The sequence below is a fragment of the Nonomuraea sp. NPDC050786 genome (assembly GCF_040654115.1).
Classification (GTDB): Bacteria; Actinomycetota; Actinomycetes; order Streptosporangiales; family Streptosporangiaceae; genus Nonomuraea.
In genome coordinates, this window is the sequence record NZ_JBFAHJ010000016.1 from 57,672 (window position 1) to 171,803 (window position 114,132).

The following is a 114,132-nucleotide window of genomic DNA, read 5'->3' on the forward strand; positions in this document are numbered from 1 at the left end:
CGAAGGCGAACATGCCCTTGAACCGCTCGACGCACTCGCCGCCCCAGTGGTGGAACGCCTTCACCAGCACCTCGGTGTCGGAGGTGGAGAAGAACCGGTAGCCGGCGGAGCGCAGCTCCTCGCGCAGCTCGCGATAGTTGTACAGGCAGCCGTTGAACACCGCGGCGAGTCCGAGCTCGCCGTCCACCATGGGCTGCGCCGCCTTCTCGGACAGGTCGATGATCTTCAGGCGCCGGTGTCCGAGGGCCACCGAACCCATCGCCCACAGGCCGGAGCCGTCGGGTCCGCGCTCGCGCATCGCCTCGGTCATCCGATCCACGGCGCCCATGTCCGCCGGTTTCCCGTCGAAGCGGATTTCACCGGTCAGCCCGCACATCCGTTCGTCCACCTTCCGTCATCTCACGTCAGTCCTCCCGCACCGGATCCGCCGAGCCGCAGGTGCGTACGCCGGCGCGTCATGCCGCCGGTCGCTCCACGCGGAACCATGGCCTCGTACGTGTCGCCTCAGGCGGCCGGCCGGTACGACGAGGTGTCGCCGCCGAGCGGCTCCCATCCACCCGACCGCGTCTCCGCGAGGAGCATGTCCACCACGTCGCCCAGCTGTCCGCGCCGGGCGAACGCCGCCCGCTGCCGCGCCGCCGAGCTGCCCCTGGCCAGCGCCTCGCGGGCCAGCCCCGAGACCAGCTCCCAGTCGCCGGCCTCCTCCAGGTACGGCCGCAGGCCCTCCACCATCCCGGTCACCACCTCGGCGGCCGGCCTGGGCGCGCCCTCCACCGGATCGACCAGCTCACCTTCGAGCCCGGAGCGCGCCGCCTGCCACGTCGCGGCCCGTACGCTCTCCAGCGGCACCTCCAGCCCCGGGGAGCGCCGCTCCTCCTCCAGGCCGCGGGCCACCAGCGCCCGGAACAGCCCGGCGATCAGCACGATGTCCTCCACGCGCGGGCAGGAGTCGCAGATCCGCAGCTCCACGGTCGGCACGTGGGCCGACGGCCGGATGTCGAAGTAGATCATCCCGGGATCGGTGATCACACCTGACTGGATGAGGCCGTCGATCATGCGTTCGTAGTCGGCCGCGGAGTCGTAGCGGGCCATCGGCCCGGCCGTGGGCCAGCGCTGCCACACCATGGTCCGGTAGCTGCCGTACCCCGTGTCATCCCCGAGCCAGTACGGCGAGCTGGAGCTGAGCGCCAGCAGCGGCGGCGCCCACGGTGACAGGCGGTGGGCGAGGGCGAGGGCGAGTTCGCGGTCGGCCACCTCGGCGTGGACCTGGGTCCCGCAGATGAGCTGCTCGCGCGTGAGGAGCTGGTAGTCGTCGAGCATCTGCTCGTAGCGCGCGTCGGGCGACACCTTCATACGGTCGATGTCGGCCAGCGGCACGCTGCCCGCCGCCACGATGCCGAGCCCCAGGCTCTCCGCCCTGCGCACCGCCATCGCGCGCATGCCGCCGAGGTCGCGGGCCAGGCCCTGCAGGTCGCGGAAGGGCTTGCTGTTGGTCTCCAGCATGGAGCGCTGGAGTTCCTTGGTGAAGCAGTCCTCCGGCAGCATGTCGAGGAGGATGCCCGCCTTCGGGACCAGGTGCCGGGTCCGCGTGTCGACGATGTGGAACTCCTCCTCGACGCCCAGCGAGATCGTGGAGCCGGTCACCGCGACCACCTTCGACCTTCATCAGTTGTCCGCATAGCGGTCACCTGCCCCAAAAAAAGTGCTTTAGCACCTCATGGGGCAAATGTGATCTTCAATACGGTTCGGCGGCCCCGCCTGCCCCCACTCCGGCAATGACCAAGCGGCTTCCCGCCCGGCGATCTCGGCAAACCCGGGCGACAGCGTCAGAAGTCGAACTTGTCGATGTTCTCCTTGTTGAAGACGGTCGGCTTGCCGAGCAGCACCTCGCCCTTGGCCCCGACCGTGTACTCGCCGAGCTTGCCCGCCTTGAACTTCTCCCCCTCCGCCCCGCTGATCTGCCCGGACGCGAGCGCCGCCGCCGCGTACGACGCCAGGTAGCCCAGGTCGGCCGGGTTCCACAGCTCGAACGCCTCGATGGTCCCGTCCTTGACGAACTTCTTGAGCTGGTTGGGGGTGCCGAGCCCGGTGAGCTTGACCTTCCCCTTGTACGGCGAGTCCGACAGATAGCGGGCGGCCGCGGCGATCCCCACGGTCGTGGGCGAGATGATGCCCGCCAGATCCGGATACGAGCGGAGCAGCCCCTGCGTCTCGGTGAACGACTTCTGGTCCTCGTCGTTGCCGTAGGCGACCTTGACCAGCTCCATCTCCTTGTACTCGGGCTTCTTGAGCTCGTCCTTCATGAAGTCGATCCAGGTGTTCTGGTTCGTCGCGTTGGGGGTGGCCGACAGCACCGCGATCTTGCCCTTGTGCCCGATCTGCTCCGCCAGCAGCTGGACCTCCGTGCGGCCGAGGTCCTCGGCGCTCGCCTGGTTCACGAAGACGTGCCGGCCCGCGGGCGCGGTGTCGGAGTCGTAGCTGACGACCTTGATTCCGGCGGCCCGTGCCCGGGTGAGCGCGGGCACGACGGCGTTCGGGTCGTTGGCGGAGATGACGATGGCGTCCTGCTTCTGCTGGATCAGCGTGTTGATGTAGGACACCTGGGAGGACGCGCTGGCCTCGGACGGGCCGACCTCCTTGGCCTCGCCGCCGAACTCCTTGGCGGCCGCGGCGCCGCCGTCGTCGGCGATCGTGAAGTACGGGTTGTTGACCTGCTTGGGCAGGAACGCGATCTTCAGTCCCTGCTTGAGGGGCGCGTTCGGATCGGCCGGGGCGGACGACGCGGCGGGGGCGGAGGACTGCTGCTTCGCCACGTCGCTCTTGGTGGTGCCGCCGCAGGCGGCCGTCAGCAGGACGAGTCCGGCGAGGAGCGCCGTGGGCCGCCAAGGGGTGCGCGTTGTCATGTAGCGGACTTCCCTTCCACTTGTGGTGATGTGCGCCGCCGCCATACCGCCCCCACGTTGGGCGCCAGCACGGACGCGACGAGCAGCAGGCCCGTCACGAAGTTCAGGACCTCGTTGGCCACGTCGGCGAGGATGAGCGCGTTGCGCACCACGCCGAGCAGCAGCACCGCCATCAGGACCCCCGGCAGCGTGCCGCGCCCGCCGAAGATCGACACCCCTCCGAGCAGTACGGCGGCCACCACGGCGAGCTCGAGCCCGACGCCGTTGTCCGCCCTGGCGCTGGCGTAGCGGAACGTGTAGACGAGGGACGCCAGCGACGCCATCACCCCGGAGGCCACGAAGAGCCAGAGCTTGATCCGCTTGACCCGGACGCCCGCGAAGAAGGCGGCCTCCTCGTTCGAGCCGAGCGCGAAGATCGACCGGCCCGGCCCCGTCGCGTGCAGCACCACGGCCGCCACCGCCGCCAGCACCGCGACCAGCACGGTCGCGACCGGGACAGGCCCGAACGAGGCCGTCGCCAGGCCCGTGTAGGCGGGCGGCAGGTCGGCCACCGCCTGGTCGCCGAGGATCACGTACGCCAGGCCGCGGAAGAGCGCGAACGTCCCGATCGTGACCGCCAGCGAGGGCAGGCCGAGGCGGGTGACGAGCAGCCCGTTGAACGCGCCGCACGCCGCGCCCACCAGGAGGCAGATGGGCATGATCGCCTCGATCGGGAGCCCGGCGTTCCACAGCCGGCCGAGCACCGCGCAGGACAGGCCGAGCGTGGAGGCCACCGACAGGTCGATCTCGGCCGCGATGATCACGAGCGTCATGGTCAGGGCCATGAGGGCGATCTCGGTGGTGTCGAGCAGCAGGAACGAGATGTTGGACCCGTTCGCGAACCCGTCCACGCCCAGCGAGGCCCACACGACCACGCCGGCGAGCAGCACGAGGATGAGCCCTTCCCACCGGCGGGCCAGGTCAAGTCGCATCGTGGAACCTCCGGCGGCGCAGCGCGGCGGCCACCCGCAGCGCGAGTATCCGGTCGAGGGCGATGGCGGCGATCAGCAGCGCGCCGTTGATCGCCGTCTGGGCGAGCGCGTCCACCCGCAGCACGGCCAGGGCGCTGGTGATGCCGGACAGCAGCAACGCCCCCAGGGCCGCCCCGTACACCGTGCCGCTGCCGCCGAAGATGGCCACCCCGCCCACCACGACGGCCGCGACCACGTCGAGCTCCTTCCCGGTGGCCACGGTGGCGTCCACCGTGCCGAAGCGGGCCGCCCACATGACCCCGGCCAGCCCCGCCAGAGCCCCGTTGGCCACGAACGCGGCGACGATCCGGCGCCGCACCCTGATCCCGGCCAGCACCGCCGCCTCGGGGTTGGAGCCGATGGCGTACAGCTCCCTGCCGGAGCGCAGGTTGCCCAGCATCCAGCCGACCACCGCCAGCACGACCAGGGCGGTCAGGGCGAGCAGCGGCACCCCGAGCACCGAGCGCGTCCCGAGGGAGAGGAAGCCCTCGGGCATGTCGGCCGCGTTGACCTGGCGTCCGCCGGCCCAGGCGTAGTCGATGCCGCGGAAGGCGTACAGGGTGCCGAGCGTGGCCACCAGCGCGGGGACCTTCGCCGCCCCGACGAGCAGCCCGTTGACCACCCCGCACAAGGCGCCGAGCAGCACGCACCCGGCGACCACGACCGCGACCGGCACGCCCGGATGGTCGGCCAGGATCAGCGCGCCCCCGAACGCCGACAGGCCCACCACGGAGCTGACGGACAGGTCGACGTTCCTGGTGATGACCACGAGCGTCTGGCCGACGGCGAGCATGGCGACGATGGCGGAGTTGAGCAGGATGTCGCGGATGCCGGCGTAGGTGAGGAAGGACGGGTTGACGGCGCCCGTGACGCCGAAGAGCACGCCGAGCGCGACGACGATGCCCAGCTCGCGCACGCGTGCGACGCGGTCCACGAGCCGCCGCCCGCCTCCCCGCCGCGCGGCCTCCGTCCTGGTGGCGGTCGCGGTCATGCGACGCTCCTTCCGGTGGCGGCGGCCATCACGCTCTCCTCGGTCGCGTCCGCGCGGGGGATCTCGGCCACCAGCCGCCCCTCGTGCATGACCAGCACCCGGTCCGCCATCCCCAGCACCTCGGGCAGCTCGGACGAGATCATCAGCACCGCCACCCCGCCCCCGGCCAGCTCCGACAGCAGCCGGTGCACCTCGGCCTTGGTGGCCACGTCGATCCCCCGGGTCGGCTCGTCCACGATGAGCACCGACGGCTTGCGCGCCAGCCACTTGGCCAGCACCACCTTCTGCTGGTTGCCGCCGGACAGCACGTTCACGGGGTCCGTCAGCCGCCCGAACTTCAGCCGCAGCCGCACCGCCCAGTCCCTGGCCCGCTCGCGCTCGGCCGGCCGGGAGATCAGCGGCCCTCGGCGTACGGCGGCCAGCCCGGCGAGCCCGATGTTGCGCTCGATGGACAGGTCCATGACGAGCCCCTGCTGCCGCCGGTCCTCCGGCACCAGCGCCAGCCCCGCCGCCATCGCCGCCGTGGGGCTGGCGGGCCGCAGCCGCGCGCCGTCCACCTCCACGCTCCCCGCGTCCCACCGGTCGATGCCGAACACGGCCCTGGCCACCTCGCTGCGCCCCGCCCCGACCAGCCCGGCCAGCGCGACGATCTCGCCCCGGCGCACCTCGAAGGAGACGTCGGTGAAGACGCCCTCGCGGGTGAGCCGCCGCACTTTCAGCGCCACCTCGCCGCGGGAGGTCTCCTGCTTGGGGAACAGGGCGTCCAGCTCCCTGCCGACCATGCGGCGTACCAGGTCGTCGGGGGTGATGTCGGCGATCAGGTCGCTCGCGACGTACGCGCCGTCGCGCAGGACGGTGACCCGCCGGCAGAGCTCGAAGATCTCCTCCAGCCGGTGCGAGATGAACAGCAGCGCGCACCCCTGCGAGCGCAGCGCCCGCGCGACGCCGAAGAGCCGGGCGACCTCCGTGCCCGACAGGGCGGCGGTCGGCTCGTCCATGACGAGCACCCGCGCCTGCCGCGACAGCGCCTTGGCGATCTCCACGAGCTGCTGGTCGGCGATGGACAGGCCGCGGGCCGGCTGGTCGGGGTCGAGGTGCACGCCCAGCCTGCCGAACAGCTCGGCGGTGCTCGCCCGCATGGCCCGCCGGTCGATGCCGAGGCGGCGGCGCGGCTGGCGGCCCATGAAGATGTTCTCCATGACCGACAGGTCAGGGAAGAGGGTCGGTTCCTGGTAGATGACCGCGACCCCGGCCCGCTGCGCGTCCGCGGGCCCGCCGAACTCCACCGGCTCGCCGTCCAACAGGATCCGCCCCGAGTCGGGGCGGTGGACTCCGGAGAGGATCTTCACGAGCGTCGACTTGCCCGCGCCGTTCTCCCCGGCGAGCGCGTGCACCTCACCGGGGAAGAGCTCGAGAGAGACTTCGCGTACGGCGCGCACCGCACCGAACGCCTTGCTGACCTGTAAGAGGGACAGAACGGGCGTCTCATCCATTTGCCGCGGCTCCCCGGCAAAATCGTTTTAAGCAATGTGGCGACGGTAATTCAGCAATGGTTGGAGCGTCAATGGCTGCCGAATACGAGATCGCCACGCGCACAAAGTCGTGCGGCAATTGTTACGTTTTAAGAAGTTCTTTCGCGGGCAAAGAACACCCCTCCCGGCGGTACCTGCCCGGCGCCACCTCGTACTCCCGCTTGAAGGCGTTGGCGAAAGCGAACTCCGAGCCGTAGCCGACGCTGGCGGCGATCCTGCTGAGCGGCGCGTCGGACTCGCGCATCAGGCGGGCCGCCGTGGCCAGGCGCCACCAGGTGATGTACGCGAGCGGCGGCCGGCCCACCAGCGCGCTGAAGCGGCGGGAGAAGGCCGCCCTCGACAGCCCCGCCCGCGCGCCCAGCTCCTGCACCGTCCACGGATGGGCGGGATCGCGATGGACGGCGTCCAGCGCGGCGCTGATGCCCGGATCGGCCAGCGCCTGCGCCCACCCGCCGACCGAGCACTGGCCGTGCTCCCCCTCGAACCAGGCCCGCAGGATGTAGAGCAGGAGCAGGTCGAGCAGCGACGACACCACCGTGTCGGCGCCCAGCCGGGGGCGCTGGATCTCCGCGCCCAGGGCCTCGACGGCGGCCCGCAGCTCGTTGTGCAGGCCGAGCCGGGCGGGCAGGTGGATCAGGTCGGGCAGCTCGCGCAGGATCGGATGGGCCCGGCCAGGGTCGAGCCGGTAGCCCCCGCACAGCAGGACGGTGGAGACAGGGCCGTCGATCGACTCGGAGGCGAACAGGCCGGGCGCGTCGTCCAGCGGGTCGCAGTCGAGCTCGACCACCGGGGTGGTCGGCGAGTCGGCCATCGCGTAGCCGTGACCGTGGGGGAAGAAGAGCACGTCGCCCACCGACAGCGCGATCGGATCGCCCTCCGGCGGGATCAGCCAGCTCGATCCCCGAAGGATCACCTGGAATCCCGCGGAGCCCGGCACGGAGGGGAAGCGCTGCCCCCAGGGCGCGCGCAGTTCGACGCGGGCCGAGCGGGGGCTGCCGGTGCGCATGAGGGCGATCACGTCGCTGAGCACATCCACGGTCGAAACCTACCGGAAGACGATGACGTATGAAATGGGCGACTATGGCGCATTGGTTGTCTCGTAGCGGGCATCTACGGTGGCCTGCATGAGAAAAATACTGGTCACGTGTGCTACCGGCACGGTCGGCAGGCAGGTGGCGGCGCAGTTGACCGCGGCGGGGGCCGAGGTCAGGCTCTTCAGCAGACCCGGAGGCGACCTGGCCGACCCCGGGTCGCTGCCGCTCGACGGGGTGGAGTCGGTGTTCCTGGTGTGGCCGTTCGCCACGGCGGACGGAGCGCGGGCGGTGATCGACGCCATCGCAGGCCTGGCCCGCCGCGTGGTCTACCTCTCCTCCGCGGCGGTGCGCGACCACGAACGCGAGATCGAGCGGCTGATCGAGCGGTCCGGGATGGAGTGGACGTTCCTGCGCCCGCACGCCTTCGCGGCCAACGCGCTGCGATGGGCCGCGCAGGTCCGGGCCGGACTGGTACGCGGCTCGTACGGCCGGGCCGCCATGCCCGTGGTGGACGAGCGGGACATCGCGGCGGTCGCCGTACGGGCGCTGCTGGACGACGGGCACCACGGCGCCGTCCACGAATTGACCGGTCCGGAGTCGATCACCCAGGCCGACCAGGTACGCGTCATTTCCGAGATCATGAAATTTCCGGCGCGCTGGGAGGAGGTCCCGCCGGACCGGACCCGCGCGGACCTGCTGGCCAAGGGCTGGCCCCCGCAGGCGGTGGACAGCGTCCTCCAGGCCCAGGCGGACCTGGTCGGCCACCCGGCTCCCGCCACGTCGGCGGTCGAGGAGATCACGAAGACTCCGCCCCGCACGTTCGGCGCATGGGTGGCCGAGCACGCCGCGGACTTCCGCTCCCCCGGAGCGCCGCCCGAGACCATGCGGGCCGCCCGCATCCACGAATACGGCGGCGAGATCCGCCATGACCGGATACCGACGCCGCGGCCGGGCCCTGGGGAGGTGCTCATCGAGGTGGCCGCGACCTCGTTCAACCCGTCGGAGATCGGCCTGCGCGCGGGCCTGCTGCGCGACGTGCTCCGCGTGGAGCTGCCGCACACGCTCGGCTCGGACGTCTCCGGCACGGTCGTCGAGACCGGCCGGGGCGTCACGGACCTGGTGGCAGGTGACCGCGTGTTCGGCCTGGTAGGGAGCGTGGCGGCCGAATACGCCGCCGTCCCGGCGAGCGTGCTGGCCAGGGCGCCGGAGAGCGTCCCGCTCGCCCACGCCGCCGCGGTGCCGGTGGCCGGGCTCACCGCCTGGCAGGCGGTCCACGAGCACGCCCGCGTCACGCGGGGGCAGCGCGTGCTGATCAACGGGGCGGGCGGCGGGGTCGGCATGTTCGCCGTCCAGCTCGCCAAGCTCGCGGGCGCGACCGTGTTCGCCACGGCGAGCCCGCGCAGCGCGGCGGCCGTCAAGCGGTACGGCGCCGACGAGGTGATCGACTACACGACCACGCCGCTCCCCGGCAGCATGGACGTGCTGCTGAACCTGGCCGCGCTCCCCGCGAAGGACGCCGCCGCCCTGGCCGGCCTCGGGCGCACGGTGATCACCATCGCCACCCCGATCGAGGGCGGCACCCACTTCGTGGCCCGCAACGACCCGGCTCAGCTGGCCGAGCTCGCCGCCCTCATCGACCGGGGCGAGCTCGACGTCGAGATCGCCGAGTCGCTCCCCCTGACCGAGCTGGGGGAGGTGCACCGCCGGGCCGAGGAGGGCGGCACGCGCGGCAAGATCATCATGCTTCCGGCGTGAAGTGGCGGAGCACCTCGGGGTTGGCCATGGCGTCGGGGTTGGCCGCCTGCTCGACGGGCGTGCCCAGCAGGATCTTGCGTACGGGCACCTCCAGCTTCTTGCCGGAGAGCGTGCGAGGGATGCCCGGGACCACGTGGATCTCGTTGGGCACGTGACGCGGTGAAAGCTCCTTGCGCAGGGCGTCGCAGAGGGCGCGTTCGAGCGGCTCGGTGAGCGTCGCGCCCTCCGCGAGCGTCACGTACAGCAGCAGCCGGCCCTCCTGCCCGAGCTGCCCGGTGTCGATCACGAGGCTGTCGGCGATCTCCTCGAACCGCTCGACCACCCGGTAGAACTCGCTGGTGCCCATCCGCACGCCGCCCCGGTTGAGCGTCGAGTCGGAGCGGCCGTAGATCACGCAGCTGCCGTCCTCGTTGACCTTGATCCAGTCGCCGTGCCGCCACACGCCCGGGTAGACGTCGAAGTAGCTCTCGAAGTAGCGCCGTCCGTCGGGGTCGTTCCAGAACTTCACCGGCATGGACGGCATCGGCGCGGTCAGCACCAGCTCGCCCACCTCGCCGACGACCGGCTTGCCCGAGACGTCGTACGACTCCACCTTGGCCCCCAGCGACCGGCACGGGATGATCCCCGCCCGGATCGGGTGGAGCACGGTCGCCCCGACGAACCCCGTGCACACGTCCGTCCCGCCGGAGAAGGAGCCCAGCGGGATCCCCGGCAGCTCGGAGGCCACCCACTCGAACCCCTCCGGCGGCAGCGGCGACCCGGTCGAGCCGATGCCGCGCAGCCGCTCCAGCCCCTCGGGATGGATCCCGGCCTTGAGCGAGGCCATGATGTACGGCGCCCCGACCCCGAAGTAGGTCACGTCCTCGGAGTCGGCGATCCGCCACAGCGCGGCCGGCGACGGATAGGTGGCCGCGCCGTCGTACAGCACCGGCGTGGCCCCCACCAGCAGGGCGCCGATGAGGTAGTTCCACATCATCCAGCCCGTGGTGGTGTACCAGAAGAACACATCGCCCTCGCCCACGTCCTGGTGGAAGGCGAGCGACTTGAGGTGCTCCAGGACGACGCCACCGTGACCGTGGACGATCGGCTTGGGCAGCCCCGTCGTGCCGCTGGAGTAGAGGATCCAGAGCGGGTGGTCGAACGGCACCCGTTCGAACTCCAGCGGCCCCTCCTCCGACCGCAGCCCCTCCCAGCCGATCACCTCGCCGTGCGGCACCTCCCGGGTGTGCGCCTCCGAGGGCTCGGCCTGCTGAGGGGCACGGCCCTCGTCGAGCGCCGCCAGGTACGGGATCCACACGGTCGCGCGCAGCGTGGGCAGCTGGGCGGCGATCTCGTTGACGGCGTCGGAGCGGTCGTACGTCTTGCCGTTGTAGTGGTAGCCGTCGACCGCGATGAGCACCTTGGGCTCGATCTGCTTGAACCTGTCGACGATGCTCGGCACCCCGAAGTCGGGCGAGCCGGCCGACCAGATCGCGCCCAGCGAGGCGGTCGCCAGGAAGGCGATCAGGGCCTGCGGGATGTTCGGCAGGTAGGCCGCCACCCGGTCGCCACGCCGCACGCCGAGCCGGGACAGCCCCGCGCGGACGCGGGCCACCTCCTCGCGCAGCTCCGCCCAGGTCAGCTCCTGGCGGGCGCCGTCCTCGGAGACGAACACCACGGCGGTGCCCTCCGTACGGCGCAGCGCGTTCTCGGCGTAGTTGAGCGAGCCGCCCTCGAACCACCGGGCGTCCGGCATCGTCCCCGAGAGGACCGGCCCGTCACCACGCTCCCCGATGACGTCGAAGTACTCCCAGACCGACGTCCAGAACTCCTCGGGGCGCTCGACGGACCATCGCCACACGTCCTCGTAGGGACCCGGCTTCCCCAGCCACTCCAGGTAACGGGTCAGCCTGGCCTTCGCGACCACCTCTTCGCCCGGCTCCCAGAGAAGCGCGCCCTCAGCAACCATGTGCCCCATCCTGTCGCCCGTTTGGGGGAATGTCATACCCGACCTTCCACATAACTTGCTATTTCCGTAGGTGGTCCACCGCCATACGCGCGGCCGTGCCGATCACGGCGTCGGCCCTGGGCTGGTTGAGCGCGGTGCTGAAGGACCGGGTGACCACGGCCACCGCGTAGCGCCGGCCGTCGGGGTATTCGACGACGCCCGACTCGGCGCGCAGCGTGGGCAGCGTGCCGGTCTTGCCGCTGACCGCGACGTCGTCGTACGGGAAGCCGGAGGCCAGCCGGTGCGGCCACACCTGCATGTTCAGCACGCCGCGCATCCAGGCGCACGACTCCGCCGAGGCCGCCTCGTCCCGCCAGATCATCCCGAACAGCCTGGCCAGTTCGCGGGGAGTTGACCGGTTCGTCCGCGCGGGGTCGAGCACCCTCAGCCGCGCGATGTCCTCGGGATCCACGAACGGCCACCCGTGCCCGGCGTCGGCACTCATGCTGTCGAGAAGCTCCCGGGCGCTCTGCGTCACCCGCGTCCCGTCGAGCCCGAACTCCGCCGGCACTTCATTGACCGCCTCGAACCCCACCCGGCCCAGCAGCACGTCGGCTGAGGTGTTGTCGCTCACGGTAATCATCAGGTAGGCCAGGTCGCGCAGCGAGATGGTCACGTCGTCGAGCATCGCCGAGAGCCCCGTCGGCCCCGACACCCGGTCGCCGGCCGTCACGGTCACCCGTTCGGTGAGATCCAGCAGCCCCGCGTCGGCCTGGCGGCAGAGCGCCACCAGCAGCGGCACCTTGAACATCGACGCCGTGGGCACCGGCTCGTCCGGCCTGTGCCCCACATCCTGCCCCGAGTCGATGTCGGAGGCGTACAGCCAGCCGGTCACGCCCGCCGCCCGGAACAGCGCGTCAAAGTCAGGTGCGCTCATGCGCCCGCCTTCGTCGGGCGCATGAGCGCGACGCGGCTGTGTCTTATTGTTCGCTCGCTGCGCTCGCTCATGCCAGCATCCCCGGCCGGCGGCTGACCCGCCGCACGGACACGGCACCCTCGTCCGTCATCCCGGCGCTCTCCTTCAACGTACGTACGGCCACGGCCGAGAAGTCGTTGACCGCGTTCGCCGCCACGCGCCAGGCGGTGGAGACCCGGCACGTGATCGGCGAGCCTAGCAGCGGCCTCCAGGCGAGCCCCGGCAGCTCCACCTTCGGGCCGAACGCCACCGCCGCCCCCGCCAGCACCAGCCCCAGCCCCGCGCCCTCGTGCACCTGGACGGGCACGTAGCCGTGGCGGCGGCACTCCGAGAGCATCTCCGCGTAGAGCCCCGGCTCCCCATCTTGGGGCGGCATCAGCAACTCACGTCCAGCCAGGTCGGCCAGGTGCACCTCCCCGACACCGGTGAGCGGATCGCCTTCGGCCAGCAGCACGCCCTGCGCCTGCACGAGCACCTGGCCGAAGCGCAGACCGGGCGCGGAGACCGGATGGCGGACCAGGCCCACGTCGATGGCCCCCTCCGCCAGCGCCGTCACCTGGTCGGCGGTCCAGATCTCGGCGGGCGCGAGGCGTACCTCGGGATTGGTCTCGCGGAAACCCGCGACCAGGGCGGCGATCACGGCGTCGGCCAGGTCGGGCGGGACGCCGACCTTGAGGACCGCGCCCTCGCCCTGCCTGGCCAGCTCGTGCAGCCGGTCCACCCGGGCCACGATCTCGCGGGCCTCGCCCAGGAGCAGCCTGCCCGCCTCGGTGAGCCGCACCTGGCGGGCCGAGCGGTCGAACAGCCGCACGCCGAGCTCCTCCTCCAGGCGCTTGATGCGCTGGCTGAGCGGCGGCTGCGCCATGCCGAGGCGGATCGCGGCGTTGCCGAAGTGGAGTTCCTCCGCGACCACGGTGAAGTAGCGTAGATGCCGGACGAGGTCCACGACCAGCCACTATATCCACATTTATATCTTTGAAGCAGTCATATCAGTATTGGACACCCCTGCCGCCCCTCTGGTGTCCTCTGCGTCATGGCACCACAAAGGGGGACACTGTACGGGCGGCGGCGCCGCCGGTGGCCGTGGATCGTTCCGGCGCTCTTGGTCCCGGTCGTCGCGGCGGGAGGCGTCATCTGGGCGCTGCGCACGGAGGGCTCGCCGAAGGAGACGGCCGACAAGTACCTGGCGGCCTGGTCGGCCCAGGACTATGCGGGGATGCGCGCGCTGGTGGCCGAGCCGCCCGCCGACTTCGAGAGCTGGCACCGCCGCTTCCGTACCGACCTCAAGCTCACCGGGGCGCAGTTCTACGTCCCCAGGGCGACGGGGGTCTTCGCCTCCTACGGAGAGGAGATCTCGTTCGCGGCGAAGCTGACCGGCCAGGAGGACTGGGACTACAGCGGTCAGCTCAAGCTCGTCGAGCGCGACCGCGCCTGGAAGGTGGCCTGGACGCCGGCGACCATCCATCCGCTGCTCAGGAAGGGCCGCTCGCTGCGCGTCATCACCCAGGAGGGCGACCCGCTGCGGGTCCTGGCCGCCGACGGCACCCCGATCAACACCCCGTCCGCGCCGGGCTCGGTGCAGCAGCTCGTGGAGGGCATGAAGCAGACCTTCCCGGACCGCTTCAAGTCGTCGAACCGCTCCCGGATCGACCTCTACGAGGGGGACAAACCCATCCGGACGGTCGTCCCCGCGCCCGGATACCGCCCGATACAGACCACCGTCGACCTGAAGATCCACCAGGCAGGAGCCAAGGCCCTTGAGGGCGTCTCCCAGCCCGCCTCACTGGTGGCCCTCCGGGCCTCGACCGGCGAGATCCTCGCGGTGGTGAACAGGCCGGGAGGCTTCAACCGGGCGCTGCTCGGCAAGTACCCGCCCGGCTCGACGTTCAAGGTCGTGACCGCCTCCGCGCTGGTGGCGGACGGGGCCGAGCCGTCCCGCCAGGTCACGTGCCCCGCCGAGAAGAACATCGGCGGCTTCCCCTTCCACAACGCGAACTTCGAGGACTTCGGCACGCTGTCGTTCGAGGAGGCGTTCGCGCACTCGTGCAACACGACGTTCGGGCAGATGAGCGTGGAGCGGCTCAAGGGCGGGCGGCTGGCCGAGGTCGCCCGCAGCTTCGGCTTCGGCACCCCGATCACGCCCGGCGTCCCCGCGGTCCGGGCGGAGTTCCCCGACCCGAAGGACGACACGGATCTGGCCTCCGCCTCGATCGGCCAGGGCCGCGTCCTGGCGAGCCCGCTCAACATGGCCTCGGTCGCGGCCGCCATCGCCTCCGGCGCGTGGATCGCCCCCCACCTGGTGAAGGAGGAGCTGATCCCCGGGGCCCAGCCGGACAATCCGCGCCCGCTGGAGCCGGGCGTGGTCGCCGCCCTGCGCAAGCTCATGCCCGCCGTCGTCACCGAGGGCACCGCCCACGCGGTCCGCTTCCCGGAGGGCACGGCCGGCAAGACGGGCACGGCGGAGTACGGCTCGGGCAAGGAGCCGCCGACCCACTCGTGGTTCATCGGCTACCGGGGCGACCTGGCCTTCGCGGTCATCGCCGAGGGCGCCGGCCCGGGCGCCGCCGTGGCCGCCCCGGCCGCCGCCCGCTTCCTCAATGCCCTGTCCTGACCCACGTCGCAGCAGCGAGGCCGCGCGTCCACAGCGCCGTCCGGCACGGGCTGGGACGCGCCAGGAAGGGGGCGCCGGGACCGGGAGGGCGGTTCAGAGGACGGCGCGGCCGGCGGAGTCGGTGAGAGAGGCGACGGCGGCAACCACTTCGGAGGCGTTGGAGAGGTCGGGCAGCACCACGTCGGCGCCCGCGTCGCGCAGCTCGGCGGCCGTGGAGCGGCCGGAGGCGACCCCGATCATCGCGGCCCCGCCGATCTTGGCCGCCTGCACGTCGCGCGTGGAGTCGCCGATCACCACGGTGTTGGCCGCGGTGAACGGCGTGCCGAGGCGCTCCTTGGCGCGCGACTGCGCCACCTGCAGCAGCGTCGCCTTGGGGTAGACCTCCTCGCCGTATCCGCCCAGCGCGAAGTCGACGTGCTTGTCCAGCCCGAACGCCTTGAGCTTGTGGACGGCGTTGCTCTTGATGGTGCCGGTCAGCACCGTCTGGATCACGCCGTCGAGCCTGGACACCGCCTTCAGCGCGTCCTTCGCCCCCGGCATCATGCGCCCCTCCTTGGCCAGCCGCCCGCGCCGGTCGGCGAAGGCCACGGCGAGCGCCGACAGGAACTTGGGCAGGTGATCGTCCTCGGCCTGGACGCCGTTGACGGCGAGCGTCTCGAAGACGATCTCGGAGTCCGGGCGGCCCATCGGGGGCACGAGCTTGACCAGCGGTCGCCCGGTCACGAAGCGGAACGCCTCGGCGTAGGCGTCCCTGGTCACGATGGCGACGTCGACCAGCGTCAGGTCGACGTTCCAGAGCACAAGGCGGTTGATGGCAGCCTCCTGGGGGGTGACGCCGCATAGCGTACGACGTGCGCCGCCGCTCGAGTTCGGTCCTTGAGCTTAAGGCCAACGCCCGGCTCGGGTTCGGCGCCTGGGCAATTTGCGCATGGACCGCCCTACGCGTACTCGATCGCGGCGGAGAGGGTGTCGACCACGGGGAGGCCGGTGCTCTCCAGGTCGGCCCTGGTGGTCATCCCGCCCGTGTAGAGCACCGCCCTGGCCCCCACGTGCTTGGCGGCGAGCCCGTCGTCCACGCTGTCGCCGATCACCAGGATCTCGCGGGGGTCGACGCCGATGGACTCGATGTGCGCCACCATGTGCGCGGCCTTCTCGCCGCCCGTGGTGCCGAGCAGCCCGTCGATCCGGGTGAAGTGCCTGGTGATGCCGAACGACTCGACCTTGGGCACCAGATGGGCGTGCGGCGCCATCGAGCAGAGCGACTGGGTGCCCGTCCAGCCCGTCAGGACGAGCTCGGCGTCGGCGGCCAGCCCGCAGACCTCGCTCAGCCGGAAATAGTGCTCGTGGAACCCGTCGTCCAGCAGCTGCCACTCGCCCTCGGCCAGGGGACGGCCGAGCAGGCGCTCGTAGGCGACCCAGATGGGCCGGGTGTAGACGGCGCGGAAGCCGTCGGCGGTCAGGACAGGAAGCGCGTACGGCTTGAAGACTTCGTTGGTGGCTCCGACCACGGCGTCGATGTCGTGGAAGAGAGTGCCGTTCCAATCCCAGATGATGTGCGTCGTCATGTTGCGACAAGCTTAGACGGCACGTGTGACATCTCGATGAACGTCCAGCGCGGGGGCCGCGACCATCCGGCCACGGCCCCGCGACGAGCTACTTGCAGGCCTTGGTGGTGCTGCCGTTGCCGATCTGGCCGCCGCGGCCGCCGTTCCACCGCACGGAGGCCTTGCCGTAGGCGCACATGTTCTCCGCCCAGACCATGTTCCCCCAGTGCCTGCCCTTGTTGCCCGCCTTGAAGCTGAACGTGTCACTCCGGCCGTCGCCCGCGTAAACGCTGATGGTCCCGGTCGCGGTCGAGGACGTCCTGATCTCCACCCAGTTGGTCTTGCACTTGAAGGACCACCACAGCTTGATCGTCCCGACCGACTCGCGCCGCATCTTGATGTCGGCCGTCCGCACCACCTTGGCCGAGCTCCAGCAGCCCGACTTTGCCGGGTCCTGGTGGTCGTACGGCTTGGCCTGCGCGTTTGCGGGCGTGCCCGCCAGCAGGACCGCTGCCATGGCGCCCACCGCGGCGGCCGCGACACGAAGCTTCACTTGGACCGACTCCTTGCGTCTGACTGACAATGCCGCGTCGGGACCTTAGCGAGGCCGGGCTGCGGGCGCTCACGGAATGGTGATCCATGTGATCTCACTGTTATCAGCGCAGGAGGTCGGGGATCTCCTGCGTGGCGTACCACATGAGCTCGTGCGCCTCGGCCCCGTCCACGGTGAACCTCGCGTCGTCGTCGCCCGCGTCGGCGGCGGGCAGCGCGGCGACGGCGGCCTCGATGTCGGGGCCGGCCTCGTGGTCGTCGATGTGCACCGCGGCCACCTTGGCCAGCGGGATCGGGTCGGCGAGGCGCACTCTCGCCCGTTCCTCCAGATCGACCCCCGCGGAGACCGAGCGGTCGGGCACCTCCGCCGCGACCACCACCCGCCGCGGCGCGGCCTCGACGCCGTCGGCGCGGTCGGCGGCGAGCATCCGCAGCGAGGCGCGGGCCGCCTCGGTGAGCGCCACGTATTCGAGCTCCTCGGTGTCACCCGAGGCGTACCACTCGGTCAGCGCGGGGGTGACCGCGTAGCCGGTCAGCGGGGCCGGGCCCAACTCCCCCGCCTTGACCGCCGTGGCCAGGGCCGGGAGAGTGCACGGCAGATAGACGCGCATGACGAACCTTTCGTGCTTTCTGGCCGAGCTCCGCTCGGCGCGCCGAGGCGGAGGTCCTCGCTCCGTTCTCAGCCTTGCAAGGGCTCTATCATGCCCGTCGCAACGTGAGGCGGAGGAGGGTCTCGAGTTCCGCGATGGTCGAGTTCGCGTCGCTGTGGTGGATGCCGGCGATGCCGAGGGCGCGGGCGGCCAGGATGTTGGCCTCGATGTCGTCGATGAACACGCACTCCTCGCCGCCGAGCCCGATCTGTTCGAGCGCGTGGTGGAAGATGCGCGGCTCGGGCTTGCGCATCCCGACCTCGCCGGAGATCACCACCGCGTCGAAGAACTCGTCCCAGTCGTGGCGGGGATACTCATTCGACCAAGAGTTAGAGACCAAACACGTTTTGACACCATTTTTCCGTACGTCGCGGAGCATGTCGTACATTGCGTCAACTCGTTCGAATCCCGCGAACATCCGGGCCAGCAGCCCTTCGGCCACGGGCGGCACGCCGTCCACGGTGAGCAGCCTCGCGGCGAGGTCGCGCTCGAAAGCCGAGCCGTCGATCTCACCCCTCTCCAGCGCGTGGACAACGCTCTCGCCGTCACCGTGGTAGGCGTGGTCGATCATCTTCCGCATCACCTCGCGGTAGTGGTCGCCGTCGATCCTGTCAGCCGCGATCCAGCGCGCGATGGCGTCGGAGAGGCCGGTCGTCAGCACCCCTCCCCAGTCGATGAGCACACCCGTAAGCACGCTTCCAGCGTAGAACAGTCTCCGATGTCGCCTTTACACGACTCGGCGTTTGTTAATCGGCAAAACCCCACAAAAAGAATGTCCGAAATATCCGGTTAAGGTGATTCTCCAGCGATAGGTCGCTACCAAGAAAGGACCGCCGTGCGGACGACGATCCTGATCACCTCCAATGGCCTGACCGCCTCCAATGGCCTGACCGCCCCCCATCACGAGTGGACCGAGATCGCCCCGGGACTCGACCTCTTCCAATTCCCGCCGATCTTCCCCGGCGGCCCGGAATGGCTCACCAAACCCGTCCTCATCGCGCTGCTCAGCTCGGCCATCGCCATCGCCGTGTGCTGGGCCGCGTTCGCCAAGCCGAAGATCGTCCCACGCGGCTGGCAGAGCATCGGCGAGTACGCGTACGAGTTCGTGCGCGAGCAGATCGCCAAGCCCAACCTCGGCAAGGACTCCGACCGCTGGATGGGCTTCCTCTTCACGATCTTCCTGACCGTGCTCATCTGGAACCTGATGGGTGTCATCCCGCTCATCCAGTTCCCCGTGGCCGCCCACATCGCCTTCCCGCTGGTGCTGGCGGTCACCGTGTACGTCATCAAGATCTACCTCGGCGTCCGGCACCACGGCGTGCGCGGCTACCTGCGGGGCATCGTGCACCTGCCCGGCCTGCCGAGCTGGGCGTACGGGCTCTATGCCCCGATGATCCTGGCCGAGGTGTTCATCACGTCACTGTTCACCCACTTCATCCGGCTGTTCGCGAACATGTTCGCCGGCCACATCATCGTGGCCTTCTTCAGCTCGGTGGGCTTCTGGTTCCTGTTCGAGCGGCTCACCCCGCTGGGCGCGGGCCTCGGTGTCATCGGCGTGGCGATGACGATCGTGATGACCGCGCTGGAGGTCCTCATCCAGTTCCTGCAGGCGTTCCTGTTCGCCGTGCTGGCCGGCATGTTCATCGCCAGCGGGCTGCGCGGCTCGCACTAACGCGCGACAAGGGCGGCCAGCTTGCGGTGCTCCTTGGAGCGCAGCACGCGGGCCGCCTCATCCGCGTCGGCCACGGGAGCCTTGACCAGGAACCCCCTGTTCTGCTTGAGCGTGAGCAGCCGGGTGACCGACTGGTCGAGCCGCTGCTGCGAGATCCGGCCCGACTTCACCGCCGCGAGCACCGCCTGGTACGCCTTGGGCAGGTCGTTCGGCATGAGCAGCAGGTCGGCCCCGGCCAGGACGGCCCGCACCGCGATCTCCCCGTCGTCGTACTTCTTGCGCACGCCCTCCATGTTGAGCGCGTCGGTGGAGATCACCCCCTTGAAGCCGAGCTTCTGCCTGAGCAGGCCGGTCAGGATGGGCTTGGAGAGCGTGGCCGGGTCTCTCGACGGGTCGAGCTTGGGGAAGACGATGTGGGCGCTCATCACGGCATCCACGCCCGCGCCGATGGCGGCCTTGAACGGCGGCGCGTCGATCCGCTCCCATTGGGCCTTCGTGTGCTTGATCACGGGCAGCCCCGTGTGGCTGTCGACGTCGGTGTCGCCGTGGCCGGGGAAGTGCTTGGCGGTGGCGGCCACCTTCGACGCGCCGAAGCCCTTGACCGCCGCCGCCACCATCTTCGCCACCCGCGCCGGATCGTCGCCGTAGGCCCGGCGGCCGATGACCGGGTTGTTCGGATTGACGTTCACGTCGGCGACCGGGGCGAAGTCGAGGTTGACGCCGAGCGCGCGCAGCTCGTCACCGGTGGCCTTGGCCACGGCCATGGCCAGGTCGGGGTCCTTGGTCGCGCCGATCTCGGCGGCGCCGGGGAAGTCCGTCATGAGCGCGGACATCCTGGCCACCAGGCCGTTCTCCTGGTCGGTGCCGATCAGGAGCGGGACCTCCCTGGACGACTTCTGCAGGCCGTTGGTGAGGCCGACGACCTGGCCGACGCCCTTGATGTTGTGCGGGAAGAGGATCACGCCGCCGAGGTGGTATTTCGCGATCACCTTGGCCGGGGTGCCGGCGCCGTACCTGGCCTGGTTCTCGCCCGACACCGTGTCGGCCGCGGTGCCGTACAGGACGGGCATGAAGAGCTGGCCGACCTTCTCCTGGACGCTCATCTTCGACAGGGCGCGCCCGACGGCGCCCGCCTGGGCCTGGGGCGGGCTCTGGGGGGCCGTGGTCTGAGGGGCCGGGGTCTGCGCGGGTGGCGCGGCCTTGCCGCCTCCGGTGGGGGTCGCGCCCGCCGGGCCGCCCCCACCGCCGCAGGCGGTGAGAGCGAGCGTGAGAAGGCCTGCCGTGCCGATCCGTCGAAGCATGCCTCCAAAGGTATCCATCCGACGACCCGGTGGAGACCCTCCCTTTACCCTCCGCTTGAAGGGAGGGGCGGGCTACAGGCCGAGCCGGACGAGGCCCGGCAGGTGGGCGCGGGCCGCCGCACGCGCGTAGGCCGCCGTCGGCTGTGCCCGCGCGGCCTCGGCGGCGCGGCGGCACTGGTCCAACGTGTGCGCGGCCAGCACCGCGCGTACGGCGGGCAGCGCGGCGACCCCCATCGACAGCGTGGAGACCCCGAGCCCGACGAGCACGCAGGCCAGCGCCGGGTCGGCGGCCGACTCGCCGCAGACGCCGCACGGCTTGCCCGCGTCCGAGGCGGCGGTCGCGGTCATGGCCACCAGGTCGAGCAGCGCGGGCTGCCACGGGTCGTGCAGCGCGCTCACGGCGCCGACCTGGCGGTCTGCGGCGAAGGCGTACTGGGCGAGGTCGTTGGTCCCGATCGAGACGAAGTCCACCCGGACGAGCAGTTCGCGGGCCCTCAGCGCGGCCGACGGGATCTCGATCATCACGCCCACCTCCCTCAGGCCCCTGGCCCGGCACTCCTGCGCGAACCACCCGGCCTCCTCGGCCGTGGCCACCATCGGCGCCATGACCTGGAGCCCCGGGGACGCGACGGCCGCCAGCGCGCCGAGCTGGGCCTCCATGACCTCGGGGAACCGCCTGAACCTGCGCAGCCCGCGCTCCCCCAGCGCCGGGTTCGGCTCGCTGGGCGCGGGCAGGAAGGCCAGCGGCTTGTCGGCGCCGCCGTCCAGCGTCCGCACGACCACCTTGCCGCCGGGGAACGCCTCGAGCGCCGCCCGGTAGGCACGCCGCTGCTCCTCGGCGGAGGGCGGCTCGGCCCTGTCGAGGAAGAGGAACTCCGTCCGGTAGAGCCCGACACCCTCGGCGCCGGCACCGACGGCGTCGTCGAGTTCGGCAGGGCCGCCGATGTTCGCGAGCAGCGGAACCGCGTGCCCGTCGGCGGTCCTGCCGGGGCCCTTCGCCAGGGCGAACGCGGCCTGCCTGGCGGTGTCCGCCCCGAGCGCCTCGGCCACGTCGGACTCGGCCGGCTCCACGCGCACGTCTCCCGAGGTGCCGTCGGCCATCACCCGGACGCCCGGCGGGATGGCGGTCGCGCCGCCGCAGGCCACGACGGCGGGGACGCCCATCGCCCTGGCGATGATCGCCGTGTGGCTGGTGGGCCCGCCCTCCTCGGTGACGAACGCGGCGACGTCCTGATTGCGCAGCAGCGCCGTGTCGGCGGGCGCGAGGTCCCTGGCGACCAGCACGTACGGCTCCTTGGGCGAGATCGGGAGCCCCTGCATGGCGTGCCCGTAGAGGATCGCGATCACGCGGTCCCTGATGTCGTCGAGGTCGGCGGCCCGCTCGCCCAGGTAGCCGCCGGAGCCGGCCAGCACGGCCTGGTACTTCGTGAAGGCCTCGAAGACGGCCCTGGGGGCGGCCAGGCCGCGGTCGATCAGCGTTCGCACCTTCACGACCAGCCCGGGGTCCTCGGCCATCAGCGCCTGGGCCTTGAGTATCTCCTCGGCCTCGCCGCCCGCACGGTTGCCACGGGCCTCCAGTTCGCCCGCGACCTGCGTGAGCGCGACCATCGCGCGCTCCTTCTCCTGCTCGGCCTCGCCGGTGTAGGTGGCGCCCTCGGGGGGTTCGGGCACGGAGGCGGTGAGCACGTAAGCGGGGCCGTGCCCGATGCCCGGGCTGACCCCCACCCCCCGCAGGTTCATGGCGTGCCGGCGATCTCGGCCAGCTCGTCGAGGACCTCTTCCGAGCCCTCGCCCTCCGCGCTGATCACGACGGTCTCACCCTGCCTGACGTCGAGCGCCATGATCGCGAGGATGCTCTTGCCGTTGACCTTCTCCCCGCCGTGGGACTTCGTCACCGTGATGTCCATGGGGGCCTTCTTGGCCCGCTGGACGAACGTCGCGGCGGGCCGGGCGTGCAGCCCTACCTCCGCGGCCACGGTGACCTTGCGCTCAGCCATTACTCCTCCTTCTGTGCCGGTCCGGACCAGCCGGACCTTCCATGTGATAGCGCCCGTTCATTGTGACGCCTCGGCCGCCGTGGCTAGTCCCATCGGAAAAGCTCGTCTCCCACATGCACTGCCCCCTCAGCGACTCCGCTCACGAAGTCGGCGTCGAGTGCCACGACCGGGCAGACGGGAGAGCGCCCGCCCGCCTCGATGAGCGCGGGGTCCCAGGCCACGACGGGCTGCCCCGCGATCACCCTGTCCCCCTCGGCGGCCAGGAGCTGGAACCCCTCGCCTCTGAGCTGGACGGTGTCGATCCCCAGGTGCACCAGCACGCCCTTGCCGTCGTCTCCGACGATCACGTACGCGTGCGGATGCAGTTTCATGATTTTTCCCGCGATGGGGGCCACGGCCTTCCCCGGCCCCCTGAGCGGATCGATCGCCGCTCCCGGCCCGACGAGCCCCGCGGAGAACACCGGATCGGGCACAGCGGCCAGCCGCACGGCCTCCCCCTCGACGGGGGCGAGAACAGTCGTCATGATCTCGCCCTTAGCCGATGATGTCCTCGATGTCGCTGGCGATGGTGTCCGCCTCCGGCCCCACGACGACCTGGACCACGTTTCCCGCGGCCATCACGCCGTGCGCGCCCGCCGCCTTGAGCGCGGCCTGGTCGACCTTGGACGCGTCATGCACCTCCGTACGCAACCGGGTGATGCAGGGCTCGATCTCGATGATGTTGTCGGCGCCGCCGAGCCCGGCGATGATCGCGTTCGCATCCGCCGCCATCCGGCCCTCCCTAGCTCTCGTGCCCAGGCTATTTCAGTCGGTCTGAGTGACCTTGTTCAGCCCACGCGGAGCGTCGGGGTCGATGCCGAGCCGGCGGGCCAGCGCCTCGGTGAGCAGCTGCCCCGGCACGATCAGCCCCATCGGCGCCACCCATTCGGGCAGGTCCGGGCCGTTCAGCGCGGCCGTGCCCGCCCGTGCCAGCGCCTCGCCGCCCCCGATCGTGTACGCCGCCGCGCCCGCGGCGACCACCCGCTCGGCCAGCGCGACCGTCCCGGGCAGCGTCGGGCTGTTCTGGGCGGCGACCAGCAGCGCCGGGGTGTCGGCGTCGACCACGGCGATGGGGCCGTGCAGCAGGTCGGCGTAGGACAGGCCCATGGCGTGCAGGTAGCACGCCTCCTTGAGCTTCAGCGCCGTCTCCAGGGCCGTCGAGAAGGCCAGCCCGCGCCCGGACACGACGACGCCCGGCTTGTCGGACAGCCCCTCGACCACGGCGTCCAGATCGCCCGGCTCGGCGATCAGCTTCTCCACCGCCTCGGGCACCCGCCGCAGGTCGTCCGGGTCCACGTCGGCGCCCAGCCCCAACGCGAGCACGGCCAGCGCGGCGAGCTGCGTCGTGTACGTCTTGGTCGCCGGGACGGCCTTCTCCTCCCCTGCGACCGTGCACAGAGCCACGTCGGCGGCCTGCGCGAGGGGGCTCTGCTCGCCGCCGTTCGTGATGCCGACGGTGGTGGCCCCGCACTCCTTGGCCCAGGCCAGCGTCTCGACGATCTCCTCCGTGCGTCCCGACTGCGAGATCGCGACGGCCAGCACCCCGTCCAGGTCGAGCCGGCGCTTGTACGTGGTCGCGATCGAGGGCGCCGCCAGCGCGGCCAGGCGGCCCGCGTGCGACTCGACCAGGTATCGCCCGTACACTGCTGCGTTGTCGGAAGTACCCCTTGCGATGAACAGCAACTGGCGACTCTGCTCGGCCACCGCCCTCACCTCGCCGACCCTCGGCAGCAGGGCGTCCAGCGTGGCCCGCAGCGCGGCCGGCTGCTCGGCGATCTCGCTGCGCATCTTCGTGGTCATCTCGGACTCTTTCCTTGATCGGCTGAGGTGCGGACTTGACCGTCTTTTGCGACATGTGGTCTAGTCCGGACTAGACCAGTACGAACCATAGCTCATTGCGCAGGTCACGATCGAGGGGAGGATCCGTGGCGCACATCGATCCGGACAGCCCGGTGCCCAAGTACTTCCAGCTGCGCGAGATCCTGCTGGACCTCATCGACAGCGACGAGCTCACCATCGGGGCGGCCATCCCGTCCGAGCGGGAGCTCTGCCAGCGCTTCGGCCTGTCCAGGATGACCGTGCGGCAGGCCGTCGACCACCTCGTGTCCGAGGGCCGCCTGCATCGCGTGCCCGGCAAGGGCACGTTCGTCGCTCGGCCCAAGATCGAGCTGGCGCTGCAGCTGACGTCGTTCACCGACGACATGCGGGCACGGGGCATGATCCCGGGCTCGCGCGACCTCGACCGCCGGATCGTGCGGGCCAGCGCCCACCTGGCCAAGGAGCTGGGGATCCAGCCCGGCGAGGAGGTGCACTTCATCGAGCGGCTGCGGACGGCCGACGGGGAGCCGCTCTCCATCGAACGGGCTCACATCCCGGTCAAGCTCGCGCCCGACCTGGGTTCCCTCGATCTGTCCGACAAATCGCTGTACGAGCTGCTGGAGCGCCGCTACGGCCTGGTCATGGACGCCGGTGAGCTCACCATCGACGGCGGCATCGCCGACCCGAGCGACGCCGACCTGCTGAAGCTGCCGCGCGGCGGGGCCGTACTGTTGCTGCAACGCAGGTCGTTCGCCGGAGGGGTCTGTGCGGAGCTGGGCGTGTCCACCTACCGCGCCGACCGCTACCAGCTACGCACCATCCTGGAAATGCCCGTAAGACGGGGCTGAGGCCTCACCCGGCTCGGAGGAACGCCCGGTGAACGAGACCACCGCCGCCCGGCCTTCGCCGTTCGCTCGCGTGATGTCCGTACTCCAGCGGCTGGGCCGCTCCCTCATGCTGCCCATCGCCGCCCTGCCCGCGGCCGCCCTGCTGCTGCGCTTCGGCCAGCCCGACATGCTGGGCTCCAACGGCGCCGAGCCGGGGGGCCTGGCGGACGTGGCCGGGTTCCACTGGATGAACCAGGTGGCCGAGGTGCTGGCCGCGGCCGGCGCGGCGCTGCTCGAGAACCTGCCGCTGCTGTTCGCCGTGGGCGTGGCGATCGGCTTCGCCCGCAAGTCCGACGGCTCCACCGCGCTCGCCGCCGTGGTGGGTTACCTGGTCTTCGACCGGGTGAGCAAGGTGATGTTCTTCGGCTCGGACATCAGGGACACCGTGCTCATCAAGGAGGTCCAGGCCCAGGGCGTCAAGGAGGTCATCGACTACGGCATGCAGAACCCGACCAAGGTCCTCGGCGGCATCGTCATGGGCCTGGTCACCGCGCTGCTCTGGCAGCGCTTCCACCGCATCAAGCTGCCGTCCTGGCTGGCGTTCTTCGGCGGGCGCAGATTCGTACCGATCATCACCTCCATCGTGGCGCTGGTCATCGGCGTGCTCTTCGGCTGGCTCTGGCCGGTGATCGGCGAGTGGATCCGCCACGCGGGCGAGGCCCTGACCTCGATCGGCCCGATAGGGACCGGGATCTACGGCCTGGTCAACCGCCTGCTGATCCCGCTGGGCCTGCACCACTTCGTCAACTCGGTCGTCTGGTACGTGGTGCCGCAGTGCGAGGTCGGCGGCCGCGTGCTGGGCGGCGACTGGAACTGCTACTTCGGCGGCGCCCCGCACTCCGGCCAGTTCATGGCCGGCTTCTTCCCGATCATGATGTTCGCCCTGCCCGCCGCCGCCCTGGCCATGTGGCGCGCGGCCCCGCCGCACCGCCGGGCCACGGTGGGCGGCATCATGCTGTCGGCCGCCCTGGCGTCGTTCGTCACGGGGATCACCGAGCCCATCGAGTTCGCCTTCATCTTCGTGGCGCCCCTGCTGCTGGTGGTGCACGCCGTGCTGACCGGCCTGGCCATGGCCCTGACCACGTTGATCGGCGGCCAGCTGGGGTTCGGCTTCTCGGCGGGCCTGCTGGACATGCTCCTGAACGCCAGCAAGTCGAATACCGCGAACCTGCCCGGAATACTGATATTGGGTGCCGTTTACGGCGTCGTGTACTACGTGGTCTTCACGTTCCTCATCCGCAAGCTCAACATCATGACCCCTGGCCGCGAACCCGAGCCGGACGTCGATTCGGGCGAAACCTAACCGTCGCAGAGCCAGTCCAGAATGGTTGCGGACAGCCCTCTGAGCTGTTTCGGGCGCGGCCGTGGCCTCCCGCTTTCCCCATCGGGGAATCCAACTTCCAGCGCCCTCCCCCGCCAAACCCGGACGAACTTCATCGACGCTCGAAGAAGTTGGCGGCATTCGTATTCCTCAGCCGGACCGAAAACTCCTTAAAAGCGTTTGTTTCAGCGCCCAAGAGAGTTTGGAGGATGCGTGTCACCCGCCCCCCGCGTCGGCATCACCCCCGCCCCCGAGCCCGCGTACGACGAGGACCAGCCGCCCGGGACTCCCCGGATCAACGGGGCCCTGGCTCTGGACCCGCTGGTCTGGGGACCGCCAGGGGCCATCCCCGACGAGCGCGGGCTGCGCCACCTGGGGCAGGCCCTGGCCGAGGTCCTGGCAGGCCGGCGTCCTCCGCAGAGCGTGGCCGGCAAGCTGACGGACCGCGCCTATAGGGAGCTGGTCCAGGCGGGGCAGATGATCCGGACGGCTCGGCCGCCGTTCGCGGGAAGCGTGCACGTGACGGAGCCCCGCGACGGCGTGGTGGAGATGTGCCTGCTCGTCCATTGCGGGGAGCGCAACCACGTACTCGCCGTACGCCTCGAACGGAGAGGCGTGCGATGGCTCTGCACGGACTTCGAGACGGCCTAGGAAAAGAAGAGACCCCCACCGAGGTGGGGGTCTCAGAAGAGCTGTCAGGCGGCGTTCTTGGGGTCCCCGTGGCAGCGCTTGTACTTCTTGCCGGAGCCGCACGGGCAGGGCGCGTTACGCTCCACGTTGCCGTAGGCCGCCCGCTCCGCCGGAGTGGTGCGGACCTTGACGTGCTCGACGTCGCCCTGCTCGCCGGGCGCCGAGTATTCGAGCTCGGCCGGCCGCTCGGGGCCGCGCAGCCCGCGCGCGATGATCTGGCGGGTCTCCGCGATGGCCGCGTCCTCTTCCTCGACGATCGGGTTCTCCTGCACCTCCACCTCGAGGTTGAACAGGAACCCGACGGAGTCCTCCTTGATGCCCTCGAGCATCGCGGCGAACATCTCGAAGCCCTCGCGCTGGTACTCGATCTGCGGGTCCTTCTGCGCGTAGGCCCGCATGCCGATGCCCTCGCGCAGGTAGTCCATCTCGTAGAGGTGCTCGCGCCACTTCCGGTCGAGGACCGAGAGGATCACGCGGCGCTCCAGGTCGCGCATGGTCTCGGGGCCGAACTCCTCCTCGCGCCTGTCGTACGCCGCGAGCGCGTCGGCCTTGACCTTCTCGGTGATGAACTCGGCGGTCAGCTCCTCGCGGGAGCCGGCCTCCTCGACGAGGTCGTCGATCCTGATCGAGATCGGGTAGAGCTCGCCGAACGCCTTCCACAGCTTGTCGAGGTCCCACTCCTCGGCGAAGCCCTCGGAGGTCGCGCCCTGCACGTAGCCCTCGATCACGTTGCCGATGAAGCCGCGCACCTGCTCGTGCAGGTCGGCGCCCTCCAGCACGCGGTGGCGCTCGGCGTAGATGACCTTGCGCTGGCGGTTCATCACCTCGTCGTACTTCAGAACTTCCTTGCGGATCTCGAAGTTCTGCTGCTCGACCTGGTGCTGGGCGGAGGCGATGGCCTTGGAGACGATGTTGGACTCGATCGGCTGGTCGTCGGGGATGTTGAGCCTGGTCATGATCATCTCGACCCTGGCCGAGTTGAACAGGCGCATGAGGTCATCGCCCAGCGACAGGTAGAACCGCGACTCGCCGGGGTCGCCCTGGCGGCCGGAGCGGCCACGCAGCTGGTTGTCGATGCGGCGCGACTCGTGGCGCTCGGTGCCGAGGACGTAGAGGCCGCCGAGCGCGGTGACCTCCTCGTGCTCGGCCTTGACCGCCGCCCTGGCCTTCTCCAGCGCCTCGGGGTAGGCCTTCTCGTACTCCTCCGGCGTCTCGACCGGGTCGAGGCCGCGCTGGCGCAGCTCGAGGTCGGCGCGGAACTCCGAGTTGCCGCCGAGCATGATGTCGGTGCCTCGACCGGCCATGTTGGTGGCCACCGTGACGGCGCCCTTGCGCCCGGCCTCGGCGATGATCGACGCCTCACGCGCGTGGTTCTTGGCGTTGAGCACCTCGTGCGGCACGCCGCGGCGCTTAAGCGCCTTGGACAGCCGCTCGGACTTCTCCACCGAGGTGGTGCCGACGAGAACCGGCTGCCCGGCCTCGTAGCGCTGCTTGATGTCGTCGACCACCGCGTTGAACTTGGCGTCCTCGTTCTTGTAGACCACGTCCGCCTGGTCCTTGCGGATCATCGGCCGGTTGGTCGGGATGGGGACGACGCCCAGCTTGTAGGTCTGGTGGAACTCGTTGGCCTCGGTGGAGGCCGTACCGGTCATGCCGGCGAGCTTCTCGTACAGGCGGAAGTAGTTCTGGAGGGTGACCGTGGCGAGAGTCTGGTTCTCGTCCTTGATCTTCACACCCTCTTTGGCCTCGATGGCCTGGTGCATGCCCTCGTTGTAGCGGCGCCCGTGGAGGATGCGGCCGGTGAACTCGTCGACGATCAGCACCTCGCCGTCGGCGACGATGTAGTCCTTGTCCTTCTTGAACAGCTCTTTCGCCTTGAGCGCGTTGTTCAGGAAGCCGACCAGGTGGGTGTGCTCGGGCTTGTAGAGGTTGTCGATGCCGAGCCAGTCCTCGACCTTCTCGACGCCGGACTCCAGGATGCCGACCGTGCGCTTCTTCTCGTCGACGATGTAGTCGCCGGTGCTCTCCTCGCCCGGGTTCTTCGCCTCGACGCCCCTGCGCAGCCGCGGCGCGATCTTGGCGAACTCCTGGTACCACTTGCCCGACTGCTCGCCGGGACCGGAGATGATCAGCGGCGTGCGGGCCTCGTCGATCAGGATCGAGTCGACCTCGTCGACGATCGCGAAGTTGTGGCCGCGCTGCACGCACTCCTCCAGCGACCAGGCCATGTTGTCGCGGAGGTAGTCGAAACCGAACTCGTTGTTGGTGCCGTAGGTGATGTCGGCCTCGTACTGCTTGCGCCGCTCGTCCGGCTGCTGACCGGCGATGATGCAGCCGACCTCGAGGCCGAGGAACCGGTGGACGCGACCCATGGTCTCGGCGTCGCGCTTGGCAAGGTAGTCGTTGACCGTGACGACGTGGACGCCCTTGCCGGAGATCGCGTTGAGGTACGCCGGCAGCGTACAGGTCAGCGTCTTGCCCTCACCGGTCTTCATCTCCGAGATGTTGCCGAGGTGCAGGTTGGCGCCGCCCATGATCTGCACGTCGTACGGCCGCTGGCCGAGCACGCGGCGGGCCGCCTCGCGCACGGTCGCGAACGCTTCGGGAAGCAGATCATCGAGGCTTTCGCCGTCGGCATGGCGCTGCTTGAATTCGGCCGTCAGCGCACGCAACTCCGCGTCGGACAGGCTCGTGAAGTCGTCCTCGATGGAGTTGACCTGGTCTGCGATCCGCTTGAGCTTGCGCAGGGTCTTGCCTTCGCCGGCACGTAGGATCTTGTCGAGAATGGCACTCACTTTATGTAAAGCTCCTCGCAGGTCTACCCCGGCGGCGTCGCCAGGAGGAGAGGCCGAGACAAACTTCCCCGTTGCCATCGTAGGCGGTTCCGCAACCAGACACAGCCACCGTGCCGACGAGGGCGCATGACCTGTCTGGGAGAATGGGGCAAGGCAGAGGGTATGCCGGTTGAGAGCCGGCTCGCACCAATAAGCGCGATAACCGGCAAAGGAAGGATTAGGCATGGTTGAGGGGACGAAGTCGGAGCAGACGGAGAATCTCGGCAGTCACGGCGGTCGTGCGTCATCGTGGCTGGCGGTGACCGTGATGATCGTGGGCACCGTGGTGGCCGGCTTCGGTCTGACGGCCAACAACTGGATGCTCGTCTGGGTCGGCGCCGGCGTGTTCGTGGTGGGTGGCATCCTGGCCCTCGTCTTCAACATCTTCACCGATGTCGTGATCGACGCGCCGCGCGTGGGCATGCGCGCCGAAGATCACCGCTGACGCAGGCGCCGCGGAGCGGGCACCCGCCCCAACGGGTGCCCCGCCGGCCTCCCTGATCCCGGGCGTGTCTCGCTTCGCCGGCACGTGATACGGGCCCCTGGAAGCGAGGCACCCGCGACGCCGTTTCTGTCGGTCGTCGCCATTACATTGCTCGCATGCAACGTCGTACGGAATTTCCCCCATGACCGGTGTCACCGAGCTCACCCCCGACGAGGCACGCCGGATCGTCCTCCGTGCGCAGGGCCTGATCGGCGCCGACGCCCGCAAGGGCGGCACGCACGCCATGCTGCGCAGGCTGGGCGCCGTGCAGCTCGACACGATCTCGGTCCTGGCCCGCTCCCACGAGCTGGTCGCGTACGCCCGCCTGGGCGCGGTGGGCAGGCCCAAGATCGAGCGGGCCTACTGGCACAACCCCGCCCAGAGCTTCGAGTACTGGTGCCACGCCGCCTGCATCCTGCCCATCGAGCACTGGCCGCTCTATGCCTTCAGGCGCCGGGCCTACCTCAAGCGGCGCTACCGCTGGCACGAGGTCCCCGAGGGCGTCGACAAGCTCCTCGCGCAGGTCCGCGAGCAGGGCCCGCTCACGACCTCCGACGTCGGCGGCGCCAAGAACGGCGGCCCGTGGTGGGACTGGTCCGACTCCAAGATCGGGCTGGAGTGGCTGCTCGACATCGGCGAGCTGGTCTGCAGCCGCCGCGTCGGCTGGCGGCGCGTCTACGACCTGGCCGAGCGCGTGGTCCCGGCCGACCTGCTGGCCGAGGACCTCTCCGACGAGGAGTGCATCAGGCGCCTGGCCGCCGTGGCGGGCCGCTCGCTGGGCGTGGCCAACCGGACCGACCTGCTCGACTTCCTCCGCCTCAGGGGCGAGCACGCGGCCATCCTCGACGAGCTCCTGCTCAGCGGCGCCGCGGGCCTGGTGCCCGTGACGGTCACGGGTTGGCCGGGCAAGAAGGGCGCCCCCAACGCCTGGGCGGACCCGGCGGCCCTGGAGTCCGAGCCGCGCGGCCGGCACCGCACGACGCTGCTGTCGCCGTTCGACTCCCTCATCTGGCACCGCGGCCGCACCGAACGCGTCTTCGGCTTCCAGTACACGCTCGAGCTGTACGTCCCCAAGCACAAGCGCGTCCACGGCTACTTCACGATGCCGGTGCTCGCCGGCGGCCGCCTGATCGGCCGCGTCGACCCGGCCCGCGAGGGCACCACCCTGGTCATCAGGCAGCTCCACCTGGAGCCGGGCCTCTCGGCCGCCAAGTGGGCCGACGCCTTGAGCGAGGCTCTGTGGTCGGCCGCCGAGTGGGTGGGGTGCGAGGCCGTACGCGTCGAACGGGCCGACCCGCCGGAGATCGTCCCCCTCCTGACCGCGCCCCGCTGATCCGCTCCTCGGGATCGGCCACTCCGCGCACCCCCGTGGCGCGACCGGGGAGGACCAGCACCCGGCCGCACCCCCCGTGGCGCGACCGGGGCAGGACCAGCACCCGGCCGTGGCCCACGACCTGGTGCAGCAAGCCCGCCGATACCGAGCGCAGCGGCCCGGCCGCGCGGGTCGCTGTGGAGATGCCGAGCAGGCCGGCCGCGGCCAGGACCGTGGCCAGTCTGCCTACGCTGAGCGCTAAGGCCGACTCCACAACACGCGCACGCTGAGCGCTACGGCCGGCCCGTCAGCCGGAAGCGTGGCCATGCGGGTGGAAGCGGCGACACCGGCCACCGAGCCCACGATCCCGCCGCTACGAGCTCGGGTGTGTGTGGGGCTTCAGGTGGCCCGCAGGGTGGCGGCCAAGCCGCTCACCGCTTGCGGGGCTGGTTGAAGCGGAGCATGTTGCCGGAGGGATCCCGGAAGGCGCAGTCGCGCACGCCGTACGGCTGGTCGATCGGCTCCTGCAGCACCTCGCCGCCGGCGGCGCTGATGCGCTCGAAGGTGGCGTCGCAGTCCTCGGTCTCGAAGATGAGACCCCGCAGCAGGCCCTTGGCCAGGAGCTCGGCCATGGCCTCCTTGTCGGCGGGCGAGGCGTTCGGGTCCGCGAGAGGCGGTTCGAGGACGATGTTCACATCGGGCTGCGACGGCGGGCCGACGGTCACCCAGCGCATCCCCTCGAACCCGACGTCGTTGCGTACCTCAAGGCCGAGAACGTCCCGGTAGAAGGCGATCGCCTTGTCGTGGTCGTCGACGGCGATGAAGCAGGTGGAGAGCTTGAGGTCCATGCACGTCACGCTACCGGCGAGGGGTGGTCCGCGCTTCTCCGTTCCGCACCGGCCGCGTGTAGATCTTCGCGATGCAGGCCGGGATGGCGGCGCCCTCGTCATGGGGGCGGGCCCGGTACGAGCTCGGGGTCTCGCCGACCAGCTCGGTGAAGCGCGAGCTGAACGAGCCCAGCGAGGTACAGCCGACCTCGAAGCAGACCTCCGTCACCGTCAGGTCACCCCGCCGCAGCAGCGCCTTGGCCCGCTCGATCCGGCGTGTCATCAGATAGCTGTACGGCGTCTCGCCGAAGGCGGCGCGGAAGCTGCGGGAGAAGTGGCCCGGCGACATGAAGGCGACGCGCGCCAGCGCCGGAACGTCGAGCGGCTCGGCGTAGTCGCGGTCCATCAGGTCACGGGCCCGGCGCAACCGTACGAGATCCTCCAACGACGTCACCCCACCAGCATCCCACAGCACCCGGGCCTGGGCTGCTGGGAGCGCCGGGCGGAGCCGGGCGCGCCCCGCTAGGTGATCTCCAGCATGCGCTCCCGCACGGCGTACACCACTGCCTCCATCCGCGAGTGCAGCTGCAGCTTGTCGAGGATGTTGCGCACGTGGTTCTTCACCGTGTTCTCGGAGATGAACAGCTGCTTGGCGATCTCGCGGTTGTTCATCCCCTTGGCCACCAGCCGCAGGACCTCCATCTCGCGGTCGGTCAGCCGGGGCACGGGGAGCTGGGGCGGGCGCTCGGCCTCCTTGCGGCTCATGTTCGCGAACTCGCTGATGAGCTTGGCCGCCATCGCCGGGTTGATTAACGACTGGCCCTCGTGCACGCCGCGCACGGCGGCCGGCACGTCGTTGATCTGGACGTCCTTGAGCAGGTAGCCGGTGGCTCCCGCCTTGATGGCCTCGAAAAGATCTTCTTCCTCGTCGCTCACCGTCAGCATGATGATGCGGGTGCTCGGGACGGAGGCCTTGATGCCCTTCGTGGCCTCGATCCCGTCCTGCCGCGGCATGCGCACGTCCATGAGGGCGACGTCAGGCATGAGGCGATCGGCCAGCTCGACCGCCTCCTGCCCGTCGCTCGCCTCACCGACCACCTCGATGTCTGGCTCAGCGGCCAGCGCGAGCGCCAGGCTCCGCCGGATCAGCTCGTGATCGTCAACGATCAGCACGCGGATCGGCTCGCTCGATGACGGGCGAGCCTCGCCGGACTCGGTCACGAGGCCTCCTTGAGGTGCCTCGCGACTGCCTTTCCCTCGCTTCGCTCGCTCACCTGAACCTGACTGAGCTCGCTCACGTCTCCTCCTCGTCGGGGGGCCAGAGCCGTTGAACCGCCATGATGGCACGTGGCCGCGGTTCTCGGGTGGTCGAGAAGATCTTTTAGCGCGCGATCAGGGCTCTACGAGCCGCAACACGCCGTAGTTATAACCGCGTCTGGCGTAGACGACACACGGCTGGCCGCTCTCCTTGTCACGGAACAGGTAGAAATCGTGTCCGACCAGTTCCATCTCGAGGAGGGCCTGGTCGATGGTCATGGGTTCCGCCTTGTGGAACTTCTCCCGTACGACGAGGGGCCCTTCGCCGTCCATCTCTATCGGGACGATGTCGTCGTATCGCTGGTCGCTCCGCGCCAGCTCGTCCTCGTCGGGCTCGGCCTGCTCCTTGGGGACGGTGGGCTCCGTCCGGGGCGCCAGGTCGGCGACGTCGGGGAGCGTCGCGGTGATCTCCGCCACCGAGGGCGGGCAGTGGTTGCCGTGATGGACCTTGCGCCGGTCGGCCAGTCTCCTGAGGCGGCCTTCCAGCTTGTCGAGAGCCATGTCGAGGGCTGTGAACCGGTCGTCGGCCGAGGCTTCGGCGCGAATGGCCGGTCCTCGGGAGTGAATCGTGAGCTCGACGCGCTCGCGCTGATCGGCGAGACGCGGATTGCGTTCCTTCGACACCTCCACATCCACTCGGATGAGTTTGTTGTCCAGACGTTCGATCCTGGCCAGCTTGGTCGTCACCTGGTCTCGGAACCGATCACTCACTCCTGTGTGCCGGCCCTTGACGATGATGTCCATGCAACAGCCCCCCTTTCGGTCTAACGACTGAGCAAGAGCGTCCGACGACGTGCGTGTCGGACGAGGTCTGCTGTCTGCCCTTCTCTCACCGTTACCCTCTTCCGACTCTGAGTCCTCGGGAACTCTGGCGGCACCCGCCCGGCCGACCTGGTCTTCGTCCCCACATTCGCCTGCTGAGGGTCTCGCAGCTCTGTCGCCACTACTGCCCTTCTCTTCTGGCGAGGGACATCTGGACCCTCGGGAAGGCAGGACTTACCCCTAAGCCGCACCGTGATCGGTCGACAAAGAGTCGCCTTACGTGGACCGTTTTGCCTGCGGCTGGCATCGGCTAGCAGAGCCGGGATCACCGGCCCTGCGCAACCACGGACCCGAACGGGTGCCATGTCAGAACGCTATCCGTATCCAGGCCGAATGTCAGCCGGAGGATCGGCCAAAGGATCACTTACCGTGACTTTCCCGGGGTATATGGAGGACCCAAAATGCCCTATTTAACCGATCGGCAACCCCGATGTGGGCTGGCTTCGAGCCCGTTGAGCAGCCGCACCACGGTCCTGAGGGAAGTGACATGTGACCTCCAGGTGAGGGTCAGGATTTGGATCTTTCTTTACACAGCGTGACTGTAATCCTTTTCAAGATCTTCGGCGTGTCGCGGCCACGGTCACCGCCAGCGGCACCCGTACCCCGGCCGCCCGCAGCGCCCTCGCGGCCTCGGCGAGGGTCGCGCCGGTCGTGACGATGTCGTCCAGAAGCAGCGCACAGGCCGCTGGAGGGCCTTTCGCGAGCTCCGGCACCTGGAGTGACCCGGCGAGATTGGAGCTCCTCTCAGCGGAGCTCAGGCCCGCCTGATCGGCGACCCGCCTCGCCTGGCCGAGGGCCGCCCAGGTCTCGGCCCGCAGGCCGAACGCCCGCAGCTGCCCCGTGACCAGCACCGCCAACCGCCCTACCGGGTCGTGCCCCCGATGTCGCCGCGTCCGCCGCCCGCTGGGCACGGGCACCACCGCGAACGTCCGGTCCGCCCAGGACGCCCCGGTGCCGCCGGCCGCCCGCACGACGGTGAACGCCGCCGCCTCCGCCAGCACCCCCGCCAACGCCACCGCGCCCCGCTCCTTGTACGCCACGATCGCCCTGCGCACCGCGCCTTCGTACGGGGCCGCCGACCAGCAGTCGGGCAGGCCGCGCGGCACGGGCTCGGGCAGCCGCCGCGCCGGGGCGCCGATGAGCTCGGCCAGGCACCCCGGGCAGCACCGCGCCCCTCTGGCGCCGCAGCCGGCGCAGGTCTGGGGCAGGACGAGATCGAGTACGACGCTCAGCACGCGCACCAGGATGCCGCCCGCGACCGACAGTTCCGCGCCGCCGCCGCCACGCACCACCCGGTCCCCGATCAGGCACGGGAGGGGACCTGCGGCGCCAGTGGGCGTGGCGCTGGCGCGCGGGGAAGTGCGTCAGCCGAGCGGGAAGAGGGGGGAGCCGGCGCCGGACTCGATCTTGACGGTCCAGGTCTGCCGGTCCTGGTTGAGCTCATAGATCTGGCCCTTGTCGGCCTCTGCCAGCACGCGATCGTCCAGCGCCGCCACCGACGTCACCCGATCGTTCACGTCGTTCAGCGGCACCCCGACGACCTCCCCGTCCCCCACGTTGATCTCGTTGAGGGTCTGCCCGGCCTTGCTCTCCACCAGCACGAGCAGGTGCTCGTCATCGCTCCAGGCGACGTCGAGGATCTTGTTGCCGGCCGTGGTGGTGGTCAGCAGCTGGAAATTCCCCAGCATCGGCCCCGCCGCCTCGCCGGTCAGCGCGCCGATCTGGACGGTGTTCTCGCCCGTCATCACCGCCACCCGCACGCCGTCCCTGGCGATCCTGAGCCGGGTGACGTCCAGGCCGGCCAGCTTGGGGGCGGCCACCCGCTCGGGGGCTTTCCCGCTGGACGGGTCGTACCGCAGCAGGACGGCGTTCTCCTGGTCATAGGTCCACAGAGATCCGTCCCGGTGCCACGTCGGCAGGGTCAGCTTCGCGCCCTGGATGACCTCCTGCCAGCGCCCCTGCGCCGTCAGCCCCGCCACCGAGATGCCGGTCGAGGTCTTGGCGGCGATCCGCGTGCCGTCCTTGGACAGGGCGAAGCCCGAATAGCCCTCGCGCGGCTCCCCCGCCGGGCCGGGCACGGCGGCCGAGGGCCCGTCCTTGCCCATGTAGTGGACGGCGCCCTTGCTGACGTAGTAGGCGGTGTCGCTGCTGTCGTCCAGCCACTGGTCGTCGGAGTTGGGCGCGTCGATGGAGTACGGCTCCCCGTCCACCTGGATCTCGATGACGCGGCCCTTGGCGATCTCGTTCTTGTTGAGGCTGTACCTGATCTGGGCCTTCAGCAGGGCCTCGGTGCTCGGGTCCAGGGTGTCGATGGGGCCGGAGAGGTTGATCACCACGCGCTCGTCCGACCTGATCGACAGGATCTTGGTGCCGGGCGGGAAGCTCGTCGTCACCGCTCCCTGCAGGGCCGCCGTCGGGTTCTTGAGCAGGCGCTGCAGGATGGCGTGCGCGTAGGTCTCCGTCGGCCTCAGCCGCAGGCGCACCCGGTCGACGACCAGCCTGTCGCGGGTGCTGCCGTTCAGGTAGTAGAGGTTCGTGGCCCGGTACGCGCGCGCCACGTCGGCGTGGGTGAGCAGCAGCCCGTTCGGCAGGCTCTTGACGCGGTAGCCGCCCCCTTGGACCTGCACGAGCTCGAACGTGCCCTCCCAGGGGCCGCCCGTGGGGACGTACGAGTCGTCCTCCTTGATTCCCGCCACCCACCGGCCCTTGAGCGTGACCTTCTGCGCCTGCCCCGGCTCCTCGCGCGCCGTCGTCGGCGGCACAACCTCGAAGTCGTCCTCGATCACCGTGACCGGGCCCGAGGCGTTCCACTTGGCCCGCGCCTCGGGCGTCAGGTATTGGGGCAGGACGGTCGGGTCGTCGGCGTAGGCCGCCATGGCGGCCTGCAGGCCCCTGACGGTCTGCTCGAGGCCCCAGGTCCGCTGGGGCAGGATGGCGATCATCCGCTGGAACGGCTTGCTCAGCGGATCGTTGCTGCCGGTCTCGTTGACGGTGAGCGGCCCGGTCACGGGGATCACGGTGCAGCCGGAGCCCGCCAGCGCCATGGCCGCCACGATCGCGAACACCGTGGCCAGCCGCCAGGCCCTCCCCCGTCGCGCCGCGGCGAGCCGTCTAGTCCTCGTCATGGCCGGTCCCGTCCGCGGACGCCGGCAGCAGCACCGGAGTCATGGCCGTGCGCCACGTACGGCGCATCTCGATCTCCGGCGGCACCAGCGACAGCGGCGAGCCCTTCAGGTCGGCCCCGGCGGTCCTGGGCAGCGTCAGCCGGAACTGCGAGCCCTCCCCCGGCTGCCCCCACGCCTGCAGCCAGCCGCCGTGCAGCGTGGCGTCCTCGCGCGAGATGGCCAGCCCCAGCCCGGTGCCGCCGATCGTGCGCGCCCGCGACGGGTCGGCCCGCCAGAACCGGTCGAACACCATCGTGTCCTCGCCGGACTTCAGCCCGATCCCGTGGTCGCGTACGGCGACCGCGACCGCGTCCCTGTCGGCGCCCACCGTCACCACGATGTCCCTGCCCTCGCCGTGCTCGATGGCGTTGAACAGCAGGTTGCGCAGGATGCGCTCGACCCTGCGGTTGTCGATCTCGGCCATGCACGGCTCGTTCGGCAGCCGGAGCTCGAAGCGGGTCGAGTGCCGCTCGGCCAGCGCCTCGGAGTCGGCGATCGCCCGCAGCACCACGTCGCGCACGTCCACGGAGTCGAGGTCGAGCGTGGCGGCGCCGGCGTCGTAGCGGCTGATCTCCAGCAGGTCGGCCAGCATCGACTCGAACCGTTCGAGCTGGGCCTGCATGAGCTCCGCCGAGCGGGCGGCCATCGGGTCGAAGTCCTCGCGGGCGTCGTAGAGCAGGTCGGCGGCCATGCGCACGGTCGTCAGCGGCGTGCGCAGCTCGTGGGAGACGTCGGAGACGAACTGCCGCTGGACCTGCGAGAGCTCCTCCAGCTGGTGGATCTTCAAGGCCAGGTTCGCGGCCATCTCGTTGAACGAGTTCGCCAGGCGGGCCAGGTCGTCCTCGCCGCGTACCTTGAGCCGCTCGTCCAGCTTGCCGGAGGCGAGGCGCTCCGCGGCCTGGCGCGCCAGCCGTACGGGGGTGACGACCTGCCGGGCGACCAGGTACGCGATGGCGGCGAGCAGCAGCACGAGCCCGAGGCCCACCACGACGATGGCGAGCCGGACGTTGGACAGCAGCTCCTCCTCGTCCGTGAACGGGAAGAAGTGGTAGACCTCGTAGTTCTCGGCGGTGGACGGCACGTGCACGACGCCGCCGACCACGTACGTGAGCCGGGGCTGGCTCTCACCGGCGAACCTGATCTGCTCGATCGACCCGACGGCCTTGCCGTACTCGGCGTTCTGCACCTTGCGCTGCAGGCTCAGCGGCACGTTCAGCGGCACGACGCCCCCGGACGCCCGCGACTGGCCAGGGGAGGTCTGGTTGAGGATCAGCACGTCGTAGCGCTTCTTGGAGCCGTTCTCGCCCGACCCGGTGACGATGTCCATGACGTCGTCGAGCGGGTTGGTCGCGCCCTTCTTGCCGCTGTCGGCGGGCTTGGCCTGGTCGTCGGCCTCAGGGGTGAGCGCGTCGGCGATCTGCAGGCGGTCGGCGGACGCCTCGCTGGCGGAGGAGCGCTGGCTGCTCTGCACGACCGACCTGTTGATCTGCTCGGACAGGAACGTGCCCAGCACGACCACCACGATCACGGAGATCACCAGCGTGCTGGTGACCACCTGGAGCTGGAGCGAGCGCCGCCACACGCTCCGTGTCCTGCCCGCCGCACGGCGCACCCGCCGGCGAACGCCGCCGAGGATCTGGCGGAGTGTCCGTCGGCGGGACCTCTTCTTCGTCGGGGGCACGGCCGGGCAAGGGGAGGATCAGGCGGGGCCGGCTTTGTAGCCGACGCCGCGGACCGTCACCACGATCTCGGGGTGCTCGGGGTCCTTCTCGATCTTGGCCCTGAGCCGCTGCACGTGCACGTTGACCAGCCGGGTGTCGGCCGCGTGGCGGTAGCCCCAGACCTGCTCGAGCAGGACCTCGCGGGTGAACACCTGGCGCGGCTTGCGGGCCAGCGCCACCAGCAGGTCGAACTCCAGCGGCGTGAGGTTGATCGTCTCCTCGCCCCGCTTGACCGAGTGACCGGCCACGTCGATGGTGATGTCGCCGATCTGGAGGATCTCGGGCGTCGGCTCGTCGGTGCGGCGCAGGCGCGCCCGCACCCTCGCGACGAGCTCCTTCGGCTTGAACGGCTTGACGATGTAGTCGTCGGCACCCGACTCGAGCCCGAGAACGACGTCGATCGTGTCGCTCTTGGCCGTGAGCATGACGATGGGAACCCCCGACTCAGCCCTGATCCTCCGCGCGACGTCGATGCCGTCCGCCCCCGGCAGCATCAGGTCGAGCAGGACCAGGTCCGGGCGTGTATCCCGGAACGCGTCGAGGGCCTTGTCGCCGTCGGAGACAAATGACGGCTCGAAGCCTTCCCCTCGCAGCACGATCCCCAGCATCTCGGCGAGAGCGGCGTCGTCATCGACGACCAGCACGCGACCTTTCATGGCCCCTCATTCGTTCTACGCATTGTGGGACATACCCGCACGACCGCTGAAGGTTACCCTTGGTAGGCCCATGAGTGTGACATGAGCCATGCAAAAGGCGAATTTTAGGTCCACCCCCGCGACCGCTATCTCAGTCTGCGGTAACAGAGCGACTTTCGGCCATCCCTGGGCACGAACCTCGGCCGGATTCGCCGTGGAATGCGCGCAGGATGAGGCGGCGAATCCACTCGGTGACACCAATGCCCCGTTCAGCGTGCCAGGATTGGGATATGTCAGACGGTCACGGTCCCCCGCCCGAGACGCCATCAGGCTGGTCGGCCGAACAGCCCCCGCCCTACAGCGCCCCGCCGGCCTCCCCGTGGACCGCACCGGGCGCGCCGCAGCAGGTGCCCTACGGGCATCCGTACGGCCAGCCCCCTCAGCAACAGCAGCCACCCGGACCGGGGCCCCAAACACCATATCCGCCCCACCCGCATCCTCAGCCCGGTTACGGCCACACGGCTTACCGGCCGGCGCTCAGGCCGGGCATCATCCCCCTGCGCCCGCTCGGGCTCGGCGACATACTCGACGGCACGATCAAGCTGATCCGCTCCAACCCGAAGGCCGTGCTCGGCCTGTCGGCCGTCGCCGCGCTGCTCACCGCCGTGCCGGTGGCCGTGGGTCAGGCGTTCTTCCTGGACCTGTGGGACCCCGAGACACCGACCCCCGCCGGCCAGCTCAGCAGCGCGACCGGCCTGCCCAGCCAGTACGCCGGCACCCTGATCTCCTACGCGATCCAGTTCGTGGTGGTCACCCTGCTGACCGGCGTGCTGACCCGGATACTCGGCCGGGCGGTCTTCGGCGGCAACCTCAGCGCGGGCGAGGCCTGGCGGCTGGTCAAGGGCCGGGTGCCCGCGCTCTTCGGCGTGGTGGGGCTGATGGCGGCCATCATGGTGGTGCCGTTGATCGTGTTCGGGCTGCTCTTCGTGGCGATCATGATGAACGCCTCCGCCGACAGGACCGGCTTGCTGGCCGGGCTGTTGCTGCTGTTCGTCATCACGTACATCCCTTACTACCTGTTCTTCACGACCCGCTTCGCATTCGCCTCGCCTGTCGCGGTGCTGGAGTCCAGGGGCCCCCTCGACGCCATGCGGCGCTCGTGGAACCTGGTGACGGGCGACTTCTGGCGGGTGCTCGGCATCCTGCTGCTCACGTCCCTGCTGGTCGGGCTGGTCTCAGGCGTCCTGTCGGTGCCGTTCACGCTGGCGGGCACGCTGTTCGGCGTGTTCGGCGCGGGCTCGGCCACCACGGCAGTGGTGTCGGCCGTGCTGATCGCGATCGGCGGCACGATCGGGGCCATGATCACCTATCCGTTCCAGGCCGGGGTCGCCGGTCTGCTCTACGCCGACCGGCGCATGCGTAGCGAGGCGTTCGACCTCGTGCTGCAGACGGCGGCCATCGAGCAGCAGCGTCAGGGGTGGGTGCACGCGTCCGCGGACGAGCTCTGGCACCCGTCCAACTCCGCCAGGTCGTGAGCGTGCCCATGGTCGCACTCGCCGCGGCCGCCTCCGGGCTGCGGCTCGACACCCCGATCGACCGGGAGGAGGCCGCGCGGAGGGCCGCGGACGAGCTGCTCAAGCCCGCTTACGAGAGAGAGTCGCTGATCGACCAGATCTACCGGCGGGTCATGCAGTTCCTCGGCGATCTGCTCGACAGGGTCCCGGGCGGTGGCCCCACCGGCGGGATGATCGCCGCCATGCTGATCGTGACGATCATTTTCGCGCTGATCGTGCTCATCTCGTGGCAGCTCCGCAACGCCACGCGCAAGAACGCGCTCGCCGTGGGCGGACTGTTCGGCACGCGGGCGATGACCGCGGCCGAGCACCGGACGGCCGCCGAGAGGCTGGCCGCCGAGGGGCGCTGGAGCGAGGCCATCCAGGAACGGCTCCGGGCCATCGCGCGTGACCTGGAGGAACGCGCGCTCGTCGACGGCATGCCCGGGCGCACGGCCGACGAACTGGCCGCGGAGGCCGCCATCTCGCTGCCGGGGTTCGCGACGAGGCTGGCGGCGGCGGCGCGGTCGTTCGACGACGTGACGTACGGCGGGGTGCCGGGGACGCGGGAGGCGTACGAGGTGATGTCCACCCTGGACGACCAGCTCCGCGAAGCCCGCCCCGTCCCGCTCGCGACCCCCGTCCCGGCCGGCGTCGGCGCGGGCGCGGGCGCTCCGATGGGACCTCCTGCCGCACCCGCCGTGAGCTCGCCGCAAGGACCCGCCGCGCCGCCGAGCGGTGCCGCGGAAGGTGTCCGGCCGGGCGATCCCGCGGAAGGGTCGTCGGCGGGGGTGCCCGAGCAGCCCCGTGACGGGGCGGGAGGGGCTCCATGAGCGTGCTCACACCGCCCCCGGCCACCGGCGCTCCGGCACAGGCCGGCGGGTCCTACTCGACCTCCCCCACCGCCCGCTCCACCTGGCGCGGCAGCCGGCTCATCGCGCTGCTCGGCCTGATCATCGTTCTCGTCGCGATCGCCGGCGTGCTGTTCAGTCCCCAGCGAGGCCCGTCACGCCCCCTGGACCCCGACGACACCTCCCTGAAGGGCGCCAAGGCGCTGGCCGAGGTGCTCAAGTCCCGGGGCGTCGCGGTGGACCGGGTGGACTCCGTACAGGCCGCGGTCGACAGGGCCGCCACGGGCAACCGGCTGCTGCTGATCACGGACGTGTCGTACTTCAACGAGTACACCCTGGCCACCATCCAGGGCGACCGGCTAATCCTCGGCGATCAGCCAGGACTCGAGACCCTGGCCCCCGGCGTGCGCAGCGAGCTGGCCCGGGCGCGCACCCGCTCGCGCGAGCCCGAGTGCGGGCTGCCCGCCGCCGCGGCCGCCGGCAGCGCGTACGTCGGCGGCACCGTCTTCACCGCCCCGGCGGGAGCCACCGGCTGTTACCCGTCCGGCGACGGCTACGTCCTGGTCAGCTTCCCGAACGCGGGCGGCACCACCACGGTCGTCGGCGACGCGAGTTTCATGACCAACCAGTTCCTGGCCGAGGACGGCAACGCCGCGCTCGCGCTCAACCTGATCGGCACCGGCAAGCGCGTGACGTGGCTCGTGCCCCCCGAGAACCCGCCGCCCATCGCGGAGCTGCCGGGCGAGCGGGGCGAGTCGATGTACGACCTGATGCCCGAGAGCATCCGCTGGACGATCTACATGTCGCTCATCGCCCTGGCCGTCACCGCGTTCTGGCGGGGCAGGCGGCTGGGTCCCGTGGTGACGGAGAAGCTGCCCGTCGTCGTGCGCGCGGCCGAGACCGTCGAGGGCCGGGGCAGGCTCTACCGGGCCAGGCGGGCCAGGCAGCGGGCGGCCGACGCGCTGCGCGCGGGCACGATCGACCGGCTCAAGCCCAGGCTGGGGCTCGCGTCGGGGGCCGGGCCGCATGAGGTCGTCGCGGCGCTCGCCGCCCGCACGGGGGAGGCCTCCCAGCAGGTCGGCGCGGCTCTGTACGGGCCGCCGCCGGCGGACGACGCCGGGCTCGTCGGGTTGGCCGGATACTTGGACTTCATCGAAAGGCAGGTCAGTGAACTCTGAGGAGACTATGCGCGTCACGAGCGTGGGCGACTCGGCCAGAGAGGCGCTGGGCGCGCTGCGTGCCGAGGTGGCCAAGGCCGTCGTCGGGCAGGACGCGGTGGTGACGGGGCTGGTCATCGCGCTGCTGTGCAAGGGGCACGTGCTGCTCGAAGGCGTGCCGGGCGTGGCCAAGACGTTGATGGTGCGCACCTTGTCGGCCGCCCTCGCCCTGGACTTCAAGCGGGTGCAGTTCACGCCGGACCTGATGCCCGGTGACGTGACCGGGTCGTTGATCTACGACGCTAAGACCGCGGAGTTCGAGTTCCGCGAGGGGCCGGTGTTCACGAACCTGCTGCTCGCCGACGAGATCAACCGCACCCCGCCGAAGACCCAGGCGGCGCTGCTCGAGGCGATGGAGGAGCGGCAGGTCAGCGTGGAGGGCGCGGCGCGCCGGCTGCCCGACCCGTTCGTGGTGTGCGCGACGCAGAACCCCGTCGAGTACGAGGGCACCTACCAGCTGCCCGAGGCGCAGCTCGACCGGTTCCTGCTGAAGCTGACCGTGCCGCTGCCGCCGCGCGAGCAGGAGATCTCGGTGCTCGAACGGCACGCCCGCGGCTTCGACCCCCGCGACCTGGGCGAGGTCAAGGCGGTCGCCACGGCCGAGGACCTTGCCCTCGGGCGTGAGGCGGTCTCCAAGGTGCACGTGGCGCCCGAGGTGCTCGGCTACATCGTGGACGTGGCCCGCGCCACCAGGAGCTCGCCGTCGCTGCAGCTCGGCGTCTCGCCGCGTGGGGCTACGGCGCTGCTGGCGGCCTCGCGGGCGTGGGCGTGGCTGTCCGGGCGCTCGTACGTGACGCCTGACGACGTGAAGGCGCTGGCCAGGCCCGCACTGCGGCACCGGATCCAGCTCAGGCCGGAGGCCGAGCTGGAGGGCGCCACCGCCGACGGCCTGCTCGACGGCATCCTGGCCTCGGTCCCGGTCCCGCGCTGATGGCACGTTCGGTGGTGGTGCGCTGATGGCTCTCACGAGACGGGCGGGGCTGGTCGCGGCGATCGGGATCGTGGTGGTGCGCTGATGGCTCTCACGGGACGTGCCGGGCTGGTCGCGGCGATCGGGATCGTGGTGGTGCTGCTGGCGCCCCAGCCCGGGGCCGCGCTGGCCGGGGTCTGCCTGCTGCTGGCCGCCGCGATCCTGGTGGACCTGGTGTTCGCCGGGGCCGTGCGCCCGCTGAGGTTCCACCGTTCCGGCGACACGCTCGTACGGCTCGGCCGGCGGGCCACGGTCGAGCTGATCGTCGAGAACCCTGGCTCCAGGCGCGTACGCGGAGCGCTCAGGGACGCCTGGCCGCCGTCGGCGGGAGCCACCCCGCGCGTCGCCGAGCTGGACGTGCCCAAGGGCGAGCGCCGCAAGATCGTGGTGACGCTCGCCCCGACCAGGCGCGGCGACCGGTCGTCCGTGGCGGTGACCGTCCGCTCGGTCGGGCCGCTGGGCCTGGCCGCCCGCCAGGGCAGCCACCAGGCGCCGTGGTCGGTGCGCGTGCTGCCGCCGTTCCTGTCGCGCAAGCACCTGCCGTCCAGGCTGGCCAGGCTCCGCGAGCTGGACGGCCAGCACCCGGCGCTGGTGCGCGGCCAGGGTACGGAGTTCGACTCGCTGCGGGAGTACGTGGTGGGCGACGACGTGCGTTCCATCGACTGGCGGGCCACGGCGCGCCGCCACGACGTCGTCGTACGCACCTGGCGCCCGGAACGCGACCGCCGCGTGCTGATCGTGCTCGACACCGGCCGCACGTCGGCGGGCCGGGTGGGCGACGCGCCGATCCCCATGGCGGGGGCCGCGCAGGGCGGCAACGGGCTGCTGGTGCGGCCGGATCCGCGCCCGGCGCCCGGCTGGCCCCGGCTCGACTGGTCGATGGACGCGGCGCTGCTGCTCGCCGCGCTCGCCGCCCGGGCCGGCGACCAGGTGGACTTCCTCGCCTACGACCGGGCCGTGCGCGCCTGGGTGAGCGGGGCCTCCCGGACGGAGCTGCTGTCGTCGCTGGTCAACGTGATGGCGCCGATCGAGGCCGAGCTGGTCGAGGCCGACTCGCAGGGCATGGTGGCCGCCATTCTGGCGCGGGCCAAGCGGCGCTGCCTGGTGGTGCTGCTCACCGACCTCAACGCGGCGGCGCTGGACGAGGGGCTCATGCCGGTGCTCCCCCAGCTCTCCTCGCGCCACCTGGTGCTGGTGGCCGGAGTGTCAGATCCGCGGGTGGCGGCCATGGCGGGCCGCCGGGAGTCGGCCGAGGAGGTGTACGACGCGGCGGCGGCCGAGCACACCCAGCTCGAACGCCGGCGCATCACGGCACGGCTGCGGCGGCACGGGGTGGAGGTCGTGGACGCGCCCCCGGAGGACATCGCCCCCGCGCTGGCGGACGCGTACCTGGCCCTGAAGGCGGCGGGGCGGCTCTAGCGCCCCCTGGGTCAGGCGGTCGGGGCGACGTCCGGGGCGCGTTCGAGGTCGCCGGTCTCGTTCTGGCGGAGGGCGCGGCGGCCGAAGACGATCACGTACGTCAGGAACGCCGCCTCGGCGAGGACGCCGATCCCGACGCGCGCCCACGTGGGCAGCCCCGACGGCGTGACGAACGCCTCGATCAGCCCCGACACGAACAGCACCGCGACGAGCCCCAGCGCCACGCTCATCACCGCCCGGCCCTGCTCGGCCAGCGCCTCCGTCCGGCGGCGCGGCCCGGGGTCGACGACCGCCCAGCCCAGGCGCATGCCCACGGCCGCCGCCAGGAACACGGCGGTCAGCTCCAGCAGGCCGTGCGGCATGATCAGGCCGAAGAAGATGTCCAGCTTGTCGCGGGAGGCCATGAGACCGCCCGAGACGCCGACGTTCTCGGCGTTCATATAGAGCATGTACGGGATCGGCAGCCCGAGCAGCACCGAGGCGATGATCACCTGCGCGGAGACCCACGCGTTGTTCAGCCACACATGGCCGGCGAAGGACGCGGCCGGGTTCTCCGAGTAGTAGTCGGAGAAGTCATGCTCGACGAGCTGCGTGATCTGGTCGGGCGAGGCGATCGACGACTGCACGTCGGGGTTGGCGGCCACCCAGGCGCCCATCACCCACGCCACCACCGTGAACGCCACCGCGCTCCCCAGCCACCACCAGCGCGCCCGGTAGGCCACCACGGGGAACGACACCGTGAAGAACCGCACCAGCTCCCGCCAGGCGGGCGTGTGCGCGCCGGTCACGGCGGACCTGGCCCTGGCCACGAGCGCCGACAGCCGCCCGGTCAGCATCGCGTCACTGGACGAGGAGCGCACGATGGACAGATGCGTCGACACCCGCTGATAGAGGTCGACCAGCTCGTCCACCTCGGCGCCGCTCAGCGACGAGCGGTGCTTGACCAGGTGGTCGAGCCGGTCCCACACGGGGCGGTGTGCTGTGATGAACGCATCGATGTCCACCCGAACATTCTGGCCGCTCAGTCAGTGCGACATAGCCGTTAGGCTCCATATATGTCAGAGGTTGTGACCGGCGACGCGGTCGTCGTCGAAGTGCGGGTCGCCCAGATGCCCTCGCGCGCGCTGGCGATCATCATCGACATGGCCGTCCAGTTCACGGTGCTGATCGGCGCCTATGCGCTCTTGGGCGCGTTCGCCGTCATCTCGGACTCCGCGGCGTTCGGGGCCGCGATGATCGTCCTCGTGGTGCTGGTGCTGGTCGGCTACCCCGTGATCTTCGAGACCCTCTCCAGGGGGCGCAGCCTCGGCAAGCTGGCACTCGGGCTGCGGGTGGTCGGCGACGACGGCAGCCCCGAGCGTTTCAGGCAGGCGCTGTTCAGGGGCCTGGCCGGGGTCGTGGAGTTCTGGATGCTCTCCGGGGCTCCCGCGCTGATCTCGTCGCTGGTCTCGCAGCGGGGCAAGCGGCTCGGCGACATCTTCGCGGGCACCATCGTGATCTCCGAGCGGGCGCCGCGCGACCATGGGCAGTTCATCGAGATGCCGCCGCCGCTGGCGAGCTGGGCGGCCACGCTGGAGCTCTCCCGGCTGCCCGACGAGGTGGCGCAGGCCGCCAGGCAGTACCTGTCGCGATGGCACGACCTGTCGCCGCAGGTCCGGCATGAGATGGGGGTGCGGATCGCGACCCAGGTGGCGGCGTTCGTCTCGCCCGCCGCGCCGGCCGGGGTGCCGCCGCACGCGTACCTGAGCGCCGTCCTGGCCGAGCGCCGCAGGAGGGAGCAGATGCGCCTCGCGCTACGCAACGGCAACCGCCTCGCACCCCAAGGCCCTCAGCCTCCGTATCAGCAGCCGGGCCCGTACCAGCAACCGGCATCAGGCCCGTACCGGCCTCCGGCTGCGGCGCCGTACCAGCCGCCGGCGCCCTATGCGCCGCCTCAGCCGAACCACCACCACCAGGTTCCGGCCGCACCCGCGCCGGAGCCGCCGAAGGCGACTCCGGGCGGGTTCGCGCCGCCCCAGTGAGGGGGACCCGTCAGTCGTGCCAGCCGTTCCGGTACGACTCCTGGGTCTGCACGTTCAGCCGGTCGGTACGGACTCCCCTGGCGCTGTCCGTGAGCGGATCGTTGATCCTGATGACGTCGAGGCCCTCGTGGAAGTCGGCCCCGTAGATGTAGCCGTTGTAGTAGTACGCGGACCAGATGCCGCCGCCACCGCCCGCCGAGCGGGGACCGCGCTCGAAGTAGCCGATCTCCCTCGGGTTGGCGGCGTCGGTGAAGTCCCAGACCGAGAGCCCGCCCATGTACCAGGCCTGGACCATGATGTCCCGGCCCTTGACGGGGATGAGCGAGCCGTTGTGCGCGACGCAGTTCTCGCTGTCGGCCTGGTAGCGCGGGATCTTGAAGTAGCTCTTGAACGTGAACTGCCCGTTCGAGATGTCATAGATCGCGTCCGCGCCGCGGTTCGGCCCGATCGCCTCGTTGCAGGTGGCCGCGCCGCCGCCGCCGAGCTCGTCGGTGAAGACGACCTTCTTGGCGTCGTTGCTGAAGGTGGCCGAGTGCCAGAACGCGAAGTTCGGGTCCGTGGTCCTGGCGGTCACCTTCGGGTTCAGCCGGTCCGAGATGTCGAACAGCACGCCGTCACCCATGCACGCGCCCGCCGCGATGTCCTTCTCGGCGTAGGCGGTGATGTCGTGGCAGCCGCTGGTCGGCAGCAGCAGGCCCGGCTGGGTCTCGTTGCCGCCGTCAGGGAAGATCACCGGGGTGGCCGCGACCGCGGCTGAGGCCGGGTCCTTGAGCGGCACCTTGATGATCGAGATCTTGTCGTGCGGCGGCTGGCAGTCGGGGAAGGCCGCGCTCGGGTTGTAGGACGAGACGTAGATGTAGACGTTCTTGTACCGGTCGCGGCCCTTGCCCGGCACCAGGGTCAGGGTGTGGGAGCCGCAGTTGGTCTCGACCGACTTGATGTACTTCGGGCTGGCCTTGTCGGAGACGTCGAAGATCCTGACGCCTTCCCAGGCCTCCTTGTGGTCGGCGCTCAGCCCCGTGCTGTTGCACGAGTCGTCGCTGCGCGAGGAGTCGACGGCGGTGAAGAGCAGGTTGCCGTAGACGGTGACGTCCATCTGGGCGCCGGGGCAGACGACGGAGCTGACCGGCTTGGCCTTCTTCGGGTTGCTGATGTCGTAGATCGAGAAGCCGCCGTAGTTGCCGACGTACGCGTAGTCGCCCTGGAACGCGATGTCGGTGTTGATCGTCGAGGCGAGCGGGGCGGGCTTGGGGATGTTCAGCACGTGGGTCACGTTGGGGCTGTTGACCACGGTGTCGGGCGGTGGGATGTCGGCGGCCATGGCGGGCATTGCCGTCAGCGCAAGCGCGACGGCTGCCGCGGCCACCACGAGGGCGCGGCGCGGATTGGACACTCCGGAGCCTCCTAGATCATGTGTCCGGACGGAACGAAGACGGCGAGGACCCGCGTGGGGCCCTCGCCGCCTGACAATCAGTGGCCGTGTTCGGGATACGACGCCTGGGTCTGCGCGTTCAGGGAGCGCATCCGCACGCCGTTCGCCCGGTTGGTACGCCAGTCGTTGATCTTCAGGACGTCCAGGCCCAGGTTGAAGTCGGACCCGTAGATGTAGCCGTTGTAGTAGTACGCCGACCAGAAGCCGCCGCTGAGCGCCGGCGCGGTGCTGTCGGGGCCGCGCTCGAAGAAGGCGATCTCCTGCGGGTGCGCCGAGTCGGTGAAGTCGACCACCGAGATCCCGCCCTGGTACCACGCCTGCACCATGATGTCCCGGCCCTTGACCGGGATCAGCGAGCCGTTGTGCGCCACGCAGTTCTCCGTGTCGGCCTGGTAGCGCGGGATCTTGAAGTAGCTCCTGAACTGGAGCTGCCCGTTCACGATGTCGTAGTACGCGTTGGCGCCCCGGTTCGGGCCGATGGCCTCATTACAGGTGGCCCTGGTGCCGCCGCCGAGCTCGTCGGTGAAGATGACCTTCGTGCCGTCGTTGTTGAAGGTGGCCGAGTGCCAGAACGCGAAGTTCGTGTCGTCGCGCACCTTGGCGGTGACCTTGGGCTGCTCGGGGTCGCGGATGTCGAGCAGGATGCCCTCGCCCATGCAGGCGCCCGCGGCGATGCCCTTCTCCGGGTAGGCCGTGATGTCGTGGCAGCCGGTGGTGGCGGACTTGCCGTCGGGGTACGGCAGCGGGAGGCCGGGGTTGCCGCCGTCGGGGAAGAGGTTCGGCGTCGCGATCACCGTGGCCGCCGTCGGGTCACGCAGCGGCACCTTGATGATCGAGATCAGGTCGTGGGGCGGCTGGCAGTCGGGGAACGACGCGTTCGGCGCGTAGGAGGAGACGTAGAGGTAGACGTTCTCGCGCCTGCGGTCGGGCACCAGCGTGTGCGTGTGGGAGCCGCAGTTCGTCTCCACCGACTTGATGTACTTCGGGTTCGCCTTGTCGGAGACGTCGAAGATGCGGATGCCCTCCCACGACTCCTTGACGGAGGCCGGCTGGGAGGTGCTGCTGCACGAGTCGTTGTTCCGCGAGGAGTCCACGGAGCCGAACAGCAGGTTGCCGTAGACGGTGACGTCCATCTGGCCGCCTGGGCAGACCACGGAGCTGACCAGCGACGCCCGCTTCGGGTCTTTGATGTCGTAGATCGAGAAGCCGTAGTAGTTGCCCACGTAGGCGTAGTCGCCCTGGAAGGCCATGTCCGTGTGGATGTCGGCCAGCGCCTCGGGCTTGGGCACGTTGGTGACGTGCTTGATGTTGGGGCTCATGACGATCTCGCCGGGAGCCGGGATGTCCGCGGCCTGGACCGGTAAGGCGACGCCGCCCAGCAGCGCAACCGACGCCACCAGGGTGAGGGCCCTGCGGAGGGTGAACACTCGCGATCCTCCTATAAAGGGGGCATAAATCTACGTCATCCTCGCTTCTCCGGCCTCAACAGGCCAGCAGACAAGTTGTCAATTTTTGTTCCTGTTCGCCCTCTTTGAAGTTGTCCCCTTTTCGCCTAGAGTGCGCATTCTCGACCGAGTCAGTCAGGGAGGTTGGGTGCGCGCCGCGCTCATAGTCGTCATGGGCACGGTCGTTGCCCTCTCAGGCTGCAGCTCCCCGCCGCAGGCGCCGCGTGCCGACTCGACTGCGCCGGTGATCGCTCCCGGCCGCCCCGGCGAGCAGGCCAAGACGCTGTCGCCGAGCGAGGCCGCCACCGCGGTCCCCGCGCCCACCGCCAACGCGGCCGACATCAAGTACGTCCAGGACATGATCGTCCATCACCGGCAGGCCCTGGACATGTCCCTCCTCGCGCCCAGCAGGGCCGGCTCGGCCAAGCTGAAGAGCCTGGCCGGCCGGATCAAGGACGCCCAGGGGCCGGAGATCCAGTTCATGACGACCTGGCTGCGGGAGCAGCAGCAGACGGTGCCCGACCACCACGCCGCGCACGCCGGGATGCCGGGAATGGCCACGCCCGAGCAGATGGAGGCGCTGAAGGCGGCCACGGGCAAGGACTTCGACCGGATGTTCCTGGAACTGATGATCAACCACCACCTTGGGGCGATCAAGATGTCGGAGCAGGTGCTGACCAGCGGCTCCCACATCCGCGTGGAGGAGCTGGCCACCGACGTCAGCGTGACCCAGGCGGCCGAGATCCGCCGCATGCAGGAAATGCAGTCCGCCCTTTAGCCCCCCTCTCGAACGGGGCCGGCTAGGAGCCGACGCGCCAGGAGTGCAGGTAGTCCTCCTGCTCGGGAGTCAGGACGTCGATGCCGATGCCGGCGGCGGCCAGTTTGAGCCTGGCCACCTCGTGGTCGATCTCCTCGGGAACGTCGTACACGCCAGGGTCAAGGCGGAAGCGCTCGCCCGCCAGCCAGGCCACGGCGAGGGCCTGCGCGGAGAACGACATGTCCATGACGGCCGCGGGATGCCCCTCGGCCGCGGTGAGGTTCACCAGCCGCCCCTCGGCGAGCAGCAGCAGCCGCCGGCCGTCGGGCATGACGTACTCGTCGGTGTTGGGCCGCACCCCGCGGTGCACCTCGGCGGCCAGCTCGTCCAGCGCCCGCACGTCGATCTCCACGTCGAAGTGCCCGGCGTTGGCCAGGATCGCGCCGTCCTTCATGACCGACAGGTGCTCGGCCCTGATCACGTCGCGGTTGCCGGTCACGGTGACGAACAGGTCGCCGGCCATCGCGGCCTGGGCCATCGGCCGCACCTCGTAGCCCTGCAGGGTCGCGTCGAGCGCCTTGACGGCGTCGATCTCGGTCACGATCACCCGCGCCCCGAACCCCTTGGCCCGCTCGGCCACGCCCCGCCCGCAGAACCCGAACCCGGCCACGACGACCGTGCGACCGGCGAGCATGGTGTTGGTGGCGCGCATGATGCCGTCGAGCGTCGACTGCCCGGTGCCGTAACGGTTGTCGAACATGCGCTTGGTACGCGTGTCGTTCACGGCCACCATGGGGAACCGCAAGGCGCCCTCCGCGGCCATCTGCCGCAGCCTGATGATCCCGGTGGTGGTCTCCTCGCAGCCACCGCCGACGCCTTCGAGCAGATCGGTGCGCTCGGTGTGGAGGATGTTCACCAGATCGCACCCGTCGTCGAGCACGAGATCGGGCTCGAGATCGAGCGCCTGGTGGATGTGCCGGTAGTAGGTGGCCCGATCGACCCCGGCCCGCGCGTGCACGCCGATCCCGTACATCCGCAGCGCCTCGGCCACGTCGTCCTGGGTGGACAGCGGATTGGACGCGGCCAGCGCGATCTCGGCCCCTCCCGCCTTCAACGCCCCCAGGAGCACGGCTGTCTCGGCGGTGACGTGCAGGCAGGCAGCGATCTTCAACCCGTCCAGCGGCCGCTCGAGCCCGAACCGCTCTCCGATCGCCGTGAGCACCGGCATCGAACGAGCGGCCCAGGAGATCTGCCGCTCACCGCTTTCCCAGAGATCCATGCCAGCCCTTTGAGCGAAGAAGACGGCCAAGAACACGCGTCGTCACGGCGACCGGCCCGTGAGCCTTCACGACCGGCCATGACGGACGGCGACCCACGTCGGCGCGTGCGGCCCACCGTGCGCAGCCGTACAGAAAGAAGGTTCTTAAGGTTTTGAGCGCTCGTACGGAACGGCTCCGGAAGGGGGAACCCCTCCGGAGCCTGAAAGCTTCAATTTAGTACCGGTAGTGGTCGGACTTGTAGGGGCCCTCGACGTGGACGCCGATGTAGGCGGCCTGCTCCTTGGTCAGCTCGGTGAGCTTGACGCCCAGGGCGTCGAGGTGCAGGCGGGCGACCTTCTCATCCAGATGCTTGGGCAGGGTGTAGACGCCGATCGGGTATTCGGACGTCTTCGTGAACAGCTCGATCTGCGCGATCACCTGGTTGGTGAACGAGTTGGACATGACGAAGCTCGGGTGGCCGGTCGCGCAGCCGAGGTTCATCAGGCGGCCCTCGGCGAGGACGATGATCGAGTGGCCGTCCTCGAACACCCACTCGTCGACCTGCGGCTTGATGTTGTTCTTGACGATGCCGGGCAGCTTGGCGAGGCCGGCCATGTCGATCTCGTTGTCGAAGTGGCCGATGTTGGAGACGATCGCCTGGTGCTTCATCCTCGCCATGTGGGCGGCGGTGATGATGTTGAAGTTGCCGGTGGCCGTCACGAAGATGTCGGCGATGCCGACGACCTCGTCCAGCGTGGTCACCTGGAAGCCGTCCATGGCCGCCTGCAGCGCGCAGATCGGGTCGATCTCGGTCACGATGACCCGGGCGCCCTGGCCGCGAAGGGCGTCGGCGCAGCCCTTGCCGACGTCGCCGTAGCCGCAGACCACGGCCACCTTGCCGCCGATCAGCACGTCGGTGGCGCGGTTGAGGCCGTCGATGACGGAGTGGCGGCAGCCGTACTTGTTGTCGAACTTCGACTTGGTGACCGAGTCGTTGACGTTGATGGCCGGGAAGAGGAGCTGGCCGTTCTTGTGCATCTCGTAGAGGCGGTGCACGCCGGTGGTGGTCTCCTCGGTGACGCCCTTGATGCTCTCGGCGATCCGCGTCCACCGCTTGTCGGCACCGACCGTGCGGGTGAGCAGGTCGATGATGACGTGCCACTCCTCGGGGTCCTCCGCGGTGGCGGCCGGCACGGCGCCCGCCTTCTCGTACTCGGCGCCCTTGTGGACCAGCAGCGTGGCGTCGCCGCCGTCGTCGAGGATCATGTTGGGGGCGTCGCCGTCAGGCCACGTGAGGGCCTGCTCGGTGCACCACCAGTACTCCTCCAGCGTCTCGCCCTTCCAGGCGAACACCGGCACGCCCTGCGGGTCGTCAACGGTGCCATTGGGGCCGACGACCACCGCGGCGGCGGCGTGGTCCTGCGTGGAGAAGATGTTGCAGCTGACCCAGCGGACCTCGGCGCCGAGGGCGACCAGCGTCTCGATGAGGACGGCAGTCTGGATCGTCATGTGCAGGGAGCCCATGATCTTCGCGCCGCGAAGGGGCTGGGAGGCCGCGTACTCCTTCCGGACCGCCATGAGGCCGGGCATCTCGTGCTCGGCGAGCCGGATCTCCTTGCGGCCGAAGTCGGCCAGTGAAAGGTCTGCGACCTTGAAGTCCATGGGTTTTCCCTCGCGTCGCGGATGGTTGTCGCCACAGAGTTTAGGCGGCCTGTCGGCGGGGTCGCATCTTCAGGCACGCAAAGCTGACGTAAGAATGTAAGGATGCGCATCACTGAGGCCGCCAAGCGGCTCGGCATGTCCCCGCGAATGCTCCGATATCGGGAGGCACTCGGCCTGTTGCCGCCGGTGCGCGAGCAGGGGGCGCACCGGCGGTTCGGCCCGGAAGAGCTGGCCGCGGTGGCACAGGGGGTGGAGCTGGAGAAGCGGTTCGACGTCTCGCCGGCCGAGCTGGCGTTCGCGCTGCGGGTGCTGACCGAGCCCGCGGTGGCCTCGGCCGTACGCGACCTCGGGGTACGGATCGGGCGCATCCAGGTGCCGCGCCGGGCCCTCGACTTCGAGAAGGAGAAGGCGCTCCGCCTGCTCCGCCCGTCAGGCCGCTGACCCCCCGGCACGCCGCGCTCGATCCCCACCCCACCAGCGTGCCCGTGCCGCTCCCTGAGGAGCCACCCGTAGAGGACCCCACTCCACAGCGCAAACCGCTCAGGCGGCGGGGCTGACGAGTTGCTGGGCCAGCCAGGGCAGGGCCTGCGGGAGCTCCCGGTTCCAGGTGTTGAAGTTGTGGCCGCCGCTGGGCAGGAAGAGCGACGACCCCTGCATGGGCGGCCGCACCGCCCCCAGGAAGCGCACGGTCGCGGGATAGTCGCTCTCGCCCTTCTTGCTGCTGGTGACGAGCACCTTGACGGGAGGCGCCGGCAGGTTCGCCAGCCGCCACATGAGGTCGTTGCGCTGCTCGAGCGACTTGTCCCCATGGAACAGATCGCCGGTGGTGCGGTCGATGATCGTCTTGAAGTAGCCCGACAGCGAGACGGCCGCGGAGAACTGCTCGGGATGGCTCATGACGATCTTCAGCGCGCAGTAACCGCCGGTCGAGCCGCCCAGGATGCCCCAGGAATCCCGATCCGGGGCCACCCGGTAGTGAGCGATCATGTCCTGTTTGACGTCGTTCGCGAAGTACGCCTGCACCTGCGGCCCTCGCGGCACGTCCACGCACTCGGTGTCGCGCGGCAGCACCACGCTGGGCCGCATCATGACCAGGATCGTGGGCTTGACCTCGCCCGAAGCGATCGCCTTCGCCATCCGCCCCGGCAGGTCCATCCGGGTCATGAGGTTGCGCGGATCACCCGGGTAGCCGGTGAGGGCGATGATCGCGGGAAAGTGCTCCGTCTTGTGCTTCAGGTACGCCGACGGCAGGAAGACGTACGCCTCCGAGCTCAGCCGCGTGGACGCCCCCGGCATGATCACCTGCTCGATCCGCCCGCCGGGCACCGCGCGACTGCCGAGCACCTGCAGCCCCGTGGCGGCGACCGTGATCGGCGCCGTCGCCGTGTCGGTGCCCAGCAGGTCGCCCCAGGAGCTGTAGAAGGCGAAGTACGAGTTCAGCGCCAGCCCCAGGGCGGCCAGGGTGAGCACCTGGCAGACGGCCAGCACGCCGACCCGGCCCAGCACCGCCGGCACGTTGCTCGCGCTCAGCCGCGGCCACAGCAACACCGTCGCCACCAGTGCCGCGACCGCGAGCACCGCCGTCGTGACCAGCAACCCGATCGAGGTTAGTCCCATGGGTATGGGATATCTGTCGGAGTGTAAGCGGAGAGTTAACATGCGCATTATCGAGCCAGGTCTTCAATGTGGGATGTGAAGCGTTCCTGGATCCCAGCCGTCGCCGGTTACGCGTCGTTGGCGATCGGCCTGCTGGACATCGGCAAGGCTGTGTTCCCGCATCTGGAGCACACCCGGATGGGCGAGTGGTCCGACTTCCTGCCGGGCATCGTCTCGACCGTCGCCAGGGCGTCCTCCCTGGTCGTCGGCATCATGCTGGTGATGATCGCGCACGCGCTGCGCCGGGGGAAGGTGCAGGCCTGGCGTGCCGTCGTGGTGCTGCTGCCCGCGAGCGCCGTCGTGAGCTTCATCCACCTGCGTCCCGCCTCGGGCGTGATCAGCCTCGCCCTGCTGGCCGTGCTGGTGATGGGCAGACGCGAGTTCTCCGCGCTCCCCGACCCGCGCTCGCGCTGGCGGGCCCTGGGGAACCTGCTCGTGCTGGGCGCCCTCGACATAGGTCTCGGCTACGTGATCATCAGTGCCCGGCCCCGGGTGCTCGTGGGCGATCCGAGCGTGCTCGACCGCCTCGAACACGTACTCCTCGGCCTGGTGGGCATCGAAGGGCCGGTCACGTTCACCGCCGAGCGGGTCTCCGACCTGGTCTACTTCTCCCTGCTCGCGCTCGGCACGCTCACCGCCGTCACCACGCTCTACCTGGCGCTGCGCCCCGAACACCCGATCGCGGAGCTCACCGAGGACGACGAGCGGCGCCTGCGCGCCCTGCTCGCCCAGCACGGCGAACGGGACTCGCTCGGCTACTTCGCGCTGCGGCGCGACAAGAGCGTGCTCTTCTCCCCCTCCGGGAAGGCGGCCATCGCCTACCGCGTGGTGTCGGGGGTCATGCTGGCCAGCGGCGACCCGATCGGCGACCGCGAGGCGTGGCCCGCGGCGATCAAGACGTTCATGAACGAGGCCAGGCGGCACGCCTGGGTGCCCGCTGTCATCGGCTGCGGCGAGACCGGCGGCGAGGTGTGGACCCGTGAGGCCCGGATGTCCGCGCTCGAGATCGGCGACGAGGCCGTGATCGACGTCGCCGACTTCACGCTGGAAGGCCGCGCGATGCGCAATGTCCGGCAGATGGTCAACAGGACCGAGCGGGCCGGCTACACCTGCCGCGTGCTCCGCACCGCGGACCTGACCGACCCGGAGAGGGAGCGCATCCGGCAGGCCGCCGACTCCTGGCGCGGCACCCAGACCGAACGCGGCTACTCCATGGCGCTCGGCCGCTTCGGCGACCCGGCGGACGCCGACTGCCTGGTGGCCACCGCTCAGAAGGACGGCGAGCTCAGGGCCGTGCTGCACTTCGTGCCCTGGGGGCCGCGCGGCATCTCGCTCGACCTCATGCGGCGCGACCGCGACGCCGAGCCGGGGCTCAACGAACTGCTGATCGCCAAGACCCTCCAGGCCGCGCCCGCCCTGGGCATCACGCAGGTCTCACTGAACTTCGCCATGTTCCGCGCGGTCCTCGCCCGCGGGGAGCGCCTCGGGGCCGGTCCGGTGCTGCGTGCGTGGCGGGCGCTGCTGATCTTCCTGTCGCACTGGTTCCAGATCGAGTCGCTGTATCGGTTCAACGCCAAGTTCCGGCCGATCTGGGAGCCCCGTTTCGTGGTCTATCCCAACGCCCGCGACCTGCCGCGCATCGGGATCTCGGCGCTGCAGGCGGAGGCGTTCATCACCCTGGGCCGCTCCTCCCGGCGCCGCCTGCGCCTTCCCTGGCTGGGGCCGGCCCGACTCGCCTCATAGGAGGCCGCCGGCTTCAGCTCGAGGTGGCCTCGGAGGGCGAGCTCGAGGGGTTGGCGCGCAGGCGGTCCAGGTCAGGCTCCAGGTAGATGACGCGGGCGATCGGCACGGCCTCGCGGATGCGGCGTTCGGCCTCGTCGATGCCATGGGCGACCTCGGCCGCCGTGTCGTCGCGCGCCACCGCGATCTTCGCCGCCACCAGCAGCTCCTCCGGGCCCAGGTGCAGCGTACGCATGTGGATGATCCTGGCCACCTCGGGCGCGCTCTCCAGCGCGGTCCGGATCTGCGCCTCCATCTCCGGCGTGGCGCCCTCACCGACCAGCAGCGACTTGGTCTCCACGGCCAGCACGATCGCGATCACGGCCAGCAGCACGCCGATCATCAGGGTGCCGATGCCGTCCCAGGTGCCGTCGTCGGTGATCACCGCCAGTGTCACGCCGAACAGCGCGAAGACCAGACCGAGCAGCGCTCCCAGGTCCTCCAGCAGGATGACCGGCAGCTCGGGCGACTTGGACCGGCGCACGAAGGTGACCCACGACAGCTTGCCGCGGATCCCGTTCGACTCCTTGATCGCCGTACGGAACGAGAACCCCTCGGCGATGATCGCGAAGATCAGCACCGCGAACGCCCAGATCGGCGCCTCCACCTTCTGCGGATCGGTGATCTTGTGGATGCCCTCGTAGAGGGAGAACGCCGCGCCGATCGTGAACAGCACCACGGCCACCACGAAGGCGTAGAAGTAACGTTCGCGCCCGTAGCCGAAAGGGTGCTCCTTGGTGCTGGCCTTGGCCGCCCGCTTGCCACCGATCAGCAGCAGCACCTGGTTGCCCGAGTCGGCCACCGAGTGGATGCCCTCCGCCAGCATCGAGGAGGACCCCGTGAAGAAGGCGGCCACGAATTTCGACACGGCGATTGCCAGGTTCGCGGACAATGCCGCAATGATCGCTTTCGTTCCGCCGCTCGCGCTCACCGATCTTCTCCACTCATAAAGATCATGTACAAAGGCCTGAAAAGGGATCCTATTGCGAAATTCTGGCCTTCAGCTCAGTGATCGCCGACACGGGGGTCGGATCGATGCCGTACCCCAGGGCCAGATACGTGCTCGCGTAGTCGCCGAGCGCGATCAGTGTGGCCACCCGTTCCAGCGGGTGCACGCCCTCGGCCGCGAGCTCCGTCACCGGCACGTCGCGCTCGGTCGCGAGCCGTACGGACGCCTCGCGCCGCTTCGCCACCTGCGGATGCTCGTCGACGTCGCGCAGCACGACGAGCCTCAGCGTGCGCCCCGCCGTTTCGGCGAAGATGTCGCGTTCGGCCAGCGGCCCGTCGAAGGCCACGATCTGGTTGTGGTCGGCCTCGGGCAGCTCGCCGTGGATGGCGGGATATTTCGCGTTGGCGTTGAGCTGACAGGCCAGCCGGTACGCCGCCACCGACGCCAGGGCCGACGACCCCCAGATCATCGGCACGCTCTCGGCCAGGTCCATGGCCAGGGACTTGCCCGGGTTGATGAACGACTCGCTGGACGGCCGGCACCGATGCGCCATGTCCTCCAGCGTCTTGGCCACCCGTTCGAACAGCTCGGCGTCGGCCTGGACGAGCCGCAGCCCGGCCGCGGCCACGATGAGGGGGGTGGCCAGCAGCCAGAGATTGGCCCTGGACTGGCCGGTGACGGGCACCGGCACGTAGGGGGCCGACGCCTGGGTGGCGATGGCCTCCAGCGGGGAGCCGGGAGCGCCCACGCCGAGCAGCGTGGCGCCGCGCCGCACGGCCTGGGTGGCGACGGAGAGCGTCTCCTCCGCCGCGCCGGAGCCGGAGACGGCGACGACCAGGTCGGCGGCCCCCACCCAGCCGGGGAGCTGGTAGGAGCGCAGGGGCAGGATCGGCAGCGGCGCGCCGTTGCCGGCGACCGCCGCCAGGATGTCGCCGGCGACGGCCGAGCCGCCCACGCCCGCGACCACGATGGCACGCGGGCGCCCGTGGCCGGTCAGGCGGCCGACCACCTCGGCCTCGACGGCGGTGCGGTAGCCGGTGCGTACGTGGGCCGCGGAGGCCGCGACCGCCGGCAGCATCCCGGCGGGGTCGGCCTCGCTGAGGTGACGCTGGTCGTCGAGCCGCTCCGGCTCCCAGGTCACGGCTTCCTGGCCTCGTCGACGAGCAGGACGGGAATGTCATCCCGTACCGGATAGATCAGGCCGCAGCCCGTACAGGCCAGCTCCTCGGCCTCGGTCTCGGCACGCAGCGGAGCCTTGCACGCCGGACAGGCCAGGATCTCCAGCAACCAGTCGTCGATCTTCACTCTGACACCCTTCCCACGATGGCGAGGACCTCGTCCCTGATCGCCTTCATCTCGGTCTCGTCGGCCGCCTCGGCGTTCAGCCTGAGCAGCGGCTCGGTGTTGGACGCCCGCAGGTTGAACCACCAGCCGGGCCCGGTCACGGTCAGCCCGTCGAGCTCGTCGAACTCCCCCCGCCCCGCGAACGCCTCCCGCACGCGCCGCAAGGCGTCGCCCTGGTCGGCCACGGCGCTGTTGAGCTCGCCCGAGGCGTGGTAGCGGGAGTAGACCTCCACCACCTCCGACAGCGGCCGCTCCTGCTCGCCGAGCGCGGCCAGCACGTGCAGCGCCGCCAGCATCCCGGAGTCCGCGAACCAGAAGTCGCGGAAGTAGTAGTGAGCCGAGTGCTCGCCGCCGAAGACGGCTCCGGTGCGGGCCATCTCGGCCTTGATGAACGAGTGCCCGACCCGCGTGCGCACGGGCACGCCGCCGTGCTCGCGCACGAGCTCGGGAACCGCGAGCGACGTGATCAGGTTGTGGATGATCGTCGCCCCCGGATATTTGGCCAGCTCCCGCGCGGCGACCAGCGCCGTGACGGCCGACGGCGAGACCGACTCCCCGCGCTCGTCGATCACCCAGCACCGGTCGGCGTCGCCGTCGAACGCCAGCCCGATGTCGGCCCCGCTCTCGACGACGGCCCGCTGGAGGTCGACGAGGTTCTGCGGCTCGATGGGGTTGGCCTCGTGGTTGGGGAAGGTGCCGTCCAGCTCGAAGTAGAGCGGGGTCAGCTCGATCGGCAGCCCCTCGAACACGGCGGGCACGGTGTGGCCACCCATGCCGTTGCCCGCGTCCACGACGACCTTGAGCGGCCGGATGCCGGTGAGGTCGACGAGCGTGCGCAGATGGTGGGCGTAGCCCTGCAGCAGATCCTTCTCGATCAACGACCCGCCGGGCGCGGCGGTGGTGCCCACCAGCTCGGCGGCCCTGTCGCGGATCTCGCGCAACCCGGTGTCGCCGCCGATCGGCACCGCGCCCGACCGGCACATCTTCATGCCGTTGTAGCGGGCGGGGTTGTGGCTGGCGGTGAACATCACGCCGGGCAGCCCGAGGCTCCCGCTGGCGTAGTAGAGCAGATCGGTGGAGCCGAGCCCCGCGTGCACGACATCGGCGCCGCGCGAACGTGCGCCGCGGATGAACGCGTCGGCCAGCGGGCCGGAGGACTCACGCATGTCGTGCGCGACGACGACCGACTCGGCCCCGGTGACCTCGACGAAGGCCGCTCCCACGGCCTCGGCGGTCGGCTCGTCGAGCTCGTCGGGCACCACGCCGCGAACGTCGTACGCTTTGAAGATCTTGGCGAGGTCGCCCACTCTCCAGCTCCGCCCTAGGTCGTTTCTCCGTGATTACCGCGCGTCTTTCGTCAGCTTAGCGATCCTGGGTGAGCCATAGGGTCCGGGAACGGCTCCCATCGTGGCCGGGAGGCGTAGGCGCTGGTGTGCAGGCGGAATTCCACCGGCGGCCCGGTCCGCCGGCAGGGGGTCAGGCGGCTTGCACGGGCGCGGCTCAGGCGGCCTATCTGTCGCCGCGGTGCTGCTGGGCCGAGCGCAGCACGCGCAGATGCCCTCGGCGGCCGACCTCGACGCCCTGACCGACCGGCTCGCCGCCACCGGACGGCGAGGGCCGCGCGGCCTCCCTGACCGCGTTCGCCAGCGCCTCGAGATCGTCGGAACTCGGGGACGCGCCGTCCGTCGGCAGGCGTACCACCTCCCAGCCGCGGGGGGCGGTCAGTCGCTCGGCGTGTTCGGCGCACAGGTCGTAACAGTGTGGCTCCGCGTACGTCGCCAGGGGGCCGAGAACAGCGGTCGAGTCGGCGTATACGTACGTGAGCGTGAAGACGGCAGGCTGACTGCAGGCGGTGCGGGAACAGCGGCGGACGGGGCTCACGGAGGGACCGTATCTGGTAAGAGTGCGAGGCGCCACTATCTGAGCGCTCTTAACGAGCGTGTCGCCACAATTCGGACACCTGTCGCAGCCTTTCCACCCACATGCCCCGAAGACCCCGGCACCGGAAACCCCGAAATCAACGGGCGATCGCCCTTCCCCGGCGCCGCCCACGAGCCGTATTCCGGGCATGCGTTCCGCCTCCAGTCCTCTGCCCGCAACCCTTCCTCCTTCCGCACCCGGCCTGCCGCCCCCGAGAGCCCGCCTCCAGACGACCGCCGCCCGAGACGGGGCCGTCAGGTTTTCGGGGTCACACCACTCCCCAGAGCGACTGGACCAGACCCTAAACTTGCTTTCGTGACTCAGCAGCGCGGCCCCAGACGGCGCGATCGCCACGGTCGCGGCCTCCGCGGCCCGCTCGCGCCCTCCCACGTGCCCATGTCCAAGTCCCGCAGCGAGCGCTTCGACGACCTCGTGCTGGACGCGGTGGACCGGCTCCGCCCCCGCTGGGAGCGCCAGCTTTCGGCGGTGGAGTTCGCGGTGGAGGAGGTCCCGCCGCTGAGCGAGCTGGGCGACGGTCCCAGCCTGAGCCCGGACCCGATCCCGTTCGGCCGCGCGGACGCGGCGAGCGGCCAGAGCCCGGCCTCGATCGTGGTCTACCGGCGGCCGCTGGAGGCCAGGGCGAGAGACCGGGACACCCTGGGCGCCATGGTCCACGACACGGTGGTGGAACAGGTGGCCACCCTCCTGGGCCTTTCCCCGGAGACCGTCGACCCCGGCTACGACGACCGCCGCTGAGATCTCGCGCTCACCGGCCGCGGGGCCGTGGACCGCTCCGGCGAGAAGAAGTCCGAGAGCGCCGTGGCCAGTGCCTCCGGAGCCTCCTCCGCCATGTGGTGCCCCGAGTCGATGCCGTGTCCCCGCACATCCGTCGCCCAGTCCCGCCAGATCGCCACGGGATCCCCGTGCAGCTCCTCGAGATCGTCCCGGAGCGACCACAGGACCAGCAGGGGACACGTCACGCGCTTTCCGGCGGCATGATCGGCCTCCTCGTCGTGCCGGTCCACGGCGAGGCCGGCTCGATAGTCCTCGAGCATGGCCCGCACCACCTCGGGGCGGCGCGTGGCCGCGCGCCACTCGTCATAGTTCTCCTGCCCCATCTTCGCCGGGTCGCCGTGGTACCAGCCGTCCGGATCAGCGTTGATGACGCGCTCCGGGATCTCCGGTTGTGCGAAGAAGAACCAATGCCACCAACTGCTCACGAACTTGGCGTTCGCCCGCCTGAGGTGCTCGCTGATCGGGATGCAGTCGAGCAGGGCCAGGCGCACGACGTCCGCCGGATGATCGAGCGCCAGCCGCAAGGCCACGTAACTTCCGCGGTCGTGACCCGCCACGGCGAATCGCTCGTGGCCCAGCGCCCGCATGAGACGTGCCATGTCCCCCGCCATGGCACGTTTCGAGTGGGCCGAGTGATCGGGAGTCGGCGCCGGACCCCGAGACTTGCCGTAACCGCGCAGGTCCGGGCAGACCACCGTGAAACCCTGCCGCACCAGGCGGGGGGCGACCCGATGCCACGTGGCGGCCGTGCGCGGGTGCCCGTGTAACAGCAGGACGGGAAAGCCTTCCCCGCCGTGGCGGACGTGCAGCGACGCGTCGCCCACATCGATGTTTTCGGTCACGAAGCCTTCGAACATGCGGCCTCTGGTTCCCCGAGGACGGGCCGGTGAACGTACGCGGCTGACGTGAGCGTGAAGAAAACCGGCAGAGCGGCGAACTCTGGGCGACAGTCTCCTTCGAAAGGAAGCCATGGCAGCACCACCTGACGCCAGTGACGTGATGGAAGACGTCACCGTGGTCGAGCGGTCGCTGAACGACCCCGACCTTTTCGCGCTCCTTTACGACCGCTACTTCAAGGATCTCTACCGTTATCTGGCCGCCCGCCTCGGTCGCGACCACGTCGAAGACCTGGTCGCTGATGCCTTCCTGATCGCGTTCAACGGCAGAGGCGGCTTCGATCCCGAACGCGGCACCGTGCGCTCCTGGTTGTACGGCATCGCGACAAATGTCGTGGCCCGGCACCGCCGCAGAGAAGGCCGCCGGCTGAACGCGCTGAGCAAAGTCTCGGCCGAGACCCCCGCCGAGGGACACGAGGAGCGCGTGATCTCGCAACTCGCCGCGGAGGCCAGCAGGCCGGAGCTGGTGCGCGGGCTGAAAGGGCTCGCGCAGGGCGATCGCGACGTGGTCTTCCTGCTCGTGTTCGGCGGGCTCGGCTACGAGGAGATCGCTACCGCGCTGGACATACCGGTGGGGACCGTCGGGTCTCGGGTCAACAGAGCAAGAAAGAAGCTGCGCAAGGCGCTGGGTGACGTCAACCCGATGAGGGAGCGGTGATGGACGAGCTGAAGTTGATCGAGATTGTGTTCGCGGAGCCGGACCCCACGCCGCAGGCGGCCGCGGCGGGGCGCGCCCGCTTCCTCCGGCTGGCTCACGAGGACGGCGGCAGCAGCGGCGGCCCCCGCTTCCTGCGGCCCGTTCACGAGGACGGCAGCAGCGGCGCCGGCCCACGCTTCCTGCGGCCCGCTCATGAGGGCCGCAGCAGACGTACCAGGCCGGGCAGGCGGCTGCTCTACGGCGGATGGGCCGCCGCTGCGGCACTGGCACTCGTTTTCACGCTGGTGATCGGCATCCCCTCCGCCGGTCCCGCCGACGCCAGGGAACTGCTGATCCTCGCCGCGAACAGCAGCGAGGCCCACAAGGCGCGGGGACGTTACACCCATATGGAGGTGGAGACCGGCGTGGTCGAGAAGGTGGGCTCGCCGGAGCGGCCCTACTCGATGCTGAGCCGCCGCGTCGACGCCTGGTGGTATCCCACGTCCAAGGACGACGACGGCTGGTACGCGTACCGCAAGCTGGGAGCCGAGCCGGCCGGCGCCGAGGACGCGGTCGCCTGGCGCGCGGCCGGCAGCCCTGCCCGGGTGCGGTCGCTGTGCACGCAGGCTGCCAAGGTCTACAAGGTCGGTCCTGACGGCAAGGCCGTGGAACAGCCCGCCCATCCGTGCGAGGACCTCGACACCCGTCCGCAGGAGCGTATGGAGACCATACGGATGGCCGGTGGCCTGGCGGGTTTCCTGACGTCCCACCCCGATCTGGACGTCAGGAACCTGTCCGCCGATCCCGCGCGGCTCAAGGAGCAACTCCTCGGCTGGACCCGTTCCGGAGGCCTGGGCGGGATGGTGGAAGGCGACGCCGCGCAACTGTGGGCCGCGGTCAGGATGGTGCTCTTCAACCCGGAAGGTCCGGTGTCGCCGCAGGTCCGCGCCGCCTCCTACCGGATCCTGGCCGACCTGCCCGGCGTCCGGTCCCTGGGAGAGTACACCGATCCGCTGGGGCGCAAGGGGCAGGCGTTCACGCGTACGGGCGAGGGATCGGAAGGCGTCGCGGGGACCAGCCGGATCGTCGTCGACCCCGTCAGCGGCCTGCCGCTGGCCGAAGAGGGGTACGAGGGAACCGGCGGGCACCGCACCTCCTACATCGCGGTACGCGCCGTCGGACCCACCGACGCTCCCCCCGCCCAGGAGTGACCAGCGCCGGCACGCTGCCACCGAGGTGACTGAAGATCGTCACCGAGCGCGCCCTGACCGCCGCGGCAGCCGTCAGACGCGGGCGCCGCCGACCTCGGTGAGCAGGGCGTCGAGCACGTGCATGGCGCGCCATGCCTTGGTCATGCCGAACCGGGCGGAGAACCGTACGACGGCACGCGCCTCCTCTGGTGTGGCGCCGTTGCTCAGAGCGCGCGTCAGGTGAGCGCGGAAGCTCTCCTGCAAGGTCTGGAAGAGCACGTCGACGGTCATCGTGATGAACGCGCGCTCACGGGCGGACAGCAGCCGCATGCCGGCGCGCATCCGCGACTGCAGGTCCATGTAGGTGCCGAACGGCGCGTCGAGTGCGGCCACGGCCTGCCGCATCGACTCGGGGAGCGGGCTGCCCGTGCCGTCGGCGTTCACCTCGTGGCCCTGGCCGGTGGGAGAGGGCAGGGCGTGCTCGCGTTCCAGCTCGACCAGGCGGGCGAGCGCCGTCAGGGCGGCGGGGTAGCCGCTGTCGTAGGCGACGAAGCGGAGCACTTCGCGCAGGTCGTCGGCCGACAAGCCGCAGTCGAACGCCATCGTCACGTGCTGCTGGAAGGGCAGGCCGAGGGTCTGCTGGCAGACGTCGGCGGTGAGGCACAGCAGGACCTTCTCGCGCGCGGTCAGCTCCGGGATCTCGTCCCAGAGCAGGCGGTCGGTGGCGGCGCTCATCTCGGCGAACACGGGGTCCAACGCCTTCACCTGGTTCTCCATGGAAGTCCTCCATATGTGAACGGTTGTAGCGCTACGACTGTAGTGCAACGTGCGTCCGCCTACAATAGGCCGCTATGGACGAGACCTCCGCCGACCCGGCCGGCCCTCGCGGCGGCCGGCGCGGTCGCAACCCGCGCGGCCAGGGCGAGCGGCTGCGCGAGGACATCGTCGGCGCCGCCCTGCGGCTGCTGGACGAGCTCGGCGACGACCAGGCCCTGTCCATGCGCGCGGTGGCCCGGGAGATCGGCGTCGCGGCGACCTCGGTGTACATCCACTTCGCCGACCGGGACGCGCTCGTACTGGCCGCCCTGGAGAGGTTCCATCGCGAACTCGTGGAGGCCGTCGATCAGGCCGAGACCGGCGCCGCCGATCCGGCGGGGAAGCTGCGCGCCCGCGTCCTGGTGCTGGGCAGGTGGGTCCAGCGGCACCCCGGCCTGTACAAGGTGCTGCACGAGAGCACGCTGAACCAGCGGGCGGCCATGTCGTTCAAGCAGGAGCTGGCCGAGCGCACCACCGCCGCCGTGCGGCGGTGCATGGACGCGGGGCTCGCCCCGGCCGACGACGCCGCAGTGGTCTCACTCGATCTGAGGGCGGCGGTGCACGGAGCCGTGTCGATGCGGGTCAATCAGCCCGACCTGCCGTGGCCGCCGCTGGAGGAGCAGGTCGATCGTTTCCTGGCCAAGCTCGTCGGCCTCACGCCCGCCCCGGGCCGCTGACCAGGACGTACGCGGCAGGAGATGTGAAAGGGGCCACGCGGTCGCCCGCGTGACCCCTGTCATCCATATACCTAAACGGCCTGGCGCTTGATCCGTCTGCGCTCTCGCTCGGACAACCCTCCCCAGATGCCGAACCGCTCATCGTGCTCGAGTGCGTATTCCAGACACTCTGCACGGACTTCGCATGATCGGCAGACCTTCTTGGCCTCTCTGGTGGAGCCGCCCTTCTCCGGGAAAAACGCCTCCGGATCCGTCTGCGCGCACAACGCGCGTTCCTGCCAGCCGAGTTCTTCAGCGTCAAGCTGATCCTGTGCGATGACCGGATCGGTCACTGCACACCTCCCTGCCGCCCGCCCGCAATGGAGCCCCCCATGGACGCCTTCCTTATTACCCACCCACTGGAAGGCGTAACAACATGGTTGTAATTACACGCGTGTGCCGTAGCCGACGTCAAGCGGCATGCAGCTATCCGGGGAAAGACCAGAGCTCGCCCCGGTGTGCTTGGCATGTGATGTTCAGACCCGGCCGGCACCCTTTGCTCTCAGGGTCGGCAAGGCTTCTTCAACGTGTCAGCGGTCCGAACCGTACCAGGGCGGGATAGACACCCGCCCGCTGCCCACCTTCTCTCTTAACCGTTCATTGCCGGTCCGTTACCTGCGTGGCTCGTTGGGGGTGTATATGGCCGTCGGGTCGATCGGGTCGTCTCCCGGGCGAGACCCGTAAGCCGAGGGGTCGAGCCGCATCGTCGCGTCCCCGCCCTCGGGCTGGGACCAGCTCGGCTGCTGCTGCTGGGCCTGGTGAGTGGGCTGGTACTGGCCCTGCTGGGGCTCGTAGCCGCCGTGCGCCGGCTGCTGCGGGTGGCCGAACGGGTCGTCGTACGGCCTGGGCGCCTGGTTGGCGTAATCGGGCACGTGCAGCTCGGGCTGGGTGCCGGCCGTGGAGTGCTGGTACGTCTCGGCCTGCTGGTAGGCGTCCATGAGCTGCTGGGAGCGCGGGTCCACGGGCGGGTCGGGCTCCTGGTACGGCGCGGCGTACTCGTGGCCGGAGTAGCCGGTGAACGGCTGGCCGCCCTGCGAGTCGAAGGCGCTCTGGCCGAAGTGCGACTGCTGCTCGGCGGCCGGGGGGTACGGCACGCTCGGCGCGGTGTCGGCCGCCGGCGTCGGGAACGCCTGGCCGGCGAAGGCGTTGGGCGCGGCCTCCGGCGGGGCGTACGGGTTGGGCTGGTGGTCCGCGGGTGGCGCGTAGGGGTTGGGGCTCGGCTGGCCGTAGATGTTGGGCTGGCTGTCGGCGGGCACGTACGGGGCGGGCTGCTCGACGGGCGGGGCGTACGGGTTGGGCTGGTCGGCCGCGGGCGGAGCGTAGGGGTTGGGCTGGTCGGCCGCGGGCGGGGCGTAGGGGTTGGGCTGGTCGGCGGGCGGGGCGTACGGATTGGACTGGTCGGCCGCGGCGGGCGCGTAGGGGTTGGGGCTCGGCTGGCCGTAGACGTTCGGCTGGCTGTCGGCGGGCACGTACGGGGCGGGCTGGTACTCGGCGGCCGGCGGGGTGCTGTACTCCGGGACCGACGGAGCCGTGTCGGCGGGGGCGTAGGCCGGCTGGCCGAAGCTCTGTGGCGCGTAGGACTGGTCAGACTGGGCCTGGTCCGAGGGGGCGGCGGGCAGGGCGCCCCTGATCTGCGGCGACTGGTACGGCTGGGGCTGCTGCGCCGCGGCGGCGTGCTGGGGCTGGGCCGCCTGGGGGTCGGGCTGGCCGCCGAAGCTGGGGGGCTGCTGGCCGTACTGGCCGGAATGGGGCTGCTCGCCGTACTGGCCCGACGGGGGCTGCTCGCCGTACTGGCCCGACGGGGGCTGCTGACCATACTCAGGCTGAGGGCCGTACTGGCCGGACTCGGGCTGCTGGCCGTACTGGCCGGACTCGGGCTGCTGGCCGTAACCCGGCTGCGAGACCGGCTGGGGCTGGGCGTACCCGCCGGAGGGCGGCTGCTGCCCGTAACCCGGCTGCTGCCCGTGATCCGGCTGCTGGCCCGACTGGGGCTGCTGGCGGTAAGGGGGCTGGCCGAAGCCGGGGCCCGGCTGGGGCTGCTCGGGCTGGCCGAACTGCTGCTGCGGCTGCCCGAAGTACGGGGCCTGCTGGCCGAACTGCGGCTGGTTGTAGACCTGCGCGGGCCGTGTGGGAAGGACCTGCGGGAGGAGATAGAGGAGCGCGAGGGCGGCCAGCGCGATGTAGGGCACGCCAAGGAGCACCAGCTGCACCGTCACCCAGCCGCCGATCCCGGCGAACAGGCCCAGCAATACGGACAGCGTGCCGAACACCGAGGCCAGCAGGAGCCCGGCCGCCGACCCGTACATGATCGGCTTGGCCTTGGGCGACGGCTCGCCGACCTTGGTCACCAGCAGCACGGCGCCGAGCAGCAGTGCCGTCACGACGGGGTTCGTCAGGTCCAGAGCGTTCCTGGCGGCGCGCACGGTCAGGCCGTACCCGGTCGAGCCCGCCAGGATGTCGCCCAGCGTCAGCAGCACGGTCAGCAACCCGGCGACGAGCATCATCCAGGCGGCCGGATCTCTCAGCCGCGCGACGTCAATTTTGCTCACAACTACCCCCAACCGACCCATTGGTCCGAAGGGAGTTTGCCACATCACTGACTTTGGCGGCGGGAGTCCCAGGAAGCTCCTCCTTCACAATTCGGTCTACACCTGGCATTTCTCTCATAACAGGTTGTGTAAAACCCCTCCCGAGAAGGGCTTGTCAGGGGCCGATGGAAGACTGGGCGGCATGCACATCGTGTCACTCGCGGGCGGCATCGGCGGGGCCCGCTTTCTGCGTGGCCTGCGCGCGGCCGCGCCAGACGCCTCGATCACGGTCATCGGCAACACGGGCGACGACATCACCCTGTTCGGGCTCCGGGTCTGCCCCGACCTCGACACCGTGATGTACACCCTGGGCAACGGCATCGACGAGGAGCAGGGCTGGGGGCGGGCCAAGGAGTCCCACGTCGTCAAGGAGGAGCTGGCCGCGTACGGCGTGGAGCCGCAGTGGTTCGGGCTCGGCGACCGCGACTTCGCCACCCACATCGTGCGCTCGCAGATGCTGGAGGCCGGCTACCCCTTGTCACAGATCACCCAGGCGCTCTGCGAGCGCTGGCAACCGGGCGTGCGGCTGCTGCCCATGTCCGACGACCGCTGCGAGACCCACGTGGTGATCGAGGACGAGCGCGGCAAGCGCGCCGTCCACTTCCAGGAGTGGTGGGTACGCCTGCGCGCCTCGATCCCGGCGCAGTCGTTCGCGCTGGTGGGGGTCGACACGGCCAAGCCCGCGCCGGGCGTTCTCGAGGCGATCGAGCAGGCCGACGTGGTGATCCTGCCGCCGTCCAACCCGGTCGTGAGCATCGGCACGATCCTGCAGATCCCGGGCATCCGCGACGCCCTGCTCCCCAAGACCGTGGTCGGCGTCTCGCCGATCATCGGCGGCGCGCCGGTCAGGGGCATGGCCGACGCCTGCCTGACGGCCATCGGCGTGGAGACGACGGCGCAGGCCGTCCTCGAGCTGTACGGCTCGGAGCTGATCGACGGCTGGCTGGTGGCGGAGGAGGACGAAGGGGTCGCGCTCGACGGCGTCCGGGTGGTCGCCCGGCCGATCCTCATGCACGACGCGGAGGCCGCGGCCGACATCGCCCGCACCGCCCTCGACCTCGCCCAGGAGGTCGCCCGATGAGCGAGTCCACCCAGGCGCGGCGTTTCGAAGTGATCCCCGTGACCGGCATCGGCGAGGTACGGTCGGGGGACGACGTCGCGGCCCTGCTCCAGGGCGCCGGCCTGCGCGACGGTGACATCGTGGTCGTCACCTCCAAGATCGTCAGCAAGGCCGAGGGCCGGATCCGCCGGGCGCCCGACCGCGTCCAGGCGATCCAGGACGAGACCGAGCGCGTGGTGGCCAGGCGTGGCGACACCGTGATCTCGCAGACCCGTCACGGGTTCGTCATGGCCGCCGCCGGGGTCGACGCCTCCAACACCGAGCCCGGCACGGTGCTGCTCCTGCCCGAGGACCCCGACGCCTCGGCCAGGCGCATCAGGAAGGGCCTGCCCGTGCGCGCGGGCGTGATCGTCTCCGACACCTTCGGCCGCCCGTGGCGCAACGGGCTCACCGACGTGGCCATCGGGGCGGCGGGCGTACGCCCGCTCGATGACTTCCGCGGCACGTCCGACGGCTACGGCAACGAGCTCAACGCCACCGTCACCGCGCTGGCCGACGAGATCGCGGGCGCGGCCGAGCTGGTCAAGGGGAAGCTCGACGGCGTCCCCGTGGCGATCGTGCGCGGGCTGTCCCACCTGGTCACCGAGGACGACGGGCCCGGGGTCAGGCCGCTGGTGCGACCCGCCGACGACGACCTGTTCCGCTACGGGTCGCGGGATGTCGTGTTCGCCCGCCGTACCATCAGGGAGTTCTCCGACCGGCCCGTCGATCCGGAGAAGGTGCGCCGGGCGGTGGCGGCGGGCATCGCGGCGCCCGCGCCGCACCACACGACGCCGTGGCGGTTCGTGCTGGTCGAGTCCCCGGAGACCCGGACCAAGCTGCTCGATGCCATGCGCGAGGCCTGGATCGAGGACCTGCGCGGCGACGGGTTCGGCGAGGAGTCGATCGCCAAGCGGATCAAGCGGGGCGACGTGCTGCGTAACGCGCCTTATCTGATCGTGCCGTGCCTGGTGATGGAGGGCTCCCACACCTACCGGGACGATCGGCGCAACGCGTCGGAGCGGGAGATGTTCGTGGTGGCGACCGGCGCGGGGGTCGAGAACCTCCTCATCCAGCTCGCCGTCGAAGGGCTCGGCTCGGCGTGGGTGTCGTCCACGATGTTCTGCCGCCCGGTCGTCCGCGAGGTTCTCGACCTGCCCGGCTCGTGGGACCCGATGGGCTGCGTGGCCGTGGGGCACGCGGCCGCCTCGCCGCGTGACCGCGCCCCCCGTGACCCGGACGACTTCATCGTCACGCGCTGACAAAGCCCTGACTGTCCATTTACCGTTAGGAAAGTTTCCTTTACATTCGGAGCAACCCCCCCATGTAAAGGAGCTCTTCAATGAGAAGGACTCTCACGTCAATCGCCGTGGTGGTGATCGCGGTCGCCACCACGGTGTTCAACACCACGCCGGCGTTCGCGCACGGCTACGTCAACTCCCCACCCAGCCGGCAGGCCAACTGCGCCCAGGGCAAGGTGCCCGACTGCGGCAACATCATCTACGAGCCGCAGAGCGTCGAGGGCCCCAAGGGGCTGCGCAGCTGCAACGCGAACCTGTCGCAGTTCGCCCAGCTCGACGACGACAGCAAGCCGTGGCCCGTGGCCCAGGTGGGCACCACGGTGACCTTCACCTGGACGTTCACCGCCAGGCACGCCACGCTCAACTACGAGTACTACATCGGCGGCAAGCGGGTGGCCGTCTTCGAGGGCAACGGCCGGCAGCCGCCCGCGACGCTCTCGCACACGGTCAACCTGTCCGGCTACTCGGGCCGGCAGAAGGTACTGGCGATCTGGAACATCTCCGACACGACCAATGCCTTCTACTCCTGCATCGACCTGCAGATCGGCGGCGGTGGCGGCAACCCGACGCCCACCCCGACGCCCACCCCGACCCCGACCGTCACCCCGAAGCCCACCCCGACGCCCACGCCCACACCCACGACGCCCTCCGGCACGTGGAAGGCGGGCACCGCGTACGCGGTCGGCAACGTCGTGACCTACAACGGCGTCACGTACCGCTGCATCCAGGCCCACACCGCGCTGGCCGGCTGGGAGCCGCCCAACGTCCCGGCGCTCTGGCAGCGCATGTGAGTAGCGCATCTGAGTGGGGCATCTGAGCGGGAAAGGGGGCGCCGGAACGCCCCCTTTCTCATGTCGTCGGCTTGCAGGTGGGGTGGCAGAGCCGGCGGGCCAGCGCGGCGAGGAAGACGTCGATGATCTCCCCCGGCTCCTGGGCCTCGTGCAGGGAGCCGTTCGTGGCGGCCGCGATCTGCGACAGGCTGTCGTGATCGACCGCCTTGCCGAAGGCGATGATGACAATCTGTACGGGCTTGTCCGGGTTCCACTCGCGCCGCAGCGTGTCGAGGAGCTTCGCCAGCTTGGTGCCCTTGCCGTCGTCCTCGCCCGCCGTGATCACCAGGAGCGAGTTGTTCATCTCCTCGCGGTAGTCGCTGGTGAGCTTGCGGAAGCCGCCGAGTATCGCGTCGTAGAGCGAGCTGTCGCGGTCGGGATGGGCGCCGATCGTGCCGGTCGCCTCGGCCAGGCGGCTCTTGCGGATGATCTGTCCCGTCTCGGGTTCGATGATCGGGCCGAGCCCGACCCGTTCCCGGTAGTTCTTGACGCCGCCCAGCCCCTCCGCGAACTCCCACAGGCCCATGTGCGTCGAGTCGGGGAAGAGCTGCAGCCCGATCTTGGCCGCGTCCAGCGCGATCCTGATCCTGGTGCTGCCGTTCAGCGGCTCGGCCATGTGCTTGGAGGTGTCGGCGAGGACGAGGATGTTCGTCGGCGGGGCCAGGCGACTCCAGGCGCGTAGCGCCTCGTCGATGTCCTGCGGCGACACCGACGACCTGATCTTCGGGGCCTCCGAGGGGAGCTGCGGGCCCGGCGAGAGCGGTCCCTGGGTGCCGTCGCCCGACCTGAACCCCGCCCGCCGCACGATCTCCTGCGCCTGCGGGCCCTTGAGCCAGTCGGCGAAGACCGTGGACGCCTCGGCCACCGTGGCGTCGCCGGCGGTGACGACGTACGGGTAGTCGAGGTTGATCGTGCCCTCGCGCGGGTGCAGCGCGACGACCGGGTCGGAGGAGGGGCGCAGGTTGTGGTGCCACACCGACTGCTCGGGGACGATGACGACCGGGCGCTGCCAGAACGTGCGGTCGTCCACGGCCGCCAGCATGCTGCGGTAGTCGGGGGCCGAGCCGGCCTGCGCCCACCGTACGAACGCGGTCAGCGCCTTGTCCGCCTCGGGCCCCGTGCCGACGACGTCCCTGGCGGCGGCCACGGTCGCGATGCCCGCCCCGGCCAGCGACGGGTCCGGTACGCGTACGACGTCCGGTTCGTTCGCGTTGGGCCGCAGCCGCCCGCGCACGGTCGAGGGGAAGACCATCCGCCAGTTCATCTCGGTCTTGCCCACGGAGAAGCGCTGGGCCAGCGACGAGCGGGTGGCGAACACCAGCGGCGACGTCGCCACCACGCTCTCACCGGCGGGCAGCGCGTTCGCACCCTGCTGGCGGGCCAGCCTGATCCAGGCCGACGAGTCCGCGATCCACCCGTCCGGCCGCTCGCGCAGCACGCCCGCGCGGTCGCCGATCAGCGTGCGCAGGACGGTGGCCGGCGGCTGCTCGGTCACCTGGACCAGCACGCACCGGCCGCCCACCGCCGTCTTCGTCTCGTTGAACCGGCCGGCGGCCTCCATGACCGCCGGCGCGACGTCGACCGCAGCCGCCACGCTGACCAGAACAGGCTCTCGTGTGCCGCACAGCACGCCCCCGCTGCCGAACACCACGACGAGGCCACCGGCGACGATGGCCACGGCGGTGATCCCGGCCAGCATGCCGCGCTGTAACGCCTTCCTGCGGCGTTGCTCGGGAGCCAGCGCGGCGCGGTGTCGACCCAAGCGCACGGTGAACCTCTCTCCAGGGGAGTGACGATTCTCGCAGCGCCTCCCACAGCGGGCGCAAGTGTTCCTAGAACATGTTATAGCTACGCCATCGGCAGGACCCTCCTGACGCTCTTGCACACGCCGTCGCTCGCCCGTGAGGCGTCGAGCCGCTCCTGCGTGGGGGTGCCGTACTCGGTGGTGCGCTGCCTGACCGGCCTGCCGGTGACCTCGACCATCTCGCGCAGCTCGCTGATGGTCTTGTACGAGCCGTTCTCCGAGCCCGCCATCCGGCTGATGGTCTCCTCCATGAGGGTGCCGCCGAGGTCGTTCACGCCGCCCTGGAGCACCTGGCGGCACAGGTCGTCACGGAGCTTCACCCAGGAGCACTGGATGTTCTTGATCGCGCCGTGCAGCAGGATCCTGGCCAGCGCGTGCACCGCCCGGTTCTCCTGCGCCGTGGGGCCCGGCCTGGCGATGCCCGCCAGGTAGATGGGGGCGCTGGTGTGCACGAACGGCAGCAGCACGAACTCGGAGAAGCCGCCGGTCTCCTCCTGAATGCGCCTGATCAGCTTGATGTGCCGCACCCAGTGCAGGTGGTTGTCGACGTGCCCGTACATCATGGTGGAGGTCGTCGGGATGCCTACCTTGTGGGCCGTCGTGATGACCTCGACCCACTCCTTGGTGGGCAGCTTCCCCTTGGTCAGCACCCAGCGCACGTCGTCGTCCAGGATCTCCGCCGCCGTCCCGGGGAGCGAGTCGACCCCTGCCTCCTTGGCCGCCTCCAGCCAGGCCCGGATGGACAGGTCCGTACGGCTCGCCCCGTTGATGACCTCCATGGGCGAGAACGCGTGCACGTGCATCCCAGGGGTCCTGGCCTTGATCGCCTTGGCCAGCTCGAAGTACGCGGTGCCGGGGAGGTCGGGGTGGATGCCGCCCTGCATGCAGACCTCGGTCGCGCCCGCCTGCCACGCCTCCTCGGCCCTGTCGGCCACCTGGTCGAGACTCAGGGTGTACGCGTCGGCGTCCGTCCTGCGCTGGGCGAAGGCGCAGAAGCGGCAGCCGGTGTAGCACACGTTGGTGAAGTTGATGTTCCTGTTGACGACGTACGTGACGTCGTCGCCGACGGCCTGCCTTCTGAGCGCGTCGGCGATGGCGGCCAGCTCGTCCAGCGCCCCTCCGTCGGCTTGGAGCAACGCCACCGCCTCGGCGTCGCTCAGACCGGCCGGGTCCGCAGCCGCCCGCCTGAGCGCCTGCCGCACGTCGCTGGGCGTCCCTGAGCCGGGCCCCTGCCGCACGTCACTGGGCGTCCCTGAGCCGGGCGCCTGCCGCACGTCGCTGGGCGTCCCTGAGCCGGGCGCCTGCCGCACGTCACCGGGCGTCCCTGAGCCGGACGCCTGCCGCACGTCACCGGGCGTCCCTGAGCCGGACGCCTGCCGCACGTCACTGGCGCGGCGCTCGACGACACGGTCACTCCCGCCCGGCCGCGTCTCCGGCGCCGGTGCGGCGGGTTGCTCGTCGGTGGAGGTCGGCGCGACGTGTACGGCGGGCGCCGGGTTGAGGCGGTCCCGGAGGGCGTCCCAGTCGCCGTAGACGTGGTCGAAGTCGTCCCGCCGATCGTGGGTGCGGCCCGCCGTGTCGACCTCCACGTGCAGGTCCACCCGCCCCGACGCCGCGAACCCCCCGTCCGGCTCCTGCCACGGCAGCCCCCGCAGCACCGCGTCCTCTCGGGCCAGCCCCGTGGCGGGGTCCGCCAGGGCGGCCACGTGGGCGGTCAGCCGGGGGTCGAGCCACGGCTCCCCGGCCAGCACGTACTCGGGATAGATGGTCAGCCGCTCCCTGAGCCGGAACCCGGCCGAAGCGGTACGGGACTCCAGGAGGGAGATCTGCGGCCAGGGACGCTCGGGGTTCACATGGTCGGGAGTCAGGGGCGACACCCCGCCCCAGTCGTCGATCCCAGCCCGGATCATCAGCTCGTACTCCGAGTCCACCAGGTTCGGCGGGGCCTGGATGCGTACGCGCGGGCCGAGCACGAGACGCGCCACCGCGATGGTGGCCGCGAGCTCCTTCAGGTCGGCGTCCGGCAGCCCCCGCATGGCCGTGTCCGGCTTGGCGCGGAAGTTCTGGACGATGACCTCCTGGATGCCGCCGTACTCGCGCGCCACCCGCCGGATGGCGAAGAGCGACTCGGCCCGGTCCTCGACGGTCTCGCCGATGCCGATCAAGATCCCGGTGGTGAAGGGGACGTTCGTCCGGCCCGCGTCCTCCAGCACGCGCAGGCGCACCGCCGGGTCCTTGTCCGGCGACCCGTAATGGGCCTGCCCCTTCTCCTCAAAAAGCCGCCGCGACGTCGTCTCCAGCATCATCCCCATGGACGGCGCGACGGGTTTGAGCCGCTGCAGGTCCCGCCAGCCCAGCACCCCCGGATTGAGGTGCGGCAGCAGCCCGGTCTCCTCCAGCACCCGGATCGCCATGGCGCGCACATAGGACAGCGTGTCGTCGTAACCATGCGAGTCCAGCCACGTGCGGGCCTGGTGCCAGCGGTCCTCCGGCCGGTCCCCCAGCGTGAACAGCGCCTCCTTGCACCCCATGGCCGCCCCCTGCCGGGCGATCTCCAGCACCTCGTCCGGGCTCAGGAACGGTGCCGGCAACTTGTGCGGCGCGGTGGCAAACGTGCAATACCCACAACGGTCCCGGCAGAGCCGGGTCAACGGGATGAATACTTTCCTGCTGTACGTGATGATCCCTTCCCGGCCGGCCGCCTGCAGCCCGGCATCACGGACGCGGGAGGCGTGTTCGAGCAGGGCGTCGAGGTGCTCGCCCCGGGCGTGCAGGAGGACGGTCGCCTCCGTGACGTCGAGGGCCTTGCCGTCGCGCGCACGCGCGAGCGCCCGGCGGAGCGCGGAATCGCTGACGAGACTCATACGGGCACAGTACGACGAGCTGAGTTCACCGCCCGCACTCAGGGGGGCATCAGAACGATCTGTAGTCCCGCACCGGCATCCGCGGCCCCCGCGCCGGCGGGCGCAGGCCGGAGAGCCAGACCAGCACCGTGGCGCGATGCCGATGCCCCTGGTACGGCTCCAGCAGCCGCAGCATCCCGGGATCGTCGGTCTTCTCCCCCGTCAGCGCGTAGCCGACGAGCTTGGCCAGGTGGAAGTCGCCGACACTCACGGCGTCCGGGTCACCGAGGGCACGCTGGCGCACCTCGGCCGACGTCCACACGCCGATCCCCGGCAGCGCACGCAGCAACCGGTCGAGCTCCTCGGTGGTGGCGGCGGCCTCCAGCTTGTCGGCGTGCCAGGCGGCGTTGGCGATCGTCCTCGCCCGCACGGCCTCGGCGCCCGCGCGGTGCCAGTGCCAGCTGGGGATCTGCCGCCACACCGCGGGCTCGGGCACGACCCGCATCCCTTCGGGCGCGGGCCCCGGGGCTGCCTCGCCGTACCGGTCCAGCAGCCACCGCCAGGCTCGCCACGCCTCCTGCCCGACCACCTTCTGCTCCAGCACGGCCGGTACGAGGGCCTCCATGACCCGGCCGGTACGCCCTATCCGCAAGCCCGGATATTTCCGGACAACATCCGCCAGAACCTCATGCTTGACGATAAATCCGGAAGTGTCGTCGAGCGCGCCCAGCAACGCCGGCAACGTCTCCAACGCCCACTCCGCCCCGGGCCCCCACGCCTGCCCGTGCACGCACCCGGCCTTGACGCTCACCCTGAGCGTGCACGGCCCGTCGGGCGTCCTGGACGTCCGCCAGACGGCCCCGTCCCCGCTCTTGCGCCAGGTGGGATCGCCGCCGCCGCGCCTGTGGGGCAGCAACGCCATCCCCACGTCCAGCGGCCCCTCGGGCACCCATCGACGCTCCCTCACCTTTCCAGTCTCGCGCGCCCGACCCCCTGCTCGGACCCGCGAGCTCCGTTTCCCGCACGACTGACCCGCGCTCCGCCACCCGCCGTACTTCGGCGGGGCGCCGCAGGGGACGGCGGTCTTCGTCGAGCAGTGTGCAGAGCACGGCCGCGCATCGCCGTGAGGCTCAGATGCCCAGTGAGGCGTCGGCCGAGGGCCGTCAGACGTCGCTCGAGTAGCGCATCGCGCGTTCGGGCAGCTCGACCCCCGGCCAGATGCGCACCCCGTTCTGCAGCTCGTTGCCCGGCCCCACGATCGCGCCGTCGCCGATCACCGCGTCGCTCACCACCGTGCCCGCGCAGACCCGCGCCCCCCTGCCGACCACGGAATCCGTCACGCAGGCGCCCGCCTCGATGACGCAGTCGTCGGTCAGCACCGAGCCCACCACCGTGGCCCCCGCCTCGATGACGGCCCGCGCGCCGACCGCGGTGCCGCCCTCCACCTTGGCGTCCGGCGAGACCTGAGCGCCCTCCAGCGCCAGGTACTCGCCCGTCGGCCCGGGCAGCGCGGGCGAGGCCACCCGCCCCAGCACCAGGTCGCGCGAGCCCTGCACGAACGCCGCGGGCGTGCCGACGTCGAGCCAGTACGTGCGGTCCGCGTACCCCAGCACCAGCTCGCCCGAGTCGATCAGCCCCGGGAACGTCTCCCGCTCCACGGACACGACCTCGTCCCGCGGGATCGAGTCGATCACCGACCGGCTGAAGACGTAGCAGCCGGCGTTGATCCGGTTGGTCACCGGGTTGGGGGTCTTCTCCAGGAACGCGGTGACCCGCCCCGTCTCGTCGGTCGGCACGCACCCGAAGCGCGAGGGATCGTCCACTTCTGTCAAATGGAGCGTTACAGCGGCCTGTCGTGCGAGGTGAGTGCGCACCTGCTCGCCGATGTCATGGCCGGAGAGGATGTCGCCGTTGAGGATGAGCACGGGGTCGGACGGCCCGGACGTGAGCGCCTCGGCCGCGTTGCGGATCGCGCCGCCGGTGCCCAGCGGCGTCTCCTCCGTGATGTACTCCAGCGAGAGCCCGAACGCCTCCCCGTCGCCGAAGGCGGGCTCGAACATCGACGCCTTGTACGAGGTCGCGAAGACGATCCGGCGCACGCCGAAGGATCGCGCCCGGGCGAGTTGGTGCGCCAGGAACGGTACGCCGGCCGTCGGCAGCAGCGGCTTCGGCGTGCCCAGTGTCAGCGGACGCAGGCGCGTGCCCTGCCCCCCGACCAGGAGGATCGCCTCGAGGTCTGGCAATGAGCTCTCCATCACTCCGTGAGGTTACCGAACTATTCGATCGCGCGTTGATAGGAACTGAGATGCGCCTCTGCCGAGGCTTCCCAGGTGAACTCGCGTGCTCGTGCCAGCCCCGCCTCCCGCAGTCGCCGCCTGCGGGCCGGGGAGCCCAGCAGATCTCCGAGCGCCGTGGCGATGCTGTCGGCGTCGGGCTCGGTGTAGGCCACCGCCTCCCCGCCGACCTCGGGCAGCGAGCTGCGGTGCGTCGTCAGTACGGGGGCGCCGCAGGCCATGGCCTCCAGCACCGGCAGCCCGAACCCCTCCCCTCGCGACGGGAAGGCGACCACCAGCGCTCCGCCCAGGAATCCCGGCAGGTCGGGCGCGCGCAGGTAGCCGGGCCGGATGACCCGGACCGTGGCCTCGACCTCGCGGCAGGCGGCGTCGACGTCGTCCTCGTGCACGCCGCCGCCGATCACCAGCGCGGGCGGCTCGGCCAGCTGCTTCACGGCGGTGGCGAAGCCGCGGATGAGGTTGGGAACGTTCTTACGGGGGTCGAGCGCGCCCAGGAACGCCACATAGGGCTGGCCGTGCAGCCCTATCCTCGAGGCGGTCCGGCGGATCTCCTCCTCGCTCGGCGGGTGGAACTGCTCCAGATCGACCCCGTGGTACGCGACGTCGATGCGGGTCGGATCGGCGGAGAGCACGCGGACGAGCTCGTCCCTGGTCGCCTTGGACGGCACGATCACCCGCTGGGCGTGGCGTACGGCCGTGCGGGTGGCGGAGCGGAAGAAGGACGCCCGCGGGCTGTGCTGGTCGGGCTCGGTGAACCAGGTGGCGTCGTGGATCGTCACGACGGTCGGCAGGCCCGACCCGAGCGGGATGGAGTAATAGGGCGCGTGGATGACGTCGGCCCCCGTCTGCCGGGCGAGCAGCGGCAGGCCGCTCTGCTCCCAGGCGAGCCTGGCGGCCCGGTTGGAGATCGCGACGGGCCCCGGGATGACCAGGGCCGAGGGCGCGAGGCTCCGGTACCGTTCGGCATCGGAGCGCTGGCAGACCACGACGAGGTCCGCGCCGGCCCGGTGGAGCGCGGCCACGAGCCCGTCCACATATCTGATCAACGCGCCACGGTCCGCGGGGACCGCCGCCGCGTCGACGAGCACTCGAGGCATTACGAAGATCTTCTCCCCTCAAGATCCACGTGGGACTGGTCGTCCCCCTCTAAAGTTCAGCTTATGACCAGCCTCCCCTAAATCGTGGGCCAAATCACACCGAGTCGCGACGCGCCGCGATTCCTGCCAGGCCGGCGCAGATCAGATCCCCTACGACGATGACAATGCGGGACGAAAGCGCCACCGCAATCGCGGCACCGCGGTCCAATTGGGGCGCCAGCACCGCGACCATCGCGAGTTCCCGCACGCCCGCGCCCGCCGGGACGACGAAGGTCAGGATGCCCAGGCACCACGACAGGGCGAAGGCGCCGACCGCGAAGAGCAGGCCGGCCTGGGGGACGACGAAGTAGAGGTGCACGCCGTAGGAGAGCCAGCCGGCCAGCGCCCAGCCGAGCGCGGTGAGCATGCCGCGCCGGGTGAGCGGGCGTTCGAGCGGCTCCCGCTTGAGCCTGCGCAGGGCGTACCCGATCACGGCGTTGATGACCTTGGGCTCGAGCAGGACCAGGAGCAGCGGCATGAAGAGCAGCAGCCAGCCGTACCTGTCCCAGCCGAGCGTGACCAGCGTGACGAGCAGCCCGGTGGCGAGCTGGATGGGCATCATCAGGAAGAAGGCCGCCGCGCTGCGCGAGCGCGGCACGCCGAGGTCGCGGCCCATCTCCATCTGGGCGAGCACCGGCCAGACGGCGCCGGGGATGTACTTCCCGAGCTGGCCCACGAAGAAGACCTTGGCGGCGGGCCTGAGCGGCAGCGGGGAGCCGAGGTCGGCCAGGAGGGTGCGCCAGGTGAGCATGGCCCCGAGCAGCGCGGCGACCACCGCGGCCAGCGACCCCGCCAGCGCGGCCCAGGACAGCCGGGCGAACCCGGCCACCACGTCGTCCCACTGCTTGGCCACGGCGTAGGCGCCGAACCCGAGCGCGACGGCGAGGAAGCCGTACCGGACCAGCCTGCGCACGAGCGACCGCCGCGGCGCCGCCTCTTTCGCCGTCTCCTCCACCGTGTCTTCCACCGTGTCTTCCACCGTGTCTTCCACTGCGGTCACAGCGGGCGGACCCGCTCGGGCGGCTGCGGCAGCGCGGCGCCCGCCGGCCGCCGCGGGGTCTTGGTGGCCACCCACAGGTACGTCGGCACGAGCGGCAGCAGCAGCCGGAGCACCTCGCGAGGGGTGCGGGCCAGCACGGTCTGCGCGATCCGCCCCAGAGCGCCGGGGAAGAGCTCGCCCCCCGCGAACCGGCCGGGCGTGGCCAGCACGGGGAAGGTGTAGTCCCACACGTGGAAGGCTCTCAGCATCTTGCGCAGCCCGCGCCGCGTCCTGAACCGCTCGTAGTAGTGGTCGGCCCGCCCGAACGCCCGCACGTAGCGGTCGGCCAGCGCGGGCGGCAGGTAGGACAGGAACGGCAGCTTGTAGTGGGGCTCCATGATGCCGAGCCGGTTGCCGAGCCCCAGGTAGAGGACCCCGTCGTCGGAGAGCACACGGTGCATCTCGGCCACCACCGCGTCGGGGTCGACCACGTGCTCGTAGATGTGGTTGAACACCAGCACGTCGATCGAGCCGTCGGGGAACGGCAGCGCCGTGCCGTCGCCGCAGACGAACGCCACCCGCTCGCCGAACCGGTCGGCGGCCTTGCGCAGTCCCGGCACGTCGATGTCGATGCCCAGCGTGTGCTCCGCCCCGGCCTGCGCGAGCTCGTCGGCGATGAACCCCGCGGAGCAGCCCACGTCGCCCACGGTCAGCCCGTCGAGCGGCCCCCGGAAGTGCTCGAGCACCGCGATGATCTTCGCGGCCTTCCGCCGCCGCTTGCCCTCGTCGAGCATGGCGGACTGGAACTCCGAGTATTCGAGCTGCGCGACTCGTTGCGTACCCACGAGGACCCACAGTACCGAACGGCCTTCGCGACTTTGGCGCTGATCGGCGCGGTCGTCTGGCTATACCTGGCGGAGCGCGCGTAGCCTGAGCGAATGCTCCGCCGCCTGCTGCGCGTCGTCCTCGCCCTGGTCGCACTCGGTTTTCTGGGTTACGGACTGGCGAAGAACTGGGACGAGACCACCGGCGCCGTCGCCGCGATGTCGCCGTGGGCGGTGCTGGGGGCGTTCGCCGCGGTGCTGCTCGGCCAGTTCTTCATGCTGGTGGCCTGGCGGGAGATCCTGGCGGGGCTCGGCACGCGGGTGCCGCTGCGGATCGCGGGGCGGATCATGTTCGTGGGCCAGCTCGGGAAGTACATCCCCGGCGGGGTCTGGGCGTACGCGGCGATGATGGACCTCGGGCGCGACCACGGCAGCCCGCCCAGGCGCACGTTCGCGACGATCTCGCTGGGGCTGGTGATCAACCTCGGGGTCGCGATCATGATCGCGGCGGCCACGCTGAGCTCCCAAGAGGCGGTCCGCAAGGCCTGGTACCTCGTGCTGCTGGTGCCGGTGATCATCGTCTGCCTGCACCCCAAGGTGCTCACCTGGGGTCTCAACCTGGCGCTGCGCATCGCGCGCAAGGAGCCGCTGGAGAGCGTGCTGCCCGGCCGTACCGTGCTGCTCACGGTCGCGTGGACCGGGCTCGGCTGGCTGGTGTACGGCCTGCACATCTGGCTGATCGCGGGGCGGTGGGACCTCTTCCTCATCTCGACCGGCGCCTACGCGTTCGCCTGGGCGACGGGCATCCTCACCGTCGTGGTCCCGGCCGGGGTCGGGGTCAGGGAGGGCGCGCTGGTGCTCGCGCTCGGTCCCGTCATCGGCGCCCCGGCGGCGCTGGCGGTGGCGATCGTGTCGCGGCTGGCGTTCACGCTGGCCGACGCGACCGCCGCGGGGATCTCGTTCGTGCTCGGCCGTCAGACGCCGAGCAGCGCCCCCGTGTACGCCGACCAGAACGGCTCGGGATCGACCGCCTTGACGCCCGACCGCAACCTCTCCGGCTCCCCCGAGGCGTAGAACCGCTCGATCGCCGCGCGCAGCGCCCCGACGTCGCCCGGCTCGACCAGCAGCCCGTCCACCCCGTCGGTGACGTGGTCGGCGAGCGCGCCGACGCGGGTGGCGATCACCGGCACGCCGTGCTCGTGGCCGAGCCAGACGTTCTGGCTGGCGGTGGCGTTCCGGTAGGGGAGCACGAGCGCGTCCGCCTGGGCGAACAGCTTCGGCACGTCCGCGGCGGCCACGTATCCGGGGCGGAGCTCGACCCGGTCGCCGATGCCCAGCTCGGCGATCAGCGCCCTGGTCTCGTCGAGCCCGCCCCAGAACTCACCGGCGACGGTCAGCGAGATCCCGTCGGGCAGCGCCTTGAGGAGCAGATCCAGCCCCTTGTACGGCCGCACGATGCCGAAGAAGAGCAACCGGCGATGGACCTGGGTGGATTTTTCGGCATTCGTCGAGGGCAGGTGCGGCGGCAGCGCCGCCACGCCGACCGGCTTGCCCGTCAGCCCCCTGGCCAGCCCGGCCTGCTGCTCGGAGTGCGTGAGCACCCCGTCGACCCGCTTGAGCAGCGCCTTCATGAGCGGCTCGTCGTACGGCTTGCGCTCGTGGGGCAGCACATTATGGCAGAGGGCAATGGTCCTGACTTTTCGCCCTATCCCGTACAAAATCCCCAAATATGCGGGGACCTGCACCGGGCTCAGCACGGCCAGCACCACGAGATCCGCCGACCGCAGCCGCCGTCCCGCCGCCACCCACCCGTCGGGCCGCCGCCAGTCGAGCCTGCGCAGGGTGCCCGGGAAGGGCGTGCCCTCGGGCGCCGAGATCGTCTGCTGCCCCGGGTAGAGGAACGACGGATACTGCGCCCGCCACGACTCGATCACCACGTCATGCCCCTGGGCCGCGAGCCGGTGCGCCAGCTCGGTGGTGTGCTGAGCCCCGCCTCCCTTGTACGGGTAGCTCGGGCCGACGATCGCGATCCGCACGCGCCTACTCTCCCCGCGACCGCACGATCAGGTCGGCCAGCAGCGCCACGGCCCCGATCAGCAGCCCGGACAGGAAGATCATCAGGGTGTTGGCCGCGAGATAGAACGGCTTGTGGATCATGTCCCACACCACGCCCTTGACGAACCCGATGCCCACCAGCCACAGCGCGGGCGGCATGAGCACCTTGAGCGGGTTGAAGTACATGATCATCCGCAGCACCTGCAGGATGTAGCGGTACGCGTCGGACACGAAGCTGAACTTCGACTTCCCGGCCCGCTTGGCGTAGTCGATCGGCAGGTAGTAGATGTCGTGCTGGTTGGACAGGAACGACAGCGTGATGGTCGTCACACACGAGAACCCGGGCGGGAGCAGCCGCAGGTAGGGCTTGGCCACCGTCCGGCGGAAGGCCCGCAGCCCGGAGTTGAGGTCGGGGATCTTCTGCCCGGCCAGCATCTCCGCCACCTTGCGGATCACGAACTTGGCCGGCACCCGCAGGAACTTGTGCGAGCCCTCCTCGCTCGTGCGCGCGCCCACGACCTGGTCGATCGCCGGATCCTTCTCCAGGATCTGCACCAGCTCGGGGATCCGCTCGTTGGGGTAGGTCATGTCGGCGTCGGTCCAGACGACGATCTCGCCCCTGGCCTCCTGCGTCCCGATGCGCCGCACCGTGCCCGCGCCGCCGTTGCGGTGGAAGGCGCGGATGCGCAGGTGGGGGTATCGGGGAGCGGCCTCTTTCAGCCTGGCCAGCGTCTCGTCGGTCGAGCAGTCGTCCACGGCCACGAGCTCGTAGGTGTAGCCGCTCGAGTCCATGGCCCTCGTGATGCGCTCGACTTCGTCGATGACGTGATCCTGCTCGTTGTAGCAGGGCAGGACGATGGTGACGTACGGCGCTTCTTCCACGGCAGGTCCACTCTTGGGGGTCTCAAGCGTGCTCACGGGGTTCGAGGTTATCAAGAACCTGCAGTAAGCCTCAGTTTTCGACGTCAAAGGCGATGGTCACGGCAGGGCCATCCAGACGTTGATCCGCAGGAAGAAGGTGCCGTCCGGCGCTTCCACGAGCGAGCGCTCGTCCTGGCGGGTGACCAGGCCCAGCACCTGGGACGGCGGCCCGTACGGCGAGACCTGCTCCTTCTCGGCGGCCAGCACGACGGGGACACGGCCCGCGGCGCGCACGCGCTCGATCAGGTGGCGCACCCGCGCCTCAGGGGCGACGCTGATGTTCTTCTCCCGGGCCACCTCCGCGGCCGGGCGGTCGCACATGCCGCGCATGAGCTGGGTGAACCGGTCGCCGGTGACCCGCTCGACGATCAGCACCGACGCGTTGGGCGGGATCTTCGCGCACATCGCCGCCACGGCCGCCGCCTCCCCCCGCTCGACCGGGGTGAACGCGGTGCCGATCGAGGTGACGGTCGGCGGCACGAGGACGGCCAGCACCGCGAGCGCCATTCCCCAGCGCGGGAGCCGGGGGCCGGACAGCCAGGCGGGGCCGCGCCGTGCCGCGAGGTCGCGTAGCCAGGCCTGGTCGCGCAGCCAGGCCAGCCCGTACGAGGCCAGCAGGATCATTCCCGGGATCACGACGGGGACGAGGCGGCGGGCGGCCCACGGATGGTCGGGGGTGATCTCGGGGCGCAGCAGGGTGGTGACGGTGGTCCAGCCGATGACCGCGAGCGGCGGCAGCCACTCGAACGGCCCGCCGTCCCGCAGGAGCCTCCGTGCCAGCACCGCCGCCGCGAGCGTGGCCAAAACCACCACGGGCAGGCCGACGTACCAGATCACCCAGTGCAGGGAGTTCTCGAAGTAGAGCCGCGTGCCGTCGACGGGCAGCCGGTAGATCTCCTGGGTCTGCCTGATCATCAGCTCCGTGCGCCGGTCCTCCAGCGTGGTGGGGATCCTGGTGACGGTCTGCAGCCACGGGCGGACGTACAGGCCGATCATGAGGAGCACCACCAGCCCGGCACCGGCCGCGGGGGCCCACTTCGGCAGGCGGATCCTGGCCAGCAGCGGGGCGGCGGCCGTGCCGGCCAGGGTGAGCAGGAGGACGGCGGCGCAGATGAACAGCAGCGGCCTGACCGAGCTGGACAGGTACGACAGGTAGGGCCGGGCGAGCACGTAGCCCGCGAGCATCCCGGCGCCGGCGCCCACGACGAGCCCGGCCAGCAGCGGCGGTCCCAGCGCCCCCTGCGGCCTGGCGAAGCGCCGCATCGCGATCAGCAGCCCCGCGAACGCCAGCACCGGCAGCACGTCACGCAGCCCGTCCACCCTGACCAGCACGGCCAGCCCGAACACCAGTCCGGCCAGCAGCCCCCGACCCCAGCCCACCCCGGCGTCCGTCCCGCCCGGCACGTTCACCCGGGCGAGCGCGTCGTGGATCAGCGCCAGCCCGCCGAACAGCAGGATCAACGACGGGATCTCGCTGAACGTGGTCCGCGAGGTGTAGAGGACCGGCAGGCTCACCGCGAAGACGGCCGACGCCAGGACGGCCCAGCGCGCTCCCGCCAGCCGCGCCACCACCCCGCCCACCACGAGCACGGCCAGCGCGCCCAGCACGCCCGGGATCGCGAACGGCGCCCCCAGCCAGTCGCCCACCGCGAACAGCATGGGCGGCCCCGGCATGAACTGCGGCACCACCGCCCCGTTCCGCTCGTAGAACCCCACGCTCTCGAAGATCAGCGCAGGGTCGGCCCCGCCGAACGCCGCGGCCTGCGTCGGGATGGGCAGCGAGCCGTGGCCCGCGATCCAGGCCGCGTACTGCGCGTACGTCGCCGGATCGCGCCGGACGATGACCTGCTCGGCATGCATGACCACGTTGAACACGCCCGACGCCACGGCCACCGCCACGACACCCGCGACCTGCCGCCAGGTGGCCTGGACGACCTTGCCCGGCCGCCGCGTGCCGGCCCAGCACAGCAGGGCGGCGGCGGCCAGCCCGGCCAGCCCGGCCGGCAGCGGCGCGAACCGGCCGAGCAGCAGCAGCGGCAGCCCCGCCAGCAGCCAGCCGGCCACGGCGAGCGCGGGCGCCACCGAGAGCAGGGCGAGGACCCGTCCGGGTCGATCGAGTTCCATCGGTGAGCGAGCGTATCCAACCTGGGCGCCCACTTCGACGAGCACGACAGGCGCGCCGCCGATGGCGCGGGGCTCGCGTAATCGCGGGTAGCGTACAGGTGCCGGAAAGAGAAGCGGGAGGACGGGCGGGGTGATGGCGGAGGCTCGCGCCGATGAGCCCGCGAAGACCGGCCGCGGCAGGCGCCGCGCGCCGCGCGACCCGTCCCGCCGGAGCGACAGGGATCTCCGGGGCAGGCTCGCCATGGTCAAGGATCCGTCCTGGTGGCGGCGGCACCGGTGGTTCCTGGGGATTCTCGCCCTCGGCGCCGTCCTGCGGGCGCTGGCGATGCTCGGCTACCGGCCGGCCCTGTGGTTCCCCGACTCCTACACCTACGTCGTCACCGTCTTCAGGCCGCGCCCCGACCTGGTCAGGCCGGCCGGCTACTCGATGTTCATGAAGCTGCTGGAGCCGTTCCACGGCTTCGGGGTGGTCACGGCCGTACAGCACCTGCTCGGCCTGGCCATCGGCGTGCTGATCTACCGGACGGCGAGGCGGGCGCCCCGGTGGGTGGCGACGCTGGCGACGGTGCCGGTGCTGCTCGACGCGTACCAGATCGAGCTGGAGCACCTGCTCGTCTCCGACACGCTCTTCATGTTCCTGGTCGTGGCGGCGGCGGCGCTGTGCGTGACGGAGCGGCGGGCCACGGTGCCCGCCATGGTGGCCGCCATCGGGCTGCTGCTGGCCGCCGCCACCCTCACCAGGACCATCGGCCAGCCCCTCATCGTGCTGTTCGCCGCGTGGTTCGTGCTGCGCGGGCGGGTGCGGCCGGCCGGGGTGCTGCTCGTGGCCGCGCTGGTGCCGGTCGTCGCGTACGGCGGCTGGTTCTACGCCACGTACCAGCGGGTCGGCCTCGTGGGCTCGAACGGCGTCTTCCTGTACGCCCGGACGATGTCGTTCGCCGACTGCGCCAAGATGGACCCGCCGCCCGACCTGAGGGTCCTGTGCGACCCGCGCCCGCCGGAGCGGCGCCCGCCGTCCCAGGAGTACATCTGGGCGAAGGACTCCCCTCTCGTCGAGCTGCCCGGCATCACGTTCACGAAGGCGACCGACGACCTGGCGGGCAGGTTCGCGACGCTGGCGATCACGAGCCAGCCGCTCGACTACGCCGCCTCGGTGCTGACCGAGCTGGGGCGCACCTTCACCTGGGGCCGCCCGGTCTATCCCGATCCCGAGATCTACGGCTACTACCAGTTCCCGGTGAAGGAGCCAGCGCCACCTGGCCGCTATCCCGCACAGGTCGGCGCCAATTATGCCAAGCTCTACGAACAGGGTCCGATCGGTACAAAAATCGTCGAGCCCTACGCCGGATGGCTGAGGGCCTACCAGAGCGTGGCGCGGCTGCCCGGCCCGGCGCTGCTGGGGGCCCTGCTGGTGCCCCTTGTGGCGGCCGTCACACGCAGGCGTCGGCCCAGGCGCCCCCCGGCCTGGCTGGTGCCCTGGTCGGCGGCCGTCGTGCTGCTGGTCACACCGGCCGCGGCGGCGGAGTTCGACTACCGGTACGTGCTGCCGGCCGTACCCCTGGCCTGTTTGGCGGCGGCCCTGAGCATCAGGCCTGACGTGCTAAGACAGTCCGGAGGCGATAAGGAGTTTGGCGATGATATTCCACCCAATGTCCAGCTCTGAGTATGCTTTGCCGCGGAAACTTCAGGCCCGGGTCACGGTCGTTCCCCACGGTCATGACACCTGGCACGCCGTACGTGACCTCGTCTCGTGGCGCGAGGCGACGAAGCCGCCGCGTCAGGCGCAAGAAGTGAGGCTAGGGGACGTATGACTGACTACAGGAGCGTGCCCGTAGTCGACAACGGGCAGGGCTACAGGGGTGCCCCCACCCAGCCCGGCAGCAGGATGGCACGCAGGGCGGCGGCCTCCGCGCCGCCTCCCCCTCCGCCCGACGACCGGTCGGCGCGCGGCCACCGCGGCGGCGGTGACGGCGGCGGCCAGAACAAGATGCGGATCCTCGCCTGGGTCAGCATCGGCCTCACCACGGTCATGGTGGCCGGCGCGCTGACCGGCTACACGGTCTACCGCGACGCCTTCGGCAACATCAAGAAGAAGAGCGTCAACAGCGACATCATCAACCCGAGGCCGCCGGACACCGGAGCGCTCAACGTCCTGCTGGTGGGCTCCGACACCCGCGCGGGCAAGGGCAACGCGAAATACGGCCAGCAGCTCGCCAGGACGGCCGACGCGGGTGGCAAGCGCACCGACACGATCATCCTCATGCACCTCTCCCCCAACCGGGACAAGGCACGCCTGATCAGCTTCCCGCGTGACTCGATGGTGCAGATCCCCAAGTGCAAGAACGAGACCACCAAGCAGGAGATGGCCCCGCGCCGAGACATGATCAACTCGGCGTACAACTCCGGCGGCATCGCCTGCACGATCTCCACGATCGAGACCCTCACCGGCATCCGCGTCAACCACTTCGTCGAGGTCGACTTCAGCGGCTTCAAGAACATCGTGGACGCGCTCGGCGGCATCGAGATCTGCCTGAAGTCCGGCGTCAACGACAAGAACTCCAAGCTGGTCCTGCCGCCCGGCAAGAGCCTGCTCAACGGCGAGAAGGCCCTGGGGTACGTGCGCCTGCGCCACTACGGCGACGGCAGCGACATCCAGCGCATCAAGCGGCAGCAGATCTTCCTGAGCAAGGTCGTCGCCAAGGCCACCAGCAGCGAGCTGCTGACCGACGTCGGCAAGCTCAGGGCCTTCATCAAGGCCGCGGCCGGATCGGTCACCATGGACCCCGAGCTGGCCAACGACACCGAGCAGCTCATCAACATCGCGATGAGCGCCAAGCAGCTCACCGCGGGAGGCGTCAAGTTCACGACGATCCCGTGGGGGCCCGACCCCGAGGACAAGAACCGCGTGGTCTGGCGGCAGCCCGACGCCAACGAGCTGTTCACCTCGATCAAGACCGACACCGAGGTTGCCACCCCGGCGCCGTCCGCCAGCGCGAGCACCGGCACCAAGCCGAAGGTCACGATCAAGCCCGAGCAGGTGAAGGTCCAGGTGCTCAACGGCACCAAGACCCTGGGCAAGGCGCGCGAGGTCGCCGACCAGCTCGCCAAGGAGGGCTTCAACGTCGTCGGCGTGGGCAACTACGAGGCCGCGGGCGGCCAGAGCCTGGCCAAGAGCGAGATCCACTACGCCAAGACCATCGAGACCGCCCCCGACTACGCGAGCACGCTGGCCGGAGCCGTCGTGCCCAAGCCCGCTCCGGCGGCGGGCAAGGTCACGGCCACCAACCCGCAGCCCTACACCGCCCCGACGCCCGTCACGAGCGCCGCGCCCAAGGGCACTCCGGTGATGCAGCTCGTCGTGGGAGAGGACTTCGAGTCGGTCAAGGTGACCAAGCTGCCCGACAGCGTCAACAACAGCACCATCACCGCGTCCGAGCAGAAGAACACCTGCACCTGACCTCCAAGTTCCCTGTGGAATCGGGCGTTCTCCGTCCGCGCGAGGGACAGGAGCCGCGCGGGCGGGATAGTCTGTTGCGGGTCGGCGACGCAGCGCGACACGGGGCTGAGAGGCATCCGCTGATCGTGCTGACGTCGTGTTCCCCGGCCCCGAGAGCGAAGCTGAGCGACTTCCCCTGTGTCTGACACGAGATTCTCCCCATCGGTCACGACTCCGCGGACTCCCGAGGAGGACGCCGGCGGCCCGGCCCAGACGGGAGCCCGCTGGCCACTGCCGGAGGAGGCGTTCTGGAGCGAGGCCGCCGACCCCCACGGGGTCGCGCCAGGAGAGCTCACCGAGCCCCAGCCCGCAGTGAAGGTCCCGGTGAAGGCTCCCGCGAAGGGCGCGGTCAAGGACGACGCGCGGCCGGCGGTCACGGAGAAGCGTCCGCAGCCGCGGACGACGACGGACGACCGGCCCCAGCAGCAGCCGGAGCCCAAGCTCGAGGCCGAGCCGCCCAGGCGCAAGCGCGACCCGTTCCTCGACAACGTCAAGTTCGTCCTGATCGCGCTGGTGCCGATCGGCCACGCGCTGGTGCCGACGCTCGCGGCCGACTCCAACCGGGCCCTCTACATCTTCATCTACACCTTCCACATGCCGCTGTTCGTGCTCATCAGCGGCTACCTGTCCAGAAACTTCTGGAACTCCAACGCCAAGACCAACAAACTGGTCGACACGTTCCTCATCCCCTACGTGATCGTCGAGGTCGGCTACGCCATCCTCCGCGTCTCGGTGGGCCAGAAGTGGAGCCTGACGATCATCGATCCGGCCTGGCTCAACTGGTACCTGCTGGCGCTGCTGTTCTGGCGGCTGTCCACGCCGGTGTGGAAGCGGATGAAGTTCCCCGTGCCGGTGGCGATCGCGATCTACCTGTTCGCCGGGTTCTCGCAGATCTCCGGCGACTTCAGCATGGACCGCTTCTTCGGCCTGGTCCCGTTCTTCGTGATCGGCCTGGTGATGCAGCCCGAGCACTTCGAGATGCTCAACCGGCGCTGGATCAAGATCCTGGCGGCCCTCACGGTCCTCGGCGCGGCGGCGGTGGCGATCTACATCGCGCCGAAGGCGCCGCTCGACCCGTTCTACTTCAAGGCCAGCTACCAGGACCTCCACCTGTCGTGGTACATGGGGCTCGCGCTGCGCGCCGGCCTGCTGGTGTGCTCGCTGGCCATGTGCTTCGCGGTGCTGGCGCTGGTGCCCAGGGGCGAGACGTGGTTCTCCGACCTCGGCACCCGCACGCTCTACTGCTACCTGCTCCACGGCATCCCCGTCCTGATCGCCAAGGAGATGGGCTGGCTCGACTTCCCGTGGCTGTTCGGGCCGCTCGGCGCGCTGGCGATCGCTTCCAGCTGCTTCGCGCTGGCGATCGTGCTGTGCCTGCCGGAGACCCGTACGCTCTTCAAGTGGGTGCTCGAGCCCCGCCTGACCTGGCTCTATCGTCGCCCCTCACGAAGTTAAGCGACCGTTTCACCCACATTTACGCCTTTGACCTGGTAGGCGCGGAGCATCGACACATGCGCGTATGTGTCGCCACGACCGTCCATCACCCCGAGGACGCCCGGATCATGCACCGGCAGATCAGGGCGCTGCTCGACGAAGGCCACGAGGTCACCTACGTCGCGCCGTTCACGTACTACAACGTGACTCCCGCCATGGGGCTCACCGCGATCGACGTGGCGCGGCACGCCTCGTACGGCAGGGCGCGTACGGCGCTCAGACGCGGCGTGAAGGACGCGGACCTGCTGATCGTCCACGAGCACCGGCTGCTGCGCGTGCTGCCCCACAGGCGCCCTCCGGTGGTCTGGGACGTACGCGAGCAAGTCACCCCCAAGCAGCTCGACAGGGCCGGAAGGCGCCACCAGGTGATCACTCCCGCGGTGGTGCCCGAGGCGACCCTGGTGTCGCCCGGTCCCCCTCCTCCCGGCGGCACCAGGGTCGTGCACATCGGCCGACTCTCGGCCGAGCGCGGCGTCTCGGAGCTGATCGGGCTGGCCGAGCGGCTGATCCCGCACGGCGTCAGGCTCGACCTCATCGGCGCCGCCGCCCGCGAGGTCCGTCCGCTGCTGCGTGACGCGCAGCGGGTGGGGCTGCTCGACTGGTTCGGGTACGTGCCCAACCGGCACGCGCTGCGGATGGCCGAGGGGGCGCTGGCCGGTCTCTCGCTGGCCGACGACACGGTGCGGACGTCGCCCACCAAGATCATGGACTACATGGGGCGCGGGCTGCCGGTGATCACCACGCCCCAGGGCGGCGCGCTGGTCGAGGCCACCGGGTGCGGGCTCGTGGTGCCGCTGGACGTGGACGCGGTGCTGAACGCCGTACTGGACCTGAAGGAGGACCCGGCACGGCGGGCCCGGCTGGGCGCGCTGGGCCACGCGGAGGCGCGCCTGCGCCACCACTGGCCGGACCACGCGGCCGCCTTCGTACGCCGTGCCGAGTCCTGGGCCGGCCTGCCCACCCACGCCCTGGCGGTCTGACCCGTCCGTCGTCACGTGGAGGTGGAGGCGGGCGCCGGCCGCCGCACCACGGAAGGACATCGGGGGCGGCAATGGCGACAGGACCGGCGGGTTGATGTACTGGGAGGCATGGCAACGCATCTCATCCAGGGCCGCACGGTGGCCATGCCGGTGCGGGTGCGGGACGCGGAGGTCTGCAGCGCCTTCTACGCGGTACGCGCCGACGCCGCCAGGGCGGTGATCGCGTACTCCGGGCTCGACGTGGCCGAGATCCTGCCCGGCAAGGCCGTCTGCGTGCTGCTGTTCGTGGACTACCGTGACGGCGACCTCGACCCCTACCACGAGTTCGGCATGGCGTTCCTGGTGCGCCCTCCAGGCGTCTCAGGGACCGGCGGGCTGAGGGATCTGCGGCAGGCCGGGGTGTTCGTGCACTGGCTGCCCGTGGACCAGTCGTTCACGCTGGAGGCCGGGCGGACGCTGTGGGGGTTCCCGAAGGAGCTGGCGGACATCGAGCTGCGGCTCGGCTCGCCGTACAAGCGGTGCGTCCTTCGCAAGGACGGCAGGCTCGTGCTGGACATCCTGATCAAGGCGGGCGTGCCCGCGCCGGGCGCCACGGTCATGGCGCCGCTGGACGCCTACACGCACCGTGACGGGATCACGCGGCGCGTCCCCTGGTCCGTACGTGCCCGGGGCGCCAAGGTGCGCCCCGGCGGCGCGCTGATCCGCCTGGGCAACCACCCCATCGCCAAGGAGCTGAGCGAGCTGGGGCTGCCCAAGCGGGCGATGTTCACCAGCACGATCACCCGGGCCGCGATGTCCTTCGGGGAAGCCGTCGAGGTCTGAGCCGGACCGGCGACGTCAGACGATCGGCGGGCGGCCGAGCTTGACCATGCGCCAGGCGGTGCGCCAGGCCATGGGCCGCCGCTCCCCCGCCGGGGTCCGGAGCCCCTCGAAGAACCCGGCGAACCACGCCTTGAGCGGCTCGCCCGAGGCGCGCTCCCGCACGACGGTGAGCACGACCCAGTTGGTCAGGTAGAGGAACGCCAGCGGCCACGGCAGGTTGCGCCGCGCCAGCCAGACCCGGTTGCGCGCGTTGAGCCGGTAGAACTCGGCGTGCCGCGTCGGCGGGACCTGCGGGTGGTACATCACCGTCTCGGCGTCGTACTCGATGCGGTAGCCCTCGCCCAGCAGCCGCCAGGCCAGGTCGGTCTCCTCATGGGCGTAGAAGAACCGCTCGGGCAGGCCGCCCACCTGGAGGAACGCCGACCGCCTGATGGCCGAGGCGCCGCCGAGGAACGTCGTGACCGCAGAGGAGCGCTGCGGGTCGCCGGCCCGCAGGCGCGGGACGTGGCGCCGCTGGCCGATGCCGCCGTCGGGGTCCATCACGCGGAAGGAGATCACCGCGAGGTCCGGCTCGGTGGCGAAGCGGTCGCGCACGTGCGCGACGACCTTCTGGTTGGCATACCAGCCGTCGTCGTCGAGGAAGAGCACGACGTCTCCCGAGCACTCCTCCACGCCCCGGTTGCGGCCCGCGGGAATGCCGGTGTTCTGGTCGAGCCGGATCGACTTCACGACCGCGGCCGACCCCTCGGGTGGCGTCGCCGACAGCTCGGGCACGTCAGCGCCGTTGCCCACGATCACCACCTCGACGTCACCGTCGATCTGGTTGAGCGCCGACTCGACTGCCCGGTTCAGCTCCGCGACCCGGTTGCCCATGGTGAGGATGACGCACGAGATCTTCAACGAATCACTGTCCTGACGCGTTGAGAACACGAGCGGAGCATTCTTTCATGATCACCGAGTCTGCTGGTCTGCATGTAATGGAAAGGCTGGGGCTAAGCGTATCGGAACCGACAGTGAACCCCCACCGAACGGCGGACGTCCGATCAATACGACGGACGGGGACCTCCTCCGGTTCCGACATGAGATCACGCCAGCCGCTTGGACGCGAGAATGCTTACCAAATGCAGGACGACCTGTAGGCAGGCCGCGACGAAACAGGCGACGACCAGCACCCGCGTCGCCGTCAGGCCGTCGGTGAACGGGTCGATCACCGCGGCCGCCAGCGCGAGCAGGGACAGCTCGATCGGCTGCACGATCCGGTGGAACTTCGTCGCGGACAGCACCCGCCTGCCCAGCCCCAGCAGCCCGGAGCGGAACTGCCCCACGGACGCCTCGGTGGCGGCCTGCAGACCGCCCTTGGCCCGCGCCACCTCCACCAGGTCGGTCTCGGCCTTGATGAGGATCGCGCCGAGCGCGCCGGCCAGGCCCAGCACGGTGTACCAGTCGGGCAGCACGGCCGACGCCCGCCAGCCCAGGCCGACGAGCACCGCCGCCTCGGCGAAGTAGGCGCCGACGCGGTCGAGGTAGACGCCGACGAGCGAGGTCCGCCCCGTCCAGCGGGCCAGCTCGCCGTCGGAGCAGTCGAGCAGCAGGTAGATCTGGATCAGCAGGGCGGCGGCCACGGCGGCCCAGAGCCCCGGCAGGGCGAGCACGACGCCGCCGGCGATCCCGGCCACCGTCATCACCCAGGTGAGCTGGTTGGGGGTGACGGACGTCTTGGTCATCAGCCAGGTGACGTAGATGGACAGCCGGCGCATGTAGAGCACGCCTGCCCAGTGCTCGCCGTTGCGGCGCTCGAGGTGGCCGGCGGGCTGGGCGACCCGCCGCAGCTCAGCTACCGAAGGCCCGGACATAGTCCCCCACCCGATCGTGGATCTCGGAGTCCTGCATGCGCAGGTGCTCCAGGATCGTGTAGCGGCCGGGACGGGTGCTCGGGGCCAGGGCGACGGCCTCGGCGAACTGCTGGACCGTCAGCCCGATGTCGGCGGGCACGACGGGCAGCTCGTGCCTGCGCAGGCAGTCGACGACCTGCGCGACCCGGGCCTCATCCTCCCGCAGGAAATAGCAGAAGGCGGCGCCGATGCCGGCGAGCTCGCCGTGGTTGGAGGTGCCGGGGAAGAGCTGATCCACGGCATGCATGATCTCATGGTCTCCGCCGCTGGCGGGCCGGGACGAGCCCGCGACCACCATCGACATGCCGGACAGGATCAGCGATTCGGCCAGCACGGTCAGGAACGCGTCGGACTCGATGGAGTCCGTACGCCCGATGAGCGCCTCGGCGGCCGTGCGGGCCATCGAGCAGGCCAGCCCGTCGATGGGCTCGCCGCGCTCGGTGTTGCCGAGCTGCCAGTCCTCAATGGCCGACAGGTTGCTCACCACGTCGCCCACGCCCGCCCTGACCAGCGACTCCGGCGCGTTGTGGACGAAGTCGAGGTCGACCAGGATGGCCAGCGGCATCGGCACGCCGAACGACCCCTTGCCGCCCTCGTACACCAAGGAGGCCGTGGGCGAGCAGATGCCGTCGTGGGAGAGGTTGGTGGCCACCGCGACCATCGGGATGCCGGCGAGCGAGGCGGCGTACTTGGTGACGTCGATGGTCTTGCCGCCGCCGACGCCCACCACGACCTCGTAGGCGGCCTTGCGCAGGTCGGCGCCGAGTGTGACGGCCGCGTCGACCGTGCCGTCGGCCACCCTGAACACCTCGGCCTCGCCCAGGGTGGGCGCGATCAGGCTCTCGATGTGGTCGCCCTGCCCGGGGCCGACGGCCACGGCGACCCGGCCCGAGGTCGCCACGCGGCTGTCGGCCAGCAGGGCGCCGAGCTCGGCCACGGCGCCCCGCCTGACCTGCATGGTCAGCGGCGCCGGCAGCATCCTCGCTAGAAGCGGCATGCGCGCCCCCTCAGTAGCGAACGGCTATGGTGCGAGCCTTCGCCAGGTCGTCGTGGTTGTCCACCTCGACCCAGTCGACCTCGCCGATGGGCGCGGTGTGGATCACTTCGCCGCGCTCGACCATCTCCTGGTAGCCGTCCTCGTAGTAGAGCTGGGGGTCGCGCTCGAAGGTGGCCTGCAGCGCGTCGGCCAGCCGCTCGGCGGCGCCGGGCCTGATGAGGGTGGCGCCGATGTACTCGCCGTACGCCTCGGACGGGTCCATCAGCTTGGTGATGCGCCGCAGCGCGCCCTCCGGCGAGAGCGTGACCTTCATCTCCTCGTCGGCGAGCTTCTTCACGTTGTCGACGGCCAGCAGGATGTCGCTCGTCTCAGGAGCGGACAGCAGCGTCTTCTCGACCGAGACCGGGTGCACGGTGTCACCGTTGACCAGCAGCGCGCCCTGGGAGAAGTAGTCGCGGGCGCACCACAGGGAGTAGGCGTTGTTCCACTCCTCGGCCTTGTCGTTGTGGACGAGGGTGAGCTTGACGCCGTGCCGCCGCTCCAGGGCCTCCTTGCGCTCGTGGACGGCCTGCGCCGCGTAACCGACGACGACCACGACCTCCCGCAGGTCCACCTCGGCGAGGTTGCGCAGCGAGATGTCCATGATCGTGGTTTCGCCGTCGACCGGCACGAGCGCCTTGGGCAGCGTGTCGGTGTACGGCCGCAGGCGTCGTCCGGCTCCAGCGGCCAGAACCATTCCCAGCAACGTGCACTCCTAGGTCGAGCATGACTCTTCGTGGGTCCAAAGAGTATTCGTCTTTAGACCCTCTGCGGGTAATCCGGGGTTAGTCTTGCGTTCCCGCATCGGCCGCCTCCACCCCGGGCCGGGGCGCGGCCAGCCAGCATGTCAGGCTCTCCCAGCCGAAAAGCCCCCACAGGTAGAGCGCGAGCAGCACGTAGCCGGTGGCCAGCCAGCCGGACAGGGCGATCAGCGAGACCGCCATCATCCGTCCGTCCCAGCCGAGGCCGAACGTGGCCAGCCACGGCGGCGGGTAGACGCGCTGCCGCAGCCGGTAGACAAGATCATAATGGTGGAACGCCAGTGCGCCGAGCAGCATGAAGATCAGCACGGGGTGCATCCCGTGCGCGAACCCGCACGCCGCGACGAAGGTGTACTCGATGACCCGCAGGATCGGCGGCACGAGCCAGTCGAACCTGCCGTCGTGCGCGTGCGTGCTCCCCGGCCCGGCCAGCAGCAGCGTCACCGCCGGCGCGAACACCGCGAGCCCGTCCGTGCCGGCCACGCCCAGCATCAGCAGCACCGCGGTGACGAACGTGCCCGCGATCACCGGCGGCAGCGGCGGGAGCTGTCCGGCCACGAGCAGGCCCATGGCGCGCGAGAGCGGTCCGTCGTCGCGGTAGGCCACGACCGTGCTGCTGGGGACGGGGTTCATGTGGGTCGAGGTCACCGTGCCGACCTCGCGATCCGCCCGCCGAGCTGGTAAAGGGCCGCCACGCCGCCCCAGCAGAGCAGCGACAGGAACGTGACCCGGGCGTTCCAGATCGCGGCGGTGACCGCGATCAGCGCCGTGCGCTCGCCGATCGGCAGCGCGATCATCTTCTTGAGCCAGCGGACGGCCGAGTCGCGCTCCATCCGCTGGGCGAGCCCGAGCACGCCCTTGGCGCGGCCGCCGTCGGCCGACTCCAGCAGGGAGCGCGCGGGACGGCCCCACAGCGCCCCCACGCGGCCCGCGTCGGCGACGGCCCCCGCGTACGTGACGTCGACGGTGTGCCGGACCACCTGGAGGATCATGGCGGCCACGGCGAGGTGCCAGATCCCGTCGCCGCCGAAGCCGATGGCCAGGCCGACGTAGACCACGTACTCCTTCGCCCTGTCGGCCATGCCGTCGGCCCACGCGCCGAACGGCGAGAACGTCCGCGTGTAGCGGGCGAGCTGCCCGTCGAGGCAGTCGAGCGCGAACGACAGGTAGAACAGCAGCGCCCCCACCAGCCGGCCGCCCTGCGTGCCCGCCGAGAACCACACGGCGGCCAGCCCGGCCAGGCCGATCGAGGCGCCGGTGACGGTGTTGGGGGCCACCTTGAGCAGCACCGCCGGTCTGATCAGGTGGCGCGTCCAGGTGGAGACGAGGAAGGTGGCGAAGAAGCCGTCGTTCTCCTTGATCGACAGGTCGAGCCTGACCCTGGCCTCGTCCACCTCGGCCAGCCTGGTGACGGCGGCGTCTGCGGCGTTCTGGCCGGTCACCCGGTCGGCGTGCAGCGGCCCCAGCCCGGCTGCCCGCACCGCCACGCCCGACCTGACCAGCCCGACCAGCAGCAGATCGACCGCCTCGACGGGGGTGACCGGGCCCAGCTTGCCCGTGTCGGCCAGCTCGGCCAGCTCCTCCGCGATGTCGGCCAGCGAGGCCAGGTCGGCCTGGCCCGCCTGCAGCACGCCTCTGAACGTCGCGTTCGCCTCGGGGACGACGTGGAAGGAGCTGCCCGCGGCGACGATCTCGCCGCCTTCCACGCGTACGGGGGGCCGCATGGGCGCCGCGGCCGCGTCGTAGGAGACCAGGGCCGCGCTGTCGCGGGCGGGGTGGTCGAGCAGGAGCGCCAGCGCCTCGGTGTGCGCCACCAGGTCGGCGGGGAGCACGGCGACGGTGCCGGCCGAGATGCGGGCGATCTTGGCGATGCCGCGGAGGTCGGCGGCGAGGCCGCCGCCGGGGGTCACCACCTGGATCTCGCGGACGGGCAGCGTGGCGAGCTGGTCCGTGACGCGGTCGAGCAGCGTGCCGTCGGCACAGGAGAGCTTGCATGCCGGGGTCGTGGCGAGCAGGACGACGGACGTGGCCGCGCTCTCGCGGGTCAATGAGTCGGGCAAAGCGCAGGTCTCCTCCCGGTCGCACGGGAGCCGCGTGGCTTGGGGGTGCGTAGCCACAGCGTAGCGACAGGTCAAGCCGATATCACGGAACGAGACCGTCGCGCCTGCCGGTAAAAAATGCGCGCCCGCGCGCCCCCTGCCTTCAGGAGGTGCGCGCGAGCCGGCCGACGCCGCCGAACAGGGAGGTGGTGCGGGGGGACCCGTCATCCTCCGGGTGCCAGTCGCACGGGCGCACCAGACCGGGTTCGACGAGCTCGTAGCCGTCGAAGAGGCGGAGGATCTCCTTCTCCTCCCTGAGCACGAGGGGCACCGTCGCGCCGGCGAACCCGGCGTACCACCCCTGCTGCTCCTTCTCCGACATCCCGTCGGTGGTCAGGTGGGAGATCGCCACGTACGAACCCGGCGCCTGCCGCTCGCGGAAGGCCGCCACGATCCGGGAGGGGTCCTCGGCCGGGGTGACGAAGTGGAACACCGCGACGAACAGCACGGCGATCGGCTCGCCGAAGTCGAGGAACCCGTTGATCTGGGGGTTGTCCAGGATGGTCTCGGGCTCTCGCATGTCCGCGGTGACGATCCTGGTGGAGTTGTCGGCCAGCAGCGCCCTGCCGTGTACGGCGACGATCGGATCGATGTCGACGTAGACGACCCGCGAGCCTGGGTCGGCCTCCTTGGCGATCTGGTGGGTGTTGCGGGCGCTCGGCAGCCCCGAGCCGACATCGAGGAACTGGCGGATGCCGCACTCCTGCGACAGGTACCGCACCGCGCGCCCGAGGAAGCGGCGGTTCTCCAGCGCGGTGGAGCGCACCCGGTTCTCGCCGATGACCTGGTACAGCTTCGCGTTGGCCGCCCGGTCCACCTCGAAGTGGTCCTTGCCGCCCAGCGCTTCGTCGTACATGCGGGCGGCTGTCGGCACACCTAACGGGATGTTCGGGGCGTTTTCCGTCGTCATGCGACCTCCTCGGCGCGTCCGCACATATCCAAGATCACGATAGCAAACCGGGCGGCGCTCGGTGGGCTTTGTCCGGCCGACCTGGCTTACGCTGCCGATATGGATTCACGGTTGCGGTCGGTCGGGGTGCTTCTCGCGGGCGGCGTGGGGCAGCGGATCGGGCTGGGCAGGCCCAAGCAGCTCATCGAGGTCGCGGGAAAGACGATCATCGAGCACTCGCTGGCGGTGTTCCAGGAGGCGCCGGAGATCGACGAGATCGTGGTGCTGATGACGCCGGGCTACGCCGACCGGGTACGCGAGATCGTGGCCGAGGGCGGATACGACAAGGTCGGCAAGGTCGTGGACGGAGGCGCGAGCCGTACCGAGAGCACGTGGCTGGCGCTCCAGGCGCTGGGCGCCGAGGAGTGCAACGTGCTGCTGCACGACGCCGTACGCCCCCTTCTGGAGCCCCGGATCATCACCGAGTGCGTCAAGGCGCTGGAGACGCATCGGGCCGTCAACGTGGCGATCCCGAGCTCCGACACGGTCCTGGTGGCCGTCCCTGCGCCCGACGGCGAGGTGATCGGCGAGGTGCTGGACCGGTCGGTGCTGCGGCGCAGCCAGACGCCGCAGTGCTTCCGCCTCTCGGTGATCCGCGAGGCGTACGAGCGGGCGCTCGCCGACCCCGGCTTCGCCTCCCGGCCGGCCACCGACGACTGCGGCGTGGTGCTGCGCTACCTGCCCGACGTGCCGATCCACCTCGTGCCGGGCAGCGAGCAGAACATCAAGGTCACCCACCCCGCCGACCTGCGGATCGCCGAGCTGCTCTTCCGGCTCGCCGCAACTCCGTCGATCTCCGACTTGCCCTGATACGTCGCAGAGGTTCGCGTGGGCGGCGCTTGACCTGCCGATTGCTACCGTGCGATCACATGAGGAGACTCATCGCGATCGCGGCCCTGCTCGGCGGCTACCTCGTGCTGCTGGTGGCGGCCCTCTGGCCGGCGCCGGCGGTGTTCGGGGCGGTCGCCGCGCTCTCCTACGTCATGGAGTACGTGACCGCGCGCGCGGCCAGGCCGCTGCCCGAGCTGCTCAGCAGGGTTCATCTGGGGGCCACGCTGCGCTTCGCGGTCAGGGAGACGATGGCGCTGCTGCTGGTGGCGCGGAGCGCGGGAGTGGACTCGCCGTGGTTCATGGCGCTGGCGGCCGGGATGTTCGCGATCCACGTGGTGCGCGCCGGGCACACCGGGCTGGCCCTGCGGCTCAAGGGGATGCTCAGCAGGATGCCGGTGACCACCCGCAACCTCGACGTCTCGGCGCTGCGCATCCCGAAGATGCCGCCCCCGTACCTGCGTGACAGCCGCAGCGTGCGCTTCCTCTACCTGGACGCCCTCCCCGTGCTCGGCGCAACCGCAGGCGCCGAACCCGCCGCGATCGGCGCCGTCCTGGCGCTCGCGCTGGGCGCCGCGGGGGCGCTCGCGCTCATCCCGTACGTGCGCCGCGCCACCCCCCTCACCGACAGGGCCAGGGTCCTGGCGGTCGTCGGCGAGCAGGTCGAGAGGTACCGCCCCGAGGTCATCCTGTACTTCTCCGGCGCCACCGCGGCCGCCTACCAGGCCAGGATGTGGCTGCCCACGCTCGAACGCATCGGCCGGCGCGCCATCGTCGTGCTGCGCGAACGCGGCATGGCCGCCCACCTCGACTCGACCACGCTGCCGATGGTCTGCATCCCGTCGGCGGCCGACCTGATGAGCTTCCGCGCCCTGTCCAGCGCCAAGCTCTGCCTGTACGTCGCCAACGTCGGCAGGAACGTCCACATGCTGCGCATCCCGCACCTGCGCAGCGCGTTCCTCAACCACGGAGACAGCGACAAGGAGGCCTCGTTCAACCCGTTCTCGCGGGTGTACGACGAGGTGTGGGTGGCCGGGCCCGCGGGCCGCGACCGCTACCGCCGGGCCAAGGTGGGCGTCAGGGACGAGAACATCCACGAGGTCGGCCGGCCGCAGCTCGAAGGCATCTCGACGCGGGGGCCGGGGCTGCCGTACCGCACCGTCCTGTACGCCCCCACCTGGGAGGGCTGGAACGACGACCTCTTCCACACCTCGCTGATCACCATGGGCCCGCGCATCGTGCGGGCGCTGCTCGACCACCGGCCGCGGCTGCGCGTGATCTACAAGCCGCACCCGCTGACCGGCCACCGCGACAAGCGCGCGACCCGCGCGCACAAGAAGATCGTGGCCATGATGGAGGCGGCCGAGCTGGCCAAGTCGAAGGCCAGGCACCCCTCGCGGGCGTCCGGGGAGACGCCGCGGATCGAGCATCTGATCGTCACCGGGCCGGAGCCGCACCTGTACGACTGCTTCAACCAGTGCGACCTGCTGATCAGCGACATCTCCAGCGTCGTGGCCGACTTCCTGGCCAGCGAGAAGCCGTACGCGGTGACGAACGTGGCGGGCCTGCCCGAGCAGTCCTTCCACGAGCGCTACCCGAGCACCGAGGCGGGCGTGCTGCTCGGGACGGACCTGGCCGGGCTCGCGGACCTCCTCGACGGGGAGGACACGCTCGCCCGCGCCAGGATCAAGCTGCGGACCTATCTGCTGGGACCGGAGACCCCGGACGCGCTGACCCGCTTCGACGCGGCGATCGAGCGGGTCTTCGCGGAGTCATGAGCCCGGTTATGAGCCCGGTTATGAGCCCGGTTATGAGCCGGGCGGCCTGGCCAGCTTCTTCGGGCTCGTGAGGAAGCCCCAGCCCCAGGAGCAGTGCATGGTCGCGTACACGACGGGCAGCCGCAGCAGCGCCGCCGCGGGCAGCCCGGAGCCGGTCAGCACCGAGCCCGCCGCTATGGCGACCGCGTAGCCCCCCGGGACGATCAGCGACCAGGGGAAGAACGGCGAGACGACCAACCCCAGCAGCATGGCCAGCACCGCGGCGGGCGGCGCGAGGTAGCGCAGGTTGATCGTGCCCTCATGGGTACGCGAGACCACCCGCCGCCACCGGCCGTAGTGAAAGTACTGCTTGGCCAGCGCCTTGGCGTTGGGCCGGGGCCGGTAGGAGACCCGCATGCGCGGCTGGAACCAGACCAGGCCGCCGCTCTGGCGGATGCGGTGGTTCATCTCCCAGTCCTGGGCGCGCTGGAAGTGCTCGTCGTAGCCGCCCACCCGGTCGAGCGCCGAGCGGCGGAAGACGCCGAGGTAGACGGTGTCGGCGGGGCCGGGCGTGCCGCCCACGTGGAAGGCGGCGGCGCCCACGCCGATCTTGGAGGTCATGGCGCAGGCGACGGCCTGCTCGAACGGCGTGACGCCCTCGGCCGCCATGATGCCGCCGACGTTGTCGGCGCCCGTCTCCTCCAGCGTCTCGACCGCGACGCGCAGGTAGTCGGGTGGCAGCATGGCATGGCCGTCGACCCTGGCGACGATGCCGTTGCGCGAGGCGGCGATGGCGGCATTGAGCGCGTTGGGGGTGCGGCCGGTCGGGTTGGGGACCACGGTCACCCGGGGATCGGCTGCCGCGATGGCGTCGGCGACCTCCTGGGTGCGGTCTTGGGACGGACCCACGGCGAGCACGACTTCGATCTCACCTGGGTAGCTCTGGGCGAGGACCTGGTCGACGGCCTCGCGAAGGTGCCGCTCCTCGTTGAGGACCGGCATGATGACGGAAATGGGGGGCCAGGCACGCGTCTCCGCGGGGGCCTGCGGCGAGTCGGGGAACTGCTTCATGGCGGGGCTCACGCTACTGTACGACCAGGGGAGGAGGGCAATCGAAAGCCCGATCCTCCGGCGTGACAGGAGGGGGAGGCATGCGCGAAGGGGGAGGGCAGGTAACGGGCGAGGAGGACGCCGGCGTGCTCGTGGGCGGGGACGCCTACGGCGGCGTCAAGCTCCCGCCCACCCGCCCCCGCAGGCCGCTCAGGAGTGCCAAGGCCCGCCGGCGCAACGTGCTCGTCGCGGGCTTCCTGTCCACCGGGATCCTGGTCACCACCGGCGTGGTGTGGGCGACCCCGCGGCAGATCGGCACCGTCGACGCGGGCGTGTCGGCGCCGCCGTCGGCCCACGGCGCCGAGAACATCCTGCTGGTCGGCATCGACAAGCGCGACGACCTCACCCGCCAGCAGCAGAACCAGCTCAAGCTGGGCCGCGAGGCCGGCCAGCGCACCGACACCATGATGGTCATCCACCTGTCGGAGGACCACAAGCGCGTCACCGTGGTGAGCCTGCCGCGCGACACCTGGACGACGATCCCCGGCAAGGGCGACCACAAGATCAATTCGGCGTACCAGTTCGGCGGGCCCAAGCTTGCCAAGCAGGCCGTGGAGGCCGTCACCGGGCTGCAGATCAACCGCTACATCGAGGTGAACATCCTCGGCTTCATCGACGTCGTCGACTCCCTCGGCGGCGTCACCGTCTGCACGCCCGTGCCGATCAACGACCCCAAGGCCGGGCTCAACCTGCCCGCGGGCACCCACCAGCTCCAGGGCGTGCAGGCACTCGGCTACGCGCGCACCCGCGCCACGGCCCGCTCCGACCTCGACCGCATCGACCGGCAGCAGCAGGTCATCTCGGCCCTGCTCAACCGGGCGCTCAGCGCCGACACGCTGGCCAACCCGAGCAAGCTGGCCGCGTTCGTCAACTCCACGCTGAGCACGGTCAAGGTCGATCCCGACGACGGGCTGCTCGGCCTGGCGACCCAGCTCAGGGATGTCTCGCTCCAGGACGTGAAGTTCGCCGACGTGCCGCTGGCCAACGTCGACTTCAAGGCGCCCACGGGCGAGTCCGCGGTGCTGTGGGACAAGCAGGCCGCCCGCGACATGTTCGCCAGGATCAACGCCGACCAGGACCTGGCCAAGCCCGCCACCCCGTCGCCCTCCCCCAAGCCGACGAGCTCCGCCATCCCGCCGGAGCGCATCACGCTCAAGGTCAAGAACGGCACGCTCATCACGGGGCTCGGCGCCCGCAGCAAGGCGGCGCTGGTCGCGTACGGCTTCAAGGTCCCCGGCGAGCCCGGCAACACGACCAAGAAGGACTACAAGAAGACGGTCATCCGGTACGGCGCGGACCGCGAGGACTCGGCGAAGGTCGTGGCCGCCGCCATCCCCGGCGCGGAGCTTCGCAAGGCGAACCTCGAGGGCATCGAGGTGATTCTCGGCAGCGACCAGCCGAAAATCGCGAAGCCGAAGTCCACTTCCATGCCGACCGCCACGCCGAGCGTTACAACTACCACTAAGACGGCAATGGAAAATATATGTAAGAAATAACAATAACGAGCGGCATATCGGGCAGGGGTGGGCCCATGGTGGTCAGATCGTGGCGGGAAGACCCCTGCATGGTGCTGCGCGTCGTCGGAGATCTCGACGTTGCCGGAGCCCCCCGATTGCGAGTGGAGCTCGACGAGGCCATCGAGGCCGCCGATCCACTCAACCTCGTCGTCGATCTGACCGAGGTGCCGTTCTGCGACTCCGTGGGGCTCGGCGTGCTGGTGGCCACGCTCAACCACGTCCAGCGCGTGAAGGGCCGGCTGATCCTCGTGCTCGGCCCGGGCATGATCCGCCACCTGCTGACGATCACCAATCTCGATCGGCACTTCGAGACGCGCGAATCCCTCGGAGAGGCCTGCTCGGCCTTCAGCAGCGCCGCCTGACCTCCGCCGGGCGGACCGGCTGATCCCCTCGCACGTTCTCTGTACGAGAACGTGCGAGAAAATGGTCATGTCAGCACGGGGCACACCTCGCACGACCGCATGACGTCGTGAGAGCGCCCTCTCATGCGCGGAGGGTTTCACATTGTTCGACGAGTTCCCCGAGCCGGGGCGCTCTCAGCTCGCGGCCGCCTTCGACGAGGGCAGGACCCGGCCTGAGTGGTGCTTCGTGGAAGGGCAGGCCCGCCTGGCGTTCTGGGCGGCCGTCGCCGGTGCGGAGCCGGTGATCATCTGGCAGTTCGACCCGGGCCCCGACCCCGCCGCCGCGGCCGAGCTGCTGCGCAGCAGCCTGCGCACGATGGGCCTGAGCAAGATAATTTACGACATCTCCCTCAAGCCGGGCCTGAACCCTGTCGTCGATCGCGCCGTCGAGCACGAGGCCCTGACCCTGGCCGGGTTCGCCATGGAGGTCGAGCGGCTCGTGCTCGAATGGGTGGCGGGCAGCGACGTGCCGCCCGACCCCGGCCGCCTGACGTACCACCCGGCGCGCCGCATGGACCCGGCCGAGGTGATCGACATCCTCGTCCGCATCTCGGAGGGCTCGCTCGACTACGACACGCGGATCGAGGTGGCCACGGCGGGCGCCGAGCACGAAGCCCGATGGATGTACGACGACCTCGTCAACCGGCGGGCCAAGCCCGACTGGTTCGTCATCGGTTACCTGGGCGACTCCCCCGTCGGCCTGGTGGCCCCCGACGACCACTCGATCGCCTACATCGGCGTCGTGCCCGAGCACCGCGGCCACGGCTACGTCAACGACCTCCTGGCCAGGGGCACGCGCACGCTCGCCGAGGCCGGCCTGCAGCGCATCGTCGCCGCCACGGACCTCGCCAACGTCCCCACTGCCAACGCCTTCCTGCGTGCTGGATACTCGGAGGTCGGCCGGTTGTTCCGCTATTACTGGAGGGCATCGTGAGACTTGGCGTCATGTTCGACCGGGACCTGCCGCCCGAGCAGCTGATCCCGTTCGCCAGGGCACTCGACGAGACGTCCATAGACGACCTCTGGGTCGTGGAGGACCTCGGATGGACCGGCGGCATCTCGGCCGCCGCCACCGCGCTCGCCGTCACCTCCCGGCTGCGCGTCGGCATCGGCATCACGCCCGCTCCGCTGCGCAACCCGATGCTGCTGGCGATGGAGCTGGCCAACCTGGCCAGGGTGCATCCCGGCCGGCTGGCCGCCGGCGTCGGGCACGGCGTGGGCGACTGGATGCGCCAGGTGGGCGCCGCCCCTCGGTCGCCGCTGGCGCTCCTGGAGGAGACCATCACGGCCGTACGCGCGCTGCTGCGCGGCGAGACGGTCACCCTGCACGGCAAGTCCGTCCACCTGGACGGGGTCTCCCTGGTGCACCCGCCGGCCGTGCCGCCGCCCGTGCTGGCCGGGGTGAAGGGGCCGCGCTCGCTGGCGCTGTCGGGCCGGGTCGCCCAGGGCACGATCCTGCCGGAGGGCGTCGGCCCCGCCCAGCTGCCCGGGATCCTGGAGCAGATCGGGGGCGACGCCGACCACGAGCTGGTGGTCTTCACGTTCCTGCACACCGGGGCCGACTTCGCGGAGGTCACGCGTCCGATGGTGGAGGGACAGGCGGGCTTCCTCGGGGTCGCGCCCGAGGAGGTGGTGATGGCCGTGGGCTCTCCTGAGGCGGCGGCCGCGCAGGTCAAGGCGCTGTGGGCGGCCGGGGCCGGCACGGTGGCGGTCCGGCCGCTCGGCTCGGACCCGATCCAGCACGTCACCGCGCTGCTCTCGGCCCTCTGAGCCTCTGAGCCTCTGAGGTCGCGGGGGCTGCGGGTGGGCTCGCCCGCCAATGGCCGGATGGTCGATGGCGGGTGGGCTTGCCGGCCAATGGCCGAATGGTCGATGGCGGGTGGGCTTGCCGGCCAATGGCCGAATGGTCGATGGCGGGGAGCCGGTGGTCGGCCGGAAGGTCGATGGCGGGCGAGGAACGCTCGGCCACGATCGTTGCCATGAACATCCCGATGAGGCGAGTCGCGGCGGCCCTCGCCGTCGCGCTGGCGGCGAGCGGATGCGGGGGCCTCGATGCAGTGGACGTCCACTCCGCCCAGTCGTTCACCCTGACCGGCACCTCCCTGCAGATCAGATCCTCCCTGGGTGGCGTGCGCGTCCTCCCGGGCACCGGCGGCCAGGTCGAGGTGGAGCGGTGGGTACGCGGCAAGGCCGCCGACGACGGCAACGCCACCTGGTCCCTGCGCGACGGCATCCTCCGCCTCGGCGCCAACTGCAGCATGGTCTTCGGCGACTGCGGCGCCCGCTATCACGTCAAGGTCCCGCCCGGCGTACGGCTGTCGATCGACGCGTCGGACGGCGTCATCCTGAACGGCCTCACCCAGGACGTCGACGTGTCCAGCGGGGACCGCATCCAGGTCACCGGCACCACGGGAAGGCTCCGGCTGACGAGCGAGGGCCCGATCACGGGCGACGGCCTGAAGTCCGCGAACGTCAGGTGCCGGACGTCGGACGGCGCGATCGACCTGACGTTCGCCAACCCGCCCACCGCCCTCGACCTGCAGTCCCAGGACGGCAGGGTGACCGCCACCGTGCCCAGGGCCGCCTACGCGATCAGTGCCCACAGCCAGGAGGGCACCGAACATTCCGAGCTCAAGGGCGACCCCAAGAGCACCAACACCATCAAGGCCCGCAGCGCCTCAGGGGATGTCCAGATCCTGCTGGCCAAGTAGCCCTCGGTCGGTTACTCCCAGATCCCGGCGTAACGCCCGTTCTCCGCGTTCACCTGGACCGGGAACAGCCCCTTGTCCTTGAGGTCGTCGAACCGCTTCTGGTAGCTCGCGGAGGTCATGTCGATGTAGTGGGCCCAGGTCCTGTCGCTGCCCTTGCGCCACACCGCGGTGTACGTCCCGTCGGGCCCCACGGCCACCTTGACCGGCCGGAACCCCTGTTTCCTCTTGGCGTAGAAGGTCTCCTCGTGCTGCTCCCTGGTCCTGCCGTACGTGCAGGACCAGGCGCCGCCCCTGTTGGCCGTCCACACGCCCACGTACCGCAGGTCGTCAGGGGTGCCGTACACGTCGACGGAGGTCAGCGCGAGCCCGCGGCCGGCGGCCTCCTTGTTTGCGGCGCCGAACTGATCGGGCGTCAGGTCGGACCGGAGCAGGAACCTGCCGCTTCTCTTCTCGAAGATCGCCGTGAACACCGGCGAGTCGGCCGGCCCGGTGGCCGAGACGGAAATCGGCTGCGCCCCTTCCCGCAACCCCTGGTCGAACCGCTGCCGGAGCGCCTCGACCGACATGCCCTGCCAGAGGCCCCAATTGGCCGGAGAGCCACCCTTCACCCATACGGCCGCATACCGTTCACCGTCGGAAACGTTTACCGTAATCGGGCGGAAGCCCTCATCCCTGAGCTGGCGGACCCGCTCCACGCTCTGGGCGGCCGTCAGACCGTGGTAGGCGACCCAGGCCGGACGCGCCTGCGCGTCGGCCTGCGCGTCCGCCGCGGGCGCCATCATCGCGATCGGAGCGGCGACTCCGATCAGCAAGGAAACGGTCTTCCTCGTGGCCCGCCGCATGACCCTCCCAATGTCGTCGCTCGTTCGCACCGCTCGCTACGTCCAGGACGCTCGCTACGTCAGGGACGCTCACTACATTCGGGAGCGTCCCGAGCTTTCCGAGCGTCGCGAGCGTCGCGAGCGTCGCGAGATGAGCAACGACCCTAACAGCCGTGGCCGCCTGTCGCGGGCAGGTCGCTCAGGCTCGGGAGCCGGGGACGGGCTGCGCCGCCCCCGGGGCGTCCCCAGTCTTAACCGACCTTCTCGAACGGGGTCGGCGTCTGGCCCGTCCAGCGGTAGAGCTGCGCGGCGCCGGTGTGCTTGCTGACGCCGTTGTCCACGACCGTCCCCGCCTTGGAGACGTAGTAGCGGCCGCCGCCCAGCGAGATCAGGCCGTACTCGCCGGTGAACTCCCAGCCCCTGACACCGGTGGCGTCGTGCTGGAGCCCGCCGGGCGCCAGCGTGAGCAGCCGGCCCCGCTCGGGCTGCGGCTGCCCGGCGATGTCACCCTCGGTGGGCCGCGCGCCGCCGTCGACCATGAAGAAGGAGTAGTTGGGGAACTGCGGCTTCTTCCCCTTGTAGACGGCCATCATCCAGTTGCCGGTGTGCTCGTCCCACTCGAGGTTCTGCACGCCGTAGGTGGTGTTGCCGGTGTAGGCGAAGTACTTGCCGTCCGTCTGCTCGGGGCCGCTCTTGTGCGGGTCGCTCTCGGTGAGCGGCTTCTCGTACTTCTTCCACTGCTGGATGTCGTACTGAAGGACGACCTGGTAGTCGTTGTCCTTCCGGTCGACGTTCGAGTAGATGCCGTACGCGACGGTGAGCAGCTGCTTGCCGTGCTTCCGCCCGAACTGCGGCCCGAAGGACACGCCGTCGATGCCGCTGCAGCCGTAACGGTGGTCGGCCGTGTTGGCGACGTTCCCGTCGAACTTGCCGTCGCCGTTCATGTCGGCGGTGTAGTCGGCGACGACCTCCTTGAGGTAGACCGTCTTGACCACGCCGGTGCTCTGGGCGTCCATGTTCGGGCTGGTGATGCGGTCGACGTCGAAGATTGCGATGTAGAACGACTCCTGCTCCTTGTACTCCAGGGAGCCGTACACGCGGCCGTCCTTGGCGTTGAAGTCGAGATCGCCGAGGTGCCCGGTGAAGCCCGTCACCGACCCGATGAGGTTGCCCTTGAGGTCGGTCTTGACGAGGACGTTCGTGAACGAGAAGTACATGTACCCCTTGCGCTGGTCGATGGCGATGCCCTGGACGTGCCCTTCGGTCCAGGCGCCCCCGTTGATCTCGGTCGGCAGCTCCCTGGGGCGGTCGTTGTCAGCGGCGGCAGGGGCGGCCAGCAGCCCGATGGAGGCGGTGGCGGCCACGGCGAGCGTCAGGACTTTGCGCATGTTGCGGTACCCGTCTTCAGTTAAGGATCAGACCGAAACCAGACGTTATACCGATCGAGTGCCGCTGTCTGACATATGAGTGAACTGACAGTGAAACACGCCCAAACTGCCCATCCGGGCCTCCTACGGGCGATACAACCGCTCAAGCCCCACCAGAGCCACCCGGGGATCATCACTCGCCGCCGCGCTCAGCTCGTCGCTGAATCCCGCTCCCCCATAGCAGGCGAGCACGGTGTCGCGTGTGTCATACCCCTTCTCCCCCAGCAACTCGCGCGCCCTCGCGAGCCGCTTGAGGTGATGGCGGCTCATCACCTCACCCCACTTGACCTCGCCGAGCGACAGGATCCGCCGCGGCCTCCCGGGCTCCTGTGCGGCCAGCGCCACCACGTCGACCTCGACCTGGCCCCTGTTGGCCGGATCGGGCACGACACCTGCTCCGATCTCCGCGGGGAACTCGCCGAAAACCGAATCGCCCGCGTCCAGCGCGAAGTCGCGGCACAGTGACTCGAAGTGCGGCCCCACCACCTGGGCGAGAAACGTCTGCCTGACCGCCTGCCATACGGGTTCGGCCCGATGAATCTCCAGCTCCGGCCAGCGACGCCGCATGATCGCCTCATAGAACGTGATCAACGGCTCCACGATGCGATAGCGGGCGCGTCCCGAGCGGAACAGGTCCGGCTCCCGCCTGACCAGCGCACAGTCCTCCAGCACCGTGAGCGGATGCGTGATCTGATCGGACCTGCGCCCCACATAGTTGGCGATCCCGCCATTGGTGGAGTTTCCACTCGCGATCGCCGCCAGCACTGAGTGATAGAGCGCCGGATCCCGTATCTCCGACTCTTCAGCAAGCAGATATCTGGCCTCGCGAAAGAGCGGCATCTGCGGATTGAGCACAGTGCGGACGACCCAGGAGTCGAAGTCGTCAAGGCTCTCCGGCACGTCACCCTGCGTGAACTCGTACCGGTAGGCAGGCGTTCCACCGACGATCGCGTGCACCAGTACGGCGAGCCGAGGATCCGTGATCTCCCAGAACTCCGCCGCGTCCCGATAGCGAAACGGATGGATCATGAGCTCCAGCCCGGCCCGTCCGCGCAGTGGCGCCTGCCCCGAAAGAAGGCCGCCCATCACGGACATGGCCGATCCACAGAGAATCAGCCGGGCGGCGCTCTCGCGCCCGCTGCCGCCAGGCCCGAGCTCGCGCTGAATGATCGACGGCAGCGCGGGCGAGGCCCTGAACAGGAACGGGAACTCATCGATGATCACCGGTGCCGGGCGATCGCGGAAGGCGCGAAACATATAGGGAATGGCGTCGTTCCAGTCGCGGAAAGGAATCTCCACGACCTGCCTGGTGAATCGCGTGAGAGCTTCGGTGAAGAGCCTCAGCGATTCGGCCTCCGTCGCCTCGATGGCGGCGAAATACAGCCCATCGGTCGCTTCCGCCAGTGCCTGCAGCAGAAAGCTCTTCCCCTGCCGGCGTCGGCCGCTGACAACCCCCAGCGTCGCACCGGGCATCGCGGCCGTTCGGTGCTGCGGCGCCACAAAGCCTTCCAGACCTTGCCACTCCCGCACGCGGTCGAAGACGTGTCCCGGCTTCCGGATCAAGACCACTCCAAGCACATACACAGAAGTATACTTCTCAGAAGTATACTTCTGTGACCTGCG

General features: G+C 70.4%; 103 protein-coding genes (1 of these 103 cut by a window edge). 37 read left to right on the top strand and 66 right to left on the bottom strand.

Annotated elements, in window-relative coordinates:
- The 7 genes from AB0H84_RS27110 to AB0H84_RS27140 all read right to left on the bottom strand — a co-directional run.
- Window positions 1-388, bottom strand: partial view of an N-acetylglutaminylglutamine amidotransferase gene (locus AB0H84_RS27110; RefSeq protein ID WP_357609723.1) — the beginning only. It extends 1,412 nt beyond the left edge of the window; only the first 388 of its 1,800 coding nucleotides appear in the window; the start codon lies at window positions 386-388; the stop codon falls past the left edge of the window.
- 116 nt (window positions 389-504) lie between these two features.
- Entirely contained in the window at window positions 505-1,644 is a 1,140-nt protein-coding gene (locus AB0H84_RS27115) for a glutamate--cysteine ligase (RefSeq protein WP_357609726.1), read from the bottom strand.
- Window positions 1,645-1,826: 182 nt separating this feature from the next.
- On the bottom strand, window positions 1,827-2,903 hold the full coding sequence (gene rhaS, locus AB0H84_RS27120) for a rhamnose ABC transporter substrate-binding protein (RefSeq protein ID WP_357609729.1): 1,077 nt from the start codon (window positions 2,901-2,903) through the stop codon (window positions 1,827-1,829).
- On the bottom strand, window positions 2,900-3,874 hold the full coding sequence (locus tag AB0H84_RS27125) for an ABC transporter permease (RefSeq protein ID WP_357609731.1): 975 nt from the start codon (window positions 3,872-3,874) through the stop codon (window positions 2,900-2,902). The genes rhaS and AB0H84_RS27125 overlap by 4 nt, the downstream gene beginning before the upstream one ends.
- Complete coding sequence (locus AB0H84_RS27130; RefSeq protein WP_357609733.1) at window positions 3,864-4,904, bottom strand: ABC transporter permease; 1,041 nt, start codon at window positions 4,902-4,904, stop codon at window positions 3,864-3,866. Before AB0H84_RS27130 ends, AB0H84_RS27125 begins: the two co-directional genes overlap by 11 nt.
- Window positions 4,901-6,397 carry a sugar ABC transporter ATP-binding protein gene (locus AB0H84_RS27135; protein ID WP_357609736.1) on the bottom strand — a complete coding sequence of 499 codons (1,497 nt, stop codon included), beginning with the start codon at window positions 6,395-6,397 and terminating at the stop codon, window positions 4,901-4,903. Before AB0H84_RS27135 ends, AB0H84_RS27130 begins: the two co-directional genes overlap by 4 nt.
- Before the next feature lie 121 nt (window positions 6,398-6,518).
- Window positions 6,519-7,472, bottom strand: coding sequence for an AraC family transcriptional regulator (locus AB0H84_RS27140; RefSeq protein ID WP_357609739.1), 954 nt, complete (start codon window positions 7,470-7,472; stop codon window positions 6,519-6,521).
- Window positions 7,473-7,560: 88 nt separating this feature from the next.
- On the opposite strand from AB0H84_RS27140, the gene AB0H84_RS27145 reads away from it, so the two are divergent.
- The gene (locus AB0H84_RS27145) at window positions 7,561-9,225 is read left to right on the top strand and encodes a zinc-binding dehydrogenase (RefSeq protein WP_357609742.1); all 1,665 of its coding nucleotides are present in this window, start codon (window positions 7,561-7,563) and stop codon (window positions 9,223-9,225) included.
- Here AB0H84_RS27145 and AB0H84_RS27150 read toward each other — a convergent pair.
- The 3 genes from AB0H84_RS27150 to AB0H84_RS27160 form a co-directional block, all read right to left on the bottom strand.
- Complete coding sequence (locus tag AB0H84_RS27150; RefSeq protein WP_357609745.1) at window positions 9,209-11,173, bottom strand: acetoacetate--CoA ligase; 1,965 nt, start codon at window positions 11,171-11,173, stop codon at window positions 9,209-9,211. The two genes, AB0H84_RS27145 and AB0H84_RS27150, sit on opposite strands and share 17 nt — an antisense overlap.
- Before the next feature lie 58 nt (window positions 11,174-11,231).
- Complete coding sequence (locus AB0H84_RS27155) at window positions 11,232-12,089, bottom strand: serine hydrolase (protein ID WP_357609747.1); 858 nt, start codon at window positions 12,087-12,089, stop codon at window positions 11,232-11,234.
- 67 nt (window positions 12,090-12,156) lie between these two features.
- On the bottom strand, window positions 12,157-13,074 hold the full coding sequence (locus AB0H84_RS27160; RefSeq protein WP_357609750.1) for a LysR family transcriptional regulator: 918 nt from the start codon (window positions 13,072-13,074) through the stop codon (window positions 12,157-12,159).
- A gap of 87 nt (window positions 13,075-13,161) precedes the next feature.
- On the opposite strand from AB0H84_RS27160, the gene AB0H84_RS27165 reads away from it, so the two are divergent.
- The gene (locus AB0H84_RS27165) at window positions 13,162-14,739 is read left to right on the top strand and encodes a penicillin-binding transpeptidase domain-containing protein (protein WP_357609753.1); all 1,578 of its coding nucleotides are present in this window, start codon (window positions 13,162-13,164) and stop codon (window positions 14,737-14,739) included.
- 93 nt (window positions 14,740-14,832) lie between these two features.
- Here AB0H84_RS27165 and AB0H84_RS27170 read toward each other — a convergent pair whose 3' ends face one another.
- The 5 genes from AB0H84_RS27170 to AB0H84_RS27190 all read right to left on the bottom strand — a co-directional run bounded on the left by AB0H84_RS27170 (window position 14,833) and on the right by AB0H84_RS27190 (window position 18,179).
- Window positions 14,833-15,540 carry a haloacid dehalogenase-like hydrolase gene (locus AB0H84_RS27170; protein ID WP_357609755.1) on the bottom strand — a complete coding sequence of 236 codons (708 nt, stop codon included), beginning with the start codon at window positions 15,538-15,540 and terminating at the stop codon, window positions 14,833-14,835.
- A gap of 137 nt (window positions 15,541-15,677) precedes the next feature.
- Window positions 15,678-16,304 (bottom strand): HAD hydrolase-like protein, encoded by a 627-nt coding sequence (locus AB0H84_RS27175; protein WP_357609758.1) that lies wholly within the window; start codon window positions 16,302-16,304, stop codon window positions 15,678-15,680.
- Window positions 16,305-16,392: 88 nt separating this feature from the next.
- Complete coding sequence (locus AB0H84_RS27180) at window positions 16,393-16,836, bottom strand: DUF2690 domain-containing protein (protein ID WP_357609761.1); 444 nt, start codon at window positions 16,834-16,836, stop codon at window positions 16,393-16,395.
- A 103-nt stretch (window positions 16,837-16,939) separates the two neighbouring features.
- On the bottom strand, window positions 16,940-17,446 hold the full coding sequence (locus tag AB0H84_RS27185; protein ID WP_357609764.1) for a hypothetical protein: 507 nt from the start codon (window positions 17,444-17,446) through the stop codon (window positions 16,940-16,942).
- A gap of 88 nt (window positions 17,447-17,534) precedes the next feature.
- Window positions 17,535-18,179 (bottom strand): HAD family phosphatase, encoded by a 645-nt coding sequence (locus tag AB0H84_RS27190; RefSeq protein WP_357609767.1) that lies wholly within the window; start codon window positions 18,177-18,179, stop codon window positions 17,535-17,537.
- A 141-nt stretch (window positions 18,180-18,320) separates the two neighbouring features.
- Between AB0H84_RS27190 and atpB the strand changes: the two genes are divergently transcribed.
- Window positions 18,321-19,157, top strand: a complete 837-nt coding sequence (gene atpB, locus AB0H84_RS27195; protein WP_357609770.1) for a F0F1 ATP synthase subunit A — start codon at window positions 18,321-18,323, stop codon at window positions 19,155-19,157.
- Here atpB and nagZ read toward each other — a convergent pair.
- The 6 genes from nagZ to AB0H84_RS27225 all read right to left on the bottom strand — a co-directional run bounded on the left by nagZ (window position 19,154) and on the right by AB0H84_RS27225 (window position 24,294).
- Window positions 19,154-20,458 (bottom strand): beta-N-acetylhexosaminidase, encoded by a 1,305-nt coding sequence (gene nagZ, locus AB0H84_RS27200; RefSeq protein WP_357609773.1) that lies wholly within the window; start codon window positions 20,456-20,458, stop codon window positions 19,154-19,156. The two genes, atpB and nagZ, sit on opposite strands and share 4 nt — an antisense overlap.
- 72 nt (window positions 20,459-20,530) lie before the next feature.
- On the bottom strand, window positions 20,531-22,183 hold the full coding sequence (ptsP, locus tag AB0H84_RS27205) for a phosphoenolpyruvate--protein phosphotransferase (RefSeq protein WP_357609776.1): 1,653 nt from the start codon (window positions 22,181-22,183) through the stop codon (window positions 20,531-20,533).
- Window positions 22,184-22,194: 11 nt separating this feature from the next.
- On the bottom strand, window positions 22,195-22,455 hold the full coding sequence (locus AB0H84_RS27210) for an HPr family phosphocarrier protein (protein WP_344996593.1): 261 nt from the start codon (window positions 22,453-22,455) through the stop codon (window positions 22,195-22,197).
- 83 nt (window positions 22,456-22,538) lie between these two features.
- Window positions 22,539-22,979, bottom strand: coding sequence for a PTS glucose transporter subunit IIA (locus AB0H84_RS27215; RefSeq protein WP_357609778.1), 441 nt, complete (start codon window positions 22,977-22,979; stop codon window positions 22,539-22,541).
- 10 nt (window positions 22,980-22,989) lie between these two features.
- Window positions 22,990-23,226 carry a PTS glucose/sucrose transporter subunit IIB gene (locus AB0H84_RS27220; protein WP_192790232.1) on the bottom strand — a complete coding sequence of 79 codons (237 nt, stop codon included), beginning with the start codon at window positions 23,224-23,226 and terminating at the stop codon, window positions 22,990-22,992.
- Window positions 23,227-23,259: 33 nt separating this feature from the next.
- Window positions 23,260-24,294, bottom strand: a complete 1,035-nt coding sequence (locus AB0H84_RS27225; RefSeq protein WP_357609781.1) for an SIS domain-containing protein — start codon at window positions 24,292-24,294, stop codon at window positions 23,260-23,262.
- A 125-nt stretch (window positions 24,295-24,419) separates the two neighbouring features.
- On the opposite strand from AB0H84_RS27225, the gene AB0H84_RS27230 reads away from it, so the two are divergent.
- From AB0H84_RS27230 to AB0H84_RS27240, 3 genes are all read left to right on the top strand, one after another.
- Window positions 24,420-25,160, top strand: a complete 741-nt coding sequence (locus tag AB0H84_RS27230) for a GntR family transcriptional regulator (protein ID WP_357609784.1) — start codon at window positions 24,420-24,422, stop codon at window positions 25,158-25,160.
- A 28-nt stretch (window positions 25,161-25,188) separates the two neighbouring features.
- Window positions 25,189-26,502, top strand: a complete 1,314-nt coding sequence (locus AB0H84_RS27235; protein WP_357609787.1) for a PTS transporter subunit EIIC — start codon at window positions 25,189-25,191, stop codon at window positions 26,500-26,502.
- 231 nt (window positions 26,503-26,733) lie between these two features.
- Window positions 26,734-27,171 (top strand): Rv3235 family protein, encoded by a 438-nt coding sequence (locus AB0H84_RS27240; RefSeq protein ID WP_357609790.1) that lies wholly within the window; start codon window positions 26,734-26,736, stop codon window positions 27,169-27,171.
- A gap of 44 nt (window positions 27,172-27,215) precedes the next feature.
- Here the strand turns inward: AB0H84_RS27240 and secA are convergent, their stop codons facing one another.
- Window positions 27,216-30,005: a preprotein translocase subunit SecA gene (secA, locus tag AB0H84_RS27245; RefSeq protein ID WP_357609793.1), complete on the bottom strand. Its 2,790-nt coding sequence runs from the start codon at window positions 30,003-30,005 to the stop codon at window positions 27,216-27,218.
- A 223-nt stretch (window positions 30,006-30,228) separates the two neighbouring features.
- Here secA and AB0H84_RS27250 point away from each other — a divergent pair, with 223 nt between their 5' ends.
- Window positions 30,229-30,489, top strand: coding sequence for an HGxxPAAW family protein (locus AB0H84_RS27250; protein ID WP_357609796.1), 261 nt, complete (start codon window positions 30,229-30,231; stop codon window positions 30,487-30,489).
- A gap of 181 nt (window positions 30,490-30,670) precedes the next feature.
- The gene (locus AB0H84_RS27255; protein WP_357609799.1) at window positions 30,671-31,861 is read left to right on the top strand and encodes a crosslink repair DNA glycosylase YcaQ family protein; all 1,191 of its coding nucleotides are present in this window, start codon (window positions 30,671-30,673) and stop codon (window positions 31,859-31,861) included.
- Between the two features lie 410 nt (window positions 31,862-32,271).
- Here AB0H84_RS27255 and AB0H84_RS27260 read toward each other — a convergent pair whose 3' ends face one another.
- The 8 genes from AB0H84_RS27260 to mtrA all read right to left on the bottom strand — a co-directional run bounded on the left by AB0H84_RS27260 (window position 32,272) and on the right by mtrA (window position 40,347).
- On the bottom strand, window positions 32,272-32,688 hold the full coding sequence (locus tag AB0H84_RS27260) for a VOC family protein (protein WP_357609802.1): 417 nt from the start codon (window positions 32,686-32,688) through the stop codon (window positions 32,272-32,274).
- Window positions 32,689-32,698: 10 nt separating this feature from the next.
- Window positions 32,699-33,073, bottom strand: a complete 375-nt coding sequence (locus AB0H84_RS27265) for a helix-turn-helix transcriptional regulator (protein WP_357610157.1) — start codon at window positions 33,071-33,073, stop codon at window positions 32,699-32,701.
- A 116-nt stretch (window positions 33,074-33,189) separates the two neighbouring features.
- On the bottom strand, window positions 33,190-33,888 hold the full coding sequence (locus tag AB0H84_RS27270) for a response regulator transcription factor (RefSeq protein WP_357609805.1): 699 nt from the start codon (window positions 33,886-33,888) through the stop codon (window positions 33,190-33,192).
- Between the two features lie 171 nt (window positions 33,889-34,059).
- Window positions 34,060-34,728, bottom strand: coding sequence for a ribosome-associated translation inhibitor RaiA (gene raiA / locus AB0H84_RS27275; RefSeq protein ID WP_357609807.1), 669 nt, complete (start codon window positions 34,726-34,728; stop codon window positions 34,060-34,062).
- Between the two features lie 629 nt (window positions 34,729-35,357).
- A complete protein-coding gene (locus AB0H84_RS27280) occupies window positions 35,358-36,095 on the bottom strand; it encodes a ComF family protein (protein ID WP_357609810.1) in 738 nt (245 codons plus the stop codon).
- A 75-nt stretch (window positions 36,096-36,170) separates the two neighbouring features.
- The gene (locus tag AB0H84_RS27285; protein ID WP_357609813.1) at window positions 36,171-37,931 is read right to left on the bottom strand and encodes an LpqB family beta-propeller domain-containing protein; all 1,761 of its coding nucleotides are present in this window, start codon (window positions 37,929-37,931) and stop codon (window positions 36,171-36,173) included.
- Window positions 37,918-39,552, bottom strand: a complete 1,635-nt coding sequence (gene mtrB / locus AB0H84_RS27290) for an MtrAB system histidine kinase MtrB (protein ID WP_357609816.1) — start codon at window positions 39,550-39,552, stop codon at window positions 37,918-37,920. Before mtrB ends, AB0H84_RS27285 begins: the two co-directional genes overlap by 14 nt.
- 117 nt (window positions 39,553-39,669) lie before the next feature.
- Entirely contained in the window at window positions 39,670-40,347 is a 678-nt protein-coding gene (gene mtrA / locus AB0H84_RS27295; protein ID WP_043620615.1) for an MtrAB system response regulator MtrA, read from the bottom strand.
- 269 nt (window positions 40,348-40,616) lie between these two features.
- On the opposite strand from mtrA, the gene AB0H84_RS27300 reads away from it, so the two are divergent.
- The 5 genes from AB0H84_RS27300 (at window position 40,617) to AB0H84_RS27320 (ending at window position 46,336) form a co-directional block, all read left to right on the top strand.
- Window positions 40,617-41,861, top strand: a complete 1,245-nt coding sequence (locus tag AB0H84_RS27300) for a glycerophosphoryl diester phosphodiesterase membrane domain-containing protein (protein ID WP_357609819.1) — start codon at window positions 40,617-40,619, stop codon at window positions 41,859-41,861.
- A gap of 8 nt (window positions 41,862-41,869) precedes the next feature.
- Window positions 41,870-42,712 (top strand): DUF4129 domain-containing protein, encoded by an 843-nt coding sequence (locus tag AB0H84_RS27305; RefSeq protein ID WP_357610160.1) that lies wholly within the window; start codon window positions 41,870-41,872, stop codon window positions 42,710-42,712.
- Window positions 42,709-43,908, top strand: coding sequence for a DUF4350 domain-containing protein (locus AB0H84_RS27310; RefSeq protein ID WP_357609821.1), 1,200 nt, complete (start codon window positions 42,709-42,711; stop codon window positions 43,906-43,908). Before AB0H84_RS27305 ends, AB0H84_RS27310 begins: the two co-directional genes overlap by 4 nt.
- Window positions 43,909-43,915: 7 nt before the next feature.
- Window positions 43,916-44,878 (top strand): MoxR family ATPase, encoded by a 963-nt coding sequence (locus AB0H84_RS27315; RefSeq protein ID WP_357609824.1) that lies wholly within the window; start codon window positions 43,916-43,918, stop codon window positions 44,876-44,878.
- An 84-nt stretch (window positions 44,879-44,962) separates the two neighbouring features.
- Window positions 44,963-46,336 carry a DUF58 domain-containing protein gene (locus tag AB0H84_RS27320; RefSeq protein WP_357609826.1) on the top strand — a complete coding sequence of 458 codons (1,374 nt, stop codon included), beginning with the start codon at window positions 44,963-44,965 and terminating at the stop codon, window positions 46,334-46,336.
- A gap of 11 nt (window positions 46,337-46,347) precedes the next feature.
- On the opposite strand, the gene AB0H84_RS27325 is transcribed toward AB0H84_RS27320, so the two are convergent.
- Window positions 46,348-47,340 (bottom strand): stage II sporulation protein M, encoded by a 993-nt coding sequence (locus AB0H84_RS27325; RefSeq protein WP_357609828.1) that lies wholly within the window; start codon window positions 47,338-47,340, stop codon window positions 46,348-46,350.
- Window positions 47,341-47,391: 51 nt separating this feature from the next.
- Between AB0H84_RS27325 and AB0H84_RS27330 the strand changes: the two genes are divergently transcribed.
- The gene (locus AB0H84_RS27330; protein ID WP_357609831.1) at window positions 47,392-48,357 is read left to right on the top strand and encodes an RDD family protein; all 966 of its coding nucleotides are present in this window, start codon (window positions 47,392-47,394) and stop codon (window positions 48,355-48,357) included.
- Window positions 48,358-48,367: 10 nt separating this feature from the next.
- Here the strand turns inward: AB0H84_RS27330 and AB0H84_RS27335 are convergent, their stop codons facing one another.
- Window positions 48,368-49,750: a hypothetical protein gene (locus AB0H84_RS27335; protein ID WP_357609834.1), complete on the bottom strand. Its 1,383-nt coding sequence runs from the start codon at window positions 49,748-49,750 to the stop codon at window positions 48,368-48,370.
- 77 nt (window positions 49,751-49,827) lie between these two features.
- Window positions 49,828-51,216, bottom strand: a complete 1,389-nt coding sequence (locus tag AB0H84_RS27340; protein ID WP_357609837.1) for a hypothetical protein — start codon at window positions 51,214-51,216, stop codon at window positions 49,828-49,830.
- A 166-nt stretch (window positions 51,217-51,382) separates the two neighbouring features.
- On the opposite strand from AB0H84_RS27340, the gene AB0H84_RS27345 reads away from it, so the two are divergent.
- Window positions 51,383-52,012, top strand: coding sequence for a DUF305 domain-containing protein (locus tag AB0H84_RS27345; protein WP_357609839.1), 630 nt, complete (start codon window positions 51,383-51,385; stop codon window positions 52,010-52,012).
- Between the two features lie 22 nt (window positions 52,013-52,034).
- Here AB0H84_RS27345 and AB0H84_RS27350 read toward each other — a convergent pair whose 3' ends face one another.
- Window positions 52,035-53,270, bottom strand: a complete 1,236-nt coding sequence (locus tag AB0H84_RS27350; protein WP_357609842.1) for an adenosylhomocysteinase — start codon at window positions 53,268-53,270, stop codon at window positions 52,035-52,037.
- A 214-nt stretch (window positions 53,271-53,484) separates the two neighbouring features.
- Window positions 53,485-54,912 (bottom strand): adenosylhomocysteinase, encoded by a 1,428-nt coding sequence (gene ahcY / locus AB0H84_RS27355; protein WP_357609845.1) that lies wholly within the window; start codon window positions 54,910-54,912, stop codon window positions 53,485-53,487.
- Between the two features lie 102 nt (window positions 54,913-55,014).
- Here ahcY and AB0H84_RS27360 point away from each other — a divergent pair, with 102 nt between their 5' ends.
- Window positions 55,015-55,353, top strand: coding sequence for a MerR family DNA-binding transcriptional regulator (locus AB0H84_RS27360; RefSeq protein ID WP_344996653.1), 339 nt, complete (start codon window positions 55,015-55,017; stop codon window positions 55,351-55,353).
- Window positions 55,354-55,452: 99 nt separating this feature from the next.
- On the opposite strand, the gene AB0H84_RS27365 is transcribed toward AB0H84_RS27360, so the two are convergent.
- Window positions 55,453-56,529 carry an alpha/beta hydrolase-fold protein gene (locus tag AB0H84_RS27365; protein ID WP_357609848.1) on the bottom strand — a complete coding sequence of 359 codons (1,077 nt, stop codon included), beginning with the start codon at window positions 56,527-56,529 and terminating at the stop codon, window positions 55,453-55,455.
- Window positions 56,530-56,604: 75 nt separating this feature from the next.
- Between AB0H84_RS27365 and AB0H84_RS27370 the strand changes: the two genes are divergently transcribed.
- Entirely contained in the window at window positions 56,605-58,311 is a 1,707-nt protein-coding gene (locus tag AB0H84_RS27370) for a phosphatidylglycerol lysyltransferase domain-containing protein (protein ID WP_357609851.1), read from the top strand.
- 13 nt (window positions 58,312-58,324) lie between these two features.
- Here AB0H84_RS27370 and AB0H84_RS27375 read toward each other — a convergent pair whose 3' ends face one another.
- The 5 genes from AB0H84_RS27375 to AB0H84_RS27395 all read right to left on the bottom strand — a co-directional run bounded on the left by AB0H84_RS27375 (window position 58,325) and on the right by AB0H84_RS27395 (window position 62,521).
- The gene (locus AB0H84_RS27375) at window positions 58,325-59,278 is read right to left on the bottom strand and encodes a cation diffusion facilitator family transporter (RefSeq protein ID WP_357609854.1); all 954 of its coding nucleotides are present in this window, start codon (window positions 59,276-59,278) and stop codon (window positions 58,325-58,327) included.
- Window positions 59,279-59,327: 49 nt separating this feature from the next.
- Entirely contained in the window at window positions 59,328-60,437 is a 1,110-nt protein-coding gene (locus AB0H84_RS27380) for an SIS domain-containing protein (protein WP_357609857.1), read from the bottom strand.
- Window positions 60,434-60,601 carry a Trm112 family protein gene (locus AB0H84_RS27385; protein WP_106236648.1) on the bottom strand — a complete coding sequence of 56 codons (168 nt, stop codon included), beginning with the start codon at window positions 60,599-60,601 and terminating at the stop codon, window positions 60,434-60,436. Before AB0H84_RS27385 ends, AB0H84_RS27380 begins: the two co-directional genes overlap by 4 nt.
- A complete protein-coding gene (locus tag AB0H84_RS27390) occupies window positions 60,598-61,947 on the bottom strand; it encodes a phosphomannomutase/phosphoglucomutase (protein ID WP_357609860.1) in 1,350 nt (449 codons plus the stop codon). The genes AB0H84_RS27385 and AB0H84_RS27390 overlap by 4 nt, the downstream gene beginning before the upstream one ends.
- Before the next feature lie 202 nt (window positions 61,948-62,149).
- Window positions 62,150-62,521 (bottom strand): DUF3499 domain-containing protein, encoded by a 372-nt coding sequence (locus tag AB0H84_RS27395; protein ID WP_357609863.1) that lies wholly within the window; start codon window positions 62,519-62,521, stop codon window positions 62,150-62,152.
- Between the two features lie 354 nt (window positions 62,522-62,875).
- On the opposite strand from AB0H84_RS27395, the gene AB0H84_RS27400 reads away from it, so the two are divergent.
- On the top strand, window positions 62,876-63,316 hold the full coding sequence (locus AB0H84_RS27400) for a metallopeptidase family protein (protein WP_357609866.1): 441 nt from the start codon (window positions 62,876-62,878) through the stop codon (window positions 63,314-63,316).
- On the opposite strand, the gene AB0H84_RS27405 is transcribed toward AB0H84_RS27400, so the two are convergent.
- The gene (locus AB0H84_RS27405) at window positions 63,298-64,212 is read right to left on the bottom strand and encodes an alpha/beta hydrolase (RefSeq protein ID WP_357609869.1); all 915 of its coding nucleotides are present in this window, start codon (window positions 64,210-64,212) and stop codon (window positions 63,298-63,300) included. The genes AB0H84_RS27400 and AB0H84_RS27405 overlap by 19 nt on opposite strands.
- Before the next feature lie 112 nt (window positions 64,213-64,324).
- Here AB0H84_RS27405 and AB0H84_RS27410 point away from each other — a divergent pair, with 112 nt between their 5' ends.
- Window positions 64,325-64,909: an RNA polymerase sigma factor gene (locus AB0H84_RS27410; protein WP_357609872.1), complete on the top strand. Its 585-nt coding sequence runs from the start codon at window positions 64,325-64,327 to the stop codon at window positions 64,907-64,909.
- The gene (locus AB0H84_RS27415; protein WP_357609875.1) at window positions 64,909-66,099 is read left to right on the top strand and encodes a hypothetical protein; all 1,191 of its coding nucleotides are present in this window, start codon (window positions 64,909-64,911) and stop codon (window positions 66,097-66,099) included. Before AB0H84_RS27410 ends, AB0H84_RS27415 begins: the two co-directional genes overlap by 1 nt.
- 72 nt (window positions 66,100-66,171) lie before the next feature.
- Here AB0H84_RS27415 and AB0H84_RS27420 read toward each other — a convergent pair whose 3' ends face one another.
- Window positions 66,172-66,855, bottom strand: coding sequence for a carboxymuconolactone decarboxylase family protein (locus tag AB0H84_RS27420; protein ID WP_357609878.1), 684 nt, complete (start codon window positions 66,853-66,855; stop codon window positions 66,172-66,174).
- A gap of 74 nt (window positions 66,856-66,929) precedes the next feature.
- Here AB0H84_RS27420 and AB0H84_RS27425 point away from each other — a divergent pair, with 74 nt between their 5' ends.
- Entirely contained in the window at window positions 66,930-67,571 is a 642-nt protein-coding gene (locus AB0H84_RS27425) for a TetR/AcrR family transcriptional regulator (RefSeq protein WP_357609881.1), read from the top strand.
- 71 nt (window positions 67,572-67,642) lie between these two features.
- Here AB0H84_RS27425 and AB0H84_RS27430 read toward each other — a convergent pair whose 3' ends face one another.
- Together AB0H84_RS27430 and AB0H84_RS27435 are read right to left on the bottom strand one after the other, a co-directional pair.
- Window positions 67,643-67,903: a WhiB family transcriptional regulator gene (locus AB0H84_RS27430; protein WP_020546325.1), complete on the bottom strand. Its 261-nt coding sequence runs from the start codon at window positions 67,901-67,903 to the stop codon at window positions 67,643-67,645.
- A 318-nt stretch (window positions 67,904-68,221) separates the two neighbouring features.
- A complete protein-coding gene (locus AB0H84_RS27435; protein ID WP_357609883.1) occupies window positions 68,222-70,159 on the bottom strand; it encodes a hypothetical protein in 1,938 nt (645 codons plus the stop codon).
- A gap of 181 nt (window positions 70,160-70,340) precedes the next feature.
- Here AB0H84_RS27435 and cofD point away from each other — a divergent pair, with 181 nt between their 5' ends.
- The 3 genes from cofD to AB0H84_RS27450 all read left to right on the top strand — a co-directional run bounded on the left by cofD (window position 70,341) and on the right by AB0H84_RS27450 (window position 73,389).
- Window positions 70,341-71,279 carry a 2-phospho-L-lactate transferase gene (gene cofD / locus AB0H84_RS27440; RefSeq protein WP_357609886.1) on the top strand — a complete coding sequence of 313 codons (939 nt, stop codon included), beginning with the start codon at window positions 70,341-70,343 and terminating at the stop codon, window positions 71,277-71,279.
- On the top strand, window positions 71,276-72,559 hold the full coding sequence (locus tag AB0H84_RS27445; protein ID WP_357609888.1) for a coenzyme F420-0:L-glutamate ligase: 1,284 nt from the start codon (window positions 71,276-71,278) through the stop codon (window positions 72,557-72,559). The genes cofD and AB0H84_RS27445 overlap by 4 nt, the downstream gene beginning before the upstream one ends.
- Before the next feature lie 80 nt (window positions 72,560-72,639).
- Window positions 72,640-73,389 carry a lytic polysaccharide monooxygenase gene (locus AB0H84_RS27450; protein WP_357609891.1) on the top strand — a complete coding sequence of 250 codons (750 nt, stop codon included), beginning with the start codon at window positions 72,640-72,642 and terminating at the stop codon, window positions 73,387-73,389.
- Between the two features lie 58 nt (window positions 73,390-73,447).
- On the opposite strand, the gene AB0H84_RS27455 is transcribed toward AB0H84_RS27450, so the two are convergent.
- The 7 genes from AB0H84_RS27455 to AB0H84_RS27485 form a co-directional block, all read right to left on the bottom strand.
- Window positions 73,448-75,196, bottom strand: coding sequence for a substrate-binding and VWA domain-containing protein (locus AB0H84_RS27455; protein WP_357609894.1), 1,749 nt, complete (start codon window positions 75,194-75,196; stop codon window positions 73,448-73,450).
- Between the two features lie 80 nt (window positions 75,197-75,276).
- The gene (locus AB0H84_RS27460; RefSeq protein ID WP_357609895.1) at window positions 75,277-78,096 is read right to left on the bottom strand and encodes a bifunctional FO biosynthesis protein CofGH; all 2,820 of its coding nucleotides are present in this window, start codon (window positions 78,094-78,096) and stop codon (window positions 75,277-75,279) included.
- A 49-nt stretch (window positions 78,097-78,145) separates the two neighbouring features.
- Window positions 78,146-79,042, bottom strand: coding sequence for a DNA-3-methyladenine glycosylase 2 family protein (locus tag AB0H84_RS27465; protein WP_357609898.1), 897 nt, complete (start codon window positions 79,040-79,042; stop codon window positions 78,146-78,148).
- Between the two features lie 196 nt (window positions 79,043-79,238).
- Window positions 79,239-80,330: an NDP-sugar synthase gene (locus tag AB0H84_RS27470; RefSeq protein WP_357609901.1), complete on the bottom strand. Its 1,092-nt coding sequence runs from the start codon at window positions 80,328-80,330 to the stop codon at window positions 79,239-79,241.
- 20 nt (window positions 80,331-80,350) lie between these two features.
- Entirely contained in the window at window positions 80,351-81,466 is a 1,116-nt protein-coding gene (locus AB0H84_RS27475) for a glycosyltransferase family 1 protein (RefSeq protein WP_357609903.1), read from the bottom strand.
- A 94-nt stretch (window positions 81,467-81,560) separates the two neighbouring features.
- Window positions 81,561-82,484 (bottom strand): lysylphosphatidylglycerol synthase transmembrane domain-containing protein, encoded by a 924-nt coding sequence (locus AB0H84_RS27480; protein ID WP_357609907.1) that lies wholly within the window; start codon window positions 82,482-82,484, stop codon window positions 81,561-81,563.
- A 17-nt stretch (window positions 82,485-82,501) separates the two neighbouring features.
- Window positions 82,502-83,329, bottom strand: a complete 828-nt coding sequence (locus AB0H84_RS27485) for a class I SAM-dependent methyltransferase (RefSeq protein ID WP_357609910.1) — start codon at window positions 83,327-83,329, stop codon at window positions 82,502-82,504.
- A gap of 93 nt (window positions 83,330-83,422) precedes the next feature.
- Between AB0H84_RS27485 and AB0H84_RS27490 the strand changes: the two genes are divergently transcribed.
- On the top strand, window positions 83,423-84,382 hold the full coding sequence (locus AB0H84_RS27490; RefSeq protein ID WP_357609913.1) for a lysylphosphatidylglycerol synthase transmembrane domain-containing protein: 960 nt from the start codon (window positions 83,423-83,425) through the stop codon (window positions 84,380-84,382).
- On the opposite strand, the gene AB0H84_RS27495 is transcribed toward AB0H84_RS27490, so the two are convergent.
- From AB0H84_RS27495 to AB0H84_RS27505, 3 genes are read right to left on the bottom strand one after another with little or no spacing between them, the layout of a single operon-like run.
- A complete protein-coding gene (locus AB0H84_RS27495) occupies window positions 84,283-85,344 on the bottom strand; it encodes a glycosyltransferase family 4 protein (RefSeq protein WP_357609916.1) in 1,062 nt (353 codons plus the stop codon). The genes AB0H84_RS27490 and AB0H84_RS27495 overlap by 100 nt on opposite strands.
- A gap of 4 nt (window positions 85,345-85,348) precedes the next feature.
- On the bottom strand, window positions 85,349-86,281 hold the full coding sequence (locus AB0H84_RS27500; protein WP_357609919.1) for a glycosyltransferase family 2 protein: 933 nt from the start codon (window positions 86,279-86,281) through the stop codon (window positions 85,349-85,351).
- Between the two features lie 60 nt (window positions 86,282-86,341).
- Window positions 86,342-88,408 (bottom strand): hypothetical protein, encoded by a 2,067-nt coding sequence (locus AB0H84_RS27505; RefSeq protein ID WP_357609922.1) that lies wholly within the window; start codon window positions 88,406-88,408, stop codon window positions 86,342-86,344.
- Between the two features lie 133 nt (window positions 88,409-88,541).
- Between AB0H84_RS27505 and AB0H84_RS27510 the strand changes: the two genes are divergently transcribed.
- From AB0H84_RS27510 to AB0H84_RS27530, 5 genes are all read left to right on the top strand, one after another.
- Entirely contained in the window at window positions 88,542-90,071 is a 1,530-nt protein-coding gene (locus AB0H84_RS27510) for a hypothetical protein (protein ID WP_357609925.1), read from the top strand.
- Between the two features lie 144 nt (window positions 90,072-90,215).
- On the top strand, window positions 90,216-91,865 hold the full coding sequence (locus AB0H84_RS27515; protein WP_357609928.1) for an LCP family protein: 1,650 nt from the start codon (window positions 90,216-90,218) through the stop codon (window positions 91,863-91,865).
- A gap of 177 nt (window positions 91,866-92,042) precedes the next feature.
- Window positions 92,043-93,359, top strand: coding sequence for an acyltransferase family protein (locus AB0H84_RS27520; protein ID WP_357609931.1), 1,317 nt, complete (start codon window positions 92,043-92,045; stop codon window positions 93,357-93,359).
- A 56-nt stretch (window positions 93,360-93,415) separates the two neighbouring features.
- A complete protein-coding gene (locus tag AB0H84_RS27525) occupies window positions 93,416-94,378 on the top strand; it encodes a glycosyltransferase (RefSeq protein ID WP_357609934.1) in 963 nt (320 codons plus the stop codon).
- Window positions 94,379-94,486: 108 nt separating this feature from the next.
- Window positions 94,487-95,200 carry an acetoacetate decarboxylase family protein gene (locus AB0H84_RS27530; protein WP_357609937.1) on the top strand — a complete coding sequence of 238 codons (714 nt, stop codon included), beginning with the start codon at window positions 94,487-94,489 and terminating at the stop codon, window positions 95,198-95,200.
- Between the two features lie 15 nt (window positions 95,201-95,215).
- Here AB0H84_RS27530 and AB0H84_RS27535 read toward each other — a convergent pair whose 3' ends face one another.
- From AB0H84_RS27535 to AB0H84_RS27565, 7 genes are all read right to left on the bottom strand, one after another.
- Window positions 95,216-96,100 carry a glycosyltransferase gene (locus AB0H84_RS27535; RefSeq protein ID WP_357609940.1) on the bottom strand — a complete coding sequence of 295 codons (885 nt, stop codon included), beginning with the start codon at window positions 96,098-96,100 and terminating at the stop codon, window positions 95,216-95,218.
- Window positions 96,101-96,285: 185 nt separating this feature from the next.
- On the bottom strand, window positions 96,286-97,053 hold the full coding sequence (locus tag AB0H84_RS27540; protein WP_357609943.1) for a CDP-alcohol phosphatidyltransferase family protein: 768 nt from the start codon (window positions 97,051-97,053) through the stop codon (window positions 96,286-96,288).
- A complete protein-coding gene (locus tag AB0H84_RS27545) occupies window positions 97,031-98,071 on the bottom strand; it encodes an iron-containing alcohol dehydrogenase family protein (RefSeq protein WP_357610163.1) in 1,041 nt (346 codons plus the stop codon). Before AB0H84_RS27545 ends, AB0H84_RS27540 begins: the two co-directional genes overlap by 23 nt.
- A 28-nt stretch (window positions 98,072-98,099) precedes the next feature.
- Window positions 98,100-98,834: a phosphocholine cytidylyltransferase family protein gene (locus tag AB0H84_RS27550; protein WP_357609945.1), complete on the bottom strand. Its 735-nt coding sequence runs from the start codon at window positions 98,832-98,834 to the stop codon at window positions 98,100-98,102.
- 79 nt (window positions 98,835-98,913) lie between these two features.
- Window positions 98,914-99,537 carry a DUF5941 domain-containing protein gene (locus tag AB0H84_RS27555; RefSeq protein WP_357609948.1) on the bottom strand — a complete coding sequence of 208 codons (624 nt, stop codon included), beginning with the start codon at window positions 99,535-99,537 and terminating at the stop codon, window positions 98,914-98,916.
- Entirely contained in the window at window positions 99,534-100,949 is a 1,416-nt protein-coding gene (locus tag AB0H84_RS27560; RefSeq protein ID WP_357609951.1) for a CDP-alcohol phosphatidyltransferase family protein, read from the bottom strand. Before AB0H84_RS27560 ends, AB0H84_RS27555 begins: the two co-directional genes overlap by 4 nt.
- Before the next feature lie 142 nt (window positions 100,950-101,091).
- Window positions 101,092-101,898 (bottom strand): SAM-dependent methyltransferase, encoded by an 807-nt coding sequence (locus tag AB0H84_RS27565; RefSeq protein WP_357609954.1) that lies wholly within the window; start codon window positions 101,896-101,898, stop codon window positions 101,092-101,094.
- A gap of 99 nt (window positions 101,899-101,997) precedes the next feature.
- On the opposite strand from AB0H84_RS27565, the gene AB0H84_RS27570 reads away from it, so the two are divergent.
- Window positions 101,998-102,747: an IspD/TarI family cytidylyltransferase gene (locus tag AB0H84_RS27570; RefSeq protein WP_357609957.1), complete on the top strand. Its 750-nt coding sequence runs from the start codon at window positions 101,998-102,000 to the stop codon at window positions 102,745-102,747.
- Window positions 102,748-102,806: 59 nt separating this feature from the next.
- Complete coding sequence (locus AB0H84_RS27575) at window positions 102,807-104,543, top strand: CDP-glycerol glycerophosphotransferase family protein (protein WP_357609960.1); 1,737 nt, start codon at window positions 102,807-102,809, stop codon at window positions 104,541-104,543.
- Window positions 104,544-104,573: 30 nt separating this feature from the next.
- On the opposite strand, the gene AB0H84_RS27580 is transcribed toward AB0H84_RS27575, so the two are convergent.
- Entirely contained in the window at window positions 104,574-105,593 is a 1,020-nt protein-coding gene (locus tag AB0H84_RS27580) for a glycosyltransferase family 2 protein (RefSeq protein ID WP_357610166.1), read from the bottom strand.
- Between the two features lie 80 nt (window positions 105,594-105,673).
- On the opposite strand from AB0H84_RS27580, the gene AB0H84_RS27585 reads away from it, so the two are divergent.
- The 5 genes from AB0H84_RS27585 (at window position 105,674) to AB0H84_RS27605 (ending at window position 110,261) form a co-directional block, all read left to right on the top strand.
- Entirely contained in the window at window positions 105,674-107,128 is a 1,455-nt protein-coding gene (locus AB0H84_RS27585; RefSeq protein ID WP_357609962.1) for an LCP family protein, read from the top strand.
- A 35-nt stretch (window positions 107,129-107,163) separates the two neighbouring features.
- Complete coding sequence (locus tag AB0H84_RS27590) at window positions 107,164-107,511, top strand: STAS domain-containing protein (RefSeq protein ID WP_357609965.1); 348 nt, start codon at window positions 107,164-107,166, stop codon at window positions 107,509-107,511.
- Between the two features lie 142 nt (window positions 107,512-107,653).
- The gene (locus AB0H84_RS27595) at window positions 107,654-108,484 is read left to right on the top strand and encodes a GNAT family N-acetyltransferase (RefSeq protein ID WP_357609968.1); all 831 of its coding nucleotides are present in this window, start codon (window positions 107,654-107,656) and stop codon (window positions 108,482-108,484) included.
- On the top strand, window positions 108,481-109,320 hold the full coding sequence (locus AB0H84_RS27600; protein ID WP_357609971.1) for an LLM class flavin-dependent oxidoreductase: 840 nt from the start codon (window positions 108,481-108,483) through the stop codon (window positions 109,318-109,320). The genes AB0H84_RS27595 and AB0H84_RS27600 overlap by 4 nt, the downstream gene beginning before the upstream one ends.
- Window positions 109,321-109,529: 209 nt before the next feature.
- Entirely contained in the window at window positions 109,530-110,261 is a 732-nt protein-coding gene (locus AB0H84_RS27605; RefSeq protein WP_357609974.1) for a DUF4097 family beta strand repeat-containing protein, read from the top strand.
- Between the two features lie 11 nt (window positions 110,262-110,272).
- Here AB0H84_RS27605 and AB0H84_RS27610 read toward each other — a convergent pair whose 3' ends face one another.
- The 3 genes from AB0H84_RS27610 to AB0H84_RS27620 all read right to left on the bottom strand — a co-directional run bounded on the left by AB0H84_RS27610 (window position 110,273) and on the right by AB0H84_RS27620 (window position 114,072).
- A complete protein-coding gene (locus AB0H84_RS27610; RefSeq protein WP_357609977.1) occupies window positions 110,273-111,073 on the bottom strand; it encodes a hypothetical protein in 801 nt (266 codons plus the stop codon).
- 260 nt (window positions 111,074-111,333) lie between these two features.
- On the bottom strand, window positions 111,334-112,470 hold the full coding sequence (locus AB0H84_RS27615; RefSeq protein WP_357609980.1) for a hypothetical protein: 1,137 nt from the start codon (window positions 112,468-112,470) through the stop codon (window positions 111,334-111,336).
- A 123-nt stretch (window positions 112,471-112,593) separates the two neighbouring features.
- Entirely contained in the window at window positions 112,594-114,072 is a 1,479-nt protein-coding gene (locus tag AB0H84_RS27620; protein ID WP_357609984.1) for an ATP-binding protein, read from the bottom strand.
- Between the last annotated feature and the right edge of the window lie 60 nt (window positions 114,073-114,132).

Coding starts and splice junctions, on each gene's coding strand:
- rhaS (WP_357609729.1), bottom strand. CDS start 2,903: ATGACAACGCGCACCCCTTGGCGGCCCACGGCGCTCCTCGCCGGACTC.
- AB0H84_RS27125 (WP_357609731.1), bottom strand. CDS start 3,874: ATGCGACTTGACCTGGCCCGCCGGTGGGAAGGGCTCATCCTCGTGCTG.
- AB0H84_RS27130 (WP_357609733.1), bottom strand. CDS start 4,904: ATGACCGCGACCGCCACCAGGACGGAGGCCGCGCGGCGGGGAGGCGGG.
- AB0H84_RS27135 (WP_357609736.1), bottom strand. CDS start 6,397: ATGGATGAGACGCCCGTTCTGTCCCTCTTACAGGTCAGCAAGGCGTTC.
- AB0H84_RS27145 (WP_357609742.1), top strand. CDS start 7,561: ATGAGAAAAATACTGGTCACGTGTGCTACCGGCACGGTCGGCAGGCAG.
- AB0H84_RS27150 (WP_357609745.1), bottom strand. CDS start 11,173: ATGGTTGCTGAGGGCGCGCTTCTCTGGGAGCCGGGCGAAGAGGTGGTC.
- AB0H84_RS27155 (WP_357609747.1), bottom strand. CDS start 12,089: ATGAGCGCACCTGACTTTGACGCGCTGTTCCGGGCGGCGGGCGTGACC.
- AB0H84_RS27165 (WP_357609753.1), top strand. CDS start 13,162: ATGGCACCACAAAGGGGGACACTGTACGGGCGGCGGCGCCGCCGGTGG.
- AB0H84_RS27175 (WP_357609758.1), bottom strand. CDS start 16,304: ATGACGACGCACATCATCTGGGATTGGAACGGCACTCTCTTCCACGAC.
- AB0H84_RS27185 (WP_357609764.1), bottom strand. CDS start 17,446: ATGCGCGTCTATCTGCCGTGCACTCTCCCGGCCCTGGCCACGGCGGTC.
- nagZ (WP_357609773.1), bottom strand. CDS start 20,458: ATGCTTCGACGGATCGGCACGGCAGGCCTTCTCACGCTCGCTCTCACC.
- AB0H84_RS27210 (WP_344996593.1), bottom strand. CDS start 22,455: ATGGCTGAGCGCAAGGTCACCGTGGCCGCGGAGGTAGGGCTGCACGCC.
- AB0H84_RS27215 (WP_357609778.1), bottom strand. CDS start 22,979: ATGACGACTGTTCTCGCCCCCGTCGAGGGGGAGGCCGTGCGGCTGGCC.
- AB0H84_RS27220 (WP_192790232.1), bottom strand. CDS start 23,226: ATGGCGGCGGATGCGAACGCGATCATCGCCGGGCTCGGCGGCGCCGAC.
- AB0H84_RS27225 (WP_357609781.1), bottom strand. CDS start 24,294: ATGACCACGAAGATGCGCAGCGAGATCGCCGAGCAGCCGGCCGCGCTG.
- AB0H84_RS27250 (WP_357609796.1), top strand. CDS start 30,229: ATGGTTGAGGGGACGAAGTCGGAGCAGACGGAGAATCTCGGCAGTCAC.
- AB0H84_RS27255 (WP_357609799.1), top strand. CDS start 30,671: ATGACCGGTGTCACCGAGCTCACCCCCGACGAGGCACGCCGGATCGTC.
- AB0H84_RS27260 (WP_357609802.1), bottom strand. CDS start 32,688: ATGGACCTCAAGCTCTCCACCTGCTTCATCGCCGTCGACGACCACGAC.
- AB0H84_RS27265 (WP_357610157.1), bottom strand. CDS start 33,073: ATGGACCGCGACTACGCCGAGCCGCTCGACGTTCCGGCGCTGGCGCGC.
- raiA (WP_357609807.1), bottom strand. CDS start 34,728: ATGGACATCATCGTCAAGGGCCGGCACACAGGAGTGAGTGATCGGTTC.
- AB0H84_RS27285 (WP_357609813.1), bottom strand. CDS start 37,931: ATGACGAGGACTAGACGGCTCGCCGCGGCGCGACGGGGGAGGGCCTGG.
- mtrA (WP_043620615.1), bottom strand. CDS start 40,347: ATGAAAGGTCGCGTGCTGGTCGTCGATGACGACGCCGCTCTCGCCGAG.
- AB0H84_RS27300 (WP_357609819.1), top strand. CDS start 40,617: ATGTCAGACGGTCACGGTCCCCCGCCCGAGACGCCATCAGGCTGGTCG.
- AB0H84_RS27305 (WP_357610160.1), top strand. CDS start 41,870: ATGGTCGCACTCGCCGCGGCCGCCTCCGGGCTGCGGCTCGACACCCCG.
- AB0H84_RS27310 (WP_357609821.1), top strand. CDS start 42,709: ATGAGCGTGCTCACACCGCCCCCGGCCACCGGCGCTCCGGCACAGGCC.
- AB0H84_RS27315 (WP_357609824.1), top strand. CDS start 43,916: ATGCGCGTCACGAGCGTGGGCGACTCGGCCAGAGAGGCGCTGGGCGCG.
- AB0H84_RS27320 (WP_357609826.1), top strand. CDS start 44,963: ATGGCTCTCACGGGACGTGCCGGGCTGGTCGCGGCGATCGGGATCGTG.
- AB0H84_RS27330 (WP_357609831.1), top strand. CDS start 47,392: ATGTCAGAGGTTGTGACCGGCGACGCGGTCGTCGTCGAAGTGCGGGTC.
- AB0H84_RS27350 (WP_357609842.1), bottom strand. CDS start 53,270: ATGGATCTCTGGGAAAGCGGTGAGCGGCAGATCTCCTGGGCCGCTCGT.
- ahcY (WP_357609845.1), bottom strand. CDS start 54,912: ATGGACTTCAAGGTCGCAGACCTTTCACTGGCCGACTTCGGCCGCAAG.
- AB0H84_RS27360 (WP_344996653.1), top strand. CDS start 55,015: ATGCGCATCACTGAGGCCGCCAAGCGGCTCGGCATGTCCCCGCGAATG.
- AB0H84_RS27365 (WP_357609848.1), bottom strand. CDS start 56,529: ATGGGACTAACCTCGATCGGGTTGCTGGTCACGACGGCGGTGCTCGCG.
- AB0H84_RS27405 (WP_357609869.1), bottom strand. CDS start 64,212: ATGTTCGAAGGCTTCGTGACCGAAAACATCGATGTGGGCGACGCGTCG.
- AB0H84_RS27410 (WP_357609872.1), top strand. CDS start 64,325: ATGGCAGCACCACCTGACGCCAGTGACGTGATGGAAGACGTCACCGTG.
- AB0H84_RS27415 (WP_357609875.1), top strand. CDS start 64,909: ATGGACGAGCTGAAGTTGATCGAGATTGTGTTCGCGGAGCCGGACCCC.
- AB0H84_RS27420 (WP_357609878.1), bottom strand. CDS start 66,855: ATGGAGAACCAGGTGAAGGCGTTGGACCCCGTGTTCGCCGAGATGAGC.
- AB0H84_RS27425 (WP_357609881.1), top strand. CDS start 66,930: ATGGACGAGACCTCCGCCGACCCGGCCGGCCCTCGCGGCGGCCGGCGC.
- cofD (WP_357609886.1), top strand. CDS start 70,341: ATGCACATCGTGTCACTCGCGGGCGGCATCGGCGGGGCCCGCTTTCTG.
- AB0H84_RS27445 (WP_357609888.1), top strand. CDS start 71,276: ATGAGCGAGTCCACCCAGGCGCGGCGTTTCGAAGTGATCCCCGTGACC.
- AB0H84_RS27450 (WP_357609891.1), top strand. CDS start 72,640: ATGAGAAGGACTCTCACGTCAATCGCCGTGGTGGTGATCGCGGTCGCC.
- AB0H84_RS27460 (WP_357609895.1), bottom strand. CDS start 78,096: ATGAGTCTCGTCAGCGATTCCGCGCTCCGCCGGGCGCTCGCGCGTGCG.
- AB0H84_RS27470 (WP_357609901.1), bottom strand. CDS start 80,330: ATGGAGAGCTCATTGCCAGACCTCGAGGCGATCCTCCTGGTCGGGGGG.
- AB0H84_RS27475 (WP_357609903.1), bottom strand. CDS start 81,466: ATGCCTCGAGTGCTCGTCGACGCGGCGGCGGTCCCCGCGGACCGTGGC.
- AB0H84_RS27490 (WP_357609913.1), top strand. CDS start 83,423: ATGCTCCGCCGCCTGCTGCGCGTCGTCCTCGCCCTGGTCGCACTCGGT.
- AB0H84_RS27505 (WP_357609922.1), bottom strand. CDS start 88,408: ATGGAACTCGATCGACCCGGACGGGTCCTCGCCCTGCTCTCGGTGGCG.
- AB0H84_RS27510 (WP_357609925.1), top strand. CDS start 88,542: ATGGCGGAGGCTCGCGCCGATGAGCCCGCGAAGACCGGCCGCGGCAGG.
- AB0H84_RS27515 (WP_357609928.1), top strand. CDS start 90,216: ATGACTGACTACAGGAGCGTGCCCGTAGTCGACAACGGGCAGGGCTAC.
- AB0H84_RS27525 (WP_357609934.1), top strand. CDS start 93,416: ATGCGCGTATGTGTCGCCACGACCGTCCATCACCCCGAGGACGCCCGG.
- AB0H84_RS27530 (WP_357609937.1), top strand. CDS start 94,487: ATGGCAACGCATCTCATCCAGGGCCGCACGGTGGCCATGCCGGTGCGG.
- AB0H84_RS27540 (WP_357609943.1), bottom strand. CDS start 97,053: ATGTCCGGGCCTTCGGTAGCTGAGCTGCGGCGGGTCGCCCAGCCCGCC.
- AB0H84_RS27545 (WP_357610163.1), bottom strand. CDS start 98,071: ATGCTGCCGGCGCCGCTGACCATGCAGGTCAGGCGGGGCGCCGTGGCC.
- AB0H84_RS27565 (WP_357609954.1), bottom strand. CDS start 101,898: ATGACGACGGAAAACGCCCCGAACATCCCGTTAGGTGTGCCGACAGCC.
- AB0H84_RS27570 (WP_357609957.1), top strand. CDS start 101,998: ATGGATTCACGGTTGCGGTCGGTCGGGGTGCTTCTCGCGGGCGGCGTG.
- AB0H84_RS27575 (WP_357609960.1), top strand. CDS start 102,807: ATGAGGAGACTCATCGCGATCGCGGCCCTGCTCGGCGGCTACCTCGTG.
- AB0H84_RS27580 (WP_357610166.1), bottom strand. CDS start 105,593: ATGAAGCAGTTCCCCGACTCGCCGCAGGCCCCCGCGGAGACGCGTGCC.
- AB0H84_RS27585 (WP_357609962.1), top strand. CDS start 105,674: ATGCGCGAAGGGGGAGGGCAGGTAACGGGCGAGGAGGACGCCGGCGTG.
- AB0H84_RS27590 (WP_357609965.1), top strand. CDS start 107,164: ATGGTGGTCAGATCGTGGCGGGAAGACCCCTGCATGGTGCTGCGCGTC.
- AB0H84_RS27605 (WP_357609974.1), top strand. CDS start 109,530: ATGAACATCCCGATGAGGCGAGTCGCGGCGGCCCTCGCCGTCGCGCTG.
- AB0H84_RS27615 (WP_357609980.1), bottom strand. CDS start 112,470: ATGCGCAAAGTCCTGACGCTCGCCGTGGCCGCCACCGCCTCCATCGGG.